At 40.1% G+C, this 115,343-nt stretch carries 110 protein-coding genes, 3 tRNA genes, 3 rRNA genes, 1 other RNA gene and 2 pseudogenes (2 of these 119 running past the window's edge); 18 read left to right on the forward strand and 101 right to left on the reverse strand.

Annotated features, from left to right (window positions below; genetic code table 11):
• Positions 1–302, forward strand: the 3' portion of a protein-coding gene (gene rnjA / locus SSAL8618_RS09065) for a ribonuclease J1 (RefSeq protein ID WP_002884294.1). Its footprint begins 1,381 nt before the window's first position; the window shows 302 of its 1,683 coding nt (coding positions 1,382–1,683); the start codon falls outside the window, past its left edge; the stop codon is at positions 300–302.
• Positions 303–408: 106 nt separating this feature from the next.
• On the opposite strand, the gene SSAL8618_RS09070 is transcribed toward rnjA, so the two are convergent.
• The 5 genes from SSAL8618_RS09070 to SSAL8618_RS09090 all read right to left on the reverse strand — a co-directional run bounded on the left by SSAL8618_RS09070 (position 409) and on the right by SSAL8618_RS09090 (position 5,058).
• A complete protein-coding gene (locus tag SSAL8618_RS09070) occupies positions 409–1,041 on the reverse strand; it encodes a CHAP domain-containing protein (RefSeq protein ID WP_038676797.1) in 633 nt (210 codons plus the stop codon).
• Between the two features lie 186 nt (positions 1,042–1,227).
• Positions 1,228–2,571, reverse strand: coding sequence for a type I glutamate--ammonia ligase (gene glnA / locus SSAL8618_RS09075; RefSeq protein ID WP_002884322.1), 1,344 nt, complete (start codon positions 2,569–2,571; stop codon positions 1,228–1,230).
• 48 nt (positions 2,572–2,619) lie between these two features.
• Positions 2,620–2,994, reverse strand: coding sequence for a MerR family transcriptional regulator (locus SSAL8618_RS09080; protein WP_004183576.1), 375 nt, complete (start codon positions 2,992–2,994; stop codon positions 2,620–2,622).
• 173 nt (positions 2,995–3,167) lie between these two features.
• The gene (locus SSAL8618_RS09085; RefSeq protein ID WP_002884568.1) at positions 3,168–3,671 is read right to left on the reverse strand and encodes an FUSC family protein; all 504 of its coding nucleotides are present in this window, start codon (positions 3,669–3,671) and stop codon (positions 3,168–3,170) included.
• Positions 3,672–3,858: 187 nt separating this feature from the next.
• Complete coding sequence (locus SSAL8618_RS09090; protein WP_002884739.1) at positions 3,859–5,058, reverse strand: phosphoglycerate kinase; 1,200 nt, start codon at positions 5,056–5,058, stop codon at positions 3,859–3,861.
• Positions 5,059–5,199: 141 nt separating this feature from the next.
• Here SSAL8618_RS09090 and SSAL8618_RS09095 point away from each other — a divergent pair, with 141 nt between their 5' ends.
• The gene (locus SSAL8618_RS09095; RefSeq protein WP_038676799.1) at positions 5,200–5,904 is read left to right on the forward strand and encodes a hypothetical protein; all 705 of its coding nucleotides are present in this window, start codon (positions 5,200–5,202) and stop codon (positions 5,902–5,904) included.
• Between the two features lie 112 nt (positions 5,905–6,016).
• Here the strand turns inward: SSAL8618_RS09095 and gap are convergent, their stop codons facing one another.
• The 10 genes from gap to rsgA all read right to left on the reverse strand — a co-directional run bounded on the left by gap (position 6,017) and on the right by rsgA (position 15,922).
• Positions 6,017–7,027, reverse strand: coding sequence for a type I glyceraldehyde-3-phosphate dehydrogenase (gene gap / locus SSAL8618_RS09100; protein WP_002884461.1), 1,011 nt, complete (start codon positions 7,025–7,027; stop codon positions 6,017–6,019).
• A gap of 188 nt (positions 7,028–7,215) precedes the next feature.
• On the reverse strand, positions 7,216–9,297 hold the full coding sequence (gene fusA / locus SSAL8618_RS09105; RefSeq protein WP_002884537.1) for an elongation factor G: 2,082 nt from the start codon (positions 9,295–9,297) through the stop codon (positions 7,216–7,218).
• A 212-nt stretch (positions 9,298–9,509) separates the two neighbouring features.
• Positions 9,510–9,980: a 30S ribosomal protein S7 gene (gene rpsG, locus SSAL8618_RS09110; RefSeq protein ID WP_002884746.1), complete on the reverse strand. Its 471-nt coding sequence runs from the start codon at positions 9,978–9,980 to the stop codon at positions 9,510–9,512.
• An 18-nt stretch (positions 9,981–9,998) separates the two neighbouring features.
• Positions 9,999–10,412 (reverse strand): 30S ribosomal protein S12, encoded by a 414-nt coding sequence (gene rpsL, locus SSAL8618_RS09115; protein ID WP_002884809.1) that lies wholly within the window; start codon positions 10,410–10,412, stop codon positions 9,999–10,001.
• Between the two features lie 229 nt (positions 10,413–10,641).
• The gene (gene purR, locus SSAL8618_RS09120; protein ID WP_002891918.1) at positions 10,642–11,457 is read right to left on the reverse strand and encodes a pur operon repressor; all 816 of its coding nucleotides are present in this window, start codon (positions 11,455–11,457) and stop codon (positions 10,642–10,644) included.
• Positions 11,458–11,550: 93 nt separating this feature from the next.
• A complete protein-coding gene (locus SSAL8618_RS09125; protein WP_002884679.1) occupies positions 11,551–12,492 on the reverse strand; it encodes a 3'-5' exoribonuclease YhaM family protein in 942 nt (313 codons plus the stop codon).
• Positions 12,482–13,756 carry a DNA recombination protein RmuC gene (locus tag SSAL8618_RS09130; protein ID WP_014635068.1) on the reverse strand — a complete coding sequence of 425 codons (1,275 nt, stop codon included), beginning with the start codon at positions 13,754–13,756 and terminating at the stop codon, positions 12,482–12,484. The genes SSAL8618_RS09125 and SSAL8618_RS09130 overlap by 11 nt, the downstream gene beginning before the upstream one ends.
• A gap of 1 nt (position 13,757) precedes the next feature.
• Positions 13,758–14,390, reverse strand: coding sequence for a thiamine diphosphokinase (locus SSAL8618_RS09135; protein WP_002884399.1), 633 nt, complete (start codon positions 14,388–14,390; stop codon positions 13,758–13,760).
• On the reverse strand, positions 14,383–15,042 hold the full coding sequence (rpe, locus tag SSAL8618_RS09140) for a ribulose-phosphate 3-epimerase (RefSeq protein WP_002884311.1): 660 nt from the start codon (positions 15,040–15,042) through the stop codon (positions 14,383–14,385). The genes SSAL8618_RS09135 and rpe overlap by 8 nt, the downstream gene beginning before the upstream one ends.
• A gap of 7 nt (positions 15,043–15,049) precedes the next feature.
• Positions 15,050–15,922 carry a ribosome small subunit-dependent GTPase A gene (gene rsgA / locus SSAL8618_RS09145; RefSeq protein ID WP_038676801.1) on the reverse strand — a complete coding sequence of 291 codons (873 nt, stop codon included), beginning with the start codon at positions 15,920–15,922 and terminating at the stop codon, positions 15,050–15,052.
• A gap of 136 nt (positions 15,923–16,058) precedes the next feature.
• Here rsgA and SSAL8618_RS09150 point away from each other — a divergent pair.
• A tRNA-Leu gene (locus SSAL8618_RS09150) sits at positions 16,059–16,141 on the forward strand.
• 39 nt (positions 16,142–16,180) lie between these two features.
• Here SSAL8618_RS09150 and rsmA read toward each other — a convergent pair.
• The 5 genes from rsmA to trxA form a co-directional block, all read right to left on the reverse strand.
• On the reverse strand, positions 16,181–17,053 hold the full coding sequence (gene rsmA, locus SSAL8618_RS09155) for a 16S rRNA (adenine(1518)-N(6)/adenine(1519)-N(6))-dimethyltransferase RsmA (protein ID WP_038676803.1): 873 nt from the start codon (positions 17,051–17,053) through the stop codon (positions 16,181–16,183).
• Between the two features lie 126 nt (positions 17,054–17,179).
• On the reverse strand, positions 17,180–17,740 hold the full coding sequence (rnmV, locus tag SSAL8618_RS09160; protein ID WP_013991215.1) for a ribonuclease M5: 561 nt from the start codon (positions 17,738–17,740) through the stop codon (positions 17,180–17,182).
• Positions 17,733–18,509, reverse strand: a complete 777-nt coding sequence (locus SSAL8618_RS09165) for a TatD family hydrolase (protein WP_038677055.1) — start codon at positions 18,507–18,509, stop codon at positions 17,733–17,735. The genes rnmV and SSAL8618_RS09165 overlap by 8 nt, the downstream gene beginning before the upstream one ends.
• A 53-nt stretch (positions 18,510–18,562) precedes the next feature.
• Positions 18,563–18,994, reverse strand: a complete 432-nt coding sequence (locus tag SSAL8618_RS09170; RefSeq protein WP_014635075.1) for a CoA-binding protein — start codon at positions 18,992–18,994, stop codon at positions 18,563–18,565.
• 65 nt (positions 18,995–19,059) lie between these two features.
• Positions 19,060–19,374 carry a thioredoxin gene (trxA, locus tag SSAL8618_RS09175; protein WP_002884315.1) on the reverse strand — a complete coding sequence of 105 codons (315 nt, stop codon included), beginning with the start codon at positions 19,372–19,374 and terminating at the stop codon, positions 19,060–19,062.
• 194 nt (positions 19,375–19,568) lie between these two features.
• Between trxA and SSAL8618_RS09180 the strand changes: the two genes are divergently transcribed.
• Complete coding sequence (locus tag SSAL8618_RS09180; protein ID WP_022495974.1) at positions 19,569–20,354, forward strand: protein-ADP-ribose hydrolase; 786 nt, start codon at positions 19,569–19,571, stop codon at positions 20,352–20,354.
• A gap of 135 nt (positions 20,355–20,489) precedes the next feature.
• Here the strand turns inward: SSAL8618_RS09180 and tnpA (SSAL8618_RS09185) are convergent, their stop codons facing one another.
• The 27 genes from tnpA (SSAL8618_RS09185) to rplK all read right to left on the reverse strand — a co-directional run bounded on the left by tnpA (SSAL8618_RS09185) (position 20,490) and on the right by rplK (position 48,595).
• Complete coding sequence (gene tnpA, locus SSAL8618_RS09185) at positions 20,490–20,954, reverse strand: IS200/IS605 family transposase (RefSeq protein ID WP_038676806.1); 465 nt, start codon at positions 20,952–20,954, stop codon at positions 20,490–20,492.
• Positions 20,955–21,157: 203 nt separating this feature from the next.
• The gene (locus SSAL8618_RS09190; RefSeq protein WP_022495824.1) at positions 21,158–21,571 is read right to left on the reverse strand and encodes an acyl-CoA thioesterase; all 414 of its coding nucleotides are present in this window, start codon (positions 21,569–21,571) and stop codon (positions 21,158–21,160) included.
• Between the two features lie 17 nt (positions 21,572–21,588).
• Complete coding sequence (locus SSAL8618_RS09195; protein WP_022495825.1) at positions 21,589–21,924, reverse strand: DUF6568 family protein; 336 nt, start codon at positions 21,922–21,924, stop codon at positions 21,589–21,591.
• A 111-nt stretch (positions 21,925–22,035) separates the two neighbouring features.
• A tRNA-Asn gene (locus SSAL8618_RS09200) sits at positions 22,036–22,109 on the reverse strand.
• 5 nt (positions 22,110–22,114) lie between these two features.
• Positions 22,115–22,230, reverse strand: a 5S ribosomal RNA gene (gene rrf, locus SSAL8618_RS09205).
• Between the two features lie 83 nt (positions 22,231–22,313).
• Positions 22,314–25,213: ribosomal RNA gene (locus tag SSAL8618_RS09210) — 23S ribosomal RNA — on the reverse strand.
• Positions 25,214–25,359: 146 nt separating this feature from the next.
• Positions 25,360–25,432, reverse strand: a tRNA-Ala gene (locus SSAL8618_RS09215).
• A gap of 54 nt (positions 25,433–25,486) precedes the next feature.
• Positions 25,487–27,034: ribosomal RNA gene (locus tag SSAL8618_RS09220) — 16S ribosomal RNA — on the reverse strand.
• Together the 16S, 23S and 5S rRNA genes with 2 tRNA genes alongside form the textbook arrangement of a ribosomal RNA operon.
• Positions 27,035–27,448: 414 nt before the next feature.
• Positions 27,449–28,591: a tRNA guanosine(34) transglycosylase Tgt gene (gene tgt / locus SSAL8618_RS09225; protein ID WP_038676808.1), complete on the reverse strand. Its 1,143-nt coding sequence runs from the start codon at positions 28,589–28,591 to the stop codon at positions 27,449–27,451.
• 304 nt (positions 28,592–28,895) lie between these two features.
• On the reverse strand, positions 28,896–29,360 hold the full coding sequence (gene tnpA, locus SSAL8618_RS09230) for an IS200/IS605 family transposase (protein WP_038676806.1): 465 nt from the start codon (positions 29,358–29,360) through the stop codon (positions 28,896–28,898).
• A gap of 209 nt (positions 29,361–29,569) precedes the next feature.
• The gene (gene rpmH, locus SSAL8618_RS09235; protein WP_002885866.1) at positions 29,570–29,704 is read right to left on the reverse strand and encodes a 50S ribosomal protein L34; all 135 of its coding nucleotides are present in this window, start codon (positions 29,702–29,704) and stop codon (positions 29,570–29,572) included.
• A 195-nt stretch (positions 29,705–29,899) separates the two neighbouring features.
• Entirely contained in the window at positions 29,900–30,463 is a 564-nt protein-coding gene (locus SSAL8618_RS09240) for an NAD(P)H-dependent oxidoreductase (RefSeq protein ID WP_038676809.1), read from the reverse strand.
• On the reverse strand, positions 30,460–31,056 hold the full coding sequence (locus tag SSAL8618_RS09245; protein ID WP_038676811.1) for a TetR/AcrR family transcriptional regulator: 597 nt from the start codon (positions 31,054–31,056) through the stop codon (positions 30,460–30,462). Before SSAL8618_RS09245 ends, SSAL8618_RS09240 begins: the two co-directional genes overlap by 4 nt.
• A gap of 129 nt (positions 31,057–31,185) precedes the next feature.
• On the reverse strand, positions 31,186–32,229 hold the full coding sequence (gene jag, locus SSAL8618_RS09250) for an RNA-binding cell elongation regulator Jag/EloR (protein WP_038676814.1): 1,044 nt from the start codon (positions 32,227–32,229) through the stop codon (positions 31,186–31,188).
• An 11-nt stretch (positions 32,230–32,240) separates the two neighbouring features.
• On the reverse strand, positions 32,241–33,047 hold the full coding sequence (locus tag SSAL8618_RS09255) for a membrane protein insertase YidC (protein ID WP_037605452.1): 807 nt from the start codon (positions 33,045–33,047) through the stop codon (positions 32,241–32,243).
• A 115-nt stretch (positions 33,048–33,162) separates the two neighbouring features.
• On the reverse strand, positions 33,163–33,498 hold the full coding sequence (gene rnpA, locus SSAL8618_RS09260) for a ribonuclease P protein component (protein ID WP_002891957.1): 336 nt from the start codon (positions 33,496–33,498) through the stop codon (positions 33,163–33,165).
• A 76-nt stretch (positions 33,499–33,574) separates the two neighbouring features.
• On the reverse strand, positions 33,575–34,969 hold the full coding sequence (gene argH / locus SSAL8618_RS09265) for an argininosuccinate lyase (RefSeq protein WP_038676816.1): 1,395 nt from the start codon (positions 34,967–34,969) through the stop codon (positions 33,575–33,577).
• 326 nt (positions 34,970–35,295) lie between these two features.
• Positions 35,296–36,495, reverse strand: coding sequence for an argininosuccinate synthase (locus tag SSAL8618_RS09270; protein ID WP_002885646.1), 1,200 nt, complete (start codon positions 36,493–36,495; stop codon positions 35,296–35,298).
• 947 nt (positions 36,496–37,442) lie between these two features.
• Entirely contained in the window at positions 37,443–38,186 is a 744-nt protein-coding gene (locus SSAL8618_RS09275) for a response regulator transcription factor (RefSeq protein WP_002885796.1), read from the reverse strand.
• A gap of 1 nt (position 38,187) precedes the next feature.
• Positions 38,188–39,228 carry a GHKL domain-containing protein gene (locus SSAL8618_RS09280; protein ID WP_257001905.1) on the reverse strand — a complete coding sequence of 347 codons (1,041 nt, stop codon included), beginning with the start codon at positions 39,226–39,228 and terminating at the stop codon, positions 38,188–38,190.
• Between the two features lie 299 nt (positions 39,229–39,527).
• Positions 39,528–40,808 carry a hypothetical protein gene (locus SSAL8618_RS09285; protein ID WP_038676820.1) on the reverse strand — a complete coding sequence of 427 codons (1,281 nt, stop codon included), beginning with the start codon at positions 40,806–40,808 and terminating at the stop codon, positions 39,528–39,530.
• Positions 40,809–40,829: 21 nt separating this feature from the next.
• Positions 40,830–41,720, reverse strand: coding sequence for a hypothetical protein (locus SSAL8618_RS09290; RefSeq protein WP_038676823.1), 891 nt, complete (start codon positions 41,718–41,720; stop codon positions 40,830–40,832).
• Between the two features lie 59 nt (positions 41,721–41,779).
• Positions 41,780–43,087 (reverse strand): GHKL domain-containing protein, encoded by a 1,308-nt coding sequence (locus SSAL8618_RS09295; protein ID WP_038676824.1) that lies wholly within the window; start codon positions 43,085–43,087, stop codon positions 41,780–41,782.
• Between the two features lie 452 nt (positions 43,088–43,539).
• Complete coding sequence (gltX, locus tag SSAL8618_RS09300) at positions 43,540–44,994, reverse strand: glutamate--tRNA ligase (RefSeq protein ID WP_037611119.1); 1,455 nt, start codon at positions 44,992–44,994, stop codon at positions 43,540–43,542.
• Between the two features lie 235 nt (positions 44,995–45,229).
• A complete protein-coding gene (locus SSAL8618_RS09305) occupies positions 45,230–47,200 on the reverse strand; it encodes a peptide ABC transporter substrate-binding protein (RefSeq protein ID WP_037611118.1) in 1,971 nt (656 codons plus the stop codon).
• A 180-nt stretch (positions 47,201–47,380) separates the two neighbouring features.
• Positions 47,381–48,070 (reverse strand): 50S ribosomal protein L1, encoded by a 690-nt coding sequence (gene rplA / locus SSAL8618_RS09310; RefSeq protein ID WP_002885800.1) that lies wholly within the window; start codon positions 48,068–48,070, stop codon positions 47,381–47,383.
• Between the two features lie 99 nt (positions 48,071–48,169).
• Complete coding sequence (gene rplK / locus SSAL8618_RS09315) at positions 48,170–48,595, reverse strand: 50S ribosomal protein L11 (RefSeq protein ID WP_002885648.1); 426 nt, start codon at positions 48,593–48,595, stop codon at positions 48,170–48,172.
• A 171-nt stretch (positions 48,596–48,766) separates the two neighbouring features.
• On the opposite strand from rplK, the gene SSAL8618_RS09320 reads away from it, so the two are divergent.
• Positions 48,767–49,120: a DUF3397 domain-containing protein gene (locus tag SSAL8618_RS09320; RefSeq protein WP_038676827.1), complete on the forward strand. Its 354-nt coding sequence runs from the start codon at positions 48,767–48,769 to the stop codon at positions 49,118–49,120.
• 95 nt (positions 49,121–49,215) lie between these two features.
• Here the strand turns inward: SSAL8618_RS09320 and SSAL8618_RS09325 are convergent, their stop codons facing one another.
• The 5 genes from SSAL8618_RS09325 to SSAL8618_RS09345 all read right to left on the reverse strand — a co-directional run bounded on the left by SSAL8618_RS09325 (position 49,216) and on the right by SSAL8618_RS09345 (position 52,927).
• Positions 49,216–49,713, reverse strand: coding sequence for a beta-class carbonic anhydrase (locus tag SSAL8618_RS09325; protein WP_038676829.1), 498 nt, complete (start codon positions 49,711–49,713; stop codon positions 49,216–49,218).
• Positions 49,714–49,863: 150 nt separating this feature from the next.
• Positions 49,864–50,559 (reverse strand): TIGR00266 family protein, encoded by a 696-nt coding sequence (locus SSAL8618_RS09330; protein WP_002885783.1) that lies wholly within the window; start codon positions 50,557–50,559, stop codon positions 49,864–49,866.
• A gap of 85 nt (positions 50,560–50,644) precedes the next feature.
• Positions 50,645–52,006, reverse strand: coding sequence for a DNA repair protein RadA (radA, locus tag SSAL8618_RS09335; protein WP_072903619.1), 1,362 nt, complete (start codon positions 52,004–52,006; stop codon positions 50,645–50,647).
• Positions 52,003–52,470, reverse strand: a complete 468-nt coding sequence (locus SSAL8618_RS09340; RefSeq protein WP_038676832.1) for a cysteine hydrolase family protein — start codon at positions 52,468–52,470, stop codon at positions 52,003–52,005. The genes radA and SSAL8618_RS09340 overlap by 4 nt, the downstream gene beginning before the upstream one ends.
• 10 nt (positions 52,471–52,480) lie before the next feature.
• A complete protein-coding gene (locus SSAL8618_RS09345; RefSeq protein ID WP_038676834.1) occupies positions 52,481–52,927 on the reverse strand; it encodes a dUTP diphosphatase in 447 nt (148 codons plus the stop codon).
• A 207-nt stretch (positions 52,928–53,134) separates the two neighbouring features.
• Between SSAL8618_RS09345 and SSAL8618_RS09350 the strand changes: the two genes are divergently transcribed.
• The 6 genes from SSAL8618_RS09350 (at position 53,135) to galU (ending at position 58,559) form a co-directional block, all read left to right on the forward strand.
• Positions 53,135–53,737, forward strand: coding sequence for an NADPH-dependent FMN reductase (locus SSAL8618_RS09350; protein WP_038676836.1), 603 nt, complete (start codon positions 53,135–53,137; stop codon positions 53,735–53,737).
• An 18-nt stretch (positions 53,738–53,755) separates the two neighbouring features.
• Positions 53,756–55,006 carry an NAD(P)H-dependent oxidoreductase gene (locus SSAL8618_RS09355; protein ID WP_002885631.1) on the forward strand — a complete coding sequence of 417 codons (1,251 nt, stop codon included), beginning with the start codon at positions 53,756–53,758 and terminating at the stop codon, positions 55,004–55,006.
• A 185-nt stretch (positions 55,007–55,191) separates the two neighbouring features.
• Positions 55,192–55,917 carry a formate/nitrite transporter family protein gene (locus SSAL8618_RS09360; protein WP_223896476.1) on the forward strand — a complete coding sequence of 242 codons (726 nt, stop codon included), beginning with the start codon at positions 55,192–55,194 and terminating at the stop codon, positions 55,915–55,917.
• An 8-nt stretch (positions 55,918–55,925) separates the two neighbouring features.
• The gene (locus SSAL8618_RS09365; RefSeq protein ID WP_038676838.1) at positions 55,926–56,486 is read left to right on the forward strand and encodes an MptD family putative ECF transporter S component; all 561 of its coding nucleotides are present in this window, start codon (positions 55,926–55,928) and stop codon (positions 56,484–56,486) included.
• A 118-nt stretch (positions 56,487–56,604) separates the two neighbouring features.
• A complete protein-coding gene (locus SSAL8618_RS09370) occupies positions 56,605–57,627 on the forward strand; it encodes an NAD(P)H-dependent glycerol-3-phosphate dehydrogenase (RefSeq protein ID WP_022496721.1) in 1,023 nt (340 codons plus the stop codon).
• A gap of 17 nt (positions 57,628–57,644) precedes the next feature.
• Positions 57,645–58,559: a UTP--glucose-1-phosphate uridylyltransferase GalU gene (gene galU, locus SSAL8618_RS09375; RefSeq protein ID WP_003091906.1), complete on the forward strand. Its 915-nt coding sequence runs from the start codon at positions 57,645–57,647 to the stop codon at positions 58,557–58,559.
• Positions 58,560–58,604: 45 nt separating this feature from the next.
• On the opposite strand, the gene SSAL8618_RS09380 is transcribed toward galU, so the two are convergent.
• From SSAL8618_RS09380 to ffs, 7 genes are all read right to left on the reverse strand, one after another.
• Positions 58,605–59,279 carry a rhomboid family intramembrane serine protease gene (locus tag SSAL8618_RS09380; RefSeq protein WP_038676843.1) on the reverse strand — a complete coding sequence of 225 codons (675 nt, stop codon included), beginning with the start codon at positions 59,277–59,279 and terminating at the stop codon, positions 58,605–58,607.
• On the reverse strand, positions 59,270–59,797 hold the full coding sequence (locus SSAL8618_RS09385; RefSeq protein WP_038676845.1) for a 5-formyltetrahydrofolate cyclo-ligase: 528 nt from the start codon (positions 59,795–59,797) through the stop codon (positions 59,270–59,272). The genes SSAL8618_RS09380 and SSAL8618_RS09385 overlap by 10 nt, the downstream gene beginning before the upstream one ends.
• Before the next feature lie 68 nt (positions 59,798–59,865).
• Complete coding sequence (locus tag SSAL8618_RS09390) at positions 59,866–60,999, reverse strand: N-acetyldiaminopimelate deacetylase (RefSeq protein WP_038676847.1); 1,134 nt, start codon at positions 60,997–60,999, stop codon at positions 59,866–59,868.
• A 76-nt stretch (positions 61,000–61,075) separates the two neighbouring features.
• The gene (gene dapD, locus SSAL8618_RS09395; RefSeq protein WP_002886999.1) at positions 61,076–61,774 is read right to left on the reverse strand and encodes a 2,3,4,5-tetrahydropyridine-2,6-dicarboxylate N-acetyltransferase; all 699 of its coding nucleotides are present in this window, start codon (positions 61,772–61,774) and stop codon (positions 61,076–61,078) included.
• 85 nt (positions 61,775–61,859) lie between these two features.
• Complete coding sequence (locus SSAL8618_RS09400; RefSeq protein WP_038676849.1) at positions 61,860–62,612, reverse strand: HAD family hydrolase; 753 nt, start codon at positions 62,610–62,612, stop codon at positions 61,860–61,862.
• Between the two features lie 113 nt (positions 62,613–62,725).
• On the reverse strand, positions 62,726–63,565 hold the full coding sequence (locus SSAL8618_RS09405) for a methyltransferase domain-containing protein (RefSeq protein WP_038676851.1): 840 nt from the start codon (positions 63,563–63,565) through the stop codon (positions 62,726–62,728).
• Positions 63,566–63,579: 14 nt separating this feature from the next.
• An RNA gene (gene ffs / locus SSAL8618_RS10470) (signal recognition particle sRNA small type) lies at positions 63,580–63,665 on the reverse strand.
• Positions 63,666–63,986: 321 nt separating this feature from the next.
• Between ffs and SSAL8618_RS09410 the strand changes: the two genes are divergently transcribed.
• The 3 genes from SSAL8618_RS09410 to SSAL8618_RS09420 are packed head-to-tail and all read left to right on the forward strand — an operon-like array spanning position 63,987 to position 64,634.
• Positions 63,987–64,145, forward strand: a complete 159-nt coding sequence (locus tag SSAL8618_RS09410; RefSeq protein WP_038676853.1) for a class IIb bacteriocin, lactobin A/cerein 7B family — start codon at positions 63,987–63,989, stop codon at positions 64,143–64,145.
• 19 nt (positions 64,146–64,164) lie between these two features.
• Positions 64,165–64,332 (forward strand): class IIb bacteriocin, lactobin A/cerein 7B family, encoded by a 168-nt coding sequence (locus SSAL8618_RS09415; RefSeq protein WP_002885883.1) that lies wholly within the window; start codon positions 64,165–64,167, stop codon positions 64,330–64,332.
• A gap of 47 nt (positions 64,333–64,379) precedes the next feature.
• The gene (locus tag SSAL8618_RS09420) at positions 64,380–64,634 is read left to right on the forward strand and encodes a hypothetical protein (RefSeq protein WP_038676855.1); all 255 of its coding nucleotides are present in this window, start codon (positions 64,380–64,382) and stop codon (positions 64,632–64,634) included.
• An 84-nt stretch (positions 64,635–64,718) separates the two neighbouring features.
• Here the strand turns inward: SSAL8618_RS09420 and tadA are convergent.
• The 7 genes and pseudogenes from tadA to SSAL8618_RS09455 form a co-directional block, all read right to left on the reverse strand.
• Positions 64,719–65,238 (reverse strand): annotated as a pseudogene (gene tadA, locus SSAL8618_RS09425) (tRNA adenosine(34) deaminase TadA).
• Between the two features lie 760 nt (positions 65,239–65,998).
• On the reverse strand, positions 65,999–66,391 hold the full coding sequence (locus tag SSAL8618_RS09430) for a single-stranded DNA-binding protein (protein ID WP_002885697.1): 393 nt from the start codon (positions 66,389–66,391) through the stop codon (positions 65,999–66,001).
• A 428-nt stretch (positions 66,392–66,819) separates the two neighbouring features.
• Entirely contained in the window at positions 66,820–67,497 is a 678-nt protein-coding gene (locus tag SSAL8618_RS09435; RefSeq protein WP_002887005.1) for a CPBP family intramembrane glutamic endopeptidase, read from the reverse strand.
• Positions 67,498–67,764: 267 nt separating this feature from the next.
• Complete coding sequence (gene ytpR, locus SSAL8618_RS09440; RefSeq protein WP_002885779.1) at positions 67,765–68,388, reverse strand: YtpR family tRNA-binding protein; 624 nt, start codon at positions 68,386–68,388, stop codon at positions 67,765–67,767.
• A gap of 31 nt (positions 68,389–68,419) precedes the next feature.
• The gene (locus SSAL8618_RS09445; RefSeq protein WP_002885713.1) at positions 68,420–68,944 is read right to left on the reverse strand and encodes a hypothetical protein; all 525 of its coding nucleotides are present in this window, start codon (positions 68,942–68,944) and stop codon (positions 68,420–68,422) included.
• A gap of 3 nt (positions 68,945–68,947) precedes the next feature.
• Positions 68,948–69,262 carry a thioredoxin family protein gene (locus SSAL8618_RS09450; protein ID WP_002887006.1) on the reverse strand — a complete coding sequence of 105 codons (315 nt, stop codon included), beginning with the start codon at positions 69,260–69,262 and terminating at the stop codon, positions 68,948–68,950.
• Positions 69,259–69,543, reverse strand: a complete 285-nt coding sequence (locus SSAL8618_RS09455) for a DUF4651 domain-containing protein (protein WP_038677057.1) — start codon at positions 69,541–69,543, stop codon at positions 69,259–69,261. The genes SSAL8618_RS09450 and SSAL8618_RS09455 overlap by 4 nt, the downstream gene beginning before the upstream one ends.
• 99 nt (positions 69,544–69,642) lie before the next feature.
• Between SSAL8618_RS09455 and pepA the strand changes: the two genes are divergently transcribed.
• Together pepA and proC are read left to right on the forward strand one after the other, a co-directional pair.
• Positions 69,643–70,710, forward strand: a complete 1,068-nt coding sequence (gene pepA / locus SSAL8618_RS09460) for a glutamyl aminopeptidase (RefSeq protein WP_002887007.1) — start codon at positions 69,643–69,645, stop codon at positions 70,708–70,710.
• A gap of 15 nt (positions 70,711–70,725) precedes the next feature.
• Entirely contained in the window at positions 70,726–71,496 is a 771-nt protein-coding gene (proC, locus tag SSAL8618_RS09465) for a pyrroline-5-carboxylate reductase (protein WP_002887008.1), read from the forward strand.
• A gap of 26 nt (positions 71,497–71,522) precedes the next feature.
• On the opposite strand, the gene SSAL8618_RS09470 is transcribed toward proC, so the two are convergent.
• From SSAL8618_RS09470 to pbp1b, 17 genes are all read right to left on the reverse strand, one after another.
• A complete protein-coding gene (locus SSAL8618_RS09470) occupies positions 71,523–72,185 on the reverse strand; it encodes a CPBP family intramembrane glutamic endopeptidase (RefSeq protein WP_002887009.1) in 663 nt (220 codons plus the stop codon).
• Positions 72,186–72,297: 112 nt separating this feature from the next.
• Complete coding sequence (locus SSAL8618_RS09475; RefSeq protein ID WP_037605837.1) at positions 72,298–72,744, reverse strand: hypothetical protein; 447 nt, start codon at positions 72,742–72,744, stop codon at positions 72,298–72,300.
• 73 nt (positions 72,745–72,817) lie between these two features.
• Complete coding sequence (locus SSAL8618_RS09480) at positions 72,818–73,474, reverse strand: CPBP family intramembrane glutamic endopeptidase (protein WP_002887011.1); 657 nt, start codon at positions 73,472–73,474, stop codon at positions 72,818–72,820.
• A gap of 11 nt (positions 73,475–73,485) precedes the next feature.
• Positions 73,486–73,683, reverse strand: a complete 198-nt coding sequence (locus SSAL8618_RS09485; RefSeq protein WP_002885716.1) for a helix-turn-helix transcriptional regulator — start codon at positions 73,681–73,683, stop codon at positions 73,486–73,488.
• Positions 73,684–73,934: 251 nt separating this feature from the next.
• Positions 73,935–75,128, reverse strand: coding sequence for an acetate kinase (locus tag SSAL8618_RS09490; RefSeq protein WP_002885831.1), 1,194 nt, complete (start codon positions 75,126–75,128; stop codon positions 73,935–73,937).
• A gap of 56 nt (positions 75,129–75,184) precedes the next feature.
• Positions 75,185–76,141 carry a class I SAM-dependent methyltransferase gene (locus tag SSAL8618_RS09495; RefSeq protein WP_038676858.1) on the reverse strand — a complete coding sequence of 319 codons (957 nt, stop codon included), beginning with the start codon at positions 76,139–76,141 and terminating at the stop codon, positions 75,185–75,187.
• A gap of 44 nt (positions 76,142–76,185) precedes the next feature.
• Positions 76,186–76,503, reverse strand: coding sequence for a competence type IV pilus minor pilin ComGG (gene comGG, locus SSAL8618_RS09500; RefSeq protein WP_002887013.1), 318 nt, complete (start codon positions 76,501–76,503; stop codon positions 76,186–76,188).
• A complete protein-coding gene (gene comGF, locus SSAL8618_RS09505; protein ID WP_002887014.1) occupies positions 76,481–76,918 on the reverse strand; it encodes a competence type IV pilus minor pilin ComGF in 438 nt (145 codons plus the stop codon). The genes comGG and comGF overlap by 23 nt, the downstream gene beginning before the upstream one ends.
• On the reverse strand, positions 76,905–77,135 hold the full coding sequence (gene comGE, locus SSAL8618_RS09510; RefSeq protein ID WP_002887015.1) for a competence type IV pilus minor pilin ComGE: 231 nt from the start codon (positions 77,133–77,135) through the stop codon (positions 76,905–76,907). The genes comGF and comGE overlap by 14 nt, the downstream gene beginning before the upstream one ends.
• A gap of 31 nt (positions 77,136–77,166) precedes the next feature.
• Complete coding sequence (comGD, locus tag SSAL8618_RS09515) at positions 77,167–77,595, reverse strand: competence type IV pilus minor pilin ComGD (protein ID WP_254593949.1); 429 nt, start codon at positions 77,593–77,595, stop codon at positions 77,167–77,169.
• On the reverse strand, positions 77,555–77,869 hold the full coding sequence (gene comGC / locus SSAL8618_RS09520; protein WP_170314557.1) for a competence type IV pilus major pilin ComGC: 315 nt from the start codon (positions 77,867–77,869) through the stop codon (positions 77,555–77,557). The genes comGD and comGC overlap by 41 nt, the downstream gene beginning before the upstream one ends.
• A gap of 8 nt (positions 77,870–77,877) precedes the next feature.
• Positions 77,878–78,978 carry a competence type IV pilus assembly protein ComGB gene (gene comGB / locus SSAL8618_RS09525; RefSeq protein ID WP_126405090.1) on the reverse strand — a complete coding sequence of 367 codons (1,101 nt, stop codon included), beginning with the start codon at positions 78,976–78,978 and terminating at the stop codon, positions 77,878–77,880.
• Complete coding sequence (gene comGA, locus SSAL8618_RS09530) at positions 78,860–79,801, reverse strand: competence type IV pilus ATPase ComGA (protein ID WP_038676863.1); 942 nt, start codon at positions 79,799–79,801, stop codon at positions 78,860–78,862. The genes comGB and comGA overlap by 119 nt, the downstream gene beginning before the upstream one ends.
• A gap of 79 nt (positions 79,802–79,880) precedes the next feature.
• Positions 79,881–80,243, reverse strand: a complete 363-nt coding sequence (locus SSAL8618_RS09535; RefSeq protein ID WP_002887019.1) for a DUF1033 family protein — start codon at positions 80,241–80,243, stop codon at positions 79,881–79,883.
• A gap of 162 nt (positions 80,244–80,405) precedes the next feature.
• Positions 80,406–84,044 (reverse strand): DNA-directed RNA polymerase subunit beta', encoded by a 3,639-nt coding sequence (gene rpoC / locus SSAL8618_RS09540; RefSeq protein WP_002887020.1) that lies wholly within the window; start codon positions 84,042–84,044, stop codon positions 80,406–80,408.
• Positions 84,045–84,144: 100 nt separating this feature from the next.
• Positions 84,145–87,726 carry a DNA-directed RNA polymerase subunit beta gene (rpoB, locus tag SSAL8618_RS09545; RefSeq protein WP_002885744.1) on the reverse strand — a complete coding sequence of 1,194 codons (3,582 nt, stop codon included), beginning with the start codon at positions 87,724–87,726 and terminating at the stop codon, positions 84,145–84,147.
• A gap of 359 nt (positions 87,727–88,085) precedes the next feature.
• On the reverse strand, positions 88,086–90,509 hold the full coding sequence (gene pbp1b, locus SSAL8618_RS09550; RefSeq protein WP_038676865.1) for a penicillin-binding protein PBP1B: 2,424 nt from the start codon (positions 90,507–90,509) through the stop codon (positions 88,086–88,088).
• A 101-nt stretch (positions 90,510–90,610) separates the two neighbouring features.
• On the opposite strand from pbp1b, the gene tyrS reads away from it, so the two are divergent.
• On the forward strand, positions 90,611–91,867 hold the full coding sequence (gene tyrS, locus SSAL8618_RS09555; RefSeq protein ID WP_003092098.1) for a tyrosine--tRNA ligase: 1,257 nt from the start codon (positions 90,611–90,613) through the stop codon (positions 91,865–91,867).
• Between the two features lie 153 nt (positions 91,868–92,020).
• Here tyrS and ilvC read toward each other — a convergent pair whose 3' ends face one another.
• From ilvC to treP, 14 genes and pseudogenes are all read right to left on the reverse strand, one after another.
• On the reverse strand, positions 92,021–93,043 hold the full coding sequence (gene ilvC / locus SSAL8618_RS09560; RefSeq protein ID WP_002885764.1) for a ketol-acid reductoisomerase: 1,023 nt from the start codon (positions 93,041–93,043) through the stop codon (positions 92,021–92,023).
• A 75-nt stretch (positions 93,044–93,118) separates the two neighbouring features.
• Complete coding sequence (gene ilvN / locus SSAL8618_RS09565; protein ID WP_002892046.1) at positions 93,119–93,595, reverse strand: acetolactate synthase small subunit; 477 nt, start codon at positions 93,593–93,595, stop codon at positions 93,119–93,121.
• Entirely contained in the window at positions 93,588–95,288 is a 1,701-nt protein-coding gene (locus SSAL8618_RS09570; protein WP_022496094.1) for an acetolactate synthase large subunit, read from the reverse strand. Before SSAL8618_RS09570 ends, ilvN begins: the two co-directional genes overlap by 8 nt.
• Positions 95,289–95,395: 107 nt before the next feature.
• Complete coding sequence (gene ilvD / locus SSAL8618_RS09575) at positions 95,396–97,144, reverse strand: dihydroxy-acid dehydratase (protein ID WP_038676867.1); 1,749 nt, start codon at positions 97,142–97,144, stop codon at positions 95,396–95,398.
• A gap of 169 nt (positions 97,145–97,313) precedes the next feature.
• A complete protein-coding gene (locus SSAL8618_RS09580; protein WP_022496092.1) occupies positions 97,314–98,981 on the reverse strand; it encodes a DAK2 domain-containing protein in 1,668 nt (555 codons plus the stop codon).
• Positions 98,981–99,346, reverse strand: a complete 366-nt coding sequence (locus SSAL8618_RS09585) for an Asp23/Gls24 family envelope stress response protein (RefSeq protein ID WP_002885694.1) — start codon at positions 99,344–99,346, stop codon at positions 98,981–98,983. The genes SSAL8618_RS09580 and SSAL8618_RS09585 overlap by 1 nt, the downstream gene beginning before the upstream one ends.
• A gap of 111 nt (positions 99,347–99,457) precedes the next feature.
• On the reverse strand, positions 99,458–100,744 hold the full coding sequence (locus SSAL8618_RS09590) for an MATE family efflux transporter (RefSeq protein WP_022496091.1): 1,287 nt from the start codon (positions 100,742–100,744) through the stop codon (positions 99,458–99,460).
• Between the two features lie 60 nt (positions 100,745–100,804).
• Complete coding sequence (thrC, locus tag SSAL8618_RS09595) at positions 100,805–102,289, reverse strand: threonine synthase (RefSeq protein WP_037604102.1); 1,485 nt, start codon at positions 102,287–102,289, stop codon at positions 100,805–100,807.
• Positions 102,290–102,448: 159 nt separating this feature from the next.
• Positions 102,449–103,426 carry a hypothetical protein gene (locus SSAL8618_RS09600; RefSeq protein WP_038676869.1) on the reverse strand — a complete coding sequence of 326 codons (978 nt, stop codon included), beginning with the start codon at positions 103,424–103,426 and terminating at the stop codon, positions 102,449–102,451.
• 25 nt (positions 103,427–103,451) lie between these two features.
• Positions 103,452–104,297 carry a hypothetical protein gene (locus tag SSAL8618_RS09605; protein WP_038676871.1) on the reverse strand — a complete coding sequence of 282 codons (846 nt, stop codon included), beginning with the start codon at positions 104,295–104,297 and terminating at the stop codon, positions 103,452–103,454.
• A gap of 158 nt (positions 104,298–104,455) precedes the next feature.
• A pseudogene (gene adhE, locus SSAL8618_RS09610) lies at positions 104,456–107,068 on the reverse strand (bifunctional acetaldehyde-CoA/alcohol dehydrogenase); the annotation flags it as partial.
• A gap of 115 nt (positions 107,069–107,183) precedes the next feature.
• On the reverse strand, positions 107,184–109,079 hold the full coding sequence (locus SSAL8618_RS09615; protein WP_038676876.1) for a M13 family metallopeptidase: 1,896 nt from the start codon (positions 109,077–109,079) through the stop codon (positions 107,184–107,186).
• An 81-nt stretch (positions 109,080–109,160) separates the two neighbouring features.
• A complete protein-coding gene (treC, locus tag SSAL8618_RS09620) occupies positions 109,161–110,786 on the reverse strand; it encodes an alpha,alpha-phosphotrehalase (RefSeq protein WP_038676878.1) in 1,626 nt (541 codons plus the stop codon).
• 63 nt (positions 110,787–110,849) lie between these two features.
• Positions 110,850–112,826 (reverse strand): PTS system trehalose-specific EIIBC component, encoded by a 1,977-nt coding sequence (gene treP / locus SSAL8618_RS09625; protein WP_022496084.1) that lies wholly within the window; start codon positions 112,824–112,826, stop codon positions 110,850–110,852.
• 156 nt (positions 112,827–112,982) lie between these two features.
• On the opposite strand from treP, the gene treR reads away from it, so the two are divergent.
• Positions 112,983–113,693, forward strand: a complete 711-nt coding sequence (treR, locus tag SSAL8618_RS09630; protein WP_022496083.1) for a trehalose operon repressor — start codon at positions 112,983–112,985, stop codon at positions 113,691–113,693.
• A 53-nt stretch (positions 113,694–113,746) separates the two neighbouring features.
• On the opposite strand, the gene SSAL8618_RS09635 is transcribed toward treR, so the two are convergent.
• From SSAL8618_RS09635 to SSAL8618_RS09645, 4 genes are all read right to left on the reverse strand, one after another.
• Entirely contained in the window at positions 113,747–114,307 is a 561-nt protein-coding gene (locus SSAL8618_RS09635; RefSeq protein ID WP_022496082.1) for a TIGR01440 family protein, read from the reverse strand.
• A 15-nt stretch (positions 114,308–114,322) separates the two neighbouring features.
• Positions 114,323–114,661 carry a hypothetical protein gene (locus tag SSAL8618_RS10480; RefSeq protein ID WP_014635137.1) on the reverse strand — a complete coding sequence of 113 codons (339 nt, stop codon included), beginning with the start codon at positions 114,659–114,661 and terminating at the stop codon, positions 114,323–114,325.
• Between the two features lie 32 nt (positions 114,662–114,693).
• Positions 114,694–115,050 (reverse strand): hypothetical protein, encoded by a 357-nt coding sequence (locus SSAL8618_RS09640; protein ID WP_002885732.1) that lies wholly within the window; start codon positions 115,048–115,050, stop codon positions 114,694–114,696.
• Positions 115,051–115,310: 260 nt separating this feature from the next.
• Positions 115,311–115,343: the final stretch of a class II fructose-bisphosphate aldolase gene (locus SSAL8618_RS09645; RefSeq protein ID WP_038676880.1), read on the reverse strand. The gene runs 849 nt beyond the window's last position; only the last 33 of its 882 coding nucleotides appear in the window; its start codon lies beyond the right edge, outside the window; its stop codon occupies positions 115,311–115,313.

A 115,343-nucleotide genomic window follows, 5' to 3' on the forward strand; every position in this document is an offset into this window, starting at 1 on the left:
GTCGTGATCTCTCTGAAGATGGTGTCGTACTTGCCGTAGCAACTGTCGACTTCAAGTCTAAGATGATTCTGGCTGGCCCAGACATCCTCAGCCGTGGCTTCATCTATATGCGTGAATCAGGCGATCTTATTCGTGAGAGCCAACGCATTCTATTCAATGCTATTCGTATCGCTCTTAAAAATAAGGATGCTAGCATCCAATCCGTTAACGGAGCAATCGTCAATGCTTTACGCCCATTCTTATATGAAAAAACAGAACGTGAACCAATCATTATTCCAATGATTCTCACACCTGATAAATAAAAAAATGGTAGCCATCTAGCTACCATTTTTTTTTAAGTTTAAATCCAATCTGGAGCACAACCCTTCCAACAAGTAAAAAAAAAGCGCTTATAACGCTTTTTTCATTTTATGCACCTGGATAAATGTAAGATACTGAACCTGGTGTAGTTGAGTTTTGTGGGTCAAACCAACCACGATAGTTGTTGATTTGTTGCTGGTTGTTATAGTTTGACTCCAAGATTTGAATTTGACCATCTTGACCAACTTCTGTTACATAACCAACGTGACCATAACCACCATCAGTCCAACATACAATTGATCCTGTCACAGGTGTTGAACCTACAGCATAACCTTGGCTAGCAGCGCTTCCTGCCCAATCGCCACCATTACCCCACCAGTTACTTGCCCATGGAGCGACTTCCTTAACACCCCATGTACATTGCCCAACTGGATAACGATTCCAAGTAGCATCTGAATCAGTAGCTGTTACCTCTGAAGAAGAAGCTTCTGTTGTTTCCTCAACTGCTGTCGTAGCACCTGAAACTTCCAAGCTTCCACCAGGAACAATTGTTGACCAAATAGTCATGCCATTTTCAGCTGCCAATTGATAAGGATCTACACCATACTGACTTGCAATCCCGAAGAATGAATCTCCATTTTGAACTGTATAAGTATCAGCATTAACTGTTTGTGCGACTGTAAGACCAAGCAATAATGCACTTGAGGCTACTGCCAAAGCAGCTTTTTTTGTAGTTTTCATATTTCCCCCTGAATAAGATTAATATAAAATTAGTTTAACACTCTCATATTTTAATGCGATTAAGGGGGAATAAAGAAATATGACAAAAGAAAACAGCTCAGTTAAAACTACGTAATTTGTCCAAGAACTTAATAAATTTAAAAGAAAAAGAAAACCAGGCATAACCTGATTTTCAAATTTAATTTCTTAATAAATGTCCAAGTAGTTATCAATTTCCCATTGTGAAACAAAGGTAGCATAACTTGCCCATTCCATACGTTTCGCATCAAGGAAGTTTGTATAGATATGATTACCCAAAGCTTGGCGAACCACTTCATCTGTTTCCAATGCTTTAAGAGCGTTACGAAGTGTTGATGGCAAATCAATAATACCAGCTTCTTTACGTTCTTCAGGAGACATTGAGTAGATATTTGTTTCAACTGGATCTGGAGCATCAATCTTGTTAATAATACCATCAAGACCAGCTTCCAAAAGTACAGCAAGTGCCAAGTATGGGTTTGCCATTGGGTCTACTGAACGCAATTCCAAACGTGTACCCATACCTCGAGACGCAGGAACGCGGATCAATGGTGAACGGTTGCTACCTGCCCATGCAATATATACAGGAGCTTCGTATCCAGGAACCAAACGTTTGTAAGAGTTAACTGTTGGGTTAATAATTGCAGTATAGTTGTATGCATGTTTCATCAAACCACCAAGGAAGTAGTAAGCATCTTGAGACAATTGCATACCACGTGGATCCTCTGGATCAAAGAATGCATTTCCTTCTTCAGTGAAGAGAGACATGTTACAGTGCATACCGCTACCAGCAATACCATATTTAGGTTTCGCCATAAATGTCGCATAAAGACCATGTTTACGAGCGATTGTCTTAACAACCAATTTGAAAATTTGGATATTATCACAAGCCTTCAAAACATCTGTATACTTGAAGTCGATTTCATGTTGACCAACAGCCACTTCGTGGTGAGATGCTTCAACATCGAATCCCATTTCTGTCAACACATTAACGATTTCACGACGTGTGTTATCTGCAAGGTCAGTTGGCGCAAGGTCAAAATAACCACCTTTATCGTTAACTTCAAGTGTAGGATTACCTTGTTCATCTAATTTGAAAAGGAAGAATTCTGGTTCTGGTCCAAGGTTAAATGATTTATAACCAACTTCTTCCATATGACGCAAAGCCTTTTTCAAGTTACCACGAGGGTCACCAGCAAATGGTTCACCTGCAGAGGTATAGATATCACAAATAAGACCAGCTACTGCACCATTTTCATCCCCCCAAGGGAAAACTGTCCACGTATCAAGATCTGGGTAAAGATACATATCAGATTCGTTGATACGAACAAATCCCTCGATTGATGAACCATCAAACATAGCTTTATTTGAAAGTACCTTATCCAACTGTTCATCTGTCGCAGGAATTTCAACGTTCTTCATAACACCAAGAATATCAGAGAACATTAAACGCAAGAAAGTAACATTCTTCTCTTTGACTTCGCGACGAATATCAGCTGCTGTGATTGCCATAATAGGGGTCTCCTTTATAAAAACCAAAAATAAAAGTTCAAAGCGTAATTAGATACGCAAGTTACCAAATTGTTGTGACGGGGTCGTAAAACGGCCTTGCTGAAGGAGTTCATCATGCAAGATACGTCGAACGTCCGCATCTGTTAAAGCCGCTTGTTTTTGTTGGGCACGAACTTCACGCTCTTCGTACTCATGCTTAATCGCTGCAATATTGTAACCATCATCCAAAAAATCTTTGATTTCCAATAAACGATCCATATCATTTAATGAGTACATCCGACGATTTCCAGCTGTACGTTCAGGTTGAATTAAACCTTGATCTTCATAGTAACGAATTTGACGAGCAGTTAAATCCGTCAATTTCATAACTGTTCCAATCGGAAAAACAGCTAGAGAACGCCTTAATTCTTTCTCTCTTGCCATGATCATCCTCCTTTCCTAACAATTATATTCTGAATATTTCTACATGTCAACAGTTTATGTTACTTTTTCTTACACAACGAGCAATTCCCGAACATTATATTGTCTATTCGCTCTAATTTAAGGATTTTATCAAAAAAACATAAAAAATAGAGTTCAATAGAACCCTATCATTCTTATTTTAAATGTTTAAGTAGCCAATCATAATCATAATTGACAAGGATTGCAATAAAGACTCCACAGAAAGTTTCAAAGACTCGAGCAATAACATAAGTAAAAGTATTATCAGGTGGAATGGACAAGGTAATAATCAGAAGTGCAGCCACCCCTCCAATAACACCAGATGCATTATTAAAAGACACATTAATGACAATCGTCAGCATGGTCAAAATTGGAACCAATAGCAAGGTCACCCAAACTGAATGATTAAACCACATATTCACAAAGTAAAATAATAGCGACAAAAGCCCTCCAACCGTATTCGCAAAAATACGTGATTTACCAAACTGAATACTTCTGTCAAAGTTTTCTCGAAGACTAAAGACTGCTGTCAAACAACCAATCTGAAGCCCTTCCCACCCTAAAGCAGAAAAAAGACCTAAAACAAGAAAGACAGCAATCCCCGTCTTAAGTGTACGCATACCAAATTTAAATTTTTTCGGTTCAAATTTCAATCCCATTTTACTATTTTAACATGATTATGAAACTTTTGGTTACTTCTACAGTATTATGACGCAAAGTTCAAACTAATAATCGCAATTTTTTGAGAGAAATTTACTTCCCAATAATAATTTTAGCCTCTATCAAATATTCAAAGAGATGACACAAAAAAGAGTTGGTTTCCCAACTCTTTTCATTCTAATAGACTTATTTATCAGTAAGTGCAGCCAATCCTGGAAGTTCTTTACCTTCAAGAAGTTCCATAGAAGCACCACCACCAGTAGAGATCCATGAGAATTTATCTGCACGTCCAAGGTTGATTGCTGCAGCAGCTGAGTCACCACCACCGATGATTGATTTAACGCCTGGTTGTTTCACGATTGCGTCCATCACACCGATTGTACCAGCTTGGAAGTCAGGGTTTTCAAATACACCCATAGGACCATTCCATACAACTGTTTTCGCACCAGTCAAGGCTTTATCGAATTCAGCAATTGATTTAGGACCGATATCCAAACCAAGGAAACCTGGGTCTACTGCTTCACCTTCAGTGTCTTTCACTTCAGTGTAGTCAGCAAATGCATTAGCTTCTTTTGAGTCAACTGGCAAGATCAATTTACCGTTTGATTTTTCAAGAAGAGCTTTAGCAACATCAAGTTTATCTTCTTCTACAAGTGAGTTACCGATTTCGATACCTTGTGCTTTGTAGAATGTGTAAGTCATACCACCACCGATAAGAACTTTATCAGCTTTTGCAAGAAGGTTTTCGATAACACCAATCTTATCAGATACTTTAGAACCACCAAGGATAGCTACGAATGGACGTTCTGGAGTTTCAACCGCTTCTTTGATGTAAGCAATTTCGTTTTCAAGAAGGAAACCAGCAACAGCTTTATCAACGTTTGCTGAGATACCAACGTTAGATGCGTGTGCACGGTGAGCTGTACCGAATGCATCGTTTACGAAGATACCATCTCCAAGTGATGCCCAGTATTTACCAAGTTCAGGATCATTTTTAGATTCTTTCTTGCCATCAACATCTTCAAAACGAGTGTTTTCAACCAAGAGAACTTGTCCATCTTCAAGAGCGTTAACAGCTGCTTCCAATTCAGCACCACGTGTAACACCTGGGATAAATTTAACGTCTTGACCCAATTTAGCAGCCAAGTCAGCAGCTACAGGAGCAAGTGATTTGCCTTCTTTATCAGCTTCTTCTTTTACACGTCCAAGGTGAGAGAAGAGGATTGCACGTCCACCTTGTTCAAGAATGTACTTGATAGTTGGAAGGGCAGCAGTGATACGGTTATCGTTAGTGATCACGCCATCTTTTACAGGTACGTTGAAGTCAACACGAACGAGAACTTTTTTCCCTTTCAAGTCAACATCTTTAACAGTCAATTTAGCCATTTGATCAGACTCCTTAATTTTTTAATACGTTTTCATTATATCACAAAATGCATAAAAGAGATAGCAAAATCAGAAGGATTTCTAGCTTATTGCGAGTATAAGACATTTAGCATATAATCTAAATAGAAAGGTCGAATATCCATGAAAAAACAGCTAAACAAGAAGCAGAAACAAGCTGACCATGATCTAAATGTAATCCTTATTCTTACCCTTGTTCCTCTGCTCCTCTTTCTTACTCTTAAACCAACTCTTTTGTCCTACACTAACCAAACTTCAGTACCGCTATGGCTGCGATTAATCTTATTAGCTAGTTGTCAATTTGCCATCGCAGGCTTAGGAACCAGCACTGTTATGCTTTATCGCAAAGAATCTTTCAGACACTTTGGATTAATCACCAAAAATCTAGTTACCACCCTTTTTCAATCTCTTCTTGTAGCCCTACCACTTATCATATTTAAAGGACTTACTCATCAGATTCATTCCTATCTACCTCTTCAATCAATACAATTAACAAAAGAAGTAATGAGCCAATCATTTCCTAGTAATATCCTGGCATACCTATTCATCTGTCTTATTTGGGGATTCTGGGAAGGATTTAACTATGTAGTCATCGCTGAAAAGATACGCATACGTTTTCCATCTCCTTACTCTTGGTTAGATAGTGGAGCAATAACATGTGCGATTTTTTGCCTCCTTATCCATGGAATTATTGGTTTTGATATCTATACCTTATTTGAATCAATTACCGTTTTTATACTTATTTATGGTATGCTAGCTATACAAAAACATAATAAAAACGCCTGGGGTTGTGTCATGCTCTTTCTACTCATTTGGAATGCCTTCTAGCTTATTCATAAATCACAATCCTACTGAGATTATAACAGCCTATTTATACGGCTGTTTTATTATTTTGGAAAATAAAAAAAAGAGCCGAAGCTCTTCTTTTTATACAATTGAATTATTTAGCGATTTTCGCGAAGTATTCAAGAGTACGTACAAGTTGTGAAGTGTATGACATTTCGTTGTCGTACCAAGAAACAACTTTAACCAATTGTTTACCATCAACAGTTTGTACTTTAGTTTGAGTTGCATCAAACAATGAACCGTAAGAAATACCTACGATATCTGAAGATACGATTGGATCTTCAGTGTAACCGAATGATTCGTTTGAAGCTGCTTTCATAGCTGCGTTCACTTCATCAACAGTAACGTCTTTTTCAAGAACTGCTACCAATTCAGTAACTGATCCAGTTGGAACTGGAACACGTTGTGCAGCACCGTCAAGTTTACCGTTCAATTCTGGGATAACCAAACCGATAGCTTTAGCAGCACCAGTTGAGTTAGGAACGATGTTTGCAGCACCAGCACGTGCACGACGAAGGTCACCACCACGGTGTGGTCCGTCAAGGATCATTTGGTCACCAGTGTAAGCGTGGATAGTAGTCATCAAACCTTGTTTAACACCGAAGTTATCTTGCAATGCTTTAGCCATTGGAGCCAAGCAGTTTGTAGTACATGAAGCACCTGAGATAACTGTTTCAGTACCATCAAGGATATCGTGGTTAGTGTTAAATACGATTGTTTTAACATCGTTTCCACCAGGAGCAGTGATAACAACTTTCTTAGCTCCACCTTCGTGCAAGTGTTTTTCAGCAGCATCTTTCTTAGCAAAGAAACCAGTTGCTTCAAGAACGATTTCTACACCGTCGTTAGCCCAGTCAATTTGTTCTGGGTCACGTTCAGCAGAAACTTTAACGAATTTACCGTTAACTTCAAATCCACCATCTTTAACTTCAACAGTACCGTCGAAACGACCTTGAGTTGTGTCGTATTTCAACAAGTGTGCAAGCATAACTGGATCTGTAAGGTCGTTGATGCGAGTAACTTCAACACCTTCTACGTTTTGGATACGACGGAAAGCAAGACGACCGATACGACCGAAACCGTTAATACCAACTTTAACTACCATTCGTGATTTCCTCCTTATGAAAATCAAATAAATATAATTTTGAGAGCAAGCTCTCCCTATTGTGAAAAGATTAACTTGAGCGCTTTCAATTCAACCTTTCAACAGTCATATTATATAATTTTTTTTCAAAAAATTGCAAATAGAAAAGGCACTTACTTTCATAAGTACCTTAACTTTATAAGTTCTAATTAAGCTTCACCAGAATTTTTCTTGATGATTTCTTCTTGAACTGATTTAGGAACATCTTCATAGTGGTCAAATACCATCATGAATGTACCACGACCTTGAGTTGCAGAACGAAGTGTTGTTGCATAACCGAACATTTCAGCAAGTGGAACATATGCACGAACGATTTGGCTGTTACCGTGTGCTTCCATACCATCAACACGTCCACGACGAGCTGTAACGTGACCCATAACATCACCAAGGTTTTCTTCAGGAACAGTGATTGTTACAAGCATCATTGGTTCAAGGATAGTTGGTTGTGCAGTCTTAGCAGCTTCTTTAAGTGCAAGAGACGCAGCGATCTTGAAGGCAGTTTCAGATGAATCGACATCGTGGTATGAACCATCGTAAAGCTTAGCTTTGATGTCAACCATTGGGTATCCAGCAAGGACACCGTTAGCCATAGATTCTTCCAATCCTTTTTCTACTGCAGGGATGAATTCACGTGGAACCACACCACCGACGATAGCATTTTCGAATTCGAAACCTTTACCTTCTTCATTTGGAGTAAATTCAATCCAAACATCACCAAACTGACCTTTACCACCAGATTGACGTTTGAAGAATCCACGTGCTTGTGTTCCAGCACGGAATGTTTCACGGTAAGATACTTGTGGAGCACCAACGTTTGCTTCAACTTTGTGTTCACGTTTCAAACGGTCAACAAGGACATCAAGGTGAAGTTCACCCATACCAGAGATAACTGTTTCACCAGTTTCAGGGTTAGTTTCAACACGGAATGTTGGATCTTCTTCAGCGAGTTTTTGAAGACCGATACCCATCTTATCTTGGTCAGCTTTAGTCTTAGGCTCAACCATCAATTGGATAACTGGTTCTGGAACTTCGATTGACTCAAGAATAACTTTAGCTTTTTCATCAGTCAATGAGTCACCAGTTGTAGTATCTTTCAAACCGATAGCAGCAGCGATATCACCAGCGTATACTTGTTCAATTTCTTGACGGCTGTTAGCGTGCATTTGAAGGATACGTCCGATACGTTCACGTTTACCTTTAGATGTGTTCATTACGTATGAACCTGATTGAAGGATACCTGAGTAAACACGGATAAATGTCAAACGACCTACAAATGGGTCAGTCATGATCTTGAAGGCAAGAGCTGCAAATGGCTCATCATCAGATGCTGGACGAGTTTCTTCTTCATCTGTATCTGGGTTGATACCTTTGATTGCAGGGATATCAAGTGGGCTTGGAAGGTAATCGATAACCGCATCAAGCATCAATTGAACACCTTTGTTCTTGAAGGCAGAACCACAAAGAACTGGGAAGAATTCAACGTTGATTGTTGCACGACGGATAGCTGCTTTCAATTCCTCGTTAGTGATTTCTTCACCTTCAAGGTATTTCATCATCAAATCTTCGTCAGTTTCAGCAACTGCTTCGATCAATTTTTCACGGTATTCATTTGCTTGATCAACGTAATCAGCTGGAATATCTTCTTCAAGAATATCTGTACCAAGGTCATTAGTATAGATTTCAGCTTTCATTTTAATCAAGTCAATGATACCACGGAAATCATCTTCAGCACCGATTGGCAATTGGATTGGGTGTGCGTTTGCTTGAAGACGATCGTGAAGTGTGCTTACTGAGTAAAGGAAGTCTGCACCGATTTTATCCATTTTGTTGGCAAATACGATACGTGGAACACCATACTCAGTTGCTTGACGCCAAACTGTTTCAGTTTGAGGTTCTACACCTGATTGTGAGTCAAGAACGGTTACGGCACCATCCAATACACGGAGTGAACGTTGTACTTCGATTGTGAAGTCCACGTGTCCTGGTGTATCGATGATGTTAACGCGGTGACCATCCCATTGTGCTGTTGTAGCGGCAGATGTGATTGTGATACCACGCTCTTGTTCTTGCTCCATCCAGTCCATTTGTGATGCACCTTCGTGAGTTTCACCGATTTTGTGGATTTTACCAGTGTAGTAAAGGATACGCTCTGTTGTAGTTGTTTTACCGGCATCGACGTGGGCCATGATACCGATATTACGAGTTTTTGCAAGTGAAAATTCGCGTGCCATTAGGTTTATTCTCCTATAAATATTTTAGTTTACTTATTTATTATAACATTATTGTCAAAAAACGGATAGGCAGGACCTACCCGTTTTTTCACTAATATTTAACTGGTTTTCAAATGATATGAATAATATTATTTGAATTCAGAGTCAGCCTATTACAAATCCATAATCTTAGCTTATGAATATATGACTGTAATTCAGCTTGAAACTTATGATTACCAGCGGAAGTGTGCAAAGGCACGGTTTGCTTCAGCCATTTTGTGAGTATCTTCACGTTTCTTAACTGATGCACCAGTGTTGTTTGCAGCATCCATGATTTCTTTTGCAAGACGATCTTTCATAGTGTGTTCACCACGCGCACGTGATGCGTTAACCAACCAACGAAGACCAAGAGTTGTACGACGTTCTGGACGAACTTCAACTGGGACTTGGTAGTTTGAACCACCGACACGACGTGCACGTACTTCAAGTACAGGCATGATGTTGTCCATAGCTGTTTCAAATACTTCAAGAGCATCGTTTCCAGTTGCTTCTTTGATTTGCTCGAAAGCATCGTATACGATTGTTGCAGCAGTACCACGTTTACCGTCAAGCATTACACGGTTGATAAGACGTGTAACGATTTTTGAATTGTACAATGGATCTGCCAATACTTCGCGTTTAGGCGCTCTATTTTTACGACTCATTTTATCTTATCTCCCTTCTTATCCTTTAGGACGTTTAGCACCGTATTTAGAACGGCTTTGTTTACGATCAGCTACACCTGCAGTATCAAGTGCACCACGGACGATGTGGTAACGTACCCCTGGAAGGTCTTTTACACGTCCACCACGGATAAGAACAACGCTGTGTTCTTGGAGGTTGTGTCCGATACCTGGGATGTAAGCAGTAACTTCGATAAGGTTGCTCAAACGTACACGAGCGAATTTACGAAGGGCTGAGTTAGGTTTCTTAGGTGTCATTGTTCCAACACGTGTTGCAACACCACGTTTTTGTGGTGAAGATACGTTAGTTTGAACTTTTTTGTGGCTGTTGTAACCAACGTTCAAAGCTGGTGATTTAGATTTTACAACTTTTGATTGACGTGGTTTACGAACCAATTGGTTAATTGTAGGCATCTACATTCTCCTGTGTTTTTTTTATTTTTGGTTGATATGGCACTTGGTGACAGCCCATATCTGTGTGTACTTTTGCAACTTATGTCAGCACGTCTCTGTACACTTTTGAGAGACCAAAAGTAAAAAGTACCGTCTAATATAGTATCATTTTTTGATGATTATTGTCAAGACTTTCTTGTTAAAAAGAAAAAATCATAATCGTTAAATTAGGAATACTATCGTAGATTAATTATTTATCAAAAATATTACCGACTTCAACCTCTACCTTCTGTGCTTTTACATCGATGTCAGAAACAGTAAGTAATGATTTATATTCATGGATATCACGATCGCCTTTAGCATTCTCTGCGAATACAGCTACACCTACTAACTCACTATCAAATTCTGAAAGCAAGCTAATCATACCCGTAATGGTACCGCCACCTTTAAGAAAATCATCGACAATAAGGACACGGCTATTAGGTTTCAAACTACGTTTTGAAAGGAACATCTTTTCAATACGATCACTTGAACCACTAACATAGTTTACCGATACGGTTGAACCTTCTGTAATTTTCAAGTCACGACGAACAATAACAAATGGAATGTTCAAGACATCTGCTACTGCATTTGCTAAAGGAACTCCTTTAGTTGCAACAGTCATAACGGCATCAATTTTTTGTCCTTTAAAGGCACTGGCAATGATACGACCAACATTTTTTAAAATAGACGGTGTACTCAGTAAATCAGATAGGTAGAGATAACCACCTGGTAAGATACGATCACTCTCGGAAAGACGTTTACAAAGATCTTCAACCAGACTTCTTGCATCTTCATCAGAAATAGTCGGTGTAAACATAACCCCACCAGATGCACCAGTTACTGTTTCGATTTCTCCTATTTGACTTTCCTCAAAAGCTTTTTTAATGATAGCAACATCTTCTGAGATTGAAGACTTTGCAGCTTCATAACGCTCTGCAAAGGTGTTGAGGCTTGTCAATTGATAAGGATTATTAATCAGGTAGTTTGAAATAACTACCATGCGCTCACTTCGTTTTAATTTCATATGTTACCTATATTTTCTGTACTTTTTAACTATTATACCATAATACAGCAAAAAACGAACATTTTCATATGAAATGCTCGCTTAATTTCGATTTTAATCAAATTTTGGCTTGTAAAAAGAACGATTATCCATAGCAAAGAGACGATTTGTCATTTCTCCTGGACCTACTAGGTTAAGGGCTGTCGTCATCATCATCATACTGGCATCAAGATTATCAATCATATGAATAATTTCTGCTTCCATAATACGGGGGCGCACTGGACTACCATACTCTAGTTGTCCATGATGGCTGAGAATAACATGACGCAAAACAACGACATCCTCACGCGTATCGTCAATATTGAGCTCCATAAGCACCTTAGTGATTTCTTCATCAATCAAAGCAATATGACCAATCAAGTTTCCACGAACCGTATACTCAGTATTTTCAGGACCAGTAAGTTCAATAACCTTAGCTAAATCATGAAGCATAATTCCGGCAAAGAGTAGACTCTTATTGAGCTCTGGATAAATATCTCCAATGCTGTCCGCTAAGCGAACCATAGTAGCTGTATGATAGGCTAGTCCACTTTCAAAGGCATGATGATTTGTTTTAGCAGCTGGAAAAGTGAAAAACTCCTTATTATACTTTCGATAAAGGGCACGAACAACACGCTGCCAAGTTGCTTCCTCAATCTTGAAAATCATTTGCTCTAGGTATTCGCGTACTTCGGAAGGATTTACTGGTGGTTTCTCTTTGAAATCAGCTGGATCATTTGGCTCACCAAATGTAGGCAAACGTAAGGTAATTTGGTTTACCTGAGGAGTATTATTATAAACCTCTCGACGTCCCTCCATATGCACTACTTTACCTGCGGTAAATTCTTCGACATTATAAGGTTGAGCATCCCATAGGTTGCCTGAAATCTCTCCAGTATCATCCTGGAATGTAAAGGCAATGTAATCCTTTCCTGCTCTTGTCTTACGTACCTCTGCACGCTTAATCAGATAAAAACCTTCAAAATACTCGTCTTTTTTCATTTGATTAATCTTCATGCTTGTCCTCGTTTTCTAATCGTGGTAAATCCAACAAACTTTGTGTCGCACTGTCTTGATAGGTTTCAATTGTATCAAGAGCTCTAACAATTGCCCTACTCCTTGTGTTGAGAAGACTATCGACGGTTTTACTTGCTGTATTCAATTGTTTCTGAGCTTTAGCTAACATATCTCCAAACCTGCTAAATTCTAGTTTGACGTTACCTAAAATCTTACTAATATCATCCGCATTCTTTTGAATATTCAAAGTTCTAAATCCTACAGACAATGAATTCAAGAGTGCTGATAAGGTTGACGGCCCTGCGATAACAATATTCTCTTCGCGACGAAGGGCGTCAAAGAAGGCTGGTTGGCGTACTACCTCAGCATAAAGTCCTTCCGTCGGCAAAAATAATATACCAAAATTTGTGGTTTCAGGTGGGTTAAGATACTTCTTGTTAATATCCTTTGCAAATCGCTTAATACTAGTCAAAAGTGACTTACGGTGATTCTCAATCTCCTCTTTATTACCAGACTCATAAGCATCTTCCAGACGATAGTAATCTTCCAAAGGAAACTTAGAATCAATGGGAAGGTAGATATATTCATCTTTATGGTTTCCTGGCATTTTGATTGCATATTCAACTCGTTCACTTGAACCTGATACCGTAGGAAATTCTCGCTCGTACTGATTAACAGTCAATATGTCTTCAATAATTTGCCCTAATTGAAGCTCTCCCAAAATACCTCGTGTTTTTGTATTTGAAAGGACCTTGTTAAGACTTCCAACATCCTTGGCTACATTTTTCATTTCCCCCAAGCCCTGGTTAACCGACTCTAATTGTCTTGAAACCGTCTCAAAAGAGGCTTGTAAACGTGTTTGTAAGGTTTGCTCAAGTTTCTCTTCAACTGTCTGACGCATTTGTTCCAAACGTTTCTCATTGGAATCCTGCATATCTTTAACAGCTTTGGTTAAGCTTTGGTTTATTTGCTCAAGGCGTTGGTCGGAACGGTCTCGATTATCAGACAAATTTTGATGTAAAACCTCTCGGATATCTGTCAACTGTTGATATAGTTCCATCTGCAATTGGTTCAATTGCTTTGTCGTTTCCAGTTGATTTGTCTTAGCAAAAGATTCCAATTGAAACGAAACTTGATCTGAAAGATTATCTGCATTTTCTTCCAAACTCTTATTAATCTGTTCTTTTAACTCCATATTCTTCAAGAAAAGAGCAATAAGAATCCCCAAGCTTAATAAAGTTAAAAGTGTAAGTAGATAGATCATACTAACTCCTATCTTTAGTCTGGATGACAATCACATATCCATTTGGCACAAGCACTTGAATCGGACCATCAACGAATTCATTGCTAGAATAGATTTTCTTCTGGAAATAATTCATACTAGTTAATTCGTATTTTGCTCCCAAAATCGTCAGTTCTCCATCTCCTTCATGTAAAAAAGAAACATATGTCATTCCGGGTTCTGGTAAAACTTTATGACTTCCTTCTGGATAATAAGTAATCTTATTTTGCTTATCTCGCAAACAGATACGCCTCATAAAAGGAGCTAATTCAGGATCGCTGACCAAAAATATATTTGATAACATATGATCAATTCTGCCACCAAAAGCACCAAAAATAGTTACTTCCGCCTCAGGATATAGCTGAAATATAATTTTTAGGGCTAACTCTGTATCCGTATCATCCTTTTCAGCTGGAGCAATCATACAATCTTTGGCAGCTGATTGAATCATCTCTAACTCTGACCGAGATACTGAATCAAAGTCTCCGACAGCCAAATCAAGAGGTAAACCTAACTCCAACAAACGTAAGCACGCACGATCCACCCCAACAAAATAATCAAAATCGGTAGCGAACCACTCTAGCTCACCACCGACAAATAAAGCTATTTTAGGCATCGATAGCATCACGAAGCGTTTGAACTTGCGCTGTCAAATCAGGATTTTTGAAGAGGTAAGAGCCCGCTACAAAAACATTAGCCCCCGCCTTGGCACATGCTGCAATAGTGTTGTTATCTACACCACCATCAACTTCAATATCGAATGAATAGCCACCTTTTTCACGAAGCTCCACAACACGCTCTACTTTAGACATCATTTCTGGAATGAACGCCTGACCACCAAAACCTGGATTTACAGTCATGATAAGTACTTGATCCACTAAATCAAGTACAGGAATAAGTGCCTCAACTGGGGTTCCAGGATTAATCACAACACCTGCTTTCATACCAGCAGCTTTGATTTTCTGGAGGGCACCATGGATATGCTTAGTGGCTTCAACATGAATGGTCATGATATCTGCACCAGCTTGTGCATAGGCATCCACATAACGCTCAGGATCAACAACCATAAGGTGACAATCAAAAACTAACTTGCTATGTTTACGCATGCTAGCAACCACATCTGCTCCCCAACTGATATTAGGAACAAATTGACCATCCATAATATCAATGTGAACATACTCCGCACCTGATGCATCAATACGAGCTAGTTCTGAAGCAAAATTAGCGTAATCAGCAGCTAGGATAGAAGGAGCAATTTTATATGACATGAGAGACCTACTTTCTTTTTACAGTTTTTTTATATGTTTCACGACGATTTTCAATTTCACTTAAAAATTGAAGGTAATTATCATAACGGACTTGCCAGATCTGGCCATTTTCAACCTCATCCTTAACAGCACAAGAAGGCTCATGGGTATGAGTACAAGAACGGAATTTACAGCCATGACTAGCTTGACGGATTTCCGGAAAAGCTTCACTCAAGTCCTCTGCATTATCCACTTCATAATCTAGCGAAGAGAATCCTGGTGTATCAGCAATCTTCCCACCATGAACGTCATAAAGACTTACAGCCCTTGTAGTATGACGTCCACGACCTAGACTGTCTGAAATCTCACCTGTTTCTATATGTAACTGTGGGGCAATACGGTTCAACAAGGTTGATTTTCCAACACCTGTCTGTCCCATAAAGACTGTTATTTTATCAGTCAAGAGCGGCAATAGTTCTTCCAAACTGAAGATAAAATCAAAACCAATTTTTTGATACTGTTTTTGAATAGCTTTCATTTCTGAATCATCTTCAACCAAGTCCATCTTAGAAATATAGATTACAGGCTTTATATTTTTATGCTCTAGTAAAACCAAAAAACGGTCCAAAAGATTACTGTTAAAATCCGGTTCCTTGGCAGACATAATAACCACAGCCTGATTTATATTGACAATGGGTGGACGCACTAAACTATTGATTCGTTGACCAATTTTAAGGATATAACCTTCTGAATTTTCCTCTGCTGAAAATTCAACAAAATCTCCAACATAAGGTGTTTGTCCTTTTTTTCTAAAATTTCCTCGTGCACGCGTCTGGTATACAACACCATCATGCTCTACATAATAGAAACCTGCCAGTGCTTTGATAATTCTTCCTTGCAAGTGAACTCCTCATTCGTTTAATAGCCCTATTATATCACAAATTAGAAAGCTTTTCTGGAACAAAAAAACGGATCTTCCATTTCCCATGGGCCTCCTTGCATTTTCAATAGATTGCAGTATAATAGGCATATCATCTGCGGAGGTGGTGGAATGGCAGACACGCATGCTTCAGGCGCATGTGCTTTTTCAAGCGTGAGGGTTCAAATCCCTCTCTCCGCATAGCTAAAAATCCCACTGAATCTCAGTGGGATTTTTGAATTATAGGCCTGCTTCTCTCAAAGCATCTGATAAGTGTGCAAAATCAGAAATAGATAAAGCCTCTCCACGAATAGAAGGTTTTATATCTGCAATTTCCAAAGCCTGCTCAAGTTTGGCTTTCACTTCCTCAGATTTACCAAAATGATTTGTTAAATTATTCCACAATGTCTTACGACGATGGACAAAGCTAGCCTTAGCCACTCGGAAAAGGAAATCCTCATCTTTAACTTCAACCAACGGTTGTTCACGACGCGTCATCTTCAAAATAGCTGAGTCAACATTAGGGGCTGGTACAAAGACTGTACGAGGGACAATGAATGCCACTTTAGCGATCATATAATACTGAACAGCAATTGATAGAGAACCATAAGCCTTACTATTAGGCTCTGCAGAAATACGGTCAGCGACTTCTTTTTGCATCATAACGACAAATTCTGCAAAAGGAATCTTACTCTCAATCAAATGCATCAAGATTGGCGTCGTAATATAATATGGCAAATTGGCTACGACCTTAATTGGTAGTTCTGGATTTTTAAATTCTTTTACTCGTGTCTGTAAATCCGCCTTGAGAACATCTTCATTAATCACGTTAACATTATCATGATCACGTAATGTATCCTCCAAAATCGGAACCAATCGATCATCAATTTCAAAAGCCATAACTTCCGCAGCATTTTCAGCCAAGAATTCTGTTAATGCTCCAATACCAGGTCCAATTTCAATTACATTGACATTTTTATCAATCTCTGCCGTATCAACAATTTTTTGTAAAATATTTGTATCTGTTAAGAAGTTCTGTCCGAAAGACTTCTTAAAGGTAAAGCCATGGCGTTCAAGGACAGCCTTGGTCACGCTATAATCTGCAATTCTCATTTATTCTCTTTTCTTATTAATTTCACGATTTTTATATTTGGACAAAAAATAGGTCCAAATTCTTAATTATCCCAACCTCTATAATAAGCTACTTAATAGCGATTTGATTTTAAGATTACTGGTAGTCTAATAATTTGACATAGCCTCTTCCAGCTCCTCTAGAGTGATTCCAAACAATTCCAAACGTTTTAGAAGCTGCTTTCCATTGCAATAACCAATACGAAGCGCCTCGCCCAAATATTCTCGACGCTTTCGACTATCTGCTCCCATTAGTAGTCCTAACTTCATAAGATTTGATTTACTAATATCAAACTGATTATCATCATCGTAACTACCTAGAACTCCAGATAAGGCCTTTTGAAGATCCTCAAAACTCGCATGCTCAACACCCAATGAACGACCTTTAGTCTTAGATTTTGGTGTTGCTTCCCCACGGTTTAAAAAAGCATGCTTTGCTGTCGGAACAGCTTCCATGATGATTTTACGGATACGTTCACCATTATAGTCTGGATCAGTAAAAACAATCACCCCGCGTAAATCATTAAGCTTATTGATACGCTCTAAGTCGTCTTCATTGATAGCAGAGCCTCTAGTCTCATAGGTATCCACCTCATAAAAGCGTCTCAAATTTGCAGTATCATCCTTACCTTCTACCACGATGACTTCTTGAATTTTTATTTTATTCATCCAGCCCAAAAATCCTCATCGCATTATTATAAGTAGCCCTAGCAACCTCTTCACTTGTTAAACCACGAAGCTCAGCAATCTTGTCTACTACGTAACGTGTATAGCCTGTACGATTCTCTCGACCACGTTTGGGAACGGGTGCCAAATACGGTGCATCCGTTTCAACCAGAATCTTATCTAAAGGTAACTTCTGAGCAGCTTCTTGGACATCCAAAGCTTTCCTAAAAGTTACAACACCTGAAAATGAAATCATCATTCCAAGATCAACAAATTTTTGAGCCATCTCTAGGGATCCTGAGTAGGAGTGCATAATCCCCCCACGAGGACCAACACCAACTTCTTTAATAACAGCGTAAGTATCCTCGAGTGCATCACGTGTATGGACAACAAAAGGTAGATTGTGTTTCTTTGACAAAGCTATTTGACGCTTAAAGACATCAATCTGAATCTCTTTAGGATCTTCCATCCAATAATAATCCAAACCGATTTCTCCAAGTGCCACTACTTTGGGATTATCCAATTGTGATACAATCATATCCTCAATTTCCTGAGAATAGGACCCTGCTTCCGTAGGATGCCATCCAATCGTACTATATAGTTGATCATACTTCTCTGATAGTGCTAAAGATTTATCAATTGTTGGCTTATCAAAACCAACAATATTCATTTTAATAACACCTAGTTCAGCTGCAAAATCTATTTCTTCTTGTTCTTTTCCTGCAAAATTATCCACATTAAGGTGGGTATGCGTATCAAAAATTTCAATCATAGGTCTATTATAACAAAAACGAGCGAGCATAGCTCACTCACCTTTTCATTTTATTAAACAAAGAGTCGCATATATTCTATCTTTGTACAACGATTCATTACAATATCCTGTCTATTCGCTTGACGAAGAATAGTCTCAGCCTCCTCATTCTCAAGACCAATTTGACTCCAAAAAACTTTTGCATCTGTCTCAAGAAAATCATAAGCAACATCTGGTAAAAACTCACTTCGTCTAAATACATCAACAATATCAATCGAAAATGGGATATCTTTAAGATAAGCATAAACATGCTCTCCAAGAAGCTCCTGGCCTTCTAGTTTGGGATTTACTGGTATGATACGATAACCAGCAGCTTGTAGAAAATGAGCAACCTGATAAGATGCTGCCTCCTTGCGATGAGATAAACCAACAATTGCAATCGTCTTTGCCGATTTTAAATAAGATTCTATAACCTCAGCACTAGGATTTTGAAATGAATAAGACATATGACTCTCCTCGTCGTTCGAATAAACTAAAAATAAAAATCCCTAAACGGGACTGTGACAATTAGTTAGCTAAGCTCTGCAACGATAGCTTTAATTTGTTCTTTTGTATGTACACCTGCAACTTGCTTAACAACCTCACCATCTTTTTTGAAGAGTAAAGTTGGAATAGACATGATTCCAAACTTCTGAGCTGTTTCTGGGTTCTCATCAACATCAATTTTAACAATCTTAAGTTCATCTTCTGAAATTTCTTCAGAAAGTTGCTCAAGAATTGGTGCTTGCATCAAGCAAGGCCCACACCAAGTTGCCCAAAAGTCAATCAAAACGAGTCCTTCAGCTGTTTCTTGTTCAAATGTAGCATCTGTTACTACTTGTGTCATATATTCATCCTCCTAGACATTATAAAACTTTTGTAGACTTATTCTATATGATTCTAAAGGCCATTGCAAGAATTTGACACATACATAAAAAATTCTTATCAAATATTAGTCATTGCCTATCATAGACATCACTTGCTCACAGCCTATCTTGGGAGTATAATAATAAAAAACTATAAAAATAGAAATGAGTAAATATGGATAAAGATGCAATGATTACCTATCTCATAGGTGAACTCAAAAAAGAAAATCTAGAATTACATGATTTGATTATCCCAGAAGAACTCGAGGAAAAGCAAAAGCTTCTCAGAGCGCTTTTTAATACACGTAAACCAATGGCAGCATCAACACAATTTCTGACAATACAAGACCTTTACCTACAAGTTAGGAAAGGGGAACGTGGATTTGTACAACTCAGTTCACTCCAGCCCATCCCTCAAGATGATCGAATCTACCTCTGGAAGGGTGATATTACAAGACTCGAAGTAGACGCAATCGTAAATGCAGCTAATAAAACCTTACTAGGATGTATGAAACCACTTCATGATTGTGTAGATAATGCTATTCATACATATGCAGGTGTTCAGTTACGCCAAGCTTGTTTCGAACTCATCTTAGAACAAGGATACGAAGAACCCGTTGGCATGGCTAAAATCACCCCAGCTTACAATCTTCCTTCTGCCTTTGTCATTCATACTGTAGGTCCGAAAATAGTAGACCAACCAACACAAATTGATGAAGATCTTTTAGCAAAAAGTTATCTTTCAGTATTAGCACTAGCTGAGAAAAATAACATTGAATCAATTGCTATTCCATGTCTATCAACTGGGGATTTCAATTTTCCAAAACAAAAAGCTGCCAAAATCGCCATTCAAACAGTCAAAACCTTTATTGATGAGTCAAGTATAATAAAAAAAGTTATATTTAACGTATTTGATGATGAAAATTTAGCAATTTATCAAAAACTGCTTGCTGAATCATAACCACCCGTCTAACGGGTGGTTTGATCAAGGGCTATAAGCCCATAATACCAGCCAGCGCCTAAAGACGCTGGCTTTCACTTTGTTCAAGCCTTATTGCTTTTGACTCGTCACAAGCCTCTCAAAGAGGCATTCGCATTACTTACCATTATCCCTAAAGGGATTTTCATATTCTTTAACGCTTAATTTGTCCAAAACGATATCATGCTTCTCTTGTTCCTGGATATATTTCTTAATTGTGGCTTCATTAAGTCCTACCGTACTTACATAATATCCTTCTGCCCAAAAATGTCTGTTCCCAAATTTATATTTTAAATTGGCGTGTTTATCAAACATCATTAAGGCACTTTTACCTTTTAAATATCCCTTAAAACTAGCTACACTCATTCGTGGTGGAATACTTACTAACATATGGACATGATCTGGCATTAAGTGGCCTTCTATTATTTCAACGCCTTTATATTGGCATAGTCTGTGAAAAATCTCTCCCAGACTACTCCTATATTGATTATAGATTATTTTTCGTCTATACTTAGGTATAAATACAATGTGGTACTTACACATCCATTTTGTATGTGATAAACTGTGACCTTTTTGCGCCATAGTCTCAACTCATTTCGTTTTACAATTGGCTTGAACACCTATATTGTAACTCGTTTGGAGTGTTTTTGTTATGACGGTATAACCTTCGATGCGCACCCGCATAGCGGGTGGTTTATTTGTTTCGCACCTTCGGAGCGAAACGGACTTAAAGTCACATAAAATAAATAAAAAAGAAGAAAATCATTTTGATTTTCTTCTTTTTTTTATTGCATAACTGACTGCTCTTTTAAAAGATTAAAAAATGAGGGATAATCTCTTTTAAGATTAACAAAACCACCATCCTTAGATAAGAAACTATGTTCGGAAACAGCTGTACAAACAGAAACACCATTCTGATTTACCATATGGTATACAAAAGAAAGTTTAGCAGATTTAACACTTTTAACATTAATCTCAATAGAAATCTCATCTGCAAAAGTAGAAATAGCTTTATAGTCACAGGAAATTGAAGTAACAGGAGAGATAATTCCCTCCTCTTCAATTTTTTCATAAGGCCAACCTATCTCTCTTAGAAAAAAAGTTCTAGCCTCTTCCATCCATCGTACATAATTGGAATGATGAGTAATACCCATTCGATCTGTTTCATAATACTGGACCTCGTGTTTACAAATAAACATAAGAACCTCCAAAAAGATTAAGAAATAAAATCTAAAATGTCATCCTCAGAAAGAGAAGAGTCACAAACAACCTTAGCAGTTCCATTTTCTGAAACAAAGAGGGCTGGAACAGTAGCAATACCATATCTTTTACGTAAAGCTTGAATATCTTCAAGTTCTTCACTATTTTCACTATTAATATAGAAAATAGTAAGATTTGAATTACGTGCAACATTAGATAATTTAGGTTCAAAAAGTTGACAATATGGACAAGAAGGACGGCCAATAAATAAAATAAACTTATCTGTAGAAGAAATTTTATCTTTAGCAGTAGTAACAGAAATAGGTGTAAACGCTGATGCAAAATTCGACATAATAATACCTCTCAAATAAAATATAATCATATCATATCTGAAATTTAGAGTTTTAACAAGTAAATAACTTAACAAAAAAAGCTAGACCTACGTCCAGCAATAAAACCTATACTCCGCCAGTAGGACTCGAACCTACGACATCATGATTAACAGTCATGCGCTACTACCAACTGAGCTATGGCGGATAAACGCTAAGCGACTACCGTATCTAACAGGGGGCAACCCCCAACTACATCAGGCGTACTAGGGCTTAACTTCTGTGTTCGGCATGGGAACAGGTGTATCTCCTAGGCTATCGTCACTTAACTCTGAGTATTCTCAACTCAAAATTGAATATCTATACTGTATCAAGAAACCAAATCGTTGTCAATATGTCTCAGTTACTTTCTTTGGATAAGTCCTCGAGCTATTAGTATTAGTCCGCTACATGTGTCACCACACTTCCACTTCTAACCTATCAACCTGATCATCTCTCAGGGCTCTTACTGATATAAAATCATGGGAAATCTCATCTTGAGGTGGGCTTCACACTTAGATGCTTTCAGCGTTTATCCCTTCCCTACATAGCTACCCAGCGATGCTCTTGGCAGAACAACTGGTACACCAGCGGTAAGTCCACTCTGGTCCTCTCGTACTAGGAGCAGATCCTCTCAAATTTCCTACGCCCGCGACGGATAGGGACCGAACTGTCTCACGACGTTCTGAACCCAGCTCGCGTGCCGCTTTAATGGGCGAACAGCCCAACCCTTGGGACCGACTACAGCCCCAGGATGCGACGAGCCGACATCGAGGTGCCAAACCTCCCCGTCGATGTGAACTCTTGGGGGAGATAAGCCTGTTATCCCCAGGGTAGCTTTTATCCGTTGAGCGATGGCCCTTCCATGCGGAACCACCGGATCACTAAGCCCGACTTTCGTCCCTGCTCGAGTTGTAGCTCTCGCAGTCAAGCTCCCTTATACCTTTACACTCTGCGAATGATTTCCAACCATTCTGAGGGAACCTTTGGGCGCCTCCGTTACCTTTTAGGAGGCGACCGCCCCAGTCAAACTGCCCGTCAGACACTGTCTCCGATAGGGATAACCTATCTGGGTTAGAGTAGCCATAACACAAGGGTAGTATCCCAACAACGCCTCACTCGAAACTGGCGTCCCGAGGTCATAGGCTCCTACCTATCCTGTACATGTGGTACAGATACTCAATATCAAACTGCAGTAAAGCTCCATGGGGTCTTTCCGTCCTGTCGCGGGTAACCTGCATCTTCACAGGTACTAAAATTTCACCGAGTCTCTCGTTGAGACAGTGCCCAAATCATTACGCCTTTCGTGCGGGTCGGAACTTACCCGACAAGGAATTTCGCTACCTTAGGACCGTTATAGTTACGGCCGCCGTTTACTGGGGCTTCAATTCATACCTTCGCTATTGCTAAGCACTCCTCTTAACCTTCCAGCACCGGGCAGGCGTCACCCCCTATACATCATCTTACGATTTAGCAGAGAGCTGTGTTTTTGATAAACAGTTGCTTGGGCCTATTCACTGCGGCTGACCATAAGTCAGCGCCCCTTCTCCCGAAGTTACGGGGCCATTTTGCCGAGTTCCTTAACGAGAGTTCTCTCGCTCACCTGAGGCTACTCGCCTCGACTACCTGTGTCGGTTTGCGGTACGGGTAGAGTATAATTAACGCTAGAAGCTTTTCTCGGCAGTGTGACATCACTAACTTCGCTACTAAACTTCGCTCCCCATCACAGCTCAATGTTATAGATATAAGCATTTGACTCATATCACACCTCACTGCTTGGCCAGACACTTCCAATCGTCTGGTTTAGTTAGCCTACTGCGTCCCTCCATCACTATATACTCTAGTACAGGAATATCAACCTGTTGTCCATCGGATACACCTTTCGGTCTCTCCTTAGGTCCCGACTAACCCAGGGCGGACGAGCCTTCCCCTGGAAACCTTAGTCTTACGGTGGACAGGATTCTCACCTGTCTTTCGCTACTCATACCGGCATTCTCACTTCTATGCGCTCCAGCACTCCTCACGGTACACCTTCTTCGCACATAGAACGCTCTCCTACCATACCTATAAAGGTATCCACAGCTTCGGTAATATGTTTTAGCCCCGGTACATTTTCGGCGCAGGGTCACTCGACTAGTGAGCTATTACGCACTCTTTGAATGAATAGCTGCTTCTAAGCTAACATCCTAGTTGTCTGTGCAACCCCACATCCTTTTCCACTTAACATATATTTTGGGACCTTAGCTGGTGGTCTGGGCTGTTTCCCTTTCGACTACGGATCTTAGCACTCGCAGTCTGACTGCCGATTATATCTCGTTGGCATTCGGAGTTTATCTGAGATTGGTAATCCGGGATGGACCCCTCACCCAAACAGTGCTCTACCTCCAAGAGACTTAACATCGACGCTAGCCCTAAAGCTATTTCGGAGAGAACCAGCTATCTCCAAGTTCGTTTGGAATTTCTCCGCTACCCACAAGTCATCCAAGCACTTTTCAACGTGCCCTGGTTCGGTCCTCCAGTGAGTTTTACCTCACCTTCAACCTGCTCATGGGTAGGTCACATGGTTTCGGGTCTACGACATGATACTAATGCGCCCTATTAAGACTCGGTTTCCCTACGGCTCCGTCTCTTCAACTTAACCTCGCATCATATCGTAACTCGCCGGTTCATTCTACAAAAGGCACGCTCTCACCCATTAACGGGCTCGAACTTGTTGTAGGCACACGGTTTCAGGTTCTATTTCACTCCCCTCCCGGGGTGCTTTTCACCTTTCCCTCACGGTACTGGTTCACTATCGGTCACTAGAGAGTATTTAGGGTTGGGAGATGGTCCTCCCAGATTCCGACGAGATTTCTCGTGTCTCGCCGTACTCAGGATACTGCTAGGTATAAAGACTATTTCGAATACGAGGCTATTACTCTCTTTGGCCTACCTTCCCAGGTAGTTCTTCTATAATCTTTAAGTCCACGTTGCAGTCCTACAACCCCGAAGAGTAAACTCTTCGGTTTGCCCTCTTGCCGTTTCGCTCGCCGCTACTAAGGCAATCGCTTTTGCTTTCTCTTCCTGCAGCTACTTAGATGTTTCAGTTCACTGCGTCTTCCTCTACATTACCTTAACAGTAATGAGTGACAGGCATTACCTGCCGGGTTCCCCCATTCGGACATCTCTGGATCATTGCTCACTTACAGCTCCCCAAAGCATTTCGTCGTTAGTCACGTCCTTCATCGGCTTCTAGTGCCAAGGCATCCACCGTGCGCCCTTATTAACTTAACCTTATTTTGGTCTTTCGACCTAACTCATTAAATATTCACAGCGTTTCGGTTTATTTTCTTGTTACTATCTATATGTATTTAATTACATATGGAATTTGATATAGATATTCAATTTTCAATGGACAATACTTGAATCTTTCGATTCAATGGAGCCTAGCGGGATCGAACCGCTGACCTCCTGCGTGCAAAGCAGGCGCTCTCCCAGCTGAGCTAAGGCCCCACAAGACCTCTCAAAACTAAATAAGAAACTCAAGTACATTCCGTTTTTCCTTAGAAAGGAGGTGATCCAGCCGCACCTTCCGATACGGCTACCTTGTTACGACTTCACCCCAATCATCTATCCCACCTTAGGCGGCTGGCTCCAAAAGGTTACCTCACCGACTTCGGGTGTTACAAACTCTCGTGGTGTGACGGGCGGTGTGTACAAGGCCCGGGAACGTATTCACCGCGGCGTGCTGATCCGCGATTACTAGCGATTCCGACTTCATGTAGGCGAGTTGCAGCCTACAATCCGAACTGAGATTGGCTTTAAGAGATTAGCTTGCCGTCACCGACTCGCAACTCGTTGTACCAACCATTGTAGCACGTGTGTAGCCCAGGTCATAAGGGGCATGATGATTTGACGTCATCCCCACCTTCCTCCGGTTTATTACCGGCAGTCTCGCTAGAGTGCCCAACTGAATGATGGCAACTAACAATAGGGGTTGCGCTCGTTGCGGGACTTAACCCAACATCTCACGACACGAGCTGACGACAACCATGCACCACCTGTCACCGATGTACCGAAGTAACTTTCTATCTCTAGAAATAGCATCGGGATGTCAAGACCTGGTAAGGTTCTTCGCGTTGCTTCGAATTAAACCACATGCTCCACCGCTTGTGCGGGCCCCCGTCAATTCCTTTGAGTTTCAACCTTGCGGTCGTACTCCCCAGGCGGAGTGCTTAATGCGTTAGCTGCGGCACTGAATCCCGGAAAGGATCCAACACCTAGCACTCATCGTTTACGGCGTGGACTACCAGGGTATCTAATCCTGTTCGCTCCCCACGCTTTCGAGCCTCAGCGTCAGTTACAGACCAGAGAGCCGCTTTCGCCACCGGTGTTCCTCCATATATCTACGCATTTCACCGCTACACATGGAATTCCACTCTCCCCTTCTGCACTCAAGTTTGACAGTTTCCAAAGCGAACTATGGTTGAGCCACAGCCTTTAACTTCAGACTTATCAAACCGCCTGCGCTCGCTTTACGCCCAATAAATCCGGACAACGCTCGGGACCTACGTATTACCGCGGCTGCTGGCACGTAGTTAGCCGTCCCTTTCTGGTAAGCTACCGTCACAGTGTGAACTTTCCACTCTCACACTCGTTCTTGACTTACAACAGAGCTTTACGATCCGAAAACCTTCTTCACTCACGCGGCGTTGCTCGGTCAGGGTTGCCCCCATTGCCGAAGATTCCCTACTGCTGCCTCCCGTAGGAGTCTGGGCCGTGTCTCAGTCCCAGTGTGGCCGATCACCCTCTCAGGTCGGCTATGTATCGTCGCCTAGGTGAGCCGTTACCTCACCTACTAGCTAATACAACGCAGGTCCATCTTGTAGTGGAGCAATTGCCCCTTTCAAATAAATGACATGTGTCATCCATTGTTATGCGGTATTAGCTATCGTTTCCAATAGTTATCCCCCGCTACAAGGCAGGTTACCTACGCGTTACTCACCCGTTCGCAACTCATCCAAGAAGAGCAAGCTCCTCTCTTCAGCGTTCTACTTGCATGTATTAGGCACGCCGCCAGCGTTCGTCCTGAGCCAGGATCAAACTCTCATTAAAAACTTTAATAATTGTTCGAGCGTTAACTCATTACCGTCGTCTGACGATTTATTCTTGTAAATTGACAGGTTATAATTCTTCTATCATAACCCTGCACTTGGTTTCTTATTCAGTTCTCAAAGGTCTTTGTCTCTCTTAAGACAACTTCTATATTCTAGCAAATCTAGAACACCTTGTCAACACTTTTTTGAAGTTTTTTTACTTCTCGTGTCTGCTGTCTCTCGCGAAACAGCTTATTTATAATATCATCTCTGGCCTGTCTTGTCAATAACTTTTTTAAAGTTTTGGAACCTTTTCAAGTTTGTGGCAAGTCAGTTAAGACAACTTTTATATCTTAACACCCAAATCAATGCTTGTCAATAGGTTTTTTCAAAAAAATAAAGCAGTACAATCGTGTACCGCTAAATAAGTCATCTAAAAATTTCTTTTACTTGACTTGTAACCATACTTTTCTATAAAGTCTTGGCGGAACTCAAGTAAATTGTCATCTACAATAGCTTGTCGGACCTTGACCATTAAATTTACCAAGAAGTAGAGATTATGATAACTTGTCAGGCGAATTCCAAACGTTTCATCTGCTTTCAACAAATGTCTCACATAAGCACGTGTGTAATTCTTACATGTATAACAATCACACTCAGGATCTATAGGGCTAAAATCTTCTGCATACGCCGCATTTTTAACCACGAGACGTCCTTGACTCGTCATACAAGTTCCGTTACGAGCAATTCGTGTTGGGAGAACACAATCATACATGTCAACGCCACGAATAACACCGTCAATCAAACTATCTGGTGCCCCTACCCCCATAAGATAACGTGGTTTATTCTCAGGAAGCAAAGGTACAGTAAAGTCTAGAACCGCATTCATTTCTTCATGAGTTTCTCCTACTGCAAGACCTCCAATTGAATAACCTGGAAAATCCATGGAAACCAAATCCTGTGCAGACTGTCTGCGAAGATCTTCAAAACCTGCTCCCTGTACGATTCCAAAAAGACCTTGGTCATGTGGACGACGATGTGCTTTCAGCCCTCGTTCTGCCCAACGACTTGTACGTTCAATAGAATTTTTCACATAGTCGTATGGTTGGTAAAATTGAGGGCATTCATCAAAACTCATCATAATATCCGAACCGAGATTGTTCTGAATCGCGATCGCTTTTTCAGGAGATAAAAACATCTTACTTCCATTAAGGTGATTTTTAAAGGTTACACCTTCTTCCGAGATATTTCGTTTTTCGGCCAATGAATATACTTGAAAACCACCGCTATCTGTAAGAATCGCTTGGTCCCAATTCATGAATTTGTGGAGTCCTCCAGCTTTAGCCACAAGCTCGTCACCAGGTCTTAGCCATAAATGATAGGTATTGGCCAAAATAATTCCTGAACCCATCTGTTTTAATTCTTCAGGAGATTGCGTTTTTACTGTAGCTTGGGTACCTACAGGCATAAACATCGGTGTTGGAAAAGTTCCATGAGGCGTGATAATTTCCCCCAGGCGTGCTCCTGTGTGTTTTTCTTTCTTTATAAGACGATATTTAATAGGAAAATCAGTCATTTATACTCCTTACATTAGGAAAAACAGTCCTAAGTATTTTTTAGTAAGTGGTCATTATCCACAACCGCTTTAGTTTATCAAAAATTACAAGAATTGTCAGCTCTATATTTTCAAACTTTTGGATGAATAACATCAAACATCAACACTATCATTTATAGCAAAATCATAACCACCCGTCTAACGGGTGGTTTGATCAAGGGCTATAAGCCCATAATACCAGCCAGCGCCTAAAGACGCTGGCTTTCACTTTGTTCAAGCCTTATTGCTTTTGACTCGTCACAAGCCTCTCAAAGAGGCATTCGCATTACTTACCATTATCCCTAAAGGGATTTTCATATTCTTTAACGCTTAATTTGTCCAAAACGATATCATGCTTCTCTTGTTCCTGGATATATTTCTTAATTGTGGCTTCATTAAGTCCTACCGTACTTACATAATATCCTTCTGCCCAAAAATGTCTGTTCCCAAATTTATATTTTAAATTGGCGTGTTTATCAAACATCATTAAGGCACTTTTACCTTTTAAATATCCCTTAAAACTAGCTACACTCATTCGTGGTGGAATACTTACTAACATATGGACATGATCTGGCATTAAGTGGCCTTCTATTATTTCAACGCCTTTATATTGGCATAGTCTGTGAAAAATCTCTCCCAGACTACTCCTATATTGATTATAGATTATTTTTCGTCTATACTTAGGTATAAATACAATGTGGTACTTACACATCCATTTTGTATGTGATAAACTGTGACCTTTTTGCGCCATAGTCTCAACTCATTTCGTTTTACAATTGGCTTGAACACCTATATTGTAACTCGTTTAGAGTGTTTTTGTTATGACGGTATAACCTTCGATGCGCACCCGCATAGCGGGTGGTTTATTTGTTTCGCACCTTCGGAGCGAAACAGACTTAAAGTCACATAAAATAAAAACAAAAAGCAACAGTCTCGAGCACTGTTGCTTTCAATAATGTCTTAAGCTGAAAGAACTTTACGTCCTTTACGACGACGAGCTGCAAGAACACGACGTCCGTTTTTAGTTGACATACGGTGACGGAATCCGTGTTTACGTTGACGACGGATTTTACTTGGTTGATAAGTACGTTTCACGTTGAATACCTCCTGATAGATTTTCGTATTCGTTTAGCCGGCTATTTTTGATCAGTTACTAAACATACCATACTATTTTATAGCAATAGCTTAATCTTGTCAAGAATTACTTAGATATTAATTTCATTATATCTTCGATGCCCGAAGGCTAGTGATAACTGTAAACTACAATGCCGTTCCTATATCATCGCTTGCTCATAACCTTCTTGCTAGTTTAGCTATTTTCTTGAGTACCTCTTTTCGCTTATAATCACTCATATACTCAACGGGTGAAACCTGGGTAACTTTGACCGATTTAATACCACAAGGTTTTAGGACTTGAAATTTTAGGACTTTGCAATAATCTTGAACTAAAGGTAGAACAATCTTTGGTGTATTGTGGGTTGTAATAATCCAAGCTTTCCCAGTCAATTTACCATCCAATCCACGGGGTGTATTTTCATAGGCAAAGCCAGCAACAAAAACGCGTTCAATAAATCCTTTCAAGATAGCTGGCATTCCACTCCACCAAGTTGGAAAAATAAAAATCAACTGATCTGCCCAAGTTATTAAATCTCGATAGTCTTTCATAGCTACATCGTGCGCTAAGTCTCTTCTCCTATGTGTTGTATCAAAACGTAAAATAGGATCGAACTTTTCTTTATACAAATCTAGAATCTTTAACTCATGTTTAGACGATAAATTTTCTTTAACAGTCTCTAGTATAGAGGCATTGTAGCTCTTGTCGTTTGGATGGGCGTAGATAATTAAGGTTTTCATTGTTTAGCTCCTTTAACATAGATGTCTAACATAGTACTAACAGTCTCTTCAATAGTATTACTATTGAAATTATCACCAATGGGACTCCTTACCAAAACAGCTAATCCAGTAATAAAACTCCAGATATGAACTAATATTTCTGTCTCACTACCAGAAATGTTCATTTCACTTTTTAGCTTCAAAACCACACTCTTAAAGTGCTCAAACCCTGGTAAATGGGCATTAACAGAGATACTGTCCCGAGTGAGCTCCATATAATTGAAAGGAAACTTAATAAACAAGGCCTCAAAACTATTTGTTTCTTTTTGAGCAAATTCCACAAAATTGCAGCCCATTAATACTAATTGACCTCTTACATCAAGCGAAGAGTCTACCCCTTGTGTCAGATACTTCAAAAAGATCTCAGATAAATGCTCCAAAACTACCTGAAGATAGACATCCTTATTTTCAAAGTGCTTATAGGGTGCCCCATGGGTGACCCCACATCTTTGAGCCACCGTTCGGATAGATAGTTGATTGACACCTCTTGTTCTTATCTCCTCGACTCCAGTTGCGATTAACTTTTCCTTCAATTCAGCAGTATTACGTTTCATTTTGACTCCCTTTCCATCTAAGTAGACAGTGGTTACTTTTAAACAAAGTATACACCGTCTACTTTTAGTTGTCAAAAAAACTAGCCTTCAAATAAGACTAGTTTCTGTAAGCAATAAACGCTATTTTAATTATACCTTTGTCACAACAACGTAACGATTAGGATCGTCCCCTTCCGAGTGACTTTCAACACCTTCAATTTGAGAAAGTGCCTTATGGATAATTTTTCGTTCGCTATTCGTCATTGGATCCATAACGTACTCTCGACCTGTTTCTTTTACTTTAGCTGCCATTTTTTCTGCTAGATCAATCAAAGTCTCTGTGCGTTGCTCCAAATAATCACGAACATTAAGAACAACACTAAAACGTTTAGAATGACGATCGTGCAAATAATTTTGCGCTAAAAGTTGTAAAGACTTGAGAACCTTACCATGATAACCAATAACACGACCAGGTTGGTCTGTTTCAATCTGAATAATAATATTGCGGCGATTGTGACTAACCTCTAGGCTAGCATCAACATCCATTTCATAGATAATTTTTTCGAGATAAGATAAAACATCGTCTGCAGCCGCTTGAATATCTTCTAAATTATTTTCAGAAGACTCATCTGTACTAAACTCAGATGCCACAAATGAACTGAAATCTCCTTCAGAAGTTTCCGAAGTCTGAACTTGAGCCACCGGTTCTAGTTGGGGCTCAAGCGAATTTGCCATAAATTCTGTAGCATCCTCTTCCGATGACTCACGTTTAACAGATAGAGGAATAATTGTTGCCTTTGGTTGCTCCTGTTTCTTATCTGGCAACTCTTCACCAAGGGTCTCTGTAGACACTGGTTGCTTTAAGTTTTCTTGTGCAATTTCCTTACTATCTGAAACCGTAACGAGTTTTGTCACTTTATTGAAAGCAATCGTTTCGTCTTTTGGACTTGCGACAGAATCGTCTAATTGTTTTACAGCATCAGGAGCCACTTTAACGGTGTTTTGATCTGCTTCGTGAGCTATCTTTTCATTTATTGGTTCAACACTAACTCGAGCTGGTTTCTTTCCGAACCCTAGAAAACCTTTTTTCTCACGAGAAATCACCTTAATATGAGCCTTCATACGGGGTAAATTAAGATCTTTCAAACCTTTTTCGATAGCTTGTTCGACTGTTCGTCCAGAATAGACAACCATAATAAGCCTCCTTATTTACGTTTATGCGCCTTTTTCTTGGCACGACGAATCTTAGCTTTACGTTCTTTTTCTTCCGCTTCCAAACGATTACGTTCTTCAATGATTTTAAACGGATTATTAAAAACCAAAATCTGAACAACTTGGAAGGCGTTCGAAACTGCCCAGTAAAGTGCTACCCCTGAAGAAATCTGAGTTCCAAACCAGAAAATAAAGATTGGAAGCATGATATTCATAACAAGAAGCATTGCACTACGATCTTTAGCTGCCTTATTTGTCAACCAAGTTGAAAGGAAGGTGAAAGCAGCCGCCAAAATCGGAAGAATAAAGTAAGGATCTTTCTGACCTAGGTCAACCCAGAGGAATGTTCCTTCTCGCAACTCTGGCACTCGTGTGAGCGCTCCATAAAGAGCCATCAAAATAGGAAATTGGATCAAGAGAGGAACGAAGCTTGCGTAAGGATTTACACCATGCTCTTTATAAAGATCTTGTTGTGCATAAGCAAGAGCTTCACGATTCTCGCGTCCAGGATACTCACTCTGCAAGCGACGTAACTCTGGCTGCAACTCTTGTAGTTCACGGCTTGACTTAATTTGGCGATTATAAAGAGGAATCATTACCGCACGAATTAAAATCGTGAAAATAATAATACCTAATCCAATAGAACCACCAAATGAGAGCCCTTGAATAGCCTTCCCAAACATTAAAATAAGACGTTCCCAAAGGCCTGTGGAGTGACTTGTAACATCACTTCGTCCACACGCGGACAAAAGCAAGAGAGCTCCTGCACCTAAAACAGATATATTAAGTTTTTTCTTCACTAAAAACTCCTTTTTAATACGATAAAGAACTGCTTCGCTTCCATTCATTAAGAGTATCTCAAAAATCAGGAGTGATTTTAGTTTATCCTACAATGTAAAGAAGCAAAATAATTTTTTAGTCCTTATATAACTTTGCTATTTTTAAGACATGAACGAGATTGCTATAAATGTCTTGATAACTTAAGTCTTCGACACCTTTACGAGCAATAACGACAAAATCTTGATGTTCTAACTGAGATGACATGTCCATCAGTGCATGTCGTAGACGACGTTTTACCCGATTCCGAGTAACCGCATTACCAAGACGCTTACTGACTGACAAACCCACTCTAAAATGAGGCAGATCACGATCCAGACAGTAGACAACAAATTTCCGATTAGCAACACTGTGCCCTGCATCAAATAATGCTTTAAAGTCTTTCTCTTTCTTAACGCGATAAGATTTTTTCAAAATGCGACTCCAAACTCAAAATTAGTACTATTATATCATAAATAGCAAAAAAGCCCAAAACCTTATGGTTAGGGCCTTAGAGACTTATTTTTTTTAGAGCTTTTTGAGCTTCTTTGATTTGCCATTTAACCTGGTCAAAACCAGTTCCACCAAGGGAATGACGACGTTCAACAGCTGTATGAGATTTAAGTGTCTCATAGATGTCCTCTTCAATTAAATCTGAAACTTCTTGATAACGTTCGAGAGGAACATCCTGAAGGTAATAACCAGCTTTGGTACACTCAAGGACAAGTTTTCCAACAATCTCATGTGCTTCACGGAATGGTAGGCCTTTAGATGCAAGATAATCAGCCAACTCTGTAGCATTTGAAAAATCTTTCTCTGTTGACTCTGCCATATGTTTGTCGTTAACAGTCATTGTATTGAGCATGCCTGCGAGAATATCAATAGCGACAGTAATCGTTTCTACCGTATCAAACATACCCTCTTTATCTTCTTGGAGATCTTTATTGTAGGCCAAAGGTAATGACTTCATCACGGTCAATAATCCAATCAAATTACCATAGACACGACCTGATTTCCCACGAATTAGTTCTGCCATATCTGGGTTTTTCTTTTGAGGCATAATGGAAGAGCCTGTTGAAAAAGTATCAGATAGAGTTACAAACTTAAACTCGTTAGAACACCAGTTAATGATTTCTTCACAAATACGTGTCATATGCATCATGAGAATACTTGAGTTTGACAAGAATTCGAGAATAAAGTCACGATCGGAAACAGCATCCAAGGAATTGCTATATGGTTTTGCAAAGCCCATTAAGTCAGATGTCATATTACGATCAATTGGGAAAGTTGTTCCGGCTAGTGCAGCAGCTCCGAGTGGAGAGATATCCGTATGCTTGATATTAAATTCAAAACGTTCGGAATCACGTGTAAACATGTTGTAATAAGCCATCAAGTGGTGACCAAAAGAAATCGGTTGTGCATGCTGCAAGTGGGTGTAGCCTGGCATAATTGTGTAGGTATGTTTGTCTGCTAGATTGACCAAAGTACCACGTAAATTATCAAGCTTCTCAATAACTTCCACTAGTTTGGCTTTTAGATACAAGTGCATATCCGTTGCCACTTGGTCGTTACGTGAACGTGCTGTATGAAGTTTTCCTGCTACTGGTCCAATTTTAGCCGTTAAAAGACTCTCCATATTCATATGGATATCTTCATTGGAAACATCAAATTCTAGTTTACCAGCCTTATATTCCTCAAGCAGTTCTTCCAAGCCCTGTTTAATTTGCAATGCTTCCTCTTTGGTAATAATCCCTGTCTCACCAAGCATCGTAACATGGGCAATAGATCCTTTCAAATCAAACTCTGCCATCTTTTGGTCAAAGGAGATTGAAGCACCAAATTCTTCTACCCATTTTTCAAGACTAGCTTCGAACCGACCGCCCCATAGTTTATGATTTTCTGCCATAGTTTTATTTTGAAGATTTCCCTACACTGAGATAATCTTCCATCCTTTCTTAATACTTATAACAAGCAACGACCTCTTTGGTCACAATAACTTAAATGAAAAAAGCTAGATAGTATTTGTCTAGCTTAATTTGTCTCTCTGGACACTTGTTTTCCTAAAACCAGATCTCTGTCGTAGTTTATTTAGGCTCGTGACGCCTCTCAGAACGCCTTAACGATAATAATATAAGTTATAAGAAAAGAGTATCAGATGTGGCTCTCTGTCCACTTTTATCTGATAAGAAGCGTTTTTCTTCTAATAGCCTACTTTTCTTATGTAATCTGTCATTAATTGTCAAATGGATGGTTAACTTGTGAATTAACCTGAGTTGGAAGACCCCAAAGCTTGATAAATCCAATTGCAGCATCCTGATCAAAGCTGTCTGCTGATGTGTAAGTAGCCAAATTTTCATCATACAATGAATTAGCTGATTGACGTGCTACTACTTGAGCATGCCCTTTGTAAAGCTTAACTTTAGCGATACCATTAACAACTTTTTGTGTTTCCTTAATATAAGCAATGATAGCTTGTGTTGCTGGGCTAAACCACAAAGCATTGTAGATAAGGTTTGACAATTCATTTTCAAGAATTGGTTTAAAGTGAGAAACTTCACGTACCAAAGTTAAGTCCTCAATTTCTTTATGAGCTGTCAAAAGGGCGATAGCTCCTGGACATTCATAAATTTCACGAGATTTGATACCTACAAGACGGTTCTCAACGTGGTCGATACGTCCGACGCCATGCTTGCCAGCAATAACATTCATTTCTTGGATAAGGTCAGCCAATTTCATTTCTTTACCGTTAAGAGCAACTGGTTTCCCTTCTTTAAAGGTTACATCGACATATTCAGCTTCATCTGGCGCAGACTCTGGTGAATTGGTAATCCCAAAAGCTTCTTCTGGAGCTTGATTCCAAGGATTTTCAAGAACACCACACTCGTTGGCACGTCCCCAAAGGTTTTGATCGACTGAGTAAGGATTATCAAGGTCTGCTGGAACTGGAACACCATTAGCCTTAGCATACTCAATTTCTTCCTCACGAGACCACTTCCATTCACGTACTGGCGCTACTACTTTAAGACTTGGGTCTAGGGCAGCAATGGCAACTTCGAAACGAACTTGGTCATTACCTTTACCAGTACAACCGTGAGCGATAGTCGTTGCTCCTGTTTTATGAGCAATCTCAACCAATTTTTTAGCAATGATTGGACGACTAAGTGCTGAAACCAAAGGATATTTTTGTTCATAGTAAGCGTGAGCTTGAAGTGCTGGAAGCACATAATCTTCAGCAAACTCATCTTTAACATCAAGCACGTATGACTCGACAGCTCCAACTGTCAAAGCTTTGTCATGGATAAACTCAAGGTCTTTACCTTCACCGACGTCCATACAAACGGCGATAACATCGTAATCTTTTTTAAGCCATGTAATAGCGACTGAGGTATCAAGACCTCCCGAATAGGCAAGAATAACTTTCTCTTTTGACATAATATTTTTCTCTTTTCTTATATTTTCTTGTGGTTGCTATCTCTATCAACCTTACGAGATTAATTATATTGCATATTTATTCACTTGTCAACACTTTTTTGTTATTTTTTTATATTTATTTAGTTTTTATTTGTTTTTACTTATTCTTTTGACCTAAAAAAGTGCTTAATTCTTAATTTTTATTCAATTTTATGCAAGAGGTGATGAAAAATAAAAAAACACTTTTGAAACTATACCAATAGATTCAAAAGCATCTTTAACTAGTTATCTTCTAAAATGCCAAAAGGCCTGTACAAAGTACAGACCTTTTGAACAACAGCATCATCGGTAGAGAACACAACAGCAATTTTAGATAGAATGAATGAGGGAAATTATTATGTTTAAGGGACTAACTTAAACCATACATTCTTCTTGCTCTCTAACCTTGATTACATTATAGCATGCAATCCCCAAATGTATATCTTGATTTCCTAAAATGTCGAATTTCACTCATAGAATGTATTTTTTATCCTAATCTGCACTAATGCCCTTAAAAACAAAAAAAACGGCTTGATTTCTCAAGCCTATTAATTTCTATAAAAAAGATATGTAATTGGACGAGCGGCCAATAAAAAATGGGGATTAGGAAAAAGTTATATAAAAGTACATTATTTATTTTCATAAAGTGTATGTAGATTTCAATAAGATTGACGATGTCTCATTTCCGAATCACATATCTTGATTATATATTAACTTTTTTCAATTTAATTGTCTATACGATTTCATAGAATGTCGTTTTTTCATCCTGAACTGCATTTTTTTTTAGTCATTTTTTTATAAATCTCTAAATTTTATCACTAAAGGACATCTATTTTGTGTTTTTACAGAATTTGTTCACTTATAAGATTATCAATCACCTATGAAATAAACACATGCTTTTTTAGACTAAAAAGAACATTAGTCATCGACTAATGTTCTTTTACCTCTGACCATTTTTTAAGCAGGGCCTTCATTTTCAAACGTGAAACTGGACAAGAATCGCCATTTTCAAAGTAAATCATCAACTGAGTCTTATCAATACGAGATATGTTATCCAAATTAACTAAAAAGGAGCGATGACAAGAAAAGAGTTTTTTATTTACCGAAGTAATATCTCCAAGATTGGCATAAAACTCCAGACGCTCTGTTTTGGTAATTAGCATCACCTTATGAGGTGTCACAGCAGTCGCAAAATAATAAATATCTCTCATAGGGACTTGGATCCGAGACTGAGCGGTTTCAAACACAAATATCTCATCATCATCCACATCTCCAACTTTTTGGTTCACAAAAGTCAATGTTTGTTTTAGTTGTTGTTTGAATTCTGCATTAGAAACTGTCTTATCAATGAAATCTAGTGCAGAAACCTTGTATTTAAAACTGATCGGTGCAAACTCTGAGTGAGTTGTTACAAAAATAATAACTGCATTAGCATCTTGTTGGCGAATTTCTGAGGCGACTTCTAGCCCCTTCTTTCGCTCACCATCAATATCGATATCTAAAAGGAAAACCTGATGGTTGCCCTTCTCGTTGATACTGGACAATAGTTTGTGAGGTTTAGAAAAAACTTCAAGTTTTCGTACAGAAAACGTGCCCTCTGAAACCAATTCTCGGATGATGTCGCTAATGCGTGTTTGCTGCATTAAGTCATCTTCTAAAATGTATATATTCATATTAGGGCCTCATTTCTAGTATTTGCATCATTTTACGATTCTGACTACGGACAGAAAAGGAAGTGTTCGGATAACGTTCCAAGATATCTTGAACAGCATTAACACCTATACCACCCTCAGGATGAGAAAGCTGGGTACTCATCATTGAAAGTGGCACTTGCTCTTCTGCAATTGTACTTTCAATAATAAAACTCTGGCAGTCCTCTTCATCAAAATAGGCCAGACTAATAAAACCTTCACTGGCTTTACGAGCACCATCAATAGCATTATCCATGAGGTGACCCAAAACAACAGCTAAATCTAAATCAGTTAGATAGTTATGAATCACTGGATCTGGAATCTCTGCATGAATATTGAGGCGATGCATCTGAGCTTCATGATATTTTGATGAAAGTAGACTATGAATACTTGGATTTTGGATATTATCCAAATCTGTGACCTGAGTTGAAAAACTATGCTGATCTCGATTGACATAAAGATCAACCAAATCTTTTTTATAAGAACGAATATCCCCTGTTCTTTCGATATCTCTCAGATTATTAAGTAGGAAATTATAGTTAGAGCGAACATGCATCAAGTCTCTATACAAACCTTCTACCCTGGTATTCTCACGCTTCAAATCATCAAGATAGTTGGCTTGCTTCATCGCTAAATCCTGCTCTATTTTTTCCTTAGCAAACTGGTTTACAGCACCAAGTACAAAGAGGAGTAAATAGAGATATCCCATTACTAATGGCAACCTAAATCTACTCTCAAGATGTAACTCTGGGAAATAAGTATCAAATGTCGACACTAAAAAGATAACTAAATAATAAAGTAAAAGAAGCATGTTGACCAAACCCAGACGGTTCTTTTTTTCTTGTTGGGCAGCAACTTTCAAGATATCTGTAAAATCTAGACGTAAAATAAAATCTACTATTCTGACCGTCAACATGACGAAGGAAAGTGGTACCATAGACCACCAAATATTAGTGTTTAAAGTGTCAACAGTTATACCAAGTATCGGTGGAAAGAAGAAGGTAGCCAAAAAACGTCTTGCCAAATCGACTAGTACCACCGGGTAAAAACCTAGAAAAAAGCGCTCTACAGAGGTGACACTTTTATTCAATTGGTAACTAAATGTCAATGTTACAATGGCTACTAAGGGAGGTACTATGCCTATATAGCGTCCAATGAGTTGTCCCCAAATGCATAGAGCAACATCAAATAACAAATAAAGTATACGATTTTTAAGATTAGTGTTTTGTCCACCAATACGTAAGTAGATATCCCAAATAATGATAAACATCAAAATTTGAAATAGGATGTTACCCAGCATAGTTGTCCCTCTCCTTTCTACGATTATAGTCCTACCGTGACAATTTGATAGGTTTTAAATAATTCTTTTTTATTTGTTAAACCGATACCGTTTGACCAGCAAAACTGGGCAAAATCACGACTAATAGCCAGAATATCATCGAGTTTCGGATCAGCTTCCTGATTGGTATTCTCAAGAATAAAGCTGAGATTACCATCCTCATTCTGTTGAATAAGGAAACCAATATCTGTCTCCGGCTCCTTGGCCCAAAGTTTTTCAGCTAAGTTCATGCAACGTTCTAAAACTCCAATAAGAACTGCAATATTTAAATTGTTAGGATAAGCATCAACATTGACATCCAACCTAACGGTGATACCTTTTTGTTCCAAAGGAATGATTTGGTTTACAATCCAACTTCTTAATACCGGATAAGGAATCTCAAACAGAGGAGCCAACTTATCATTTAAGTCCAAATTATCAAGTTTAAGATGATTCAAATGCTCATGATAAACGGATAAAACTTCTGATAATTGATTTTTAGCCAATGGGGTCTCAAGAGCTACCAAAAGACTCTCAAAATCTTTTTCAATAGGTTTTACTTTTGTAAAAAGATCCTCAATATGTTTATTATAGACTTCCAAGTTATAGACATAAGTCTCCACAGCTTCCTTACTACGTTCTCTGACAAATTTATGAGAATAGCGGTTCAAGGTTGTTACCATTAGGAGATAAACTGCCATTGCAATAAAAATTGGCCCTCCCACATCACTACCTGTTGATACCAAAAGAGTACTACAAGTAATGTAGAGTGCAAAGGTCAGATCAACGGCTATCAACAGACGCTCACGACCACGTGAATAAATCAATTCCTTGACCTTATCAACATCTGAACTGGAAAGGTAATTGATATAGAGAAAGAATGGGTAAATCAGTACAAACGATAACAATTTGAGGAAGAAGTTTTCTTGAATCTCACTCAAAGTCATATTTGTAAACAGATTATTGAATACATAAAATGGAGTAAAAGTCGCAAATAAATCTGTAAAAATAACCGAGAAAGCTCCAAAAAAGAGGCTTGCCCAGATCGTCAAACGATGTTCCCGACGTTCCTTTAAGGCCAAAGCTAAAAAGATAACAACTTGATAATAGAAGCCATCACCCTTACCAAGTGATACCACTATACCTAAGAGACTTAGACAAAATACTTTCCAGTAAGCTAATGTGCTCCTTGTTAGTTTTTTATAAATAAACCAGGTAATATGAAAACTAATAATCTGAATAATACTATTTTCAAGGGATACCATGGTCCAAAGCTGTAAGTTCATGATAATATTTCCTGTTTATACTCAAGAGACATTTTCGTCATCTTCTTCAATGAGTTCTTGACCTGCCTTTTTCAAAATATCTTGATAGGTTTGTTCAATAAGGTCAAAATCCCCACTATCAATACTTGTCTGCATACTAATGAGTATGTTTTCATAATCATGTTTAAACGAACGTACACTCTTATAGGCAGTTTCGATTTTTTCATTATAAGCTTCCAGACTCCTCAAGTGCTCCTCTTGTTCTCTGAGAATTTTGCTATCACGTACGTCTTTACCGTAGGAAACAAAACGAACAAGAATATACATGTGTATAAGGAAACCAACCCAAATATAAATTTGAGGGTAACCTGGGAGATAGGTCTGACTAAGAAGCAAGGAGAATATCTCCTGCTTAAAGAGGATAAGAAGATAACTGATAATTAAAATATAATCAACTTGCAAGAGCATGCTCTTATATTTATCCTGCAAGTCCTGATATGGTTCCTGGAAAAAGCTATCTAAACCGAACATTTTTTGCAAGCCTAGAAAGAAGGGAAGAACAACACTATCTACAGCCAGGATTCCTAAATGGTTTGGAACCAACTCGACCGGCTTATTAAAGAAAACTCGGAAAAGATAAAAACTAAAGAAACTTGTAATCAGGGTCCAAAAGACAGGGGCAAAGAAAGCATAAAAATACTTTTCTTCTCGTAGAGCCTGAGGTTTTTCAAGAAAAATAAAGACTAGGAGATAAATTGCATCTGGAATATCAATTTGCCATAGCACCTTGGCTAACCACTTAACGGCAGTTACTACGATTACATAAGGAATGTAACGGTAAGTAAAAACATCTAGATAAGCCATTCTAGCTAAAATCACAAGATGTGAAACGACAACAACCAAAGCAATAAGGCCATCAATCGCAAGTTGCATATGCTTTCCCCCTTTCTATTTCCCTCATCCTATCCTCCACAAATAGTATCTTTGATTTATCAATTATCCTGAAAAGAGAGGACCTGTGTAAAATGATGGTCACAACTACGAGTCTCAAGATTTACTTTTGGATAGCGATTAAGTATATCTGCGACCTTAGACAAACCAAGCCCTCGGCCTTCACCTTTGCCAGAAACCCCTTCATCAAAAATCCTTGACACAGGAATACGTTCTTCTCTGGTTGTATTGTCAATAACCAAGATAAGATAACCTTGATTTTTAAAGAAAGATATAGTTAAAGTAGGATCTTCAGAATCCACCGCCGACTCAATAGCATTATTTAAGAAGACAGAAGAAATCACAACCAAATCTAAGGCCTCTATCTGAGTTGACGATATGACATCTGGCAACTCCAAGTTAACCTTAATTCCTAAGTTCTCTGCCTCAAGCACTTTAGCAGAAAAGAGACTCTTGAGAGATGTGATTTCTAAGTTGATCAAACGTGATAATTCATAATTTGACAACGTTAAGCTATTACCAGATTTCTCTAAAAGTTCTGCATACTCTTGTTTCAAAGCAGGTAAGTCTCGACGTTGGATACTAACCTCCATTGTCTTAAGCCCTTCGAGATAATCCTTCTTCACCTGAGAAATATCATTATAGAGTTTTTCTAAACGGTGACTATATTCTTCTAAACTTTCCTCGTGTCTAGCCATTTCTTCAGCCAACTGATCCTTCACTCTTCTCTTAGAATAAATATTAAGCTGAGCAAAGAGCAAAATAAAGAGGATGGAGTAGACAACCGTAATACTGCCTGCTAAATAAATAAAGAGTCCTGTGTAAGGAAAGATGTTACTGGCATAGAAAATAATTAAAGATAAAATAATATAAGCCAGAGTCACTCCAACCAATAAGCGTTGTCTAACTTGGTAAGTATGGTTATTTCCCATAACATTGAGAGCACCAAAGTCAATAAAGAACACTTTGACAATCAGATGAAAAATTGGGTAAATCAAGAGATAAGACAAAGCAATGAGTACTGGGGTGTCTTTGACCTGTAAATAATTAATTTGAAAAATCCATGGGAAAAAGTAAAGTTGAAGCAGCTTCGAGGTGACTTCAACAAAAACCCACGGCAAAAAGGTGAAAAGAAAAGAATTCTTTTCACTACTTGATATTTTATTTAAGAAAAGATAGCAGAACAAAAGTGCTAAGAGCGACCCTGTAATGCCTCCAACAAATAGAGAGAGCAAGAGACTCCCTGCGATAAACCAGCATTTACTCTTCCAAGTTTTGAGTAAACCTGACATATCGTGACTAACAATTAAAATAGCCAATAGACGTAGAACCGTAAATAAAACGATCATCTCTAGACTCCCCCCTTCCTTTCAAAATCAACCTACTTTATTGTAACATAAATATATAATTTAGCGTCACTCCTATTAGAAAAAGCTAAAAATATAAAGCTATTTTTTCCTGATTGAGAACAATCTAACATCAGACGACCCCACATATCCCTTACTTTTCATAAACATAAAAAAGAGCTTAGAAAAACCAAGCTCTTCAACTGACTCATTACCTCTTTTTATGGGTACATGCCGATAACGTAGTAGAAATACCAACCAAATCTTCTCATAATGCTCACTCCTCCCTAATTTTTATTACCAATCTATTATAAAACTAATTTAAAGTTTTGAAAATGATGATATGATTACGAAATATCATCATTATATTACAAATGCAGTCTTATCAATAATCATATAATCATTGACACATCACTTATGTGCATTCGAAAACCCAACAATTGTTGGGTTTGTTTTTATAGTGTTGCAAGAACTTGATCAATATGTTTGATTGATTTTTCACGTCCGAGCAAGAAAATAGTATCTGGCAATTCTGGACCGTGCATTTCTCCTGAAACAGCAATACGAATTGGCATGAAGAGATTTTTCCCTTTGATTCCTGTTTCTTTTTGAACAGCCTTAATTTGTGGGAAAATGTTTTCAACAACAAACTCATCATCAGACATAGCTTCGAGTTTGGCTTTAAAGGCTTTAAGTACTGTTGGTACTGTTTCACCAGCCATAACTTCTTTTTCAGCCTCTGTCAATTCTGGGAAATCTTCAAAGAAGAGATCTGTAAGAGGGACAATTTCTTCTGCTGCTGTCATTTGTGGTTTGTAGAGTTCCACTAATTTTTCAGCTTTATCTGTCAAACGACCAGCTTCTTCCAAGAAAGGTTTGCAAAGAGCAAAGACCTTATCGAAATCTGCATTCTTAATGTAGTCGTTACTCATCCAGTCCAATTTTTTCTGGTCAAAGGCCGCTGGTGACTTGCTTAGACGGTTTTCATCAAAAAGTTTAATGAGTTCTTCACGAGAAAAGATTTCGTCTTCACCGCCAGGATTCCAACCAAGAAGAGCAATGAAGTTAAAGACTGCTTCTGGAAGGTAACCTTTTTTACGATAATCTTCGATAAATTGAAGGGTGTTAGTGTCACGTTTAGACAACTTCTTACCAGTTTCAGAATTGATGATAAGGGTCATGTGTCCAAACTCAGGTGCTTCCCAACCAAGAGCTTCATAAACCATGAGTTGTTTTGGTGTATTGGCAATATGGTCATCTCCACGGATAACGTGTGAAATTTGCATATCATGGTCATCAACAACTACCGCAAAGTTGTAAGTTGGGTAGCCATCTTTCTTCTGGATAACCCAATCACCACCGATATTACCACCTTCAAATTCGATATCTCCCTTAACGATATCATGCCATTTATAAATCCCTGACTCATTAACCGCCAAACGAACTGTAGGTACAATACCTGCCGCTTCACGTTCTGCGATGTAGGCAGCTTTTTCTTCTTCAGTCATGCCAAGGAACTCGTTAATGTAACGAGGAGTTTCACCAGCTGCTTCTTGACGTTCACGCTCTGCAGCTAACTCTTCTTCAGTTACGTATGACTTATAGGCTTTACCTTCTGCCAAAAGTTGATCAATATATTTTTGGTAAAGCGGTAAACGTTCTGATTGACGATAGTTTTCGTGTGTTTCAGGACTTTCATCCCAGTCAATTCCCAACCAACGCAAGTTATCAAGCTGTGAACGCTCACCATCTTCAACGTGACGTTTACGGTCAGTATCTTCAATACGGATAATAAATGTACCGCCATGATGACGTGCATAAAGGTAGTTAAACAATGCTGTACGAGCATTACCAATGTGTAGAAGCCCTGTTGGACTTGGTGCGTAACGAACGCGGATATCTTTAGCCAAGATAAATCTCCTTTTTATGTTTCATTCTTCAGTCTTTGGATACCTATTGAGCCTAAAGTCCCTTTCTTAGGACTAACTTAAGATGATAAGTACCAGTAGGCAACTCTATCCCCCAAACTTTCCAAATAAAAATCTAGAAGCGAGTACCAATCTTTCTTATTATATCACAATCTAGGGGTGGTTCGAGAAATTTTGTTAAAAAAACGACTACCTAAAGGTAGACGTTTTCGATAGATTACTTAACGTGTTTGGCAAGATCTTTTTGAGCTTTATCATTAGATTTCGCTCTTTCTTTAAGCCAATCTTTATAAGCTGAATCGTATTGTTTCTTAGTCACAATATCATCTTGAGATTTAAGATACTTGAAGTAGTATGTAGAACCTTTATCACCAGCTTGAGCATAAGCTCCTGAGAATGGCTTAATACGAGAAACTACAGCGGCTGCACCGTTATAAGTAGTCGTTGGGATATAAAGTGCACTATCCGTCAACCATGCCTGAGCTTTTGCATATTTTTCATAACGAGCCGTCAAGTCTGTTGTTTCCTTAGAAGCATCATCAACCAATTGGTCATATTCTTTAAGACCTACTTTTTGAACCGCTTGACTATTTGGATCGTCATAACCCATGAAAGATTTAGTATTTTCACTATTTGTAGTCTTCAAAACATCAAGATAAGTTGATGGATCAAGGTAATCAGGCTCCCAAGCCACACCTACTGACAAATCCCAATCCTCTGCCGCTGCATTTGAAGCAGAGTAGGTAATGTTATAGAAATCATCAGTTGACAATTGGTGAAGATCAAGTACAACATTATCTTTTCCAAGAGCTGATTCAATAGATTGTTTAAGTGACTGCACTTGGTTCACAAAGATTTTATTTGACTGATTGACAGGAACATCCAAATGGATTGGGAACTGAACCCCTTCTGCTTGAAGAGCTTCTTTGGCTTTAGCAAATTCAGCCTTAGCTTTTTCTGGATTATAAAGACCATCTTGACTATCTGCAAGATTCACACCAGACCACTCATCACCATAAGCTGGAAGTTGATCCATTACCATTGTTCCGAAGTCCTTACCATCTGCTTGAACAAAGTCTGGTTTAACATAGATATTACGAACGGCAGTACTACCACCCTCTTTACCGTTAAGTTGTGCAGCATAATTCGTACGGTCAATAGCAAAACCTAATGCTTGACGGAAATCTTTGTTAAGAAGAGCTGTCTTAGTTGATGTCTTTTGCTGATCATTTTCTTTAGATGTATGGTCATAAGTTTGACGATCGATATTAATACCGACACCTTCTACAGCTGCTCCAGGTTGTGTATAGAAAATATTGTCTTTGTACTGTTTTTCAACTTTAGAATAGTTTGAGCTAGTTGGGTATAGACGAGCTAAGTTATAGACTCCATCAGTGAAGTTACGTTCCAAGGATTCTTGGTCTGTACCATCATCGTAAGTCAATTTGACTGTATCAAAATAGACATTATCCTTATCCCAATAGTTTTCATTCTTGGTGAACTCAATAGATGACTTCGTTGTCAAAGATTTAAGAAGATATGGACCGTTATAAAGAATAGATGTTGGGTCTGTTGACTTACCAAAGTCTTTACCTTTAGATTTCAAGAAATCTTCATTAACAGGCCAAGTAACTGAGTAGGTCAATTTTGAATTCCAGTAAGGTTCTGGTTGACTAAGCGTATATTGCAAAGTGTAATCATCAACTGCTTTGATACCTACATTTGAGAAGTCCTTGTTGGCACCTGACAGGTAATCATTCAAGCCCTTAACAGAGTTTTGTAGCAAATAAATCGCTTCAGAATTAGTATCAGCAGCATGCTTAAGACCTGTTACAAAGTCTTTAGCTGTTACATTGGCATACTCTTCGCCGTCTGAAGTGTACCATTTGACACCCTTACGAATCTTGTAAGTATATGTCAAACCATCTTGAGAAACAGACCAGTTTTCAGCGACAGAAGGTTTTAGATTCCCATATTGGTCATTTTCAAACAGACCATCAACACCGTTACTAACGGCTGTCGTCATGTTTTTCTTATTTGTAGAAACATAGTCTAGGGTTGCAGGATCGCCACCGTAAACATAATTATAAGTCTTACCAGATGTCTTACTTGATGATGAGCAAGCCGTTAAAACACCTACAGATAATAGGCCTACGGCTGCTAGTAAAAATACCTTACTCTTTTTCATTCATTGCCTCCTTAATTCGCAACGTAAAAAGTTCAAAATCAATAATTATGTGTATACGTTTAAATTATACCATAAATTCGAAAAAGCAGCACTACTTTCTGAATATTTTTTATTTTCTACTCAAATTTCGTGCCTAGAGTAAGAAAAAAAACCTATCCGAAGATAGGTTTTTTACTACTCTTACAATGAGTTAGGATCAACTTTGATACCAGCACCTTGTGTAGTAGTGATTGAAAGGTTTGTGATGTAAGTACCTTTCGCTGTAGCTGGTTTAGCTTTTTGGATTGCATCGTTAAATGCTTTGAAGTTTTCAACCAATTTTTCAGTTTCGAATGAAACTTTACCGATGATAGCTTGTACGTTACCTGCTTTATCAGCACGGTAAGTGATTTTACCACCTTTAGACTCTTCAACTGCTTTAGCAACGTCCATAGTTACTGTACCAGTTTTAGGGTTTGGCATCAAGTTACGTGGTCCAAGGACACGTCCAAGACGACCAACGATTGCCATCATATCTGGTGTTGCAACAACAACGTCAAAGTCAAGCCATCCACCGTTGATTTTAGCAACGAGTTCGTCTTCACCAACGAAGTCAGCACCTGCTGCTTTAGCTTCTTCAGCTTTAGCACCACGAGCAAATACAAGAACGCGTTGAGTTTTACCAGTACCGTTTGGCAATACCATTGCTCCACGGATTTGTTGGTCAGCTTTCTTAACGTCGATGTTAAGGTTGTATGATACTTCAACAGTAGCATCGAATTTTGCGAAGTTAGTTTCTTGTGCAAGAGCTACAGCTTCTTCTACGCTGTAAGCTTTTGTGCTGTCGATTTTCTCAAGAGCAGCACGCATTTGTTTGCTTTTTTTAGCCATGTTAATTATTTCTCCTTGTGTAATGTGGTCATAACGACTTTCATCTTCCACGTCACTCAGCGAAGTGAGACGACGTCTGTGGTTTTCTTGTTAACTGAATTAGTCAGTAACAGTGAATCCCATTGAACGTGCAGTACCTTCGATCATACGCATAGCTGATTCGATGTTTGCAGCGTTCAAGTCAGGCATTTTAGTTTCAGCAATTTCTTGTACTTGTGCACGAGTTACTGAAGCAACTTTAACTGAGTTTGGAGTACCTGAACCTTTTTCAACACCTGCAGCTTTTTTCAAAAGAACAGCAGCTGGTGGTGTTTTAGTGATGAAATCAAATGATTTATCTTCATACACAGAGATAACAACTGGGATAATCATACCAGCTTGGTCAGCTGTACGAGCGTTAAACTCTTTAGTGAATCCCATGATGTTGATTCCGGCTTGACCAAGAGCTGGTCCAACTGGTGGAGCTGGAGTCGCTTTACCAGCAGGAATCTGAAGTTTTACGATGTTTTCGACTTTTTTAGCCATTTTGTAATTTCCTCCTATTGTGGTTTTGGCGGTAAGTAAGTTTTGTTACCTCCCACAAGTATGTTTTTACATACCTTATCTATTATACAGAAATTCTTTTTAGATGCAAGAATTTCTTATTAAGTTTAGGAAAAAATTTACATAAAGGACTTTTCGAGGTAAAATAGACTTATGATTCTATATAAATTCTTTGCTATAGCATTTTTGATTTTAACACCTATCTTTGCTTTTATTATCCACCGCTTCTTCAGTTTAAAATACCTCGGGCTTAATTTTGCTGACCTTACCTTCCCTCTTTATTTTATTGAGGTGGTTGCTGTGTCAGCCCGTTTCTTCACCCATAGCTTTTTGCCTTACATCACTATCTTATTATCCTTGGTGGCTATCATTATCACAATTCAGATGCTAAGAAAAACACAATCTTTCAAGTTTAAACGTTTTCTTAAGTTATTCTGGCGTATCAGCTTTTTTATCACCAGTCTTTTCTATTTAGGGACTGTGATTCTCATTTTTATCGTTTCTTAAAAACTAGATTAACTCAGCATTTATATTTTATGCTGAGTTTTTTTATGTCAAACCATGAAAAAAGCAGGCAATCATGCCTGCTAAACTTTTCGGTATTAGGGATAAACTTGAGTCATTCGACCAGTATCTACATCATAAACCGCACCGGAGATGATAACATCCTCAGGGATAAGCGGTGACTGACGAAGAATAGCCATATCTTCACGAACACTCTCTTCTACATCTGTGAATGGAAGAAAATCTTGATCAGAAACATCAACACCAAGTTCCTTATTGAGATAGGCGGTAAACTCGTCGTTCTTAAAGGTCTGAGCACCACAATCTGTATGGTGAAGAACTACGATTTCTCGTGTCCCCATCTGTTGTTGAGAAATGACCAAAGAACGAATCATATCTTCCGTTACACGACCACCCGCATTACGCAAAATATGAGCGTCACCTAGGGCCAACCCCAAGGCCTGGGCAACGTGAAGGCGTGAATCCATACAAGTCACAATAGCCACCTTAGTCTTTGGTTTCAAGGGAAGATGGGCTGTCCCGTGGAGATCAACATAGGCTTTGTTGGCATTGAGAAAGTTTTCAAAATAAGACATAATAACTCACTTTCTAATGAAGAAAATAATTTGACTATCAAATTATTTAAACACTATCTTATCATCTTTTTATTAACTTGTCAGCTATTGAGTTCGCAATATAAAAAGGAGAATAGATGCTAACAAGCATCCACTCTCCTTCAATTTATACTATGAACGTTTTGGTAAGTATCTATTAAGCAAGCCTGCAAAGGTTTGAAGATTGAGACTTTGAACATAAATTTCACCTGTTCCTCTAAAGGTATTCACAACACCCTCTCCTGTCCCAATAGACTGCCAGAAACCATTTTCCAAGTGAATATTGTAATCAAGTGTCTGACTCCAGGCAACGACATGAGCATTATCAATAGTCACTTCTTGGTTGTTTAGCTCAATTTTTTTAATAGAACCGTAGGCATTTGCCAAGAGTGTTCCTTGGCCTTGGGTTGTCATCACAAAGAAACCACCCTGACCACCAAAAATAGCCTTACCAACAGACTGGAGTTCCATTGTATAGTAAGCTGTGCCATCAAGTGCTAGAAAGGCACCGTCATTTAGTCGGTACTGTTTTTCACCTAAATAAAGTGGAATCACCTGACCTGGAGAATCAGGGGCCAAGGCTATATAACCGTTATTGGACTGTGAGACAACCTGAGTAATAAAGCTACTTTCACCCGAAACCATTGAACGCCCAACAGCCTTTACAAAGCGACCTAGACCTGATCCGCTGGCATTTAATTTGGTACTCAGTGTCACATTAGGTGTGTGGTATACCATGCTGCCACGCTGGATAAAGACTGTTTCACCTTGATTGAGAGATAACTCTACTAAAGGGAATTGCATGTTGCTGTCTGTGAAAAATTGCATAATAAATACCTCCCTATCCTTATGAAAAGTATAGCATTGGAGATATAATTTTGCAAGCGTTTCCAAAATGACCTTCTATCACTTTCTAAGAAAAGACTTTTTTGAGTACTTCTCCCACTGTCGTAACGCCAACCACCTGGATACCTTCTGGAATTTTCATACCATGAAGAGAATTCTTCGGAGCATAAATCTTAGTAAAACCTAGTTTAGCAGCTTCATTAATACGCTGTTCAATGCGAGTTACTCGGCGAATCTCTCCAGTCAAGCCAATTTCTCCTATAAAGGCTTCTTGTGGATTGGTTGGAAGCTCCTTGTAACTAGAAGCAATAGCAACAGCGACAGCAAGGTCAATAGCCGGCTCGTCCAATTTGACACCACCAGCTGATTTTAAATAAGCATCTTGATTTTGGAGAAGAAGGCCACAACGTTTCTCTAAAACAGCCATAATGAGGCTGACGCGGTTAAAATCCAGTCCTGTTGTTGTCCGCTTGGCATTACCAAAGACGGTTGGGGTCACCAAGGCTTGAACTTCAGCTAAGATAGGTCTGCTACCTTCCATTGTTACAACAATGGCAGAACCTGTGGCTCCGTCTAGGCGTTCCTCTAAGAAAACTTGGCTAGGATTTAGCACTTCTACCAAACCACCAGACTGCATCTCAAAAATCCCAATCTCATTAGTTGAACCAAAACGGTTTTTGACTGCTCGCAAAATACGGAAGGTATGATGACGTTCTCCCTCAAAATAGAGCACAGTATCCACCATGTGTTCCAACATACGTGGTCCAGCCAGTTGTCCCTCCTTGGTCACATGCCCAACAATAAATGTGGCGATGTTATTGGTTTTGGCAATCTGCATAAGTTCAGCAGTGACTTCACGAACCTGAGATACAGAACCTTGAACGCCAGAAATCTCTGGACTCATGATGGTCTGAATAGAGTCGATAATGAGAAAATCGGGTTTTATAGCCTCTACTTGGCTGCGAACGGCTTGCATATTAGTCTCAGCATAAAGATAAAATTCGTTATCAATATCACCTAAACGTTCGCTCCGCAATTTGATTTGCTCGGCAGATTCTTCCCCAGAAACATAGAGGACAGTTCCCTTGTTAGCCAGCTGTGTTGACACTTGTAAGAGAAGAGTCGATTTCCCTATCCCTGGATCTCCTCCAATAAGAACCAGACTACCCGGAACCACACCGCCACCTAAAACACGGTTAAACTCGTCCATGTCAGTCTTTATGCGGGCATAATTAATTGAAGAGACTTCTTTTAATTTAGTAGGTTTAGACTTTTCACCCGTTAAACTGACACGAGCATTTTTTACCTCCTGCACCTCAACTTCTTCCTCAAAAGAGGACCAAGAAGAACAGTTGGGACAACGCCCTAGATATTTGGGTGAATTGTAGCCACATTCTCGACAAACAAAAGTTGATTTTTTCTTAGCTATGATAATTCTCCTTCTACGCTTACTCCAGCAGAGTGCCACTTATGCAATGTTTTTTGAAATTTCCTCTGGTTGGCAACTCCGACAGCGGACAAATCTACGGAAACCTGATAGTTCTCCTTGATAGCCGCCAAAACGGAAGCCTTAACACAGCCATTGCCATCTACCCCTATAAACTCTATGCTTTTAGTACCATTTCCCTCTAAAAAATCTTTTAAATCTGGATTAGTAAAGCAAGAAGCCCGACGCTTCTCAAAGATACGAGAAGATACAAGCAGCAAGCCGGTCGCAAATTTCTTCTTTCTATCTTTTCTCTCCCAGAAAAAACGATTGAGAATATAGATAACCCGGTCGCTAGGATAGCTAGCAATTTTGTCATTTACAGCTGCAATCAGTTCTTCATGATATGCTTTTCCTACAGCAACATAATCTGACTGCATATCGATTACTAACAAATAATCTGCCACTTTGCTTCCTCTACTGTCCAGTCGATCCAAAGCCACCTGTACGAACACCATCAGCTTCGTCTCCATCTACAATCAAGAAGGGCATAAAGACACCTTGAACGATGCGTTCGCCAACTTCAAGAGTCACGGGCTGATCAGTAATATTTTTCATCTGAGCGAAGATATGACCTTCATTTCCTGGATTTCCATAGTAATCGCCGTCAATAACGCCAACTGAGTTAATCAAGACCAGACCTTTTTTGCGAGGGTTTGATGAACGGTCATAGAGATAGAGAACCTCACCAGGTTGCATGTAAGCCTTAACACCTGTTGGGACGAGAACAATTTCCCCAGGAGCAATGACAATGTTCTCTGCCACCTTTAAGTCATAACCTGCAGCATGGGCTGTCTCACGTTTTGGAAGCAATTCCTGATTGTTATAGGTTGATACGAGTTCAAATCCACGAATTTTTGTCATTATTTTTCCTTTCGATACATCTATTGACTAGTATTTGTATAAACTAGCCATGCTAGCTTCAGACTTTTAAATCTATCCTATTATAATCTATTCGAAATAAGATGACAAAGGTAATAGTCTAATCACTTTCTCATTAAACGAAGATTGACTTTTAACCAGGAAAACGCTAACATAGTACTAGATATAATACTTTTAAGGAGAATTGTCATGAAATTCATCGGACTTGTTGGTACGAATTCAAAACGTTCAACTAATAGACAATTATTGCAATATATTCAGAAACATTTTGCAGATAAGGCAGACATCGAACTTGTTGAAATCAAAGACCTTCCTGTCTTTAACAAACCCGCTAACAAGCAATTGCCAGAAAGTGTCCTTGAAATCGTTAAAAAAATCGATGAGGCTGATGGTGTTATTATTGGAACACCTGAGTATGACCACTCAATTCCTGCCGTTCTCATGAACGCTTTAGCTTGGGTTTCATACGGTGTTTTCCCTCTTTTGAATAAGCCAGTTATGATTACAGGGGCATCTTACGGAACACTCGGGGCTTCTCGTGCACAGTTACAACTTCGTCAAATCTTGAATGCTCCAGAAATCAAAGCTAATGTGCTTCCAGACGAATTCTTACTCTCACATTCTCTACAAGCTTTTGATAGCAATGATGATTTAGTCGACCTTGATGTCATCAAAAAACTAGATGCTATTTTCGATGACTTCCGTCTCTACGTCAAAATTACTGGTAAACTCTCACATGCTACAGAGTTGCTACATAAAGAAGCTGAAGACTTTGACTGGGAAAGCCTATAAGACAGGAGAATATAAATTATGAAATTTGTTGGACTCGTTGGAGCAAATTATGATCAATCATATAACCGTAAACTGCTCGAATTTATCAGAAGACATTTTAAAATAAAATTTGAACTTGAAGTTTTGGAAATTGATGAAGTTCCTATGTTTAACCAAGATGAAAAATGGGACGAAAGCTTCCAACTTCGCTTACTTAATAACAAAATCACACGCGCTGACGGTGTTATCATTGCAACACCTGAGCACAACCACACTATCTCTGCAGCACTTAAATCAGTTTTGGAGTGGCTCTCATTCGAAGTGCACCCATTTGAAAACAAGCCTGTAATGATTGTTGGTGCTTCTTACTACGACCAAGGGACTTCTCGTGCCCAAGTGCATTTGCGTAAAATCCTTGAAGCACCTGGTGTCAATGCCTATACACTTCCAGGTAATGAATTCTTGCTTGGAAAGGCTAAAGAAGCCTTTGACCTTGAAGGTAACATTACCAATGAAGGCACTATTAACTTCCTTGAACAATGCTTAGATAATTTCATCCAATATGTAGGAGTGGTTTCTAAATTGAAAAAACCAAAACCAATCGAACCTGAAGACTTGGATTGTAACAACCCAATCGCTACAACTGTTACCGAAGTTGATCCTGACGATCCAGAGTGGGTAGAAAAAGTAGCTGAAATCACTGGTGCGGTATCTGGTGATACCTACGTGAAATTGGACCACGGTATTTTGACGGTTAATCAAATTGACATGTTCCTCAAGGCTATGCCATTTGAATTGACCTATGCCGATGATAACAATCAGTTCCTCTACTACAATAACGCCCATCAAGATCCTGACACTATGTTTGCTAAACGTGTGCCACCTCAATCTGGTAGCCGTATGTCAACTGTTCACGGCTCACTTCCACCAGCTCGTATGAAAAATGTAGAATGGGTTATCGGTACACTTCGTAATGGTAACCAAGAATATGTTCGTACGATTGTTCCAGGGTCACCTGAAGGAGTTATCAATACGCATAACTATCAGGCTATGTACTATGATGATGGTTCTTATGCAGGAATCAATGAAATCGTCTTTAACTTTAAACCATGGCTTGACTGGTATCTCGAAACAACTGGTCAACGCCTTGTCGGAGGAAGCGGTCCTTTTGCACCAGCTGCAGCTAGTCATGGCGGTAGCGACGCCACATCTGGTGCATCAGATGCGGGTGGTCATGGTGGCGACGCAGCCCCAGCCGCAGATGCAACATCTGGAGCATCCTCATATTAAGACTTGGAAAAGTTGGGACAAAACGTCCTGACTTTTTTTCATGGTCATCTTAAATTTATTTTCACTCGAGCTTGTGCATCCACTCATGCTCCATGTTACACAATTTAGAGGTAAAACCTATGTCTCAATTCTAAGAAAAAGTTTTTGCTGCTTGCGCTAAAAAAGAAGCTCTCTTTGACGAAAGTCTGGGGCGCTATGCCTTGCGCTCTATGCTCGCTGGAGCTTATCTTACTATGTCAACTGCTGTAGGAATTATTGGTGCGGATGTTATCGCTACAGGTATTCCAGCCCTTTCTCGTTTTGTCTTCGCCTTTATCTTTGCCATCGGACTGGTCTTCGTTCTCATATTCAATGGAGAGTTGGCTACTTCAAACATGATGTTCCTGACCAGTGGTGCCTATTATGGTAAAATCAAATGGAGCAAGGTGTGTACCATCCTCCTCTACTGTACCTTCTTTAATTTTGTCGGTGCCCTTATCTTGGCCTGGTTCTTCAACCAATCCTTCTCTTTCCAACATTTGACTGACAAGAGTTTCTTAGTTACTGCTGTCTCAACCAAGCTTGGAAAAACAGATTGGATGAACTTTACAGAAGGTATTACAGCTAATATGTTCGTTAATATTGCCATCTTGGGCTACATGCTCCTCAAAGAAGAATCTGCTAAAATTTTCATTGCGCTATCAGCTATCTTTATGTTTGTATTTTTGATTAATGAACACTTGATTGCTAACTTTGCTTCTTTCATGTTGCTCGGTTTCAACGGTGTGCGTGATGCTGTGGATAATTTCACTTTGGCAAATATTCTACGTCAGTGGGTAGTCGTTTTCTTCGGTAACTGGATTGGCGGAGGTATTTTCATTGGTTTGGCATACTCTTGGCTCAATAAAACTAAAACACCTCACATTGATTAGGAGACCACATGCGTCAAAAGACATTCATCAAACAAACCAGCCTAGCTATTCTACTGTATTTTATTTGCCTAGCCCTTGCAGTTGCTATTGATTTAATCTTTTTCAAAGTCAAAAATATGTATCATACACCTGCCTTAGCGGCTATCTTTGCAGGCTGGGTCTACTTGGGGCTTATCAGAAAGACAAAACAATTTGGAGCGATTACCTGTCTGGGTATCTTTATGTCCCTCTTCTTCTTTGCTTCTGGGCACTTTGTTCTAGCCTTTCTTCCTAGCTTTCTGGCTGGCCTTGTCGCTGACTTTCTAGCTAAGAAAGGGAACTATGAGAATAGTAAACTTAATTTACTTTCCTATATGATCTTTTCCCTAGGGAACTTAGCACCCATTATCACCATGTGGCTTGCGCCCAAAGCTTATATCGCACAGCTCCTAGCCAAAGGGAAAACTCAAGATTATGTAAATCAAGTTATGGTTCCCTTTACAGCCAGTCATGTCTTAATCCTGATTGGAGGAACGCTCATGGCTGCTCTCATTGGGGGCTACATTGCCCAAAATTGGCTGAAAAAATAAATAGCCATCAGCCCTCCTAACAGAGAGTACAAGACAAACATGCTTTTCTTATGTTATAATGAGAAAGAATACAGTCTTTTTCTACTTTGTTAGAAAGGACCTAAAGGGAGACCTAATGATGAAAAAACAAAAAATCGCTGTCTTGGGCCCTGGTTCATGGGGAACTGCCCTTGCTCAGGTACTCAACGACAACGGACACGAGGTCCGTATTTGGGGAAACATCCCTGAACAAATTGATGAAATTAACGAGAAACACACCAATACCCGCTACTTCAAGGATGTGGTTTTGGATGAAAACATTAAAGCCTACAAAGAGCTATCTGAAGCCCTAGATAGTGTCGACGCTGTTCTCTTTGTTGTTCCAACCAAGGTCACTCGCTTAGTTGCTAAGCAAGTTGCTGAACTTTTGGACCACGAAGTTGTTGTTATGCATGCTTCCAAAGGTTTGGAACCTGGAACACACGAACGCCTTTCAACAATCCTTGAAGAAGAGATTCCTAAGGAACTTCGTAGTGAGATTGTTGTCGTATCTGGTCCAAGCCACGCTGAAGAAACTATTGTTCGCGATATCACTTTGATTACAGCAGCATCTAAGGATCTTGAAGCGGCACGCTATGTCCAAGGTATTTTCAGCAATAGCTACTTCCGCCTCTACACCAATTCAGATGTGATTGGTGTTGAAACAGCTGGTGCTCTTAAAAACATTATCGCGGTAGGTGCTGGTGCCCTCCACGGTATGGGATATGGGGACAATGCTAAGGCAGCCGTTATTACTCGTGGCCTTGCGGAAATTACTCGTCTTGGTGTGAAACTTGGGGCTGATCCTTTGACTTACAGCGGTCTATCTGGGGTTGGTGACCTTATTGTTACAGGAACTTCTATCCATTCACGTAACTGGCGTGCTGGGGATGCGCTCGGTCGTGGAGAAAAGCTAGAAGACATTGAACGTAACATGGGAATGGTTATCGAGGGTATTTCAACCACAAAGGTTGCCTATGAAATCGCCCAAGAACTCGGCGTCTACATGCCAATAACAACAGCAATCTACAAATCTATCTATGAGGGTGCTGATATCAAGGAATCTATTCTCAATATGATGTCCAACGAATTGCGCTCTGAAAATGAATGGGATAAAAAATAAAAATCTAAGGAGTTCTCATGAAGAATCAAAAAGTTAGAAAAGCTATCATCCCCGCTGCAGGACTCGGAACACGCTTTTTACCAGCTACTAAGGCCTTGGCCAAAGAAATGTTGCCAATCGTTGACAAACCAACCATCCAATTTATCGTTGAAGAAGCCCTCAAATCAGGTATCGAAGATATCTTGGTGGTTACTGGTAAGTCAAAACGTTCTATCGAAGACCACTTTGATTCAAACTTCGAGTTAGAATACAACTTGGAACAAAAAGGTAAGACAGACCTGTTGAAATTGGTTAATGACACCACTGCTATTAACCTCCACTTTATCCGCCAAAGCCACCCACGTGGCCTTGGAGATGCTGTTCTTCAAGCCAAAGCATTTGTCGGAAATGAGCCATTCGTTGTCATGCTTGGTGACGACCTCATGGATATCACTAATGACAAAGCAGTACCTTTGACTAAGCAGCTCATTAATGATTATGAGGAAACACACGCATCAACCATTGCAGTTATGCCTGTACCTCATGAAGAAGTTTCTTCTTATGGTGTCATCGCCCCTCAAGGCAAAGGTGAAAATGGACGTTATAGCGTTGAAACTTTCGTTGAAAAACCAAATCCAGAGGATGCACCAAGTGATCTTGCTATCATCGGGCGTTACCTTCTAACACCTGAAATTTTCGGTATTTTGGAAACTCAAGAACCAGGTGCTGGAAATGAAGTCCAATTGACTGATGCTATCGATAAACTTAACAAGACACAACGCGTCTTTGCTCGCGAATTTACTGGAGACCGTTATGATGTCGGTGACAAATTCGGATTCATGAAAACATCAATCGATTACGCACTTAAACATCCTCAAGTTAAAGATGACCTCAAGCAATACCTCATTGACTTGGGCCACAAACTTGAAGGCAAAGCAGCTAAAAAAGACTAATATAAAAACCATCGAATGTCAGGTTCGATGGTTTTTTCATATAATTTAAAAATAAGTAAATCCTAGAAGAATCAGCAATAGTAAAATGTAAGTTAAAAGAGCTGTAAAACGCCAACCTTTACTAAATAAGCGACTTTCAACCTTGTTAGCCAAAAAGATAGCTGCAAGAGCACCTCCAACTAAACCACCAAGATGGCCTGTAATCCCAACACTAGGTGTAAACAGGTTGAAGATTAAGTTTATGACAATCAAAGCCAAGTAATTGCGACCTAACTGATTAAGCAAAGGACTATGACTATAGTAGCCAAGAATCACAACAGCCGCAAAAAGTCCAAACAAGGATGTCGAAGCACCAGCTGCAATAACATTAGGCGTAAAAAGTAAGGTAAAGGCATTTCCCATAACACCAGCCAACAAATAGAGCCCTAGAAAACGTAGAGTCCCAAAAATCTGCTCAGCCATTTTCCCCATAAAGTAAAGGGCAAGCATATTAAATAGAAAATGCTCAACACCTATATGCACAAAAATCGGTGTTACAAGACGCCAGAGGTTCAGTGGGCTGTACTGAACAAAAGCACCGTACATGGCCCCCATCTTAAAGAGGCTCAAAGGTGAGGTCGCTTGAAAGCCATTTAAGAGATATTGACAGATGAAAGTCAGCGTCGTAAGCCCCAACAATAGATAGGTTGCTGGGTATTTCTTCCACTCATTTACTTGCATGTAACAACCTCCTTAACAGGAATATCATAGCTATCTGGTTGAAAATCATGTTTCTGGCAAGGATAAACCGTACTAACGGTCTCCCCTTCAAAATCAGACAAATAGCGGTCATAGTAACCTGCTCCGTAACCAATGCGATAGCCTTCATCATTGAAAACTACTCCTGGCACATGAATTAAATCAATCTCTGATTTTTCCACAGCCAAATCAGACACAGGTTCCATCAAGCCAAAAGAGGTTGCAACAAGATTATCTGGATCATAATCCACAAAAATCATTCGACCTTGTTTATATGTTTTAGGAATCAAAAGTCGTTTACCATCCTTTAAAGCCTGATTGATTAAAAGACCGGTATCATATTCATGAGGAAAAGACAAATAAGTCGCAATCACCTGGGCATCTTTATAAGCAGGTAAGGCAATCAATTGCTCCAAAAGATATTGATCTATCTTAGCCTTAGTCTCAGGATCTTGTGAAGTTAACTGAGCCAAGACTGTTTTTCTAAGTTCATTTTTCATAGGTTTATCATATCAAAAAAGCTACCAAAAGTCAGACTTGGTAGATTTTTTAGCTGTATCAACTATGGTTAGGCTTCTGCCTTGTGTTTAAGGAATTTTCCAATTTCAGCCACTGCAAAAGCGAGGGCATCTTCATTTGGACTCATCTTAGGATGGTGAAGTGCATATGGCGTGTCAATTCCCAACCAGAACATGACACCAGGAACCTTACTAAGCAAATAACCAAAGTCCTCTCCAGTCATAGCTGGTGGACAATCAATCAGGTTAACCTCTGGGCTAGCATCAAAGAAAGCCATCAACTCTTTGGCCAAGGCTGGATTATTTTCCACAGGAAGATAACCACCTTGTTTCAACATGATATCCACTTCCATACCAAAGCTAGCTGCCACGCCCTCTGCAATCTGGCGCACGCGCTTCTGGATAAGGAGACTCATTTCCTGAGTAAGGGTACGAATAGTTCCATAAACCTCTGCAGTTTCAGCGATAACATTGTTAGTAGTTCCTGCATGGAAAGAACCAAAGGTAACTACCCCACCCTGGATAGGGTCAACATTACGACTGACAATTGTTTGCACCTGAGTAATAAAGTAAGAAGCTGCTACAAGGGCATCATTGGCCTCATGTGGAAAGGCCGCATGTCCACCTTTCCCCTTGAAAGTAACGAGGACTTCACAAGTCCCAGCAAAAAGGGTGCTTGTGTTAGTCGCAATATCACCTACCTTGAAATCTGGACGGACGTGGAGGCCATAGAACTCATCTGGCAACCAGTCTCCAAAGGCACCGTCCTCATACATAAGCATACCACCAGCTTCATTTTCTTCAGCCGGCTGGAAGAGGAAGAGCATGTTATTTTTAGGCTTTACTTGAAGCATCTGGTCCAAAAGACCAAGCGCTGTAGTCATGTGCATATCGTGTCCACAAGCATGCATACGACCTTCATGAGTAGACTTGAAGTCAAGACCTGTTTCCTCTACGATTGGGAGACCATCAATATCTGTACGCCAACCAATAGTTTTTTCAGGAGCATGCCCGTGAAGATAGACAAGGATCCCTGTACGCCAAGTACGTTGCTCCACAAAGTCCTTACCTTCAGTCATTTCAGCAATACGCTCTAAGAGATAAGCCTGAGTTTTAAATTCTTCCAAACCAATTTCAGGAATTTGGTGAAGGTCTCGTCTGATTTTAATTAAATCAAGTGTCATGTTTTTATCCTTTTTATTGTCTTATTTTATAGAGAATCTAGAAATAGAGGCCTTACAGGCCTCTACTATCAATATGTTATAAGTTACGCAAAGCGTCTTCGAGTGCTGTTTTTTGTTGTGTTTTTTCATCAATTTCCTTGATGATACGAGCTGGAACACCAGCTACAACCACATTTTCAGGAACATCTTGAGTAACGATAGCTCCAGCAGCAACGACTGAACCGTTACCAACTTGAACACCTTCAATAACAACAGCATTAGCACCAACAAGAACGTTATCACCGATACGAACTGGGTCTGCTGAAGCTGGTTCAATCACACCAGCAAGGACTGCACCCGCACCGATATGGCTGTTTTTACCAACAGTAGCACGACCACCAAGGATAGCACCCATATCAATCATAGTACCAGCACCAATTTCAGCACCGATATTGATTACAGCACCCATCATAACGACAGCATTGTCTTCGATAGTTACTTGGTCTCGGATAATAGCACCTGGTTCGATACGTGCATTAAGGTGACGTTTATCAAGCAATGGAACAGCTGAGTTACGGCCATCTTGTTCCACAACATAGTCCTTGTTTTCAGTCAAATTCGCAAGAAGTGGTTCGATATCTTTCCAGTCTCCGAAAAGAACGTTACCAAGTTTAGTGACAGAAGCTGGAACAGCAGTTGCCAATTCCCCTTCAAAAGTTACTTTAACATTCGTTTTCTTTTCAGCATTACCGATAAAAGCGATAATTTCTTGTGCAGACATTTTTTGTGCAGTCATGAGATTCTCCATTCACATAAAGTTAGGAATTATTATACCAAAAATTCTGATAATTGTCTTTGCTTTTGCCAAATACAGTGTATTTTTATGTAAAATTGGTCTTTAGAGCTTCTATATCAGTAATCACTCGGTCTGGCTTGATTGGGGAATTCTCCAGTTCTCGACGAGAATAAGGGAAGGTATTGAGCAAGATACTATCGATTCCAACTGCTTCAGCCACAGCAATATCAGTCGTTAAGTCATTTCCAACCATGACTGTCTCAGACGGGTTTAACCCATGATCATCCAAAACTTGCTTTAAAAATTCAGGTTGCGGCTTACAGATACCGGCATCCGAAGACAAGTAAATAGCATCAAAATAAGGTCTTAACGCCATTAGGTCAATCTCAGCGTTAGTAAAGGCTGCTTGAGCATTAGACAAGAGATAAATCCGACAGCCCTGCTCTTTTAGAAAGGCTAGCACCTCCTTGGTATGGGGATAAGCCGTCACATGTTTGCGAGATAAGACGCGAAAGACCATTGCTATCAATTGTCCCCAATCTTCCGGCTGATTAGAGTTACGAGACTGAGGCCGAGCGTCTACATAAAGCTGGTTAAAAATGTGGGCTAAATCAATTTCTGGATAAGCAACTCCTTTGAGATCTATTAACTCCTTACGGGCCTGATCCACGTGCTTAGCATAAGCCTTTTTAAGAGTCTCGCCCTCATAAGCCGCTCCATAAGCCTGATATAGTTGGCCTAGTTTATCCCATAACACAGGATCCTTCTCATCAGTTAAGATATCAACCAAGGTACCATAAAAATCAAAAATGTAGTTCTTATAAGCTCTATTTTTCATCGCTTTTTACCCATTACTGAAACTTTCTTACTCATTGCTCTCATCATACACCTTTTAGGAAGACCAAACAAGCTAACTGAGACATTTTCCCATCAAAAAAATCCCAACGACTGTTAGGATTGCTTATCATCTCTAATACGGCCAATCAGCAGTTCTCCCGCAACGGTTAATTGCGTCACTGAAGTCAAGTCCAAAGTATCCTTATTGGCATGGAAAAAAAGAGGTGTCATCTCAGCAAATGTTTGAACATGCTCTGATGGCATAGACCAAGTCTTAGCAATCGTCACACGCTCCAAAAGGTCACAGGACTCTTGAAAATGTTCCAGAACATCCTGGTTCGAATAAGCCTGCGCCTCCGGTAACAATTGGCGAAACTCTTTAAGATGATCCTCATGAGGAATAACCTTAAAAACCAAGCCATGATCAGACAAAAGTCGTCCAAATTCTTGATAATTAGCTGGTGAAAAAATATCTAAAATCACATCGATACAGTGTTCACGTAAAGGCAATTGAGCCAAATCGCCAACAAACCAAGCTACATTTTTCTGAGGATTTTGACGAGCCGCAAGAAGGATAGAATCCTTAGACAAATCAAAGGCCATGAAATCCTTGTCAAACTCTTGAGCCAACTGACGGCTATAATAGCCCTCACCACAGGCAACATCTAGAACGTGCGAGTGTTCAGGAAGGTCACGCAAGCGCTCTGAAATCACCTCCAGGATAGGATCGTAATAGCCTGCCGCAAGAATCTGACTCCTCTTTTCAAAAGAAGCCATATCATAGTTCTTATCTCCCTTAGTCTGTCTCAAAAAATTGACAAAGCCCTGCTTGGCGATATTAAAGGTATGCCTATTCTGACAAACCAAGCTAGACAAATCCAAATGCATTGGCGCTTGACAGATAGGACAAGCAAAAAGACTCTCTTGATCTTTAAAAACACTAAATTTGGCCATAAATCCTCCTCGACACAAAAAAAGAGCACACACCTGAAATCGCTTAGGGCTGCTGGATTCCTCCCCTGACCCGCTTCACGCACAGATGTTGCTCCGAAAAATATTATACCATAAATTGCAGTGATTGCAAGTAGAGAACTTATGATAAGACTAGCTAGACCTATCCCCTATCAATCCCTATTATTTCCTTCGGTCAGTCTAAACTTCGATAAAACATAAGACTTACCATGGTGACATTTATGTCACTACTTTTTTATTTCTCGACACCTTATAATAAATCCATAGCTTGAGGAAAGCACCAAAAGCTAGTGACATGGCTGACTTTATTTAAAGGAGAAGTCATGTTTAACATACCTCTTAACTCGTGGTGAGAGGGTATGAGATTTAAAAACTCACCAAAAATAAAAAAAGGAGAATGACAGTGATTAACAAAGAAATGAAGGCAGCTGACCTAGCCTCAGTAACAGGAGGCGGATGGAAGACTAACCTTGCCATTGGAGGGCTCTGCCTAGCTTCAAGACCTATTGGAACTATGGTATGCCTTGGAGCCTACAATGGCTACATGGACTCTGCGCGATAAAAGAAAGGACATATGAACAATGACTAAGACCATTAACAATCGTAAAAACATGACTACTCAAGAACTTGAAGCTGTATCAGGTGGAGTGGTTCCTTGGGCCGCTATTTCTGTTGGCATTGCTGCTGCAAAACTGACTTATGACCTTAGCTATGCTGCAGGTAAGTCTTTCTATAACCTCACCCACTAACTAACAGAACTCAGCTGACATCTCAAAGATTTTGAGGATGATAACTCATGAAACATACAAAAAATCAAACAAATGATACTACTGCTAATCAATCACCTAAAACGAATAACTATTTACTCGTAAAAATAGCTTTAGCTGGAATTATCGGTAGCCTACTTCTGATACTCCTAATCAACCTTATCTTTCATGTACGATTAGGAACACCAATTATTGATGCTAATTTGAAGTCCGCTTTTGGTACTCTGATCCTCTTTATGCCTATTTTTCTTTTGACAAGAGAGAAAGAAAAAAATAAAGCATAGAAAGAGTGACCTAAATTGCCTTCAGGAAAACAAAAACTCATCTTCCATTAAAAAGTGCAAGGCCAAAGGGCCTTGCACTTTTGTTTACATATCTTGCCTTGTTTCCAATTTAGCCAATCGTTTGGCTTCTTTTTTTACGTTCACGACTCGGACGGAAAAAGTCTTGCATAATCTTAGCACACTCTTCCTCCATGACACCAGTCTCTACTTCTACGCGATGGTTGAGGCGCTCGTCTCTTAGGATATCGTAAAGGCTACCCGCACCACCAAACTTTTGATTGCTTGCTCCATAGATAACTTTAGGAATACGAGCCAAGCCAATTGCCCCACTACACATTACACAGGGTTCGATGGTTACAAAGAGGGTACAATCTAACAAACGCCAATTGCCCACAGTCCTATTAGCCTCCTGAATAGCCATGACCTCCGCATGCATGATAGCTTGATTGAGCTCCTCACGTGCATTGTGCCCACGACCTAAGACTTCTCCATCTTTAACGATGACACATCCAATTGGAATCTCTGCTTTATCTAGAGATTTTTCGGCCTCCTTAAGAGCTTCAGACATAAAAAAATCTTTCTCTTCTTGGGTAAAGTCAAGCATTAGTGTCACTCCCGTTCCAAGATTTGCGAGACAATATCTCGCCTAGTCCTTCTATTATAGCATAAGAATGATATTCCCTTTCTAAAGGACACAAAAAAAAGCTAAGACGAATCATCCTAGCTTCAAACACATTAGTCTGGTGAGTCTTAGGAATCACACCAATGTGTTCCCCCAAGGCTAGACGAAAAGTCAACGACCGCTTAACATCCTAATTCATATGTCAGTCGGAGTGTCATAGTCAATTGTCTGTGAAATCATTATATAGGCCTAAGGCCTCACAACGATAAACAAAAATGCAACTGTTTCAAACAATTGCAAGGATAGCGTTATAGTTGTGATATTTCACACTTTCCTTCCAAACAAATAATGCCTACTATAAAAGTAACTTTTATAGCTTTTTCCTTACCCACCTATAGTTTATCATGAAACCTCTATCATTTAATTTAAAAATCGGTAATAAAACAATGATATGCATTAGAAATAACTGTTAATTGTATGCATTGTTTTGAATATTTTGTTTAACATTTAAAACGTTGATATATCAACATTTTAAGGCTTCCTAAACTATTTTTTCTAGTCTATCTACACTATTAAACACCTATCATCCTAAGTCTTATCTAATTTTACTGTTTATTAGTCTAACAAGTGTTTAATATTTTATCTCCAACAATTCTTTAAAACAAGGTATGGAACAAGATCATGATTTTTTAGAGAGGTTGCTTCAAAGATAGGAGACCTAGATAGCTAGTCAAAGGATAAACTAGAAGGGAAGTTCTTCTTCCAAGACGAGGTCAGCCAAGTCATTATCAGGATTATTTTCCCTAACAGCACGCTGAGCACGACTCTCCAGAAGTTGGAAAGAGGAACAAAGCACTTCAGTAACGTAATGAGTTTGACCATCCTTATCGTACTTACGAGTACGAAGCTCACCATCAAGAGAAATTAAACTCCCCTTGCTAGCATAAGATGCTAAGGTCTCAGCCAAACGCCCCCAGACAACCACTGTAATAAAGTCAGCCTCACGCTCACCATTTTGCGTCTTATAGCGACGATTAACCGCAACTGTAACACGTGTAAAAGACCTATCGCTAGCAGTTTTTACCATTTCAGGAGTCGCCGTCAAACGTCCAATTAAAATAACTTTGTTATACATTTTTTTACCTCCACCTATCTATTCGTAAGCAGAAGTAAAAAAAGTGACAGATTTTGAAAAAGCAAGAATAAAAATAAGATATATATATCACATTATTGACTTCAATTAAATAGAAAAAAGTAAAATCTATTCGGGTGAAAAGCAGGATGAGTTCTGCAATAAATGTACTTGTCACTAAATATTAGACATCTGAAGATGAGCTGAGCTACTAGCAAAGGAAGTAGGAAGCTTGGTATGAGCTGTCGATTCAAAGAACAGTTATCGCCATACAAACTTGTCATTAGTTTACTTACTCAAATCATCCTCTGCTGACCCAGAATTACCACTTAAAATAATTTTAACACTCCGTTTTGAAGTTGTTTTATTGATAGAAGAGAGACGAGAGTCCTTTGCCTTTTCTTTGTAAGCTGAAATAGTTTGGAATTCACTTATTGCACACTACCAATGACCAATACTATAAAAGATAAAATATTTCCTAGCACATGAACCATCAAGGGATAGTAAATATTTCCCTTTTCATTCACATAAATAATTGAAAGGGCTACTCCGCCACCTAAGTAACCAACTGCACTGACCCACTCTGATAAAGACAAACTGTGCATATGGGTCAAGGCGAAAACAAATCCTACCACACAAATGCTTAGCCAGCTTGGCAAATGTCTCTGTAAACAATGCAATAAAATTTGACGGAAAAAGAGTTCTTCCACAAAAGGTCCAATGATACAGGCGAAAACTGCTATCAGTAGTGGTTGTTCTTTAAAGGTACTTTGTATATTAGCCTCGTTTAGTCCTTGTTCACTTAGTCCCAAAACCTGCCTCAATATTGCCGATAGTAGTCCAAAGAAAATGGTCACCAGGACAAGTAAGAGCCAGCCTTTTAAAACCCCCAAGAAAAATTTTCTTTTAGAACTTCTGACCTCTTTCCACTTTTTGAGCAATTCAGACTTAAATAAGAAGCAACCATACAAAAACATGATGGTATAAACTAAATAGGTCGTTAAAGAAGAAGGTAAGGGAGCATCAAATACTCGTATACCGTCAAAAACAAAAAGGACTGTATAGAGAATCATAAAAACAAGGACTCCCTTATGTTTGTTGTAAACCATTGAACTTTCCTTTCTTTATATAATCATCACCAAATCTGAGTCTGACAGATAAATAAAACACAACTTGATTAATAAACTTGAAGCCACATTTTTTAGATAATTGCTCGGATAAAGTTGTTTTGGCAAATAATAGAGATTGAGAGCAATACTATTATATTTTGATGATGAACTTGGTAAGCATAAAGAGGTTCTCGAAATTTTGAACCATTTGCCAAGACGAGCTCTCCTAAAAAAAAAGCGGTATATACTTACCGCTTCTTGTCTTATTTACCCTTTCCAGTGTTTAGCTGGATCAAAAGCCTCACCGACTACTGCTGAATCATCAAGTTCAATAATACCACGTTTTTGTGGGGCATTTGGAAGGGCCAACTCACGTGGGGCACACATCATACCATAACTATCTTCACCACGAAGTTTTCCTGGGAAGATAAGGGCACCGCTAGGCATCATAGCACCAGGAAGAGCTACAATAGTTTTAAGACCAAGCGCTGCGTTTGGTGCTCCTGCAACGATTTGGACCTTCTTATCACCGATGTTCACTTGGCAGATGTTAAGGTGGTCACTGTCTGGATGTGCAACCATTTCATCAATTTGTCCAACCACAAAGACTGGTCCTTGTGTGTTTTCCAAACGCTCTTCAAAGCCCTCTTTAGCCAATTCTTCGTTCAAGACAGCTACATCTTGGTCTGACAAGAAAACTTGACCGTTACCTTCGATATCAATGAGGCTTGACGCTTCAAAAATATTCCAAGCAAGAGTCTTGCCTGTTTCATCAGCTGTGACACGCGCCACTTTACCTTTACGTTCTACGCTACGTTTGATGTCCTTAGTATCTTCCAAGATAACCAACAAAACGTCACCAACTTGTTCCTTATTGTATGCAAAAATCATGGGTTCTCCTTCAATAGTTCTTTTATAGATTTTAAAATCGACTGACATGCCAAGAATCGTCATTACTACCATAGCGATAACTAATCTTGTCAATTTTCCAGTCACTCTCTGTTAATTTTACGATAAATTGTTTATGGTACCAAAAGTCATTCCCATAAGAAAATTCGAGAAACATCTTAGCCTTACTCTTCATAATAAACTTAACTCGACAGGGCTCTAACACAAAATCATAGGTGCCTGGAGAACCAAAAGAAGCTGAAAAACCTCTTTTATAACAGTTATCAGTCAAGTGTTTTTGAGCTAAAGGAGTCAACTTCTCTTTAAATTCATCAAATAACTCCATTTCTCCAGGAATAGTTTGATGTGTAGGAAGATTATTTTCCTTTTTGTAGGTGTTTATTTCTTGGTGTTTTAGGAAGATATCACTTTCAATTTTGGAATGCTCTACTAAAATTTGGCATAATTCTTCGATGATCTCCTCATTTTTTTCTGTCAGATACTTTTCTTTAGTTTCTGAAATATCAAGAGAGATATTAGGAAAGTGATTGATTTTCATCTTTTAAATCTCCGACAAAAAGGCATTGATTTCTTCTTTGGTTTTACGAGCTTTATTGACCAAGCGTCCCAATTCCTGACCTTTCTGAGTCACGACAAAACTTGGAATACCAAAGATATTCCAAGTTTGTGCCAAAGCCATATAATCATCACGGTTAACACGCACAAAGGTCATATCTGGATGGAGGGCTTCAATTTCAGGCATAACGGGATAGATAAACTGGCAGTCTGGACACCAATCAGCAGTGAAAAAGAAAACCACCTTTTGATCACTTTCAACATAGCTTGCCAATTCTTCAAGATTCTTAGGAATAATCATGCCTGCTCCTCCTCATAGGTCAAGATATCCTCTGCATAAACAAAGCTATAGGAACGTCCATCCTCTAAGACGATACCTCCTGTAAGTCCTGGATTTTCCTTATCAGTGGGATTTGTATAAAGGACTGCGATAGTCCCCAAGTGAGATAATTCTTGTCTAATATCTTGGATTAATGCAGCCTTCTTCATTTCTGCACGTGACTGTCTATACTTCTCTGCCATTGCCAAGAGACCTAAAGCTTCTACGCCTCCAGCAAACAAGGCCAATGTTTTACATTTCATAAGAAACATTTTACCATAATTTTAGACGAATGGGGAGAGGCTACCTATCTCTTGAGAATCGTGCTAAAATAGTAGCAAGTACTACTCAAGGAGGATTTTATGACTACCCTATTTGACAAAATTAAAGAAGTAACCGAGCTCAGTGCTACTTCAGGCTTTGAAGCTCCTGTACGCGACTACCTTCGCAAAAACATCACCCCACTTGTAGATGAGGTCCAAACAGACGGTCTCGGTGGTATTTTCGGTATCAAGCATAGCCAAGCAGAAAATGCCCCTAAGGTGCTTGTGGCTGCCCACATGGATGAAGTTGGGTTTATGATTAAGGAAATCAAAGCAGACGGGACTTTCCGTGTCGTCGAACTTGGTGGTTGGAACCCACTGGTTGTCAGCTCACAACGCTTCACCCTACACACTCGTGACGGTCGTGTCTATCCTGTCATCTCAGGTTCAGTGCCACCTCATTTCTTACGTGCTAGCGGTGGAGCTTCAAGTCTTCCTAGTGTTTCTGATATCGTCTTTGATGCTGGTTTTGCCAACCAAGAAGAGGCTAATGCCTACGGCGTTTTCCCAGGTGATGTCATCATTCCTGAATCAGAAACGATTCTCACAGCCAATCAAAAGAATGTCATTTCTAAAGCTTGGGATAACCGTTATGGTGTTCTCATGATTCGTGAACTCTTGGAAAACGTTAAGGATCGAGAACTCAACAATACTCTAATCGCTGGGGCCAATGTTCAAGAAGAAGTTGGTTTACGTGGTGCCCATGTCTCTACCACTAAATTTGATCCTGAAGTTTTCTTTGCAGTGGACTGTTCTCCTGCAGGTGATATCTATGGTAATCAAGGTAAGGTAGGTGATGGTACACTTATTCGTTTCTTCGATCCAGGTCACATCATGTTGCCCAATATGAAAGATTTCCTTTTAACTACTGCTGAAGAAGCTGGTATCAAATACCAATACTACTGTGCTGCGGGCGGAACAGATGCTGGTGCCGCTCACTTGCAGAATGCTGGTGTTCCATCAACAACTATCGGTGTTTGTGCCCGCTACATTCACTCGCACCAAACCCTTTATGCGATGGATGACTTCCTAGAAGCACAGGCCTTCTTACAAGCTATTGTTAAGAAGTTGGATCGCTCGACAGTAGATTTAATTAAAAACTACTAAGACAAGGAGTAACCCATGATTATAGGTTTTATCGGTGTCGGAAAAATGGCAACAGCCATTATCAACGGCCTAAATACAAGCTCACATCGTATCATTATTTCAGGGTCTTCCTTGGCTCGTTCACGCCAGATTGCAGAGGAACTAGAGGTTGAAGCGGCTGCTTCCCATCAGGAATTGTTGGATAATGCTGACCTGGTCATCCTTGGTATCAAACCTCAAATGTTTGATAAGGTACTAGCCGATCTCAATTTCCATCAACCTATCATAAGTATGGCTGCTGGAGTGACCTTAGAACGCCTTGCTTCCCTCACCAGTCCAGACATTCCTCTTATTCGTATCATGCCGAACCTTAATGCTCAAATTCTCAAAAGCACTACTGGTCTTTGTACTAATGATAAGGTATCCGAGGACCTTTTGGCAGTTGCCAAGGAAATCACAGACAGTTTTGGAACCACTGTTGAATTGGCTGAGAAGGACTTTGATACCTTCACTGCCTTAGCAGGTTCTAGCCCTGCCTACATCGCCCTCTTTATCGAGGCTCTAGCCAAGGCTGGTGTCAAAAACGGCCTAAGTAAGCAGGTCGCTCTGACCATTGCCACACAGACGGTTCTAGCTACTGCTGAAAATCTCAGTCTTGGTAGCAACAGTCCACATGATCTTATTGATAAGGTATGTAGCCCTGGTGGGACTACTATCGCCGGTCTCATGGACCTTGAGCGTACAGGCCTCACCCATAGTGTAGTTTCAAGTATTGATACAACCATTGCTAAAGCCAAAAAACTATAAGAATAAAGCTCGGAATCTTCCGAGCTTTATTTGATATATGGCGCTAAAAATTGTAAGAGTAACAACATTGAAACCGCAATACTATTGTTAATGATATGGGCCATGATACAGTACTCTAACTTTTGAAACTTACGATATGCTATCCCAAGGGCAAGCCCCATACCTGCATATACAATCCAAACACCGATACTATTCGGCATATGAACAAGGCCAAAAAGTAAACTACTAACAATCAAGCCAACAATAGAATCTGGATTAAAGACGCGTCCCATGAGGAGCCCTCGAAAAACCAGCTCTTCCACAATCGGTGCCATAATTACCGTAAACATTATGAGAAGGAAGGGATTCATATGGGCATTTTCTATGGCTGCCTGATTGGTGCTATTACTAACACCTTCCATCATCATGACTATAGAACCAATCCTAGTAACGATATAAATACCTAGGTAGGTCAAGCCAATCATACCCCAGGCCTTCAGGGAAGAAAGGGCCTTAAAGCCTTCGAAAAGCCCAAGACGTTTTCCTAAGAAAAGAGCTCCTGCGCTCATAAGAAGCAAGATAAAAATTAAGAGACAGACCAGCCTTATATCTTTGACACCTAAATAGATGGTTGGAACTTGATCAATAATTAGTATTAGGAAAGCTAGTAAAAAATAAAGAAAGCGTTTGAGAATTGACCCTTTGTTCATGAGAATCCACCTCTTTTCATCATCTGTTTGTACTTTTATTATAATACAACATAACTTATTTGACAAGACAAAAAGAAAACGAAAGAGGAGTTTTCCAAGATAATATAGACTCTTATCCTATTTTAGATAGGATGAGACGAATAAGAGCAAATCCCAATACTAAGCCATAGAGCAAGACTGATAAGACTGTAACATATGGCAACTGAATATTGACAAAGGCATATAGAGCAATCAAAGCAAAGATAAGCAAAAACTCTAAAATCAGAGTTGCAACTGCTGTCGCCATTAAAATCTGTTTATTTCGCTCATCGTAGGCAGCAATATACATCTGGTGAAGACGTTTAGGATGGGTAAGTATAGCAAAATAATAGATTGACAAGGCATAAACCCCAATGGTAAATCCCAATACTAATCCTAGAGTATAATCACTAAGACTGTTAGAGCGAACAATAAATAATCCCAAAATACCCAAAGAAAAGAAAGAGCAGGCTACTCGTGTAATGTATTTCTTAAATTCGGCCTCTGTTTTTCTATTTCCTAATAACATTTTTATTAACATATCTTAACACTCCCTCTATTATCCTTTATAAGAGCAATATACATTTTTTCAATGATAACTTTAATCATTCACCTTAAACGAAAAGACTGAGTAGTACACTTATGCTATTGTTGAAGATATGAACACCCATACTGTACTCGATACGCTTAGTCTTATAATATGTTATCGCAAGACCAGCTGACATAATACCATAGATGACAATTGTCTGAAGCGTAAATGCTGAGTGACCAGCCATAAAGAGAAGACTGGAAATAACAAGACCCGTCTTAAAGTATTTTCCAAAGAGCACCTTGGCTAAGAGTCCTCTAAAAATGATTTCTTCCATAATCGGAATAATAAAACCGGCGACTACTAGGTGAAGATAGAATGGTACGTGGGCAAAGATAGCATTTAAAGCATCTTGATTTTCCATAGTCGCATTGTGTGTTAACTGACCAATAAAATACCCTAGAAGATCACCTAGGAAAAAGATGACGAGATTAAGAGAAGCAATCGCAACGAGACGTCTCCAATTAATCTCTTTAAGCGATAAGAGTTTAAATCTATAAGCAATCACGATAAAAATAGCCAAACTCCCTAATGCCCAAATACCGTAACCTATTTGCTCCACAAGTGAAAACTTACCATCCTGAGTAAGTAGCGGGAAAGCACCTAATAGTGTTAAATCTAAGATTAGTAGAGTGAGCGCTAAAACAATAACACCAATTTTCTTCATGACTTGTTTAAACATATCTTTTCTCCTTAATCTTCCTCAAAAATAAAGACTTCTTCAATAGTCTTTCCAAAATATCTAGCAATTTTAAAAGCCAGTTCCAACGACGCATTATAGCGACCTTTTTCGAGTGAAATGATGGTCTGCCTCGTGACCCCCATCTCATCTGCTAACTCTGCCTGACTAATCTTATTAGCCTTGCGAAGTTCCTGAATTTTTGTTTCCATGTGGCACCTCAACCTTATCGTTTATTCTCAAATAGTTAAACTCCTTACTTTTCTTTGTTAAGTTAACTTTACATTTATAGTATAGTTCACTTTACATGTTTTGTAAAGTCTTTTTTACATTTTTTGTAAAGTTTTCTTTACTTATAGAATTACACATAAATAGAAATATTCGAATGATTCTGTCAGTGCATTCAAAAAAAGCTAGCCAATCACTCAGCCAACTTTTCTGGTCTTATCAAATTTTTGATAACTTATTTAGTTTTAAGGCGCTCAACATCACGCGCAATCACCAACTCTTCATCTGTTGGGATAACAAATACTTTAACAGCTGACTCTGCTGTTGTAATGTCGCCTACATGTCCAAAGACATTCTTTTCAGGATCCACTTCAATACCAAACCAAGTGAGACCATCCAAAACTGAAGCACGAACTTCTGCAGAGTTTTCACCAATACCTGCTGTAAAGACGATAGCATCCGCTCCGTTCAACACACCGAAGTATTGAGCGATGTATTTACGCAAACGATCCACATAAAGATCATAAGCCAAGGCACATTTTTCATCGCCAGCATTCTTACCAGCAATGATATCACGCATATCACTTGATTTTTCAGAAATGCCAAGAAGACCTGATTCCTTATTAAAGACGTGACGGATACGCTCAGCATCTGCCATTTCAGGCTCGCGGTCAATAACAAATGGAATAATCGCAGGGTCAAGATCCCCAGTACGTGTTCCCATCATAACGCCACCAAGTGGTGTCAAGCCCATTGACGTATCTACTGATTTACCACCATCAACGGCAGTAATAGAAACACCATTTCCCACATGGGCTGTGATAATCTTAGTTTCTTCAATTGGCTTACCTAACAACTTAGCTGCTTCTTGAGAAACATATTGGTGGCTAGTTCCGTGTGCTCCATACTTACGGACTTGGTAGTCTGTATAGTAACGATTAGGCACTGGATAACGGTAGGCCACTTCCGGCATAGATGTATGGAAGGCTGTATCAAAAACAGCAACACTCGTAATATCTGGGAGGAGCTCCTTAAAGGCACGAATCCCTGAAGCTGCACCTGGATTGTGTAAAGGCGCTAAGGCTGACAATTCTTCAATCTTAGCCAAGGCATCTTCATCCACCAAGCTTGATTCTTTGAAATATTCTCCACCAGCAACCACACGGTGACCAACACCTGTAATTTCATCATAGCTCTTGATAATATCAAAACGAATCAAATCATCAAGCAAGATTTTTACTGCCTGAACATGGTCAGCAATATCTAGAGTTTGCGATTCTGAACGGTCATCAAATTTTACTGTGGAAACAGAATCTTTCAAGCCGATACGTTCAATCAAACCCTTAGCAAGAACAACTTCATCTGGCATCTCATATAGTTGCCATTTCAAGCTTGAGCTTCCTGCATTAATTGCTATTGTTTTTGTCATAAGCCACCTCTTTGTAAAACGCTTTCAATAATATAGTCCTATTCTAACATGTTTTGCTAGAAAATGGAATTATCTGATTTCCATTTTTGGAAATTCTCTGTAAAATCTTTGAGGACCTCTGAGTTTTGCAAATCGCTAAGTGGATAAACAAAGGTCTCAGGAGCATTTTCAGTTTGTTTTTTAAGCACAAAGATAGACTTCATGTTACGTTTATTGCCAAAAGCTGCTTCTGGAAGAGTGATAACAGCAATAATATCAGCATAGCCTGATAGCCATTTCTTAAGCAAGTCACTTTGTGGGCTTGTCAAAAGATTAGTTGGTGCCAAAAGAATAGCAATACCATCTTTCTTCAAGTACTTGAGTGATTGCTCCATGAGAAGGTGATGGGCATAGGTGTGTTCACCAGTTGCTGCAACCTTGAAACGACTCGCAATTTCATCATTAGGGTAGTAACCAACAGGTAGGTCACTAATAATAACATCACTCTCTTTGAGAATATGTGGTCGAACAGCATCTTCTTGAATGTAAACTGCACTCGAATTCACCACATCAGCAATACTAGCTGACAAATCGATAAGGAGATCGTCAACTTCCATTCCCATATAATTAAGGGTTTTCTGACTATTATTTAGAAGAGTTTCAGCCAAGTTTCCTGTCCCCGAACCAATCTCCAAAACATCTAATTGGTCGTCCTTGGTCAAACCTTCAAGTAGGTAAAGAATGATAAATCCAATAGCATCAGGTGTAAATTGGTGATTGGCTTGTAAGGCTTCCAATTGCCCTAGCTTGATAAACAAGAACTGAAAAGCACGACGCCACTCCTCTTTGCTTAGATTAAGGGCACGTAATTTCTCGTTGTTTTTGATGATGACTTCATTAGCTACCTCAGCCCCCAAATAATAGGAATTTTGCTCAATAAGCGCATCGTAAGCATGGGTTCCAAGATCATTTTCAATGGTTTGGACATTTTCTAACAACAGCTCAAAGGCTGTCTCAATTGCTTCAAAATTCATGATTTCCTCCGTCCTTCTATCATATCAAAAAGGAAAGAGAATTTCTATTTCTGCTCCTGCTTCTTCACATAACGATAGGTCTTGATTTGGCCTTTACTGGCAACTCTAACAATCACTTGTTTGTCCTTAACCTCATAAGTCGTAGTTCCCTGAGAGAAACTAAAAGCACCTGCTTTCTTGTCCGCCAAGTCCATGGTCATCTCTGCCATGAGACGACTTTGACTGGAAATCATTTGCGCTTGGTTCTGTCTAGAGCTAGCAACCACCCGCTCCAGATAAACATGCAGAAGAAGTGTGAAAATGCCAGCCATAAAAAGAGCGTAAAGAAGAACGCCTCCCCTAACCTGTTTTTTCAAAAGCATAAACAAAACTCCTTTGTAGCCCATTTTTAAGAGTCACTTGGATGGTGACTATCTGGTTATTTTGGCTAATTGTACTAGCTTTTACATTAAAAAGCATGGGTTGGTAGCCTCGACCGTCAGCATTTGTTTTTCGAAAATCAGTAGCACTTGATAGTCCAAAAGCTAAGTCTTGATTATCCTGCTTGACATAGAGTTTGTTCCCCTCTACCTTTACCAACTGACAACCTTCTAATTCTGCCTCCATTTGTTGAACGAATAGAAGCCAGTCTTGGCTTTCTTGTTGCTTGACCTGCTTAACATTGCTCACCAATACTGTGGTCAGACCTTGATAAACTTGAACTGAACCAGCAATCACCAACAAGGCCACTAGACATTCCAAGAGGGTAAAAGCACGAACCTTGCTATTGAGAGACATGAATAATCTCCTTTCCTGATTCATAAACCGCGATACCTTGCTGGCTACGTTTTACCGTCACTGTGATGCCATTTAAGGTCAACTGATCCTGTTTGGTCTGAACTGCCATGGTTGCCACACTCAAGACCTCCTGTTGGTGGAGATTCCTAGCCATTAGCCTACGATTGGTATTGATCTGATCCAAGATAAGACCACTGACGAGTACTAAGACAGCCATTGCTACCAAGCTTTCGATAAGAATATAGCCTCTAAGAGACCGTCTTTTTATATTTACCGCTGCCCATGTTAAGCTGATAGGTCACCACCTCCTTATCACTTGAAAAACGAATCTTTGTGAGGCTAGAGTTGCCTCCTTTGGCATCAAACACTAGCGTCTGCCCCTTATCCAGATGTATATTTTTAGGAATCACCAGACTTGATTTTCCGTTACTGATTTTATCCTTGGACAACTGCAATTCAACATTTGACCCTTCCGCCGCTGCCAAGCGCTGACTATCTCGGTATAGGTACTCAAAGCGCAGATAAAAAAGATTAGTCTCAACCTGCTGAAAAATACCTGTGACTGAGCCTGATAAACTCAGAGTGAGAAAGGCAACCACTGCTAGAGTCACCAGACTCTCCAACAAGGTAAAGGCTCTAATTGGCCACTGAACGGCTTTCGCCACCATGTTTCGCATAGTAATCATTGTATGAATCTGCCTGTTTTTGCGTGATTTGACCTTCTGAAACAAGAGCGGCTAAGCTAGCTGTCTTGTTATTCTTCATTTCATAAAGTTCTGCTTGAGAATCCACGACCTTGACCACAGCCGCATTTCCAGTCTCTTTAACAGAATCCTTCTGCTTGCTCAAGTTAGGTACAAAGAGCAAAAGGAGAATACTGATAATGAGAAGCACGACCAGCATTTCAATCAGCGTAAAAGCACGTAATTTAACGGCCTTCAATTTTTTCAACATCATTTTCATGACATCATTCCTTCCATATTTTGATACATTGGTAATAGCATGGCTGCATAGATCATTACAATCACGACAGCAACAATAACAAAAATGAGGGGTTGCACAAAGGTTGTTGCCTTATTAAGACGGTTAAAGAAAGCCTGCCAAACCTCTTCAGCATAGACTTCTAACTCATAGCCCAACCTAGCATTAGCCTCTCCATAAGCAATAATTAAGGATAGTTCCTTAGTGAAGAAAGGGTGACTAGCAATACGGTCAGGAAAACTCTGTCCTAGCATCAAGGCTTCTTCTAAATCAGCCCCCAGCTCACGAAAAAGCTTGGACTTTTGCTCTTTCATTAGAGCAACTAAGTCTAGCAAGTCAATACCTTGCCCTAAGAGATTTCCCCATTCCCTAGCATAATAGGCAGTCGTATATAGCCTGACAGTTTGCCCTATAAAAGGGATTTTTGCCATTCGTCGATAAAAGACAAGAGCTGGCTGGCGTTTGACCCATAGGTAGAGAATTAAGCTTAATACAAGAAGTCCGCACAAAGTCGCAAAAAAGAGCTGGGGAAAAATCTGAACCAACTGTACAGCCCAATTCTCCTTACCATCCCCCTCTAACAGTTGAGGTAAAAGATAATTTTTGAGCCCCAACATAATCAGAATCAGGAAACCCAGAAGTAGAATAGGGTAGGTCGCTACCTCCATGAGTTTCTTACGAACCTTGGTCATACGAAGCATATAGGTTTCAATCTTGGTTAAACTCCCTAGAAGGTTACCGTGCTTATCAGCAAGGGCAATCTGAGTAACAATATTGTCCGAAAAGCCCACTGCCGCAAACATCTGGTCCAACCTATCGCCTCGCATTAAACTCGTTTTCATAAGAGACAAGGACGATTCTTTTAACAAGTGACTTCGCTCCAAAAAGGCTACGATTTCAGTCAAGGTAAACCCTGCCTTTAAAAGTTGTTTGAAAAGCTGGATAACCTTGAGTTGCTGATTAATCTTTAATTTTTTCCCCTTGGATATCCCCTTCAGTGAGATATCCTTGTTTAACCAAGCCTTCCAACTGCTGGTTCCAGCTGATTGACGAATGGCTTTGGAAATTTTCACTGGCAAAATCAATCACACCTCCTCCCTTAATCAGACGCATGTAGGCAATCCCTTGAAGGGCATTATCCAACTCAGACTTATCTACACCAAGGTCCAGAAGACGCTCATAAACACCTGCCACACTCTTTGCGTGAATAGTTGAAAGAACAGTCACTCCCGTCAGACTAGCTCTAATAACCGCTCGAGCAGTCTCCTTATCTCGAATTTCTCCAATAATCAAAACATCCGGGCGGTGACGCAGTGATAGCTTAATCAAATTATCATAGGTCATGTCAATTGCTTGATTCACCTGAAGTTGCAAAACATTATCCTGTTTAATTTCCACAGGATCCTCAATCGAAATCACCTGCTGCCCCTTAAAACGCTCCTGAACCAACTCATGCATAAGCGTAGTCTTTCCAGAACCAACGGGACCTGCAAAGAGATATAAGCCACGATAATCCAAAGCATCCATAATAGGCTGAATTCCTTGATTCCAGTACACTAATTCTCGACGTTCGGAATGTAGAACACGAATAACTAAACTTTCTAAGCCGCGATAATCCCCAACGGTAGACAAACGCAGAGAAACCTTTTGACCATCACCACAATCATAGTCACAGGAACCTAGTTGACTCCTACGCTTCTCACCCACCATCATTCCCGCCACAAATTTAAAGTGACCAATAAGACTAGCCATGAAATCAGGCCGATATACATCAATTAATCTCCTCTCCTGGCCAACTCGCATATGGAGCTCGTAATTATCCTGACGTGGAATGACATAGATGTCTTGAGCCCCACAACTATCAGCATTTTTGATCATTTCCTTAGCAAATTCTGTTACCATAAGGACCTCCTCATAGACCTATTCGTAAAAAGTTTAAGAAAATGAAAAAAAGCTCGAGAATTTCGAGCTTCTGCATTATTTAACGTTTAATTTTACAGTGGGCATGATTTGGAAGGTCATTTCGCTTTTCATATCCCGGACGGTATTTTTCCTCAGGAATTTCCTGCCAATCATCCAAAAGAGCAATCGATTGATAGACCTGCAGGTATTCGTCACACTCCTCACACCAGTGCTTATCCTCTTGATCCCAAAAAGCAGTCATGACACTACTGCGGCTGATATAACTTGGCAAGGTTTCTTCCATCGCAAACCAAAGTTTTTTATAGTACTTGAGGGCATCGTAAAAATTTTCAAATTCCTTAGTACTGATGATATCCTCTTGCCAGCCTTCTAGGAACCACCACGGTTCCAAATCCCCTTTCATTTCAACTACTTGGTACATTTTTCTTTCTCACTTCATCTTTGGTGTTCTTATTATACAAAATTTTCTGGAAAAGATAAAAAAAATGGTCTTCTATTTTATATTTATCAAAAATAGAAGAAATTCTAGTCATATAAATACGAAAAGAACCCACAATTCATTGTGAGTTCTTTTGCTTTCGTTTTAGTCTTCAGATGATTCCACAATTGCTTCATCAACAGCAATGTTTTCAATAACTTCAACTTCGTTAACTGAAAGTGGTTCAATGTTACGGTAACGAGCCATACCTGTACCAGCAGGGATAGTCTTACCAATGATAACATTTTCTTTAAGACCAAGGAGATGGTCTTTCTTACCACGGATAGCTGCATCTGTAAGGACACGTGTTGTTTCTTGGAAGGAAGCCGCTGACAAGAATGAATTTGTTTCAAGTGAGGCTTTAGTAATACCAAGAAGGACTGGACGAGATGTTGCAGGAACACCACCAGAGATAACAATATCCTTGTTAGCATCTGTGAAGTCAGAAATATCCATAAGTGTACCTGGAAGAAGATCTGTATCACCTGGATCCATAACACGTACTTTACGAAGCATTTGACGAACCATTACTTCGACGTGTTTGTCACCGATTTCTACCCCTTGGCTACGGTAAACTTTTTGTACTTCTGCAAGAAGATAAGTTTCAACTGACAAGGTATCACGTACTTCAAGGAGACGTTTAGGTTGGATTGAACCTTCTGTCAAGGCCGCACCACGGTGTACTTCGTCACCCACTTCAACTTTCATACGAGCTGTAAATGGAACAACGTATTCACCCATTCCAGTCTTACCTTGAACGAAGACTTTCTTAGTACGTGTTGCAGCATCTTCTTCGATTTCAATAACAGTACCCTTAACTTCAGTGATAACCGCTTCCCCTTTAGGGTTACGTGCTTCAAAGATTTCCTGGATACGTGGAAGACCCTGTGTGATATCGGTATTTGAGGCTACCCCACCGGTGTGGAAGGTACGCATAGTAAGCTGTGTACCAGGTTCCCCGATAGATTGAGCGGCGATAGTACCAACTGCTTCACCAACTTCAACCGCATCACCTGTTGCCAAGTTGATACCATAACAGTGACGGCAGACACCGTGACGTGTGTTACATGTAAAGACTGAACGGATAGTTACTTCTTCAACACCAGCATTGACAATAGCAGCAGCCATGTCTTCAGTAATCAAAGTATCTGGACCTACGATTACTTCACCTGTTGTAGGATTCTTAACTGATTTCTTAGTGTAACGACCTTGAAGACGTTCTTCAAGTGTTTCCGTAACTTCTTTACCATCAGTAATCGCACGGATGAGAAGACCACGGTCTGTTCCACAGTCGTCTTCACGGATGATAACATCTTGGGCAACGTCAACCAAACGACGAGTAAGGTAACCTGAGTCGGCTGTCTTAAGGGCCGTATCGGTCATACCTTTACGCGCACCGTGAGTAGAGAAGAACATTTCCAAAACGCTCAAACCTTCACGGAAGTTTGAAAGGATAGGCAATTCCATGATACGTCCGTTAGGAGCGGCCATCAAACCACGCATACCGGCAAGTTGAGAGAAGTTAGAGATGTTACCACGAGCTCCTGAGTCCATCATCATAACGATTGGGTTCTTAGGATCTTGTGTCTCAATCAGACGTTTTTCAAGGGCTTCTTTCGCTTCACGCCATGTTGTTGTAACAGCAACATAACGGTCATCATCTGTCATCAAACCACGACGGAAGGCCTTGTTAATTTCTTCGACACGGTGGTGAGCAGCATCGATAATTTCTTGTTTGTTATCGATAACTGGGATATCGGCGATACCCACTGTCAAACCAGCAAGTGTTGAGTGGTAATAACCAAGGTCTTTCAAACGGTCAAGGAAGGCTGATGTTTCAGTCGTACGAAGACGTTTGAAGGTTTCAGCGATGATGTTACCAAGATTTTTCTTCTTGAATGGTGCATTAATTTCCAAACTATCAATAACTGTTTGGATATCTTGACCTGGTTCAAGGAAGTACTTATCTGGTGTACTATCTGTCAAGTTCTCATTTGTTGTTTCTTGAAGATATGGAATTTCTGCTGGGATGATTGAGTTAAAGAGGATCTTACCAACAGTTGTAACCAAAATCTTGTGAAGTTGGTTTTCTTTCCAAGGTTTATCAGGCATACTGTCTACTGCGATACCGACACGGCTATGCAAGTGAACATAACCATTACGATAAGCCATAACTGCCTCATCAATATCCTTGAAGACCATACCTTCACCCTCACGGCCTTCTTCTTCCATAGTCAAGTAGTAGTTACCAAGAACCATATCCTGAGATGGCGTTACGACCGGTTTACCGTCTTTAGGGTTAAGGATGTGTTCAGCCGCAAGAAGGAGCAAACGTGCTTCAGCTTGAGCTTCTTCAGACAATGGAACGTGGATGGCCATTTGGTCACCGTCAAAGTCGGCATTGTAGGCCTCACATACCAATGGGTGAAGACGAAGGGCCTTACCATCAATCAAGACTGGTTCAAAGGCCTGGATCCCCAAACGGTGGAGGGTAGGTGCGCGGTTAAGAAGTACTGGGTGTTCCTTGATAACATCTTCAAGAATATCCCAAATACGTTCATCGCCACGTTCAACCATACGTTTAGCGGCTTTCACGTTACCCGCGTATTCACGCGCAACGATTTCACGCATTACAAATGGTTTGAAAAGTTCGATGGCCATCAAACGTGGCACACCACATTGATACATTTTAAGTGTTGGACCAACGGCGATAACGGAACGTCCAGAGAAGTCAACACGTTTACCAAGCAAGTTTTGACGGAAACGACCTTGTTTACCTTTAAGCATGTGGCTCAAAGATTTAAGTGGACGACTACCTGGTCCAGTAATTGGACGACCACGACGTCCATTATCGATAAGGGCATCTACCGCTTCTTGCAACATACGTTTTTCGTTTTGCACGATGATACCTGGAGCATTCAATTCAAGCAAACGAGCCAAACGGTTGTTACGGTTGATAACACGACGATAAAGATCGTTCAAGTCAGATGCCGCAAAGCGTCCACCATCCAATTGAACCATTGGACGAAGGTCTGGTGGCAATACTGGCAAAATGTTAAGAACCATCCATTCTGGTTTGTTACCAGACTTATAGAAGGCATCAAGAACGTCCAAACGACGCACAGCTTTAACACGTTTTTGACCAGTTGCTGTCTTCAACTCTTCTTTGAGTTCAGCAATTTCAGCTTCCAAATCCACTTGTTTCAAGAGATCTTGGATAGCTTCTGCACCCATTTTAGCGACAAATGAACCATGTCCATACTCTTGCAATTTTTCACGATATTCACGTTCTGTCAAGAGAGATTTTGGTTCAAGTGGTGTTTCCTTTGGATCGATAACCACGTAAGCTGCGAAGTAGATAACTTCTTCAAGCGCACGAGGGCTCATGTCCAAAGTCAATCCCATACGAGAAGGGATTCCCTTGAAGTACCAGATGTGTGATACTGGTGCTTTCAACTCGATGTGACCCATACGTTCACGGCGAACCTTAGCACGTGTTACTTCAACACCACAGCGGTCACAAACGATACCTTTATAACGAATACGTTTGTATTTCCCACACGCACATTCCCAGTCTTTAGTAGGACCAAAGATTACTTCGTCGAAGAGACCTTCGCGTTCTGGTTTGAGCGTACGGTAGTTGATTGTTTCAGGTTTCTTAACTTCACCATAAGACCATGAACGGACCTTAGTTGGTGAAGCTAGTGTGATTTGCATACTTTTGAATCGATTTACGTCAACCACTAGTATTACCTTTCTTTTGTTCTATTGACAATAGCAGCGCTATTCTCACCTTTATCAGCTACCTTAGCAGAGAGTGTGAACTCCCTCTCTAAAGCTTATTTTATTCTGTTTTATCTGAAGCTTCTTCTTTAGCTTTTTCTAATTCAGCAGCTTCTTTGGCTTGTTGTACACGTGCTTTTTCAAGATCATCGACGTGCATGACATCGTCATCTTCACCTTCATCAAGATCACGCAATTCAACTTCGTAATCATCCTCATCAAGGACACGCATATCAAGACCAAGTGATTGCAATTCTTTAACGAGTACTCGGAATGATTCTGGTACACCTGGTTTTGGAATTGGTTTACCTTTAGTGATGGCTTCATAGGCTTTCAAACGTCCGTTAACGTCATCTGACTTGTAAGTCAAGATTTCTTGAAGGATATTTGATGCACCATAAGCTTCAAGGGCCCAAACCTCCATCTCACCGAAACGTTGTCCACCAAATTGCGCTTTACCACCAAGAGGTTGTTGGGTAACAAGTGAGTAAGGACCTACTGAACGAGCATGAAGTTTATCATCAACCATGTGGTGAAGTTTGATCATGTACATGACACCAACTGATACACGGTTATCAAATGGTTCACCTGTACGTCCATCGTAAAGGATTGTCTTAGCATCACTATCCATACCTGCTTCACGAACAGTATCCCAGAGGTCTTCTGAGCTTGCCCCGTCAAAGACTGGTGTTGCGATGTGGATACCCAAGTTACGAGCAGCCATACCAAGGTGAAGTTCCATAACCTGACCGATGTTCATACGTGATGGCACCCCAAGAGGGTTCAACATGATATCAACTGGTGTACCGTCTGGAAGGTAAGGCATGTCTTCAACAGGAACAATACGAGAAACAACCCCTTTGTTACCGTGACGACCGGCCATCTTATCTCCGACCTTAATCTTACGTTTTTGAGCGATGTAAACACGAACAAGCATGTTAACACCTGATTGCAATTCATCACCGTTTGCACGTGTGAAGATTTTAACATCACGAACGACACCATCACCACCGTGAGGTACACGGAGTGAGGTATCACGTACTTCACGAGATTTATCACCAAAGATAGCATGGAGAAGACGTTCTTCAGCAGAAAGGTCTTTTTCACCCTTAGGTGTTACCTTACCAACAAGAATGTCACCTTCTTTAACCTCAGCACCGATACGGATAATACCCATTTCGTCAAGGTCTTTGAGAGCTTCTTCACCAACGTTTGGCAATTCACGTGTAATTTCTTCAGGCCCAAGCTTTGTATCGCGTGTTTCTGATTCGAACTCTTCCAAGTGAACAGATGTATAAACGTCATCTTTCACAAGACGCTCACTCATGATAACGGCATCCTCGAAGTTGTAACCTTCCCATGTCATGTAAGCGACGATAGGGTTTTGACCGAGGGCCATTTCTCCACCTTCCATAGATGGACCGTCAGCGATAAAGTCACCTTTTTCAACAATATCGCCAACCTTAACCAAAGTACGTTGGTTATAGGCAGTACCTGAGTTTGAACGACGGAATTTTTGAATAGTATAAACATCAAGAGAACCATCTTCACGACGAACTTCAACTTTATCAGCATCAGAGTAGACAACTTTACCGTCGTGTTGAGCGATAACTGCAGCTCCTGAATCGTGGGCAGCTTGATATTCCATACCAGTACCAACATAAGGTGCTTTAGGGTCAATCAAAGGCACAGCCTGACGTTGCATGTTGGCACCCATGAGGGCACGGTTAGAGTCATCGTTTTCCAAGAAAGGAATACATGCTGTCGCAACGGCAACTACCTGTTTAGGAGAAACATCCACGAAATCTACAAGGTGTGATGGGTACTCTTGGTTATTACCTTGATGACGACCCATAACGATTTCTTCTGCAAATGTTCCATCTTCGTTCAATTTAGAGTTAGCCTGAGCAACTGTGTACTCATCTTCTTCGTCGGCAGTCAACCAAACTACTTCGTTGGTTACTTTACCAGTTGCACGGTCAACCTTACGGTATGGTGTTTGAATGAAACCATACTTGTTAAGGTGTCCGTATGAAGACAAGTTATTGATCAAACCGATGTTAGGTCCTTCAGGTGTTTCAATTGGACACATACGACCGTAGTGCGTGTAGTGCACGTCACGAACTTCATATCCGGCACGGTCACGTGTCAAACCACCAGGTCCCAAGGCTGACAAACGACGTTTGTGTGACAACTCTGACAATGGGTTGTGTTGGTCCATGAACTGTGACAACTGTGAAGAACCGAAGAATTCTTTAACAGCTGCAGTTACAGGGCGAATATTGATGATTTGTTGTGGTGTCAAGACTTCGTTATCTTGAACTGACATACGCTCACGTACGTTACGTTCCATACGAGCCAAACCAATACGGAATTGGTTAGCAAGCAATTCACCAACAGCACGGATACGACGGTTACCAAGGTGGTCGATATCGTCAACTTTACCGATACCTTCAGCAAGGTTGAGGAAGTAGCTCATTTCAGCCAAGATATCCGCTGTTGTCAAAGCACGAACTTTGTCATCTGGGTTGGCATTACCAACAATTGTAACCACACGATCTGGATCATTTGGTGCAACAACCTTGAATTTTTGAAGAACAACAGGTTCTGTAACCACCGCATAATCGTTTGGTGTGTATACAAATTTGTTCAAATCACCATCCAAGTATTCTGCGATTGAATCAATCACATCACGTGTCATTTCAGTACCAGCTTCAACAAGGATTTCACCTGTTTCAGGATCTACCAAGTTTTCAGCAATTGTTTGTCCCAAAAGACGTGTCTTGATGTTAAGTTTTTTGTTGACTTTGTAACGACCAACAGCAGCCAAGTCATAACGACGTGGATCAAAGAAACGAGCTACAAGCAAGCTACGTGAGCTGTCGGCAGTTTTTGGTTCACCTGGACGAAGACGTTCATAAATTTCTTTAAGCGCTTCATCAGTACGTGAATCTGCTGGGTTTTTGTGGATATCTTTTTCAATAGTGTTACGAACCAACTCGCTATCACCAAAGATATCAACAATTTCGTCATCACCTGAGAATCCAAGCGCACGCACAAGCGTTGTGAATGGAATCTTACGTGTACGGTCGATACGAGTGTAGGCGATGTCTTTTGAATCTGTTTCAAGCTCAAGCCATGCCCCACGGTTAGGGATAACTGTTGATCCATAACCCACTTTACCGTTTTTATCAACCTTATCGTTAAAGTAAACACCAGGTGAGCGCACCAACTGAGAAACGATAATACGTTCACCACCATTGATGATGAAAGTACCCATCTCAGTCATAATAGGGAAATCTCCGAAGAAGACTTCCTGAGTTTTGATTTCACCAGTTTCTTTGTTAATAAGACGGAAAGTCACAAAGATAGGTGCTGAGTATGATGCATCGTGGATACGAGCTTCTTCAAGTGTATACTTAGGCTCTTTCAATTCGTAACCAACGAATTCCAATTCCATAGTGTCTGTGAAGTTTGAGATAGGAAGTACATCCTCAAAAACCTCTTTAAGACCAGTATCCAAGAATTCTTTGAATGAATCCGTTTGGATTTCAATCAAGTTTGGTAAATCAAGAACTTCTTTGATTCTTGAAAAACTACGACGGGTACGATGTTTCCCGTATTGAACGTCATGTCCTGCCAAGTCTTCTACTCCTTTTCTACATTCGAGACCTGCTTTGCAAGTCGTGCACTTTAAATATTTGTCTTCTGCCTTTTTCAGTTGCTTGTCCCATTGACAAGTGATCAAACACCAAGATCCACTTAGCTGATTAATGATAAGCGAAAAATTTATTTTGTGAATTTTTAGAACGTTTAAATATGCATTACAACACTTGAAAATCCTAAAAATAAGCACAAAAATAGCAGCTAAATCTGACCGAAAAAACGTTGATTTAACTGCTGTATCTCTTGATTGGACAATATTTCAACCAAGTAAGACGACAAATAGTTGTCTATATTATACCTAATTTTTTGCTTTTTTGCAAGTTTTCTTGGTAATTCCTAATGCCCTCCAAGAATGCTAGACCAGGCTTTTTGATAATCACTATCAGTTCCACCAATAGCAAACTTGTAGGTCGTATCTCCAGGTCCATTTTTAGCCCAGTAAGTATCAACCATTTCACCACTTACAGAAACATTACGACCATTGACAGACACTGTTGCTGGTTTAAGACCTGTTGATTTGAGCACACTTGCCTTAATGGCACTTGAATCGATATTAAACTTATCTCCAGTTTTAAAAATACCTGGATTGGCATTATAGATAGCAGAAGTCAAACGAGCCATATATTGCGCATTATAGGTGTAACCCGTTTTAGAATTGGTTGGTGTGTTATTGTCATAACCAGCCCAACCACCAAGAGTAATACCAGGCGTTGATACAATCAACCAAGCATCCGCAAAGTTATCTGTCGTTCCTGTTTTACCCATCCAGTCCGCTGAGGCTGCTGCACCATTGACATTTTTCAATTCAGAATGAAATTGAGTTGTCGCTCCTTTAACTACCACTTCTTTGAGCAGGTTATCCATGATGCTAGCCGTAGCTCTTGAAAAGACTTGAACCCCTTCAGATTTATGCTGATAGATAACTTCGCCAGTCCGGTCGGTAATACTATCAATCATATAGCCCTTCTCATAGACGCCACCATTTGAAAGCATTTGATAGGCATTTACCTGTTGGGCAACCGTGGTTTCAATTCCTCCACCAAGAGGCAAACTCTCGATATTGTAATTAGCAATCTTATAACCCATCTTGGTCATGTAACCCTCAACATCAACATCATGACGTTGAAGCATTTGATATGTCCAAAAGGCTGGAATATTCCACGAGGTATTGAGTGCCTCTTGGAGGTTCATCATAGCTGTACCCTTATCACCATCATGGAGAATAGGCGTTCCACCCGTAAAATTAGTTGGGTAGTTAGAAAGGATACTTGAACTACCCATCAAACCTTGATCAATAGCAATTCCATAAGCAATAATAGGCTTAATAGATGAGCCTGGGGAGCGTGCCGTATCAAAGGCATGGTTATTTTGATTATTTTCGTAACTACGACCACCAACAAATCCTAGAATTGCTCCAGTCGCATTATCCATGAGCACATTTCCGACTTCAACTCCACTATTTCCACCTTGGTCGAGGAGGCCACCATATTGACTCGCAACATCTTGCATCGCATTATAAACTGCATTATCAATAGTTGTCTTAACGCTGTAGCCACCAGTTTGTAGCTCTTGTAGGGCCCTCTCACGATAGCTTTCCTTGGTCTTATCATTTTTCAAATCTTGACTCGATACCTTGTCACGTTTAATTAGATAATCATACATGACATCCTGAGCCTCAGACATAACAGAATAGTACAAATAGTCATGACTTACGGCATCAGACTTCTCACCAGCCTTGAAATCTTTAGTGATATCATAATCCTTATAGCTTTCATACTGCGACTTATCTAGATAGCCACCGCGATAAAGATTGTAGAGTACATCTTGCTGACGTGCTAAGCCATAAGAAAGATCCTCTGCATTTTTTAATTGACCGTCAGCTGTATAAGGTGAGTAGACAATCGGGCTCTGTGGCAAACCTGCCAGATAGGCAGCCTGAGGAACTGTCAAATCCGCTGCAGATACGCCAAAGATACCTTGAGCAGCCTCCTCAATACCAGCAATATTTTTCCCTTTGTTATTACGTCCAAAAGGAGAAACGTTCAGATAATCAGTTAAAATTTCATTTTTAGAAGCGCGACGCTCCAATTGTAAGGCATAGATAATCTCTGCCGCCTTACGTTTAAAGGTTGGCGCATCGCCTGTTACCTGTTGCTTGATTAACTGCTGCGTTAGCGTCGAACCACCACTTGAAGAGCCAACCCCTAAAACCGATGACACCAAAGCCCTAAAAACTGCCTTTGGTACAACACCCTTATGCTTTTTAAAATTTTCATCCTCAGTCGCAATGATGGCATTTTTGACATTGTTAGAAATCGCATCACTCTCAATAGGTGTTCTCAGCAAGTCAGTATCAATATCCGCAATCTTCTTGGAATCGGAATAGCTCATCGAAGATACCAAACTAACCTCACTAATCTGATTCAACAAGGTTTTGTCCTTAATCGATGGAACAGACTCAATTTGACTCCCCAGATAACCCAAACCAATTCCTGCACCAAATAAGGTAAGAACGATAATAACCACATAAAAGAAATCAGACAAGAGCTTTAAGGTTTTTAAGAAAACATCACCCATGTCTAAGAGTGTCATCCCATCCTCAGGCGACTTCCGTGCTTGCTTACGATTCCACTTAGATCCAGTCGTAGCTTTCCTTTCTTTAAAAGATTTATCTCCTCTTTTAGACCTAGAACCAGCAAACTTTGTACGAATAGTCTGCCCTAGTCGCCTAAAATAATTTATTATTTTTTCAAAATTCATAGAAATACCTCAAAGCCTATTATAACAAACTTTGACAAAGCTTGCATAGGGTTGCTTTCTTTTGGTATAATGGTGCAGAATATACTTTACTGGAGAATATCATGACAATTTTTGAAGAACTAAAAGCACGTGGCTTGATTTTTCAAACCACCGATGAAGAAGCCCTTGTAAAAGCCTTTGAAGAGGGACCAGTCTCATACTACACTGGTTATGACCCAACAGCAGACAGTCTCCACCTTGGACACCTTGTCGCCATCCTTACAAGTCGCCGACTTCAATTGGCTGGACACAAACCTTACGCCCTCGTTGGTGGTGCAACAGGTTTGATTGGTGACCCATCATTTAAAGATGCTGAACGTAGCCTGCAAACCAAAGAAACTGTTGAAGGTTGGGTTGAAAAAATCCAAGGACAACTCTCTCGTTTCCTTGATTTTGAAAATGGTGACAACAAGGCCGTTATGGTCAACAACTATGACTGGTTTGGTTCAGTCAGCTTCATTGATTTCTTGCGTGACGTAGGTAAATACTTCACAGTTAACTACATGATGAGTAAGGAATCTGTTAAGAAACGTATCGAAACAGGTATCTCTTACACTGAGTTTGCCTACCAAATCATGCAAGGTTACGATTTCTATGAACTCAACGATAAGTACGGCGTAACTCTCCAAATTGGTGGTTCTGACCAATGGGGTAACATGACAGCAGGTACTGAGCTCTTGCGTCGTAAAGCAGATAAATCTGGACACGTCATCACTGTACCACTTATCACAGATTCAACTGGTAAAAAATTCGGTAAATCAGAAGGTAACGCTGTCTGGCTTGATGCTACTAAAACAACACCTTACGAAATGTACCAATTCTGGCTCAACGTTATGGATGATGACGCCGTTCGCTTCTTGAAGATTTTCACTTTCTTGTCACTTGAAGAAATCGAAGAGATCGGTAAAGAATTTGACCAAGCTCGTCACCAACGTTTGGCACAAAAGGTTTTGGCTCGTGAGGTTGTTACTTTGGTTCACGGTAAAGAAGCTTACGAACAAGCTGTTCATATCACTGAACAACTCTTCGCTGGTAACCTTAAAGCTCTCTCAGCACGTGACCTTAAAGTTGCCCTTAACGGTGTCCCAACTTATGAAATTTCAGCAGATGAAAATCTGAATATTGTTGAACTTCTCGTCAATGCAAAAATTTCACCATCTAAACGTCAAGCACGTGAAGATGTCCAAAACGGCGCTATCTACATCAACGGTGAACGTGTACAAGACTTGGATTACACTCTCTCAGACACAGATAAAATTGATAATGAAATTACTGTTATCCGTCGTGGTAAGAAGAAAAACTTTGTCTTGACTTACTAATTTATAGCTATTCTCACTCCTTAATGGAGTGAGTTTTTTTGTTGCACTATATTTTACAATTTATCTACCAAAAAAGAGCAGTAGGATTGATTCCCAACTACTCTCTTCAGAACACAAAAAACCAGCACTAGGCTGGTTTTCGAGACTATCACATTAGTTATAGATTTTGAATGCGTCGTCGTCGTTTTGACCAACGAATGGCATTGCTTTACGCAATTCAGCACCAACTTTTTCGATTTCAAGGTTAGCAGCTTCTTCACGGTAAGCAGTAAGTTTTGGACGTCCAGCCTTGTAGTCGTTAACGAAGTCGTTAGCGAATTTACCATTTTGGATGTCAGCAAGAACTGCTTTCATATTTTCTTTCACTTGTTCAGTGATAACACGTGGACCTGATACGTAGTCACCGAATTCAGCAGTGTTTGAAATTGATTGGCGCATTTTCTTGAATCCACCTTCGTAGATCAAGTCAACGATCAATTTCATTTCGTGAAGCACTTCAAAGTAAGCCAATTCTGGAGCATATCCAGCTTCAGTCAAGACTTCAAAACCAGCTTCGATAAGGGCAGTCAAACCACCACAAAGAACTGCTTGTTCACCAAACAAATCTTCTTCAGTTTCTTCTTTGTATGTTGTTTCAAGAAGACCAACACGTGCTGCACCAACACCTTTACACCAGTCCATAGCGATGTCTTTAGCGTTACCTGTAGCATCTTGGTATACTGCGTAAAGTGCAGGAACACCAAAACCTTCTTCAAATGTACGACGTACCAAGTGACCTGGTCCTTTAGGAGCACACATGAAAACATCAACATCTTTAGGAACTTTGATGAATTCGAAGTGGATGTTAAATCCGTGTGCGAAACCAACAGCATTACCAGCTTCAAGGTTTGGAGCAATTTCTGCTTCGTAAAGTTCTTGTTGGATTTCGTCTGGAGCCAAGATCATGATAACATCAGCCAATTTAGTTGCTTCTGCTACTGTGTAAGTATCAAAACCATCTTCCTTAGCTTTATCAAATGATTTACCTGGACGAACACCGATGATCACATCGTGACCTGTATCACGCAAGTTTTGTGCATGCGCATGACCTTGTGAACCGTAACCGATAACGGCGATTTTTTTACCGTCAAGTGCTGCTACTTTTACGTCTTTTTCATATTCCATTTGAACTGCCATAGTAATATGTCTCTTTTCTAAAAAAATAATTTATTGCCTTTTTAAGGCTGGGTTAACAAATTTAAGTTGGATTTTTTAATCACGGGTAAATCCAGTAGCACCCGTACGAGCGATATTTTTGATTCCGTAAGGACGAATAACTCGTAGAAGCGCCTCGCTCTTTTCAGCATCACCAGTCATCTGGATAGTGATAGAGCTTGGTGCCACATCAACCACCGAAGCACGGAAAGGTTGAATAATCGCCAAGATTTCAGCACGTTTAGAGGTTGGTGCTGATACCTTAACTAGGATAACTTCACGTTCCAAGTGTGGCTGATCCGTGATATCACGGATGCGAATCACATCAATCTGACGATTAAGCTGTTTGATGATTTGTTCCACTTCATTTTGAGTATTCACATCAATAATAATCGTAATACGTGAAACGTTAGGATCCTCAGAAGCCCCTACAGAGATACTTTCAATATTAACTTGACGTCGTGAAAGAACACCTGTGAAGCGGTTAAGGACACCCGAACGGTTCTGAAGTTTAGCTGTTAACATTCTACGCATTGAACTTCACCCCCAACATTTCGTGATTACTCTTACCAGCCGGAACGATTGGCAAGACATGCTCTTTACGAGAGATATCCACCTCGATGAACATTGGCACGTCTTCCTTGATAACTTCCAAATCCTGATCAATTGTCTCTGGATTATCAAACTTGTAAGACTTAATGCCGTAAGCTTGAGCCATCAATTGGAAATCTGGAAGGGTATCAAAGACAGACTCTGATGTACGCCCTTCGTAGAAGGACTCTTGCCATTGACGTACCATACCAAGTGAGTGGTTGTTCAACATAACAACCTTGATTGGTACCTTGTAAATATTTAAGATAGCCAATTCTTGGTTCGTCATTTGAAAACCACCATCACCAACAAAGAGGATAACTTCTTTATCAGGATTAGCAATTTTGGCACCAATTGCTGCTGGGACACCAAATCCCATTGTTCCAAGACCACCTGAGGTCACCAATTGACGCTCATTTTGGTATGGATAATACTGAGCTGTCCACATTTGATGTTGACCAACGTCAGTAACAACAACGGCGTCACCCTTAGTCAATTCACCGATACGCTCGATAACTGCCTGAGGCTGTACCATACGTTCTTTCTTATCGTAAGAACGTACACGCTCTTTGTCTTTTGTGACTTTTTCAATCCATTTTTCAGTGTTATTCTGAACCACTGGCTCTGCCAAGAGCATTTCAAGAGCTTGCTTGGCATCACCAACAACTGGAAGGTCCACTGCAATAATTTTACCAATCTCAGCTGGATCTACATCAATATGGACAACCTTAGCATTCTTAGCAAATGTTTTAGGATTACCTGTCAAACGATCATCAAAACGACAACCAATAGCAATCATAAAATCAGCATCCGTCATAGCAATGTTAGCCGCATATGAACCGTGCATACCACCCATACCCAAGAAAAGGGGATGACTAGTAGCAATTGTCCCTTGTCCTAAAAGACTTGTGACAACTGGGATTTGGTAGCGTTCTGCAAAAGCAACTAGCTCCTTAGCAGATTCAGAATAAGATACCCCACCTCCAGCTACAATAACCGGCTTCTTAGCTTTACCCAACTGCTTCAAGATTTTCTTGATTTGCATTTCGTTTGGTCTTAGCGTCGGTTGGTAACTTGGAAGATTAATTTCAGGATCGTTGATGAAGGCTGTTTCCTTAGCCACGACATCTTTAGGGAGGTCGATAACAACTGGACCAGGTCGGCCAGTTGTTGCAATATGAACCGCTTCCCTAATAATACGAGGAATATCAGCTGTATCGCGAATCTGATAATTGTATTTTGTAATCGGCATGGTAATTCCGACAATGTCAGCCTCTTGGAAGGCATCCTTACCAATACCTGGTGTTGCGACCTGACCAGTAAAGACTAGGAGAGGTACGCTATCACTCATAGCATCTGCAATCCCTGTAATAGCATTAGTGGCACCAGGACCACTCGTTACAAGAGCAACACCGAGTTTACCAGTGGATTTGGCATAACCTTCAGCTTCGTGCAGACTTCCTTGCTCATGACGAGATAAGATATGATTAATCTTGTCATTTTTGTAAATAGCATCATACAAAGGAAGAACCGCTCCGCCAGGATATCCAAAGATAGTTGAAATCCCAAGTTCAAGAAGTGTATCTAGAATTAAATCAGCACCAGAGCGTGCTTCTTCAAGTTCAATTTTCTTCACATGGACCTCCTTTAGTAGTTGTTTTTTTCGAATTGTCTAAAAATTCAAAACCTTGTATACTATGATAACATTTTTAACCAAATTTGCAAGGGTTTCAGAGAAAAATATCACAAACTCTTCGGAAAGAATGTTCTTATTTTTTTTTCTTGTGCTTGACGTTCTGCTTTACGTTCTTCGAATTCTTCGTCACTCATCAAAGTTCCGCCAACATTGGCCGATTTAGCAAAGGCTGTATAGCGACGCAACCAACCACTTGAAATTTTTGATTTGAAAGGTTTCAAATGTTTGCGACGTTCTTCAAGGGTTGCATCATCGACAAGCAGATCAAGGGTACGATTTGGTAGGTCAATCACGATTTCATCGCCATCTTCGATTAGGGCGATATTACCACCTTCTGCTGCTTCTGGAGAAACGTGACCAATAGCAATACCACGAGTAGCTCCTGAGAAACGACCATCCGTAATCAGAGCCACATCCTTACCAAGACCGCGTCCGACAATCTTAGAAGTTGGTGCCAACATTTCTGGCATACCAGGTCCACCCTGAGGACCTTCGTAACGAATGACAACGACATGGCCCTTCTTAACTGTTCCATTATCAATCAACTCAAGGGCCTGATTTTGTGAATCACAACAAATAGCTTTACCACGGAAAGTTTTAACAGATGGATCTACACCACCGACCTTGATAACAGCTCCATCCTGAGCAATATTTCCGTAAAGGATAGACAAACCACCAACTGGTGAGATAGGATTCTCAATTGGATGGATAATTTCTTCATTCTTGATTTCAGCACCAGCTACGTTTTCTTTCAAAGTCTTACCAGTAACTGTAATACGATCACCCTTAATGGCTCCTTTTTTAATCAACTGATTAATAATGGCTGGAACTCCACCAGCTTCATGGACATCATGCATAGTGTAAACACTTGAAGGTGCAATTTTAGAGAGATAAGGTGTCTTCTTGGCAATCTCGTTAATGTCTTTAAGATCATAGTCAATACCGGCCTCACGCGCAATAGCAAGCGTATGAAGAACAGTATTGGTTGAACCACCCATGGCCATATCTAGAGCAAACGCATCATCGATGGCTTCTTTGGTCACAATATCACGTGGGCGAACATTATTTTTGATGTTATCCATCAATTTTGTGGCTGCTTGACGAACCAATTCACGACGTTCATCTGAAACGGCTAGGATAGTACCGTTACCTGGAAGGGCAAGGCCCAAAACTTCCATCAAACAGTTCATTGAGTTAGCGGTAAACATTCCTGAGCATGAACCACAAGTTGGACAAGCATTTTTCTCCAAATAATCGAGCTCTTCCTTGCTCATATCTCCAGCCTGATAGGTACCTACAGCTTCAAACAAACTTGATAGCGTCGCTTGATGACCAGTCATGTCAACGCCACCCTTCATAGGGCCACCAGAACAAAATACTGCTGGCACATTAGTACGCATGGCCGCCAAAATCATCCCTGGTGTAATCTTATCACAGTTAGGAATGTAGAAAACCCCGTCAAACCAGTGGGCATTAATAACTGTTTCTGCAGAATCGGCAATCAATTCACGAGATGGAAGACTGTAACGCATCCCAATATGCCCCATGGCAATCCCATCATCCACACCAATGGTATTAAACTCAAAAGGAATACCGCCAGCCTCGCGGATGGCTTCCTTGGCAATATCTGCTAATTCACGCAAGTGAACATGCCCTGGAACAATATCAATATAAGAGTTACAAATAGCAATGAAGGGCTTTTGCATATCCTTGGCAGATTTAACTTGCCCAGTCGCATACAAAAGTCCGCGTGCTGGTGCCTTATCAACACCAACTTTGATCATATCACTTCTCATGATGTTACCTTCAATCTATAAAATTTCTTACAACATATGTTACCACTTTGGAAAGTAATGTCAAGGAATTTTCAGAATATTTCTGTAATTTCGAAAAGATGTCCCAACCGTATCAAAACTGACAAAACAAAAAGGAAGCCCTAAGACTTCCTAAATGATTATTTCAATATTATTCAACACTAAAGAGGTATGGATAAACTGGTTGGTCTCCTTGGAAGATTTCAACTTCGATATCTTCGTGAGCCTCTTCCAATTTTTCCGCAAGTGCTTGAGCTTGTTCTTGATTACCTTCTTCGCCGACGTAAATCATAACAATTTCACTGTCTTCGTCAATCATCTTGTCAAAAGTGTCAAGAAGGGCTTGATCCATATCTGGTGTAGACACAAGGATTTTACCATCAACCATACCAAGGATATCATTTTCATGAATCTCAAGTCCGTCAATAGTTGTGTCACGTACCGCCAAGGTCACGCTACCACTTGTTACATCTGAAAGACTAGCTGTCATAGCTTCAACGTTCGCTTCGATACTTTGGCTAGGATCAAATGAAAGCAAGCTTGTAAAGCCTTGTGGTACTGTACGCGTTTCAACAACAGCCGCATTGACATCTACTACTTCAGCAGCTGATTGTGCTGCCATAAAGATGTTTTTATTGTTTGGCAAGATGATAACATTCTTAGCATTGACCTGCTCAATAGCCTTAACAATATCTTCTGTTGATGGGTTCATTGTTTGACCACCTGAAATCACATAGTCAACACCTTGTGATTTGAAGATATCTGCAAGCCCATCTCCAGCAACAACTGCAATAAGAGCAAAGTCTTTAGGAGCAGAAGGTGCAGCTTGGATAGCTTCTTCTTTTTGAACTTGTGCATCGTGTTGGTTACGCATGTTGTCAACCTTAACTTTGACAAGAGCCCCATATTTAAGACCTTCTTGCATGACAAGACCTGGATCCTCAGTGTGGACGTGAACTTTGACAATTTCATCGTCGTTAACAACAAGGAGAGAATCCCCAAGGTTACTCAAGTAATTTCGGAACTCTTCATAGTCAAAGTCCTTCACATAAGTTGGACCTTGTTTGAGACCAATCATGATTTCCGTACAATAACCGAAGGTAATGTCTTCTGTTGCAACATGACCAGCAACTGACTTATGATGTTCTGCATTGATCATCTCTGTCATCGTAGCTGGTGTCGCTTGGAAGTCCTCTGAAGCGATATACTCACCTGTGAGGGCTGACAAGAAACCTTCATAAATGAAGACCAAACCTTGACCACCTGAGTCTACCACACCAACTTCTTTCAAAACTGGAAGCATCTCTGGTGTCTTAGCCAAGGCAGCTTTAGCTCCGTCAAGAGCTGCACGCATAACCTCAACAGCATCATTTGTAGATTCAGCTTTCTTAATCGCTGCTGAAGCTGCACCACGTGATACTGTAAGGATTGTTCCTTCAACAGGTTTCATAACAGCTTTATAAGCAACTTCAACCCCTGTTTGGAAGGCATGAGCTAGATCTTGGCCGTCAAGTTCCGTTTTGTCCTTGATACTTTGACCAAATCCACGGAACAATTGTGACGTGATAACACCCGAGTTACCACGGGCACCCATCAAAAGACCTTTAGACAAAATCTGACCAACTTCACCAACTGTTGAAGCTGATTGATCTGCGACAGCTTTGGCTCCGTTATCCATAGTCATTCCCATGTTTGTTCCAGTATCTCCATCTGGTACTGGGAAGACATTGAGTGAATTCACATATTCTGCTTGCTTACCTAGACGTGTTGCTGCCGCTTGGACCATCTCCTGAAGCAAGCTTGTTGTAATTTTAGACACTAGTTTTCTCCTACGACTTTAATATTTTGAACGTAAACATTTACCGTTTCAGCCTTGATACCGAGTTGATTCTCAAGATTAAATTTCACACGTTCTTGAATATTTTTTGAAACCTCACTAATCTTAACACCGTAACTCATAACAGTGTAGACATCCACAGTGATACCTGCATCAGTAGATTTCACGACAACTCCTTTTGCGTAGTTTTCTTTTCCAAGAAGTGCTTGAAAATTATCTCGGATAGCACTCTTACTTGCCATACCGACAACGCCAAAAATTTCTGTTGCTGAACCGCCAACTACTGTTGCGATGACATCATCTGACAATTCGATTTGACCATCTTTTGTATTGATTTTTACAGTCATAATTACTACCTCAAAAAGTTTTTATCAGCTTATTTTACCATATTCGAGCCTACTTGTAAAAAATAAGAAGAAGATACCCTTTGAATAAGAGTATCTCCTCAGTATTTATCATTAAAACTTTCTCTTTACGAGATAACGACGGTACATCACGTAGAGGAAGATCGCACGCCATACATTATCAACAACGGTTGCAATCCAGACACCAGCAAGACCCATTCCCAGACTCACCCCAAGGAAGTATCCTGAGAAAATTCGAATAATCCACATCCCAATAGTTGTCGCATAGAAAGGCATCTTAGCCTTACCCAGACCTTGCCAAACTGCTGTGTAAACTAAAGTCCCCGAAGTCACAGGATTCCCAAGGAAAGAATAAAGAATAACTACCTGGCTAGCCGCAATAGCTGCTTTATTATCTGTAAAGAGACCTGATAATCCTTGGCCAAAGAGCAAGATACTCCCTGAAACCAGAACCATCAAGAAGGTGGAAATCCAATAAGACTCTCGTATAATACGCTTCATCTGCGTCTTATCCCCTCGACCCAGACTATTGGCAACCAAGATAACCGTAGCCGTAGCGACTCCCATACCAGGCATATAGTTAAACTGAGTGAGGTTTTCACCAATGGCGTTACCACCGACAACGGCTGTACCAAAGGTAACAATAATAGCCACGATGACCACATCTCCAGCACGCATCATCAGTCGCTCACCTGCTGCTGGCAGGGCAATGCCCAACAAATCTCTATTAAAAGGTTTGGTAATTTCAAGCTGCTTCACATCCAGTTTCATCGCTTGCCAGAGTATCACTGTCCCAACCAGACGAGAGAAAACCGTAGCCGTTGCGACCCCAATAATCCCCCAATGTCCCACAAAGATGGCTAAAGAAGATAAAATAGCATTTAGAACATTGGTCAAAAGACTGATGACCATGGAAATACGAGGTCGTCCCTTGGCCCGTAGGATGTTACCAAAAGTGGTCATCAAGGCTAGGAAAACCACTCCTCCACCGACAAGAGCAAGGTAGAGACTACCAGCCTGAGTCACAGATTGCTCAGTACCTAAAAGATTAAGAATGGCCCCACCACCAAAAATGGAAAGTAGACCAAGGATGAGACTAAGAGCAAGGGTAATAATAATAGCATCCCAAGTGTCTCGGTTAGTCGCTTTAACATCACCTTTTCCTAAACTCCTGGCAATGACACTGGCACTTGAGGCTCCTAGAGCAATAAAGATAGCTTGGTAAATCGTAATGATATTATTGGCTACGGAAACCCCCGATATAGCGACAATACCCACCTGAGCCACTAGGTAAGAATCGACAACCCCCATCAACATTTGTAGAAGGTTTTCGGCCATAGCAGGCAAGGCTATGTTTAGAATTTTCTTTGTTTCTGTCATAATATTCTTTTCTATATTGATAAAAATAGGGCTGATTTCTCAGCTCCTATTTTTTTATTCTTATACACCAAGATAGCTTTCAACTGCTTTTTGCATATCAGCTGCCGCAACAACTGTTTTATGGCGAACTTCTGCATGTTCAAGTCCATCTACAGCAGCTGGGATAGCTACACCTGAAAGTTGGTGCAAATCTTCTACTGCCTTGAAATCATTCCCACTATCTTTACCAGTGACAGCTGAAACTGCCACACGTGGGAATTTGTATGGGCTAGCTGTTGAAGCGATAACTGTTGGTGTGTGGTCATCTGTCTTTTGAACATATGCTTCGTAAACAGCTGAGGCAACTGCTGTATGAGGATCTTCGATATACTTGTCTTCATCATAGACACGCTTGATTTCAGCAGCTGTTTCATCCTCAGTTGCAAAACCTGCTGCAAACAAATCAAGAATATCTTTATCTGCATCAGCCAAAGTATACTCACCCTTAGTCACAAGTGCATCCATAAGCTCTTTAGTCTTAGTAGCATCATTACCAAGAAGGTGGAAAATCAAACGTTCCAAGTTAGAAGATACCAAGATATCCATAGAAGGGCTTGTTGTTACCTTGAAGTCACGTTTCTTATCATAAGTACCCGTTGCGAAGAAGTCTGTAAGGACGTTATTTTCATTAGAAGCACAGATTAATTTGCCAACTGGAACACCAATCTGACGTGCATAATAAGCCGCCAAGATATTACCAAAGTTTCCTGTTGGTACTGTGAAGTTCACCTTATCTCCGTTTTGGATATGACCTGCCTTAACCAACTGTGCATAGGCATATACATAGTAAACCACTTGTGGTACCAAACGACCAACATTCATTGAGTTAGCTGATGAGAATTGCGTATGATGAGCCAACAATTTCTCACGCAAATCAACATCATTAAACATACGTTTCACATCTGTTTGGGCATCATCAAAGTTACCGTCAATGGCAATAACGTGCGTATTAGCTCCTGTTTGAGTGGTCATTTGCAATTCTTGGATTTTTGAAACACCGTCTTTTGGATAAAAGACAATGATTTCAGTTCCTGGAACATCTGCAAAACCAGCCATGGCAGCTTTACCAGTGTCACCTGATGTCGCTGTCAAGATAACGATTTTATTATCAACACCTTGCTTTTTAGCTGATGTTGTTAGCAAGTATGGCAAGATTGAAAGGGCCATGTCTTTGAAAGCGATGGTAGAACCATGGAAAAGCTCAAGGTTGTAGTGGTTCTTAAGTTTAACTACTGGTGCAATGGCAGCTGTATCAAACTTGTCATCATAAGCATTTGTGATACAGTAATCCAATTCCTCTTCAGTAAAATCATCCAAGAAAGCTGACAAGACCAATTTAGCAACTTCTTGGTAAGAAGCATCTTTCAATTGATCAAAGTCCAAAGTAACCTCAGGCGTTGACAACGGTGTGAACAAACCACCATCTGTTGCCAAACCTTGAAGAATAGCCTGACTAGCTGTTACTTTATTATTTTCGTCACGTGTTGATTGGTATACAAGTGTCATGGTAAATCCTCTTTTTAGATAGTCTGTGGCTCTATTGTAGCATAATTGTCAGAATATTTCTACATGTATTGTGACTTGTGAGAAAATCATCCGGATATCACCTTATTCTTTCCTCTCAAAGACATGAAAAAATCCGGAATAGCTATTCCGGATGTCATCTTAAAATTTATCTTTGGTGTCATTCTTAGTTGAGAAAGTAATATCTTTTGATTTGCCATCACCACTAAGCGTTACTTTCTTATCTTTTTTAGTCACTTTTAGCTCTTGGCCTTTTTTCACATTGAGACCATCAATATCAACGTCTTTGTTGACAGAAGTAACAGTCATCTTATGTCCCAAACGGCTAACCTTCCCTTTGAAAAGGGTTGTCGTTGTTTCGCCTGTCTTCGAATCATACTTTTGACCACTGTCTTTCGCAGCTTTTTCAAGAGCTTCATCAAGTTCTTTTTCTATGGTTTCCTCACTGTAATAGTTTTCAAAGGAATCTCCATAAAAGGCTTTAAATAAATCTCCAAAGGCTGAGAAGGACTTCTGAACCCTCTCACGATAGTCCTTGATATAAGTTTTCTTATCAAAAGTATAGCTAGCAGTAACCTTCGCATTGCTACCTTTTACTTTCATGGTTACAGCAGTATCTGTAAAGTACTTTTCAAGCTCCTTACTATCCAAGTCTGTCAAACTTTCAGACATGCTTGAACTATACTCTCTACCTAGAGAACTACTGTACCATTTGCCATCAATATTACCTGTCACATAACGGTAAGTCATAAAGCCACCGATACATAAGAAGACAAGGACTACCGCTGACAAAACTGAGACTAGGATGCGTTTTTTCTTTTTGGGATCCATTTGTTTCTTAGGAGCCAAATTTGCCATAGCTGCTTGCCCTTCTGGAAAAGCAACCGTAGAAGGTGCAGTTGCTGTTACTACTGGTGCCGTTTCTGTTGGTAGAGGACTAGTGCTTGTCTCGACGATTTCTGCCTCAACCTTAACAGGTTCAGTAGTAACTGTATCTTCAGCTTTAGCTGGTGCTTCATTAACAAACTCTCCAGCTTTCAAAGCATCCGCCATTTCCTGAACACTCGGCTTACGTCCGTTTACCGTCTCAAAATAGTCCAACCATTCTTCTCTTGTCATTTATATTCCCCTTTAATTTCCTTTTTTATTTATTTTTTGTAAAGCTAATGTCACCAAATTCACTGTGTGCCTTGATAGTAAAACCTTCATTGTTGGGCGTATAATCTAATACATCACCTTTTTTAAAAGCATCTGAATCTCCAGCCTTATCCACAGTGATTGTTTGCTCCCAACGGTTAATATCACCCGTGAAAGCAGTTGTTGTAACACGACCGGTTTTGGCATCGTAGGTATAACTCTTTGGAAGTTCTTTCTTCACTGTCTCATCAAACTGTTTATAGTAGTCTTTTTCTGACAATGAATAACTATCAAAAACCTCCGAGAACTCCTCGCCATACTGACCTTTCAATTCAGTAACTCTACTCTGGTAAGCCTGATAAAGACCTTTACGATTGTAAACAAAGCTCACTTTTAAGTGAGCCTTATTGTCAGTAATACTCATTGCTGTATTGATATCGGTGATAAGATTTTGACCTTGTGGTAAAGCATTACTAACTTTATTCTTAGTAGTAGCAGTATCTTTTAGAGTCGCTAACATTTTCTCACTAAAGGTCAGGCTTGTCCACTCGCCCTCAATGCTGGCAGCTCGATAACGGTAACCCATTACGATACAAACAATCAAAAGGATAGTGAGTATCGCTGCAATAACACCTGATACCATCCCCACAATATTCTTTGAGGTTACTGGCTCCTTTGATTCTTTTACTTTTTGACTAGGATTGAATTGAACACTCACCATCCTATCAGCATTAAACTCTTTAAACTTATTAGTCGCCCTATTCCCTTCTATGGAGGCCCTTGATGGCCTCATTTCATGAGGCTTGAGAGGATGCGCCGTGGCATTCAAACTAAGCCCTTCTTCTTTTGTCATAGAACTCTCCTTATTTTACCGTAAGGTTATTATAACAATTCTTAAAGCGTTTTTCTATCTTATTCAGGAAAGTCCTTTATTTTTAATTTGGATGAACACTCTAATATAGTAGCTTTTAGCAAAAAAGTAGCCCTCACAGAGCTACTTTAGTCTATCACTTAACCTTTGTAGTCAAAGGCAACTTCGATAATTTCTTTCAATTCTGAAATAAGAGGTTCTTTTGGATTAGCAGTTGTACATTGGTCTTCGTACGCATGCTCCGCTAAAGTATAGACAGTGTCTTGAAGAAGTTTCTTCGTAACCCCTTGTCCTTTCCAGTTCATGTCAATACCAACGGCAACACCCAATTCGTAAACTTTTTGTGCCAAAACTTCAACCAATTCAGCATCTGATTGTTTGTCAGTACCCCATCCCATGAAACGAGCGATATCTGCGTAATCCTTGTCTGCACGGAAGTAATCATATTTAGGGAACATAGCGTGTTTTTGAGGATCACGACCATTGTAACGGATTACGTGAGGCATCAAAATCGCATTGGTACGTCCGTGTGGAATGTCAAACATAGGACCAATCTTGTGAGCTAGTGAGTGGTTGATACCAAGGAAGGCATTGGCAAAGGCCATACCAGCCATTGTAGACGCATTATGCATCTTTTCACGTGATTCTTCATCACCAAAGCGGTAAGAATGTTCAAGATTTTCAAAAACAAGTTTAATCGCTTGAAGTGAAAGTCCACGTGTATAGTCGCTAGCCATTACTGATACGTAAGACTCAATAGCGTGAGTCAAAACGTCCATACCTGTATCTGCTGTAACACTAGCAGGCACACTCATAACCAAAGCAGGGTCAATGATGGCAATATCAGGAGTCAAAGCGTAATCTGCCAATGGATACTTGATATGAGTTTCACTATCAGTGATAACCGCAAATGACGTTACTTCTGAACCTGTCCCTGAAGTAGTTGGGATACAGATGAATTGTGTCTTCTGAGCGTAAGGAATCTTGTAGGTACGTTTACGGATATCCAAGAATTTTTGTTTAGCGCCGAAGAAGCTTACATCTGGGTGTTCAAAGAACATCCACATAGCCTTAGCAGCATCCATTGCAGAACCACCACCAAGAGCGATAATCACATCTGGTTGGAAGTCTACAAAACGTTCCAATCCTTTATAAACTGTATTAGTAGATGGGTTTGGCTCAACATCTGAGAAAACATCTACTGCTGGTCTGTGGCGGTTAAGTTCCAATTGGCGTTTAACCAAGTCAGCGTAACCAAACTGAACCATACCAGGGTCACAAACCAACATCACGCGGTCAGCTTCAATGTGGCGCAAGTAAGTTATTGAATCTTTTTCGAAGAAGATTTTTGGTGGGACGCGAAACCATTGCATGTTATTGCGACGCTTTGACAATGTCTTAACATTCAAGAGATCAAATGAGCTAACATTGTGTGAAACTGAGTTATGACCGTGTGAACCACAACCAAGAGTCAATGATGGAATCATGTTGTTGTAGATATTACCAATACCACCTTCAGCCGATGGGCTATTCACCAAGACACGGCAAGCTTTCATGCGAATACCGTATTGGAGTTGGAGCTCTTCATTTTCAGTGTGGATAACAGCTGTATGTCCAAGACCTCCCAAATTGAGCATGCCTTCTGCTTTTTTGAATCCATCTTCAACGCCATCAGATTTGATAAGGGCAAGTACTGGAGACAATTTTTCCAAGGCAAGTGGATGTTCCATTGTTGCATCTGGAATTTCTGCCAAAAGCATTTTTGTACCTGCAGGTACTTTAAGACCAGCTTTTTCAGCAATTTCAATAGCTGAGTGACCTACAATAGCGCCGTTTACAGCTGTGCGTGCTTCATTAAGAACGACTTTTTCCAATTTAGCAATATCAGCTTTTTTAGAAATGATGACACATTGATGTGCTTCGAATTCAGCCTTAACTTCATCATAAATAGCTGCATCAACGATAGCTGCTTGTTCAGAAGCACAAATCATACCATTGTCAAAAGTTTTTGAAACGATGATATCGTTGACAGCACGTTTAACTTTAGCATCAGCAGCAATATAAGATGGTACGTTCCCGGCTCCTACACCAAGAGCTGGTTTACCAGTTGAATAAGCGGCCTTAACCATACCAGGTCCACCAGTCGCAAGTACCGTAGCAATCTTAGGATGGTTCATCAAAAGACCAGTTGCTTCGATAGATGGCTCTTCAATCCACTGGATACAATCCTTAGGAGCACCTGCTTCAATAGCCGCATCACGAACAATACGAGCAGCTTCTGCAGATGATTTTTGAGCTGATGGGTGGAAGGCGAAGACAATAGAGTTACGTGTCTTCAATGCAATGAGGGCTTTGAAAATCGTTGTTGAAGTTGGGTTAGTTGTTGGTGTAACCCCACAGATAACACCGACCGGTTCAGCGATAGAAACCAAACCTTGTTCTTTATCTTCAGCAATAACGCCTACAGTTTTGTCATATTTAATACTATTCCAAATGTATTCAGAAGCATACATGTTCTTGATGGCTTTATCTTCATAAATACCACGCCCTGTTTCATCAACGGCCAATTTAGCCAAATACATGTGTTTATCTAGGGCAGCAATCGCAGCTTGGTGAACAATATGGTCCACTTGCTCCTGCGTAAAGTTAGCCATAGCATCAAGGGCTTCAACACCCTTTGTTGCCAATTCATCAATTACTGTTTGAACATCTTTAGTTTGTTTAGTCATATGAAACTCCTTTGAATACTTGTTAAAAACTTCACAAGCTTTAACACAAGTATATTATAACGTTTTCTAGTCGTTATGTAAACCCTTACAACGACAAAAATAAAGAAATCCATCCAATTTTGGACAGATTTCATCATTATTACCAAATAATCACACGTTCTTCTGGGGCACGCCACATGCCGTCGCCTTCTTTGACGTCAAATTCCTTGTGGAATTCGTCAAAGTTGCTCACGATAACATTGGTGCGCCATTTAGCTGGAGCATGCACATCCACGCTAGCTAACATTTGCATGTATTCTTCACGTGCTTTCATACGCCAGATTGTCGCAAAATTAACAAAGAACTCACGAACTGAAAAATCCTTATCTCGTTTAGCGGCCTCTAAGGCACAGGCTACACCACCGAGGTCAGCAACATTCTCAGAAACAGTCAATTTACCATTGACCTTGGCACCATAAGAGTCCAAGCCCTCAAACTGATCCACAATCTTGTCAGTACGTTCCTTAAAGGCTGCATAGTCTTCTTCAGTCCACCAATTCTTAAGACTACCATTCTCATCAAAGGAAGCTCCGTTTGTATCAAAGGCATGGGAAATCTCGTGAGCAATGACAGCACCAATACCACCATAGTTGGCTGATGACGATTGGTGAAGGTCATAGAAAGGTGCTTGAAGGATAGCTGCTGGGAAAACAATTTGGTTCTGCTGTGGATCATAGTAAGCATTAACCATGTGGGCAGGCATATGCCACTCACTTCGATCAACTGGTTGGTTCCACTTACTCCAGCTATGAGCAATTGAAATTTCGACTAACTTCTGTGCATTCTCAACAAGTGACAAGTTCTCATCAATAATCTTCTTATTATATGTCTCAGGTAGTTTTTCTGGATAACCGATATGAGGCGTAATGACATTAAGTTTCGTAATAGCTTTTTCACGTGTTTCCGGTGCCAACCAATCCGCTGTTTGAAGGCGTGATTTATAAACATCAATCATGGTTGCCACTTTGGCTTCAACGTCTGCTTTTGCTTCTGGTGAGAATTTTTCACCTGCATACCATAGTCCTAGAGCTTGATTGTAAGGGCCTTGTGCCAAATAGTAGGCTCCTTTTTTCTTGTCCCAGGCTTGTGGTGTTCCTGAAAGCGCACGACCATATTTTCCAAATAGAACACGAAGTTCATCTGTCAAATAGGCATTCCAAATTGTCGTAGCATCGATAAGTAGGCTCGCCTTAAGTAGCTCCCAATTATCTTCTGAATAATATTCCGCCGCAAATTCTGTCCAGAAGCGCTCTTCAGGAACGATAACTTTATCAGGAACTTGTCCCAAGATTTCTGTGAAGATGTTATCAAGTGGGAGTTCCGGTGCTAGCTTGGTAAAGTCTTCCCAATCATATGGGTGGTAGAGTTCCACATACTCGGAAGATTCTTCACTCGAAAGGACATACTTGGCCAACTTAGCATCAAGGGCGATAACCTTGTCCAAGATATCTTTGATTTCTTCAGCTGTAAAGCCATATTTCTCAAGGAGTTCTTCTTCCATTTCACGCCAAATTCCTAAAAGCTCCTTGCCCTTCTCATTATCCTCAGTGTAATAGGTTGTATCAGGTAAAATAATACTTGGCGCTGCTGCCCAGAGGACATTTAATTGAGCATTCATAAAGTCTGGAGATACACCGAATGGGAACTCATTAGGCTTACCAGACATCTCATAGTCAGCAATTTTCGAAGCAAATTCTGAGAATGAGGAAAGCTTCTTGTATTCTTCAATCCAAGGTTTAACAGGCTCGATACCCAATGCCTCACGTTTGTCAAAGTCCGTAGCCATACGGTGAAACTTTATAAAGTTTTGTAGAATGGCATTGTCAGGAACATTCTCTCCTGCCAACCATTGATCAGTTGTTTCAAGCATGAGGTCTTCAATTTCATCTGCTAAATCTGAGAAACCTCCTGTGCGTGGTTTATCATCGGGAATCACTGCTGTTTTTTCCCACTCACCATTAATCGCATGGTAAAAATCATCTTGTAAGCGTGTCATTACACTTCCTCCATCAACATTAAAAGTGCTTTCATTATAACAAAATTCCCCAGCAAAAGCATTTACTGAGGAAAGTTTGGCTTATTTTACTAAGATTGCTAGGGTTTGATAAGGCTTAAGACTTACCTTTTCAGCAAGCTCTGCATCATCATAGTTTGACAAGAGCACGCGCCCTACTTGGTATTCTGCTGGAATCTCCACTTCAACTTCACTTCCGTAGAAATTATTGAGTACCAAGAGTTTTTGATCGTCTAAGTAGCGTTCAAAGGCGTAGACTTGTTGATTATCCTCAAATGCTGGCTGATAGCTTCCTTCTGAAATGATAGGCATTTCTTTGCGCAAGCGAATCAATTCTTTATAGAATTTAAAGATTGGTCCATCGATTTCATTTTCAACGTTGATGTCTTTATAAGATTTACCGACTTTCAACCATGGAGTGCCTGTTGAAAAACCTGCATTCTCAGAAGCATCCCATTGCATTGGCGTACGAGAATTATCACGTGATTTGGCTTGAATGATCTTGAAGGCCTGCTCAGGAGACTCGCCTTGGTCCAAGAGCATTTGGTAAGCATTGATGGATTCCACATCCACGTAATCTGCCATAGAATCATAATCTGGATCAATCATCCCGATTTCTTCGCCCATGTAGATATAAGGTGTTCCACGTGATAGGTGAATGCTAGCTGCTAGCATGGTCGCTCCTTCATTACGAAAGTTCTTAATATCCACAAAGCGATTCAAGGCACGAGGTTGGTCATGGTTATTCCAGAAAAGGGCACTCCAACCACCTCGTTCACTCATTTCCTTACCCCAGGTATGATAGAGACGTTTGAGCTCTTCAAAATCAAAGGGAGTAATAGTCCATTTTTGTCCATCTTCATAATCTACTTTAAGATGATGGAAGTTAAAGGCCATAGACAACTCGTGACGCTCCGGTGCTGAATAAAGAACACAGTTGTCAATTGTTGTCGATGACATCTCTCCAACTGTCATAAAGCTACCATCAGAACCAAAGGTCGCTTCATTCATCATACGAAGATAGTCATGGACAATTGGTTTATCCGTATAAGCTGGTTTCCCTTCATTTTCAGGGCAATCCACTAAGACTTCATCTTTCCCAATCAAATTGATCACATCGAAACGGAAGCCTTTGACTCCCTTGTCACGCCAGAAGTTGACCACCTTGAACAACTCCTTACGGACATTGGGATTGCGCCAATTAAGGTCCGCCTGTGTTTCATCAAAGAGGTGAAGATAGTATTTCCCTGTATCTCCAAAAGGAGCCCAGGCAGAACCACCAAATTTAGACAACCAATCGGTTGGTTGGTTCTGAATAAAGAAGAAATCTTGATAATACTGGTCTCCAGCCAAAGCTTTTTGGAACCACTCATGCTCCGTCGAGCAATGGTTGAGCACCATGTCTAGCATGAAATCAATCTTGTGCTCTTTTCCAACACGGACCATTTCTTCAAAATCAGTCATGTCTCCAAAGACAGGGTTAACGGCTGTATAGTCTGAAATATCGTAACCATTGTCACGTTGTGGGCTCGGATAGAAAGGATTGAGCCAAACCATATCCACGCCTAACTCTGATAGATAAGGAATTTTTTCAATGATGCCTCTGAAATCACCGATTCCATTTCCTGTAGTGTCCTTATATGATTTTGGATAAATTTGGTATACAACCTTTGTTTTATCTAATGCCATGTGATTTTTCCTCTTTTGTCCTTTATATGTAGAGGTGGAACCGTAACGTCTCCACCCCTTAGCTTATTTTGTTCGATGAGCAATCATGAGAGCATCACCACGTTTGATATCACGTGGAAGATCCCCTTCAACATCTGCTTGGAAATCATCTTGATTTGTAATGATAACTGGAGTCTCAGTGACCAAACCAGCCTTTTTAATAACATCCATATCAAAACTAATCAATTGTTGACCAACAACAACTTTATCACCTTGAGCAACGTGAGCCTCAAATCCTTTTCCGTCAAGGCTAACCGTATCCATACCAATGTGCATCAATAGCTCCACGCCTTCTTCAGAAACGATACCGACTGCGTGCTTAGTTGGGAAGAGTACTGTCACTGTCCCATTGACTGGTGAAACCAATTCACCTTGACTTGGTTCAATCACGACGCCTTGTCCCATGACACCTGATGAGAAGACTGGGTCTGTAGCTTGACTAAGTGGTTTCACTTGTCCAGCAAGTGGGCTCACCAGTTGGGCTGTTTTAACAAGGGCTGTTGGTTCTGCATGAACTGCAAATTCTGCTTCTTCTTGAGCCGCGAATTCCGCTTGAAGCTCTGTGCTATCTTCTGTTTTTGTGAAGAGTCCAGCCTTGCGGAAAAAGAAGGTCAAGACCATAGGTACAATGATAGCAACAAGCATAATTCCTGCAAATGGAATCATATACTTAGGTTGAATTGATAGAATACCAGGCAACCCACCAATACCAATGGAGGCCGCTGTAACGTTAAAGGTTACTGATAGAAGACCTGCGATAGATGAACCAATCATACCCGCAACAAATGGGTAAATATATTTGACGTTAACCCCAAAGAGGGCTGGTTCTGTAACACCAAGATAAGCTGAAATAGTAGCTGGAAGTGAAATTTGAGCCTCACGTTCATCATGACGATGCATAATATAGTAAGCAAAAACAGCTGAACCTTGAGCAATGTTTGATAGAGCAATCATAGGCCAAAGAGCTGTTCCACCAGCATCCGCAATCAACTGAGTATCAATTGCATTGGTCATGTGGTGAAGACCAGTAATAACGAACGGCGCATAAAGGGCACCAAAAACAGCACCGAAAAGCCATTTTACAGGACCTGTCAAACCAGCAAGAACCACTGTTGAAAGAGCTTGGCCAATAGTCCAACCAATAGGACCTAAAACAGTATGAGCCAAAATAAGGGCTGGAATCAATGACAAGAACGGTACAAAAATCATTGATACTACTTCTGGTACATGTTTACGCCAGAAAATTTCAAGATAAGAAAGTGACAAACCAGCAAGAAGGGCAGGAATAACTTGCGCTTGATAACCTATACGATTAACAGTAAAGAATCCAAAATCCCAAACCCAATTCTTAGCAATTTCAGACGCTGGTGTCGATGCTACTGAATAAGCGTTAAGCAATTGTGGTGATACCAGACAGATACCCAAAACAATTCCAAGAATTTGGCTAGTCCCCATTTTACGAGAAACAGACCAAGTAATACCTACAGGCAAAAATTGGAAAATAGCTTCACCAGGTAACCACAAGAAGTGATTCACTCCTGACCAGAACTGAGAAACCTCGGTAATTGTCTTACCGTCAAGCATTGACCAATGCACACCCTCAAGAACATTACGGAAACCAAGGATTAATCCCCCAACGATAAGGGCTGGAATAATAGGTGTAAAGATCTCCGCTAAGGTTGTCATAACACGCTGAACTGGGTTTTGATTGCTCTTGGCAGCTGATTTAGCAGCTTCTTTAGAAACACCTTCAATCCCTGATACAGCAGTGAAATCGTTATAAAAGATTGGTACATCATTACCAATGATAACTTGGAATTGACCTGCATTGGTGAAAGTCCCCTTAACAGCAGGAATGGCTTCGATTGTTTTCACATCTGCCTTCTTATCATCACCAAGAACGAAACGCATGCGCGTCGCACAGTGAGTAACAGCAGTCACATTTTCTTTACCACCGATTGCAGTAAGCAGATCTTTTGCTTCTTGTTCAAATTTACCCATTTGAATCTCCTTTTCTTTTTTGACAATATCTATTTGACTTGATAAACTGATTGTAAGCGATTACAAATTTGTCTGCAAGTGTTCCGGGATTTTTTTAACATATTTTTGTAAAAAAACATCGGTTGTATGTTTTTTTACCTACAAATGAGGAGAAAAATGAAAAAATATCAGATTATTTATAAGGATTTAGAAAAAGCTATCCATGAGCAAAAGTATCAAGTGGGAGACTTTCTCCCCACCGAGCAAGAATTGGTTCAATCTTACCAGGTTAGTCGAGACACTATACGAAAGGCGTTAACCTTACTCGTTGAAGAAGGCTTGGTCAAAAAGATTCATGGCTCTGGCTCTCAGGTTATTAACCAGGAACAAATCAACTTTCCTGTGTCTGACCTTACTAGTTACCAAGAACTAATAGAACAACAAAGCCTTAATTCGCAAACCAATGTTATTTCTCTGGATAAAATCATTGTTGATTCAAAACTCTCAGAAAGAACTGGTCTTTCTAATAGCCGACAGGTCTGGCGTGTTGTTCGTCAAAGAGTCGTTGATAGCTGCGCCTCTGTTATAGATATTGATTACCTAGATGCCAGCCTTGTTCCGCAACTAAACCGTAGCATTGCTGAATACTCTATTTACGACTACATTGAGAATCAGCTCAACCTTAGCATTTCCCACGCCTTTAAAGAAATCACTATCGATAATGCTACCGATCAGGATAAGATTCTTATCGACCTAGGTAAGGACCAGCACGTTGTCTGTGTCCGTTCAAAAGTTTATTTAAACAATGGAAAACAGTTCCAATTTACGGAAAGTCGCCACAAACTTGAAAAATTCAAATTCGTTGATTATGCCAAGCGCCACCATTGAAAGAAAGGGCTCTGCTAACAGAAAAAGTATCGGACAAGAATGTCCGATACTTTTTAGTTTTTACGGATAGGATCTGCTAAATACTCTGCACGAGCGCCACCAATTAACTTAGGACGACTCGCCAAAGCAGTCACATGGGCACCACCTAATTCTGGAATAATAGGGCGAAGAGGAACTTGGACCCTCTTCACATGCATACCAATAGAGGTATCCCCAATATCAATACCAGCCTGAGCGACAATTTCCTCCACCTCAACAGGATCCTTCATATAGTCGAAAGCAGCCAGCTGACCACTTCCCCCAGCGTGCAAGGTTGGAAGAACATTAACAATTTCCAAATCTTTAGCCATGGCGAGATCACGCTCAACAACCAAAGCACGATTCAGATGTTCGCAGCCTTGAACAGCCAAGTAAATTCCTTTAGGTTCCAAAACCTCAAGAATAGTTTTCACAATTCGTTGGCCAATTTCACGGCTAGAGGCTTTGCCAATAGTCCCACCAGCAACCTCACTGGAAGACAATCCCAAGACAAAGATAGCTCCTCTCCCAATAGCTGAACGTTCAACAATATCTTCTACAAGCACACGTGTCTTCTCTTCTAAATCTAGCAACATCACAACAGCCCTCCTTTAGACAACAGCTGTATTCAGGATTCGCACAATAAGATAGTACAGAATCACAAAAAAGACAAGGAAAAATGCCCCTAATAATAATAACTGCCTACGGCGTTTCTTACTTAGGTCCCAGGAGAAACCAAATCCCATCAAAAAAGGACCAACACTATAACTTAGCATAAACCATAAATCTACACGTGCTATATGCCAAAAAGAAGAAATAAAGGCCGCCAAACCTATTAAGGATAAAATCCAAGAAAAGTCCCAACGATCTGGTTTAGCAAAAGCTAAGCCTATTAAGAAGCAGCCCAAGGCAGGCATGATAATAAATGATAGGGTCATAAAATAAAACATGCCATTATTATAGCATGTTTTACAGTTTCATGTTAGTGGCGGTTAATAACACCATAAGCAATAGTGAATGCAATAGCAGCAATACCTACAACGATTGCCATGATAGCCCAAAAAATAGTCATCGCACGGCGTCCCTTACGATTGTTGAAAGGAAGTCCCCAACCAACCATGATAACACCTAGCAATCCAAGCCAGATTTTATAAGTGATAACAATCGCCGAATCAAAATAGGCAAAAGCAACCAAACCTAAACCTAGCAAAGAAATCAAATAAGACCACTTACCCTTCAAAAATGAAGGCAAGGCCCAACCAAATAACACTAAACCTAGTAGAGCAAGAGCTCCACCACCAAAAAATACAGGTACAATATAATTATCAAACATATTCATATTATAGCATATCTTAAAAAGTTAGGAAATAGAATCTATCAACCAAAGCCATATCCACTCTTTAAAATTTGTTTACTCTCAATCACAGATTAATTGGCAGATACTAACTATTTTTTTGAGCTAATTAAGCTTTGTTTGCGCCACATCTATAATCAAAACGAACTGAAATTTAGAAATCGAGGGCAAATCTGTGGCAAAACATAAGAAAAAGGCTTGTCCATATTGGACAAACCCTTTCATTTCAAGCTTATATACTCTAATTAAGCTTTGTTTGCTGAACCGAATACGTCGAT

It is taken from the genome of Streptococcus salivarius, assembly GCF_000785515.1.
GTDB lineage: Bacteria > Bacillota > Bacilli > Lactobacillales > Streptococcaceae > Streptococcus > Streptococcus salivarius.

Coding starts and splice junctions, on each gene's coding strand:
- SSAL8618_RS09070 (WP_038676797.1), bottom strand. CDS start 1,041: ATGAAAACTACAAAAAAAGCTGCTTTGGCAGTAGCCTCAAGTGCATTA.
- glnA (WP_002884322.1), bottom strand. CDS start 2,571: ATGGCAATCACAGCAGCTGATATTCGTCGCGAAGTCAAAGAGAAGAAT.
- SSAL8618_RS09080 (WP_004183576.1), bottom strand. CDS start 2,994: ATGGCAAGAGAGAAAGAATTAAGGCGTTCTCTAGCTGTTTTTCCGATT.
- SSAL8618_RS09085 (WP_002884568.1), bottom strand. CDS start 3,671: ATGGGATTGAAATTTGAACCGAAAAAATTTAAATTTGGTATGCGTACA.
- SSAL8618_RS09090 (WP_002884739.1), bottom strand. CDS start 5,058: ATGGCTAAATTGACTGTTAAAGATGTTGACTTGAAAGGGAAAAAAGTT.
- SSAL8618_RS09095 (WP_038676799.1), top strand. CDS start 5,200: ATGAAAAAACAGCTAAACAAGAAGCAGAAACAAGCTGACCATGATCTA.
- gap (WP_002884461.1), bottom strand. CDS start 7,027: ATGGTAGTTAAAGTTGGTATTAACGGTTTCGGTCGTATCGGTCGTCTT.
- fusA (WP_002884537.1), bottom strand. CDS start 9,297: ATGGCACGCGAATTTTCACTTGCAAAAACTCGTAATATCGGTATCATG.
- rpsG (WP_002884746.1), bottom strand. CDS start 9,980: ATGAGTCGTAAAAATAGAGCGCCTAAACGCGAAGTATTGGCAGATCCA.
- rpsL (WP_002884809.1), bottom strand. CDS start 10,412: ATGCCTACAATTAACCAATTGGTTCGTAAACCACGTCAATCAAAAGTT.
- purR (WP_002891918.1), bottom strand. CDS start 11,457: ATGAAATTAAAACGAAGTGAGCGCATGGTAGTTATTTCAAACTACCTG.
- SSAL8618_RS09125 (WP_002884679.1), bottom strand. CDS start 12,492: ATGAAGATTAATCAAATGAAAAAAGACGAGTATTTTGAAGGTTTTTAT.
- SSAL8618_RS09130 (WP_014635068.1), bottom strand. CDS start 13,756: ATGATCTATCTACTTACACTTTTAACTTTATTAAGCTTGGGGATTCTT.
- SSAL8618_RS09135 (WP_002884399.1), bottom strand. CDS start 14,390: ATGCCTAAAATAGCTTTATTTGTCGGTGGTGAGCTAGAGTGGTTCGCT.
- rpe (WP_002884311.1), bottom strand. CDS start 15,042: ATGTCATATAAAATTGCTCCTTCTATCCTAGCTGCTGATTACGCTAAT.
- rsmA (WP_038676803.1), bottom strand. CDS start 17,053: ATGAGAATTGCAGATTATAGCGTGACCAAGGCTGTCCTTGAACGCCAT.
- rnmV (WP_013991215.1), bottom strand. CDS start 17,740: ATGAATAAAATAAAAATTCAAGAAGTCATCGTGGTAGAAGGTAAGGAT.
- SSAL8618_RS09165 (WP_038677055.1), bottom strand. CDS start 18,509: ATGATTGAAATTTTTGATACGCATACCCACCTTAATGTGGATAATTTT.
- SSAL8618_RS09170 (WP_014635075.1), bottom strand. CDS start 18,994: ATGTCTTATTCATTTCAAAATCCTAGTGCTGAGGTTATAGAATCTTAT.
- trxA (WP_002884315.1), bottom strand. CDS start 19,374: ATGACACAAGTAGTAACAGATGCTACATTTGAACAAGAAACAGCTGAA.
- SSAL8618_RS09180 (WP_022495974.1), top strand. CDS start 19,569: ATGGATAAAGATGCAATGATTACCTATCTCATAGGTGAACTCAAAAAA.
- tnpA (WP_038676806.1), bottom strand. CDS start 20,954: ATGGCGCAAAAAGGTCACAGTTTATCACATACAAAATGGATGTGTAAG.
- SSAL8618_RS09190 (WP_022495824.1), bottom strand. CDS start 21,571: ATGTTTATTTGTAAACACGAGGTCCAGTATTATGAAACAGATCGAATG.
- SSAL8618_RS09195 (WP_022495825.1), bottom strand. CDS start 21,924: ATGTCGAATTTTGCATCAGCGTTTACACCTATTTCTGTTACTACTGCT.
- tgt (WP_038676808.1), bottom strand. CDS start 28,591: ATGACTGATTTTCCTATTAAATATCGTCTTATAAAGAAAGAAAAACAC.
- tnpA (WP_038676806.1), bottom strand. CDS start 29,360: ATGGCGCAAAAAGGTCACAGTTTATCACATACAAAATGGATGTGTAAG.
- SSAL8618_RS09240 (WP_038676809.1), bottom strand. CDS start 30,463: ATGAAAACCTTAATTATCTACGCCCATCCAAACGACAAGAGCTACAAT.
- SSAL8618_RS09245 (WP_038676811.1), bottom strand. CDS start 31,056: ATGAAACGTAATACTGCTGAATTGAAGGAAAAGTTAATCGCAACTGGA.
- jag (WP_038676814.1), bottom strand. CDS start 32,229: ATGGTTGTCTATTCTGGACGAACAGTCGAACAAGCTATCGAAAAAGGT.
- argH (WP_038676816.1), bottom strand. CDS start 34,969: ATGGCAGAAAATCATAAACTATGGGGCGGTCGGTTCGAAGCTAGTCTT.
- SSAL8618_RS09270 (WP_002885646.1), bottom strand. CDS start 36,495: ATGTCAAAAGAGAAAGTTATTCTTGCCTATTCGGGAGGTCTTGATACC.
- SSAL8618_RS09275 (WP_002885796.1), bottom strand. CDS start 38,186: ATGAATATATACATTTTAGAAGATGACTTAATGCAGCAAACACGCATT.
- SSAL8618_RS09285 (WP_038676820.1), bottom strand. CDS start 40,808: ATGAACTTACAGCTTTGGACCATGGTATCCCTTGAAAATAGTATTATT.
- SSAL8618_RS09290 (WP_038676823.1), bottom strand. CDS start 41,720: ATGCAACTTGCGATTGATGGCCTTATTGCTTTGGTTGTTGTCGTTTCA.
- SSAL8618_RS09295 (WP_038676824.1), bottom strand. CDS start 43,087: ATGATCGTTTTATTTACGGTTCTACGTCTATTGGCTATTTTAATTGTT.
- SSAL8618_RS09305 (WP_037611118.1), bottom strand. CDS start 47,200: ATGAAAAAGAGTAAGGTATTTTTACTAGCAGCCGTAGGCCTATTATCT.
- rplA (WP_002885800.1), bottom strand. CDS start 48,070: ATGGCTAAAAAAAGCAAACAAATGCGTGCTGCTCTTGAGAAAATCGAC.
- rplK (WP_002885648.1), bottom strand. CDS start 48,595: ATGGCTAAAAAAGTCGAAAACATCGTAAAACTTCAGATTCCTGCTGGT.
- SSAL8618_RS09320 (WP_038676827.1), top strand. CDS start 48,767: ATGATTCTATATAAATTCTTTGCTATAGCATTTTTGATTTTAACACCT.
- SSAL8618_RS09325 (WP_038676829.1), bottom strand. CDS start 49,713: ATGTCTTATTTTGAAAACTTTCTCAATGCCAACAAAGCCTATGTTGAT.
- SSAL8618_RS09330 (WP_002885783.1), bottom strand. CDS start 50,559: ATGCAATTTTTCACAGACAGCAACATGCAATTCCCTTTAGTAGAGTTA.
- SSAL8618_RS09345 (WP_038676834.1), bottom strand. CDS start 52,927: ATGACAAAAATTCGTGGATTTGAACTCGTATCAACCTATAACAATCAG.
- SSAL8618_RS09350 (WP_038676836.1), top strand. CDS start 53,135: ATGAAATTCATCGGACTTGTTGGTACGAATTCAAAACGTTCAACTAAT.
- SSAL8618_RS09355 (WP_002885631.1), top strand. CDS start 53,756: ATGAAATTTGTTGGACTCGTTGGAGCAAATTATGATCAATCATATAAC.
- SSAL8618_RS09365 (WP_038676838.1), top strand. CDS start 55,926: ATGCGTCAAAAGACATTCATCAAACAAACCAGCCTAGCTATTCTACTG.
- SSAL8618_RS09370 (WP_022496721.1), top strand. CDS start 56,605: ATGAAAAAACAAAAAATCGCTGTCTTGGGCCCTGGTTCATGGGGAACT.
- galU (WP_003091906.1), top strand. CDS start 57,645: ATGAAGAATCAAAAAGTTAGAAAAGCTATCATCCCCGCTGCAGGACTC.
- SSAL8618_RS09380 (WP_038676843.1), bottom strand. CDS start 59,279: ATGCAAGTAAATGAGTGGAAGAAATACCCAGCAACCTATCTATTGTTG.
- SSAL8618_RS09385 (WP_038676845.1), bottom strand. CDS start 59,797: ATGAAAAATGAACTTAGAAAAACAGTCTTGGCTCAGTTAACTTCACAA.
- SSAL8618_RS09390 (WP_038676847.1), bottom strand. CDS start 60,999: ATGACACTTGATTTAATTAAAATCAGACGAGACCTTCACCAAATTCCT.
- dapD (WP_002886999.1), bottom strand. CDS start 61,774: ATGACTGCACAAAAAATGTCTGCACAAGAAATTATCGCTTTTATCGGT.
- SSAL8618_RS09400 (WP_038676849.1), bottom strand. CDS start 62,612: ATGAAAAATAGAGCTTATAAGAACTACATTTTTGATTTTTATGGTACC.
- SSAL8618_RS09405 (WP_038676851.1), bottom strand. CDS start 63,565: ATGGCCAAATTTAGTGTTTTTAAAGATCAAGAGAGTCTTTTTGCTTGT.
- SSAL8618_RS09415 (WP_002885883.1), top strand. CDS start 64,165: ATGACTAAGACCATTAACAATCGTAAAAACATGACTACTCAAGAACTT.
- SSAL8618_RS09420 (WP_038676855.1), top strand. CDS start 64,380: ATGAAACATACAAAAAATCAAACAAATGATACTACTGCTAATCAATCA.
- SSAL8618_RS09430 (WP_002885697.1), bottom strand. CDS start 66,391: ATGTATAACAAAGTTATTTTAATTGGACGTTTGACGGCGACTCCTGAA.
- SSAL8618_RS09435 (WP_002887005.1), bottom strand. CDS start 67,497: ATGGTTTACAACAAACATAAGGGAGTCCTTGTTTTTATGATTCTCTAT.
- ytpR (WP_002885779.1), bottom strand. CDS start 68,388: ATGATTTTTGCATACAATAAGGAACAAGTTGGTGACGTTTTGTTGGTT.
- SSAL8618_RS09445 (WP_002885713.1), bottom strand. CDS start 68,944: ATGAAAATCAATCACTTTCCTAATATCTCTCTTGATATTTCAGAAACT.
- SSAL8618_RS09450 (WP_002887006.1), bottom strand. CDS start 69,262: ATGATTATTCCTAAGAATCTTGAAGAATTGGCAAGCTATGTTGAAAGT.
- SSAL8618_RS09455 (WP_038677057.1), bottom strand. CDS start 69,543: ATGAAATGTAAAACATTGGCCTTGTTTGCTGGAGGCGTAGAAGCTTTA.
- pepA (WP_002887007.1), top strand. CDS start 69,643: ATGACTACCCTATTTGACAAAATTAAAGAAGTAACCGAGCTCAGTGCT.
- proC (WP_002887008.1), top strand. CDS start 70,726: ATGATTATAGGTTTTATCGGTGTCGGAAAAATGGCAACAGCCATTATC.
- SSAL8618_RS09470 (WP_002887009.1), bottom strand. CDS start 72,185: ATGAACAAAGGGTCAATTCTCAAACGCTTTCTTTATTTTTTACTAGCT.
- SSAL8618_RS09475 (WP_037605837.1), bottom strand. CDS start 72,744: ATGTTAATAAAAATGTTATTAGGAAATAGAAAAACAGAGGCCGAATTT.
- SSAL8618_RS09480 (WP_002887011.1), bottom strand. CDS start 73,474: ATGTTTAAACAAGTCATGAAGAAAATTGGTGTTATTGTTTTAGCGCTC.
- SSAL8618_RS09485 (WP_002885716.1), bottom strand. CDS start 73,683: ATGGAAACAAAAATTCAGGAACTTCGCAAGGCTAATAAGATTAGTCAG.
- SSAL8618_RS09490 (WP_002885831.1), bottom strand. CDS start 75,128: ATGACAAAAACAATAGCAATTAATGCAGGAAGCTCAAGCTTGAAATGG.
- SSAL8618_RS09495 (WP_038676858.1), bottom strand. CDS start 76,141: ATGAATTTTGAAGCAATTGAGACAGCCTTTGAGCTGTTGTTAGAAAAT.
- comGG (WP_002887013.1), bottom strand. CDS start 76,503: ATGCTTTTGAAAAAACAGGTTAGGGGAGGCGTTCTTCTTTACGCTCTT.
- comGF (WP_002887014.1), bottom strand. CDS start 76,918: ATGTCTCTCAATAGCAAGGTTCGTGCTTTTACCCTCTTGGAATGTCTA.
- comGE (WP_002887015.1), bottom strand. CDS start 77,135: ATGGCTGTCTTAGTACTCGTCAGTGGTCTTATCTTGGATCAGATCAAT.
- comGD (WP_254593949.1), bottom strand. CDS start 77,595: ATGCGAAACATGGTGGCGAAAGCCGTTCAGTGGCCAATTAGAGCCTTT.
- comGA (WP_038676863.1), bottom strand. CDS start 79,801: ATGGTAACAGAATTTGCTAAGGAAATGATCAAAAATGCTGATAGTTGT.
- SSAL8618_RS09535 (WP_002887019.1), bottom strand. CDS start 80,243: ATGTACCAAGTAGTTGAAATGAAAGGGGATTTGGAACCGTGGTGGTTC.
- pbp1b (WP_038676865.1), bottom strand. CDS start 90,509: ATGAATTTTGAAAAAATAATAAATTATTTTAGGCGACTAGGGCAGACT.
- tyrS (WP_003092098.1), top strand. CDS start 90,611: ATGACAATTTTTGAAGAACTAAAAGCACGTGGCTTGATTTTTCAAACC.
- ilvC (WP_002885764.1), bottom strand. CDS start 93,043: ATGGCAGTTCAAATGGAATATGAAAAAGACGTAAAAGTAGCAGCACTT.
- ilvN (WP_002892046.1), bottom strand. CDS start 93,595: ATGCGTAGAATGTTAACAGCTAAACTTCAGAACCGTTCGGGTGTCCTT.
- ilvD (WP_038676867.1), bottom strand. CDS start 97,144: ATGAGAAGTGATATGATCAAAGTTGGTGTTGATAAGGCACCAGCACGC.
- SSAL8618_RS09585 (WP_002885694.1), bottom strand. CDS start 99,346: ATGACTGTAAAAATCAATACAAAAGATGGTCAAATCGAATTGTCAGAT.
- SSAL8618_RS09590 (WP_022496091.1), bottom strand. CDS start 100,744: ATGACAGAAACAAAGAAAATTCTAAACATAGCCTTGCCTGCTATGGCC.
- thrC (WP_037604102.1), bottom strand. CDS start 102,289: ATGACACTTGTATACCAATCAACACGTGACGAAAATAATAAAGTAACA.
- SSAL8618_RS09600 (WP_038676869.1), bottom strand. CDS start 103,426: ATGACAAGAGAAGAATGGTTGGACTATTTTGAGACGGTAAACGGACGT.
- SSAL8618_RS09605 (WP_038676871.1), bottom strand. CDS start 104,297: ATGACAAAAGAAGAAGGGCTTAGTTTGAATGCCACGGCGCATCCTCTC.
- SSAL8618_RS09615 (WP_038676876.1), bottom strand. CDS start 109,079: ATGACACGCTTACAAGATGATTTTTACCATGCGATTAATGGTGAGTGG.
- treC (WP_038676878.1), bottom strand. CDS start 110,786: ATGGCATTAGATAAAACAAAGGTTGTATACCAAATTTATCCAAAATCA.
- treP (WP_022496084.1), bottom strand. CDS start 112,826: ATGGGTAAATTTGAACAAGAAGCAAAAGATCTGCTTACTGCAATCGGT.
- treR (WP_022496083.1), top strand. CDS start 112,983: ATGAAAAAATATCAGATTATTTATAAGGATTTAGAAAAAGCTATCCAT.
- SSAL8618_RS09635 (WP_022496082.1), bottom strand. CDS start 114,307: ATGTTGCTAGATTTAGAAGAGAAGACACGTGTGCTTGTAGAAGATATT.
- SSAL8618_RS10480 (WP_014635137.1), bottom strand. CDS start 114,661: ATGTTTTATTTTATGACCCTATCATTTATTATCATGCCTGCCTTGGGC.
- SSAL8618_RS09640 (WP_002885732.1), bottom strand. CDS start 115,050: ATGAATATGTTTGATAATTATATTGTACCTGTATTTTTTGGTGGTGGA.